General features: G+C 69.9%; 92 protein-coding genes and 9 pseudogenes (1 of these 101 running past the window's edge). 47 read left to right on the forward strand and 54 right to left on the reverse strand.

Annotation, left to right across the window (positions count from 1 at the left end; all coding sequences use genetic code 11):
- The first annotated feature begins 211 nt into the window (after positions 1–211).
- A complete protein-coding gene (locus QMF80_RS04405) occupies positions 212–1258 on the forward strand; it encodes a M4 family metallopeptidase (RefSeq protein ID WP_283449629.1) in 1047 nt (348 codons plus the stop codon).
- A gap of 158 nt (positions 1259–1416) precedes the next feature.
- Positions 1417–1494, forward strand: a pseudogene (locus tag QMF80_RS04410) (thymidine kinase); the annotation flags it as partial.
- Positions 1495–1513: 19 nt separating this feature from the next.
- On the opposite strand, the gene QMF80_RS04415 reads toward QMF80_RS04410, so the two are convergent.
- Positions 1514–2302 carry a VOC family protein gene (locus QMF80_RS04415; RefSeq protein ID WP_283449630.1) on the reverse strand — a complete coding sequence of 263 codons (789 nt, stop codon included), beginning with the start codon at positions 2300–2302 and terminating at the stop codon, positions 1514–1516.
- A gap of 183 nt (positions 2303–2485) precedes the next feature.
- Here QMF80_RS04415 and QMF80_RS04420 point away from each other — a divergent pair, with 183 nt between their 5' ends.
- Positions 2486–3346: a sulfurtransferase gene (locus QMF80_RS04420; RefSeq protein WP_283449632.1), complete on the forward strand. Its 861-nt coding sequence runs from the start codon at positions 2486–2488 to the stop codon at positions 3344–3346.
- Positions 3347–3392: 46 nt separating this feature from the next.
- On the opposite strand, the gene sepH is transcribed toward QMF80_RS04420, so the two are convergent.
- On the reverse strand, positions 3393–4427 hold the full coding sequence (sepH, locus tag QMF80_RS04425) for a septation protein SepH (protein ID WP_283449633.1): 1035 nt from the start codon (positions 4425–4427) through the stop codon (positions 3393–3395).
- 526 nt (positions 4428–4953) lie between these two features.
- Here sepH and QMF80_RS04430 point away from each other — a divergent pair.
- Positions 4954–5916 (forward strand): hypothetical protein, encoded by a 963-nt coding sequence (locus QMF80_RS04430; RefSeq protein WP_283449635.1) that lies wholly within the window; start codon positions 4954–4956, stop codon positions 5914–5916.
- 7 nt (positions 5917–5923) lie between these two features.
- Here QMF80_RS04430 and QMF80_RS04435 read toward each other — a convergent pair whose 3' ends face one another.
- Both QMF80_RS04435 and QMF80_RS04440 read right to left on the reverse strand, forming a co-directional pair.
- On the reverse strand, positions 5924–7273 hold the full coding sequence (locus QMF80_RS04435; protein WP_283449637.1) for a D-arabinono-1,4-lactone oxidase: 1350 nt from the start codon (positions 7271–7273) through the stop codon (positions 5924–5926).
- A complete protein-coding gene (locus tag QMF80_RS04440; RefSeq protein WP_283449639.1) occupies positions 7203–8477 on the reverse strand; it encodes an MFS transporter in 1275 nt (424 codons plus the stop codon). The genes QMF80_RS04435 and QMF80_RS04440 overlap by 71 nt, the downstream gene beginning before the upstream one ends.
- Positions 8478–8655: 178 nt before the next feature.
- Here QMF80_RS04440 and QMF80_RS04445 point away from each other — a divergent pair, with 178 nt between their 5' ends.
- Both QMF80_RS04445 and QMF80_RS04450 read left to right on the forward strand, forming a co-directional pair.
- Complete coding sequence (locus tag QMF80_RS04445; protein WP_283449641.1) at positions 8656–9867, forward strand: ferrochelatase; 1212 nt, start codon at positions 8656–8658, stop codon at positions 9865–9867.
- 73 nt (positions 9868–9940) lie between these two features.
- Complete coding sequence (locus QMF80_RS04450) at positions 9941–10729, forward strand: inositol monophosphatase family protein (protein ID WP_283450026.1); 789 nt, start codon at positions 9941–9943, stop codon at positions 10727–10729.
- 147 nt (positions 10730–10876) lie between these two features.
- Here the strand turns inward: QMF80_RS04450 and QMF80_RS04455 are convergent, their stop codons facing one another.
- The gene (locus QMF80_RS04455) at positions 10877–11050 is read right to left on the reverse strand and encodes a hypothetical protein (protein WP_283449643.1); all 174 of its coding nucleotides are present in this window, start codon (positions 11048–11050) and stop codon (positions 10877–10879) included.
- Positions 11051–11298: 248 nt separating this feature from the next.
- Between QMF80_RS04455 and QMF80_RS04460 the strand changes: the two genes are divergently transcribed.
- From QMF80_RS04460 to QMF80_RS04475, 4 genes are all read left to right on the forward strand, one after another.
- Positions 11299–11952, forward strand: a complete 654-nt coding sequence (locus QMF80_RS04460) for a response regulator transcription factor (RefSeq protein WP_283449645.1) — start codon at positions 11299–11301, stop codon at positions 11950–11952.
- 5 nt (positions 11953–11957) lie between these two features.
- Positions 11958–13202 carry a sensor histidine kinase gene (locus QMF80_RS04465; protein ID WP_283449646.1) on the forward strand — a complete coding sequence of 415 codons (1245 nt, stop codon included), beginning with the start codon at positions 11958–11960 and terminating at the stop codon, positions 13200–13202.
- A gap of 383 nt (positions 13203–13585) precedes the next feature.
- Positions 13586–13882: a DUF4193 domain-containing protein gene (locus QMF80_RS04470; RefSeq protein WP_283449648.1), complete on the forward strand. Its 297-nt coding sequence runs from the start codon at positions 13586–13588 to the stop codon at positions 13880–13882.
- A gap of 11 nt (positions 13883–13893) precedes the next feature.
- Complete coding sequence (locus QMF80_RS04475; protein ID WP_283449650.1) at positions 13894–14814, forward strand: hypothetical protein; 921 nt, start codon at positions 13894–13896, stop codon at positions 14812–14814.
- Between the two features lie 49 nt (positions 14815–14863).
- On the opposite strand, the gene QMF80_RS04480 is transcribed toward QMF80_RS04475, so the two are convergent.
- On the reverse strand, positions 14864–15319 hold the full coding sequence (locus tag QMF80_RS04480) for a DUF3093 domain-containing protein (protein ID WP_283449651.1): 456 nt from the start codon (positions 15317–15319) through the stop codon (positions 14864–14866).
- Positions 15320–15377: 58 nt separating this feature from the next.
- Here QMF80_RS04480 and QMF80_RS04485 point away from each other — a divergent pair, with 58 nt between their 5' ends.
- The 7 genes from QMF80_RS04485 to QMF80_RS04515 all read left to right on the forward strand — a co-directional run bounded on the left by QMF80_RS04485 (position 15378) and on the right by QMF80_RS04515 (position 21974).
- Positions 15378–15962: a PaaI family thioesterase gene (locus tag QMF80_RS04485; protein ID WP_283449653.1), complete on the forward strand. Its 585-nt coding sequence runs from the start codon at positions 15378–15380 to the stop codon at positions 15960–15962.
- A complete protein-coding gene (dut, locus tag QMF80_RS04490) occupies positions 15962–16498 on the forward strand; it encodes a dUTP diphosphatase (RefSeq protein ID WP_283449655.1) in 537 nt (178 codons plus the stop codon). Before QMF80_RS04485 ends, dut begins: the two co-directional genes overlap by 1 nt.
- A 1-nt stretch (position 16499) precedes the next feature.
- Entirely contained in the window at positions 16500–17285 is a 786-nt protein-coding gene (locus tag QMF80_RS04495) for a DUF3710 domain-containing protein (protein ID WP_283449656.1), read from the forward strand.
- Between the two features lie 154 nt (positions 17286–17439).
- Positions 17440–20067 carry an ATP-binding protein gene (locus QMF80_RS04500; protein WP_283449658.1) on the forward strand — a complete coding sequence of 876 codons (2628 nt, stop codon included), beginning with the start codon at positions 17440–17442 and terminating at the stop codon, positions 20065–20067.
- Positions 20064–20750: a response regulator gene (locus tag QMF80_RS04505; protein WP_283449660.1), complete on the forward strand. Its 687-nt coding sequence runs from the start codon at positions 20064–20066 to the stop codon at positions 20748–20750. Before QMF80_RS04500 ends, QMF80_RS04505 begins: the two co-directional genes overlap by 4 nt.
- 24 nt (positions 20751–20774) lie before the next feature.
- The gene (locus QMF80_RS04510) at positions 20775–21194 is read left to right on the forward strand and encodes an OB-fold nucleic acid binding domain-containing protein (protein WP_283449661.1); all 420 of its coding nucleotides are present in this window, start codon (positions 20775–20777) and stop codon (positions 21192–21194) included.
- A gap of 3 nt (positions 21195–21197) precedes the next feature.
- Positions 21198–21974, forward strand: coding sequence for a DUF3159 domain-containing protein (locus tag QMF80_RS04515; RefSeq protein ID WP_502962768.1), 777 nt, complete (start codon positions 21198–21200; stop codon positions 21972–21974).
- A 222-nt stretch (positions 21975–22196) separates the two neighbouring features.
- Here the strand turns inward: QMF80_RS04515 and QMF80_RS04520 are convergent, their stop codons facing one another.
- A complete protein-coding gene (locus tag QMF80_RS04520) occupies positions 22197–22859 on the reverse strand; it encodes a potassium channel family protein (protein WP_283449663.1) in 663 nt (220 codons plus the stop codon).
- The gene (locus QMF80_RS04525) at positions 22856–23524 is read right to left on the reverse strand and encodes a potassium channel family protein (RefSeq protein WP_283449665.1); all 669 of its coding nucleotides are present in this window, start codon (positions 23522–23524) and stop codon (positions 22856–22858) included. Before QMF80_RS04525 ends, QMF80_RS04520 begins: the two co-directional genes overlap by 4 nt.
- 266 nt (positions 23525–23790) lie before the next feature.
- Between QMF80_RS04525 and QMF80_RS04530 the strand changes: the two genes are divergently transcribed.
- Together QMF80_RS04530 and QMF80_RS04535 are read left to right on the forward strand one after the other, a co-directional pair.
- Positions 23791–25869: an APC family permease gene (locus QMF80_RS04530; RefSeq protein ID WP_283449668.1), complete on the forward strand. Its 2079-nt coding sequence runs from the start codon at positions 23791–23793 to the stop codon at positions 25867–25869.
- A gap of 114 nt (positions 25870–25983) precedes the next feature.
- A complete protein-coding gene (locus tag QMF80_RS04535; protein WP_283449670.1) occupies positions 25984–27318 on the forward strand; it encodes a class I SAM-dependent RNA methyltransferase in 1335 nt (444 codons plus the stop codon).
- Positions 27319–27626: 308 nt separating this feature from the next.
- Here QMF80_RS04535 and QMF80_RS04540 read toward each other — a convergent pair whose 3' ends face one another.
- The 6 genes and pseudogenes from QMF80_RS04540 to QMF80_RS04565 form a co-directional block, all read right to left on the reverse strand.
- Positions 27627–27926: a hypothetical protein gene (locus QMF80_RS04540; RefSeq protein ID WP_283449672.1), complete on the reverse strand. Its 300-nt coding sequence runs from the start codon at positions 27924–27926 to the stop codon at positions 27627–27629.
- A 955-nt stretch (positions 27927–28881) separates the two neighbouring features.
- A complete protein-coding gene (locus tag QMF80_RS04545; protein ID WP_283449674.1) occupies positions 28882–29277 on the reverse strand; it encodes a hypothetical protein in 396 nt (131 codons plus the stop codon).
- 219 nt (positions 29278–29496) lie between these two features.
- A complete protein-coding gene (locus QMF80_RS04550) occupies positions 29497–31263 on the reverse strand; it encodes an IS481 family transposase (RefSeq protein ID WP_283450030.1) in 1767 nt (588 codons plus the stop codon).
- A 153-nt stretch (positions 31264–31416) separates the two neighbouring features.
- Entirely contained in the window at positions 31417–31890 is a 474-nt protein-coding gene (locus QMF80_RS04555) for a hypothetical protein (RefSeq protein WP_283449676.1), read from the reverse strand.
- A 38-nt stretch (positions 31891–31928) separates the two neighbouring features.
- Positions 31929–32078: pseudogene (locus QMF80_RS04560) on the reverse strand (transposase); the annotation flags it as partial.
- A gap of 65 nt (positions 32079–32143) precedes the next feature.
- Complete coding sequence (locus tag QMF80_RS04565) at positions 32144–34411, reverse strand: ATP-binding protein (RefSeq protein WP_349372173.1); 2268 nt, start codon at positions 34409–34411, stop codon at positions 32144–32146.
- Positions 34412–34793: 382 nt separating this feature from the next.
- Between QMF80_RS04565 and QMF80_RS04570 the strand changes: the two genes are divergently transcribed.
- Positions 34794–36134, forward strand: coding sequence for a helix-turn-helix domain-containing protein (locus QMF80_RS04570; protein ID WP_283449680.1), 1341 nt, complete (start codon positions 34794–34796; stop codon positions 36132–36134).
- On the opposite strand, the gene QMF80_RS37990 is transcribed toward QMF80_RS04570, so the two are convergent.
- The 19 genes and pseudogenes from QMF80_RS37990 to QMF80_RS04660 all read right to left on the reverse strand — a co-directional run bounded on the left by QMF80_RS37990 (position 36088) and on the right by QMF80_RS04660 (position 55578).
- Complete coding sequence (locus QMF80_RS37990; protein WP_349372174.1) at positions 36088–36378, reverse strand: NUDIX hydrolase; 291 nt, start codon at positions 36376–36378, stop codon at positions 36088–36090. The genes QMF80_RS04570 and QMF80_RS37990 overlap by 47 nt on opposite strands.
- Positions 36379–36465: 87 nt before the next feature.
- Positions 36466–36979 (reverse strand): annotated as a pseudogene (locus QMF80_RS04575) (ISAzo13-like element transposase-related protein); the annotation flags it as partial.
- Positions 36980–36981: 2 nt separating this feature from the next.
- Positions 36982–37299: pseudogene (locus QMF80_RS04580) on the reverse strand (transposase); the annotation flags it as partial.
- 167 nt (positions 37300–37466) lie between these two features.
- Positions 37467–38480 carry an LLM class flavin-dependent oxidoreductase gene (locus QMF80_RS04585; RefSeq protein ID WP_283449682.1) on the reverse strand — a complete coding sequence of 338 codons (1014 nt, stop codon included), beginning with the start codon at positions 38478–38480 and terminating at the stop codon, positions 37467–37469.
- Positions 38477–39118 carry an NAD(P)H-dependent oxidoreductase gene (locus QMF80_RS04590; RefSeq protein WP_283449684.1) on the reverse strand — a complete coding sequence of 214 codons (642 nt, stop codon included), beginning with the start codon at positions 39116–39118 and terminating at the stop codon, positions 38477–38479. Before QMF80_RS04590 ends, QMF80_RS04585 begins: the two co-directional genes overlap by 4 nt.
- Before the next feature lie 30 nt (positions 39119–39148).
- Positions 39149–40267 (reverse strand): nucleotidyltransferase family protein, encoded by a 1119-nt coding sequence (locus QMF80_RS04595; RefSeq protein WP_283449686.1) that lies wholly within the window; start codon positions 40265–40267, stop codon positions 39149–39151.
- Between the two features lie 11 nt (positions 40268–40278).
- Positions 40279–40992, reverse strand: a complete 714-nt coding sequence (locus QMF80_RS04600; RefSeq protein ID WP_283449688.1) for a 2'-5' RNA ligase family protein — start codon at positions 40990–40992, stop codon at positions 40279–40281.
- 22 nt (positions 40993–41014) lie between these two features.
- Positions 41015–41797, reverse strand: coding sequence for an inositol monophosphatase family protein (locus tag QMF80_RS04605; protein WP_283449690.1), 783 nt, complete (start codon positions 41795–41797; stop codon positions 41015–41017).
- Entirely contained in the window at positions 41790–42710 is a 921-nt protein-coding gene (locus QMF80_RS04610; RefSeq protein WP_283449692.1) for an ROK family protein, read from the reverse strand. The genes QMF80_RS04605 and QMF80_RS04610 overlap by 8 nt, the downstream gene beginning before the upstream one ends.
- On the reverse strand, positions 42694–43482 hold the full coding sequence (locus tag QMF80_RS04615; protein WP_283449694.1) for an MBL fold metallo-hydrolase: 789 nt from the start codon (positions 43480–43482) through the stop codon (positions 42694–42696). Before QMF80_RS04615 ends, QMF80_RS04610 begins: the two co-directional genes overlap by 17 nt.
- Before the next feature lies 1 nt (position 43483).
- On the reverse strand, positions 43484–44767 hold the full coding sequence (locus tag QMF80_RS04620; RefSeq protein WP_283449695.1) for an aspartate aminotransferase family protein: 1284 nt from the start codon (positions 44765–44767) through the stop codon (positions 43484–43486).
- Complete coding sequence (locus QMF80_RS04625) at positions 44757–45926, reverse strand: acyl-CoA dehydrogenase family protein (RefSeq protein WP_283449697.1); 1170 nt, start codon at positions 45924–45926, stop codon at positions 44757–44759. The genes QMF80_RS04620 and QMF80_RS04625 overlap by 11 nt, the downstream gene beginning before the upstream one ends.
- A 20-nt stretch (positions 45927–45946) precedes the next feature.
- The gene (locus QMF80_RS04630) at positions 45947–46945 is read right to left on the reverse strand and encodes an NAD-dependent epimerase/dehydratase family protein (protein ID WP_283449699.1); all 999 of its coding nucleotides are present in this window, start codon (positions 46943–46945) and stop codon (positions 45947–45949) included.
- Positions 46946–46996: 51 nt separating this feature from the next.
- Positions 46997–47248 carry an acyl carrier protein gene (locus tag QMF80_RS04635; protein ID WP_283449701.1) on the reverse strand — a complete coding sequence of 84 codons (252 nt, stop codon included), beginning with the start codon at positions 47246–47248 and terminating at the stop codon, positions 46997–46999.
- 23 nt (positions 47249–47271) lie between these two features.
- A complete protein-coding gene (locus QMF80_RS04640; RefSeq protein ID WP_283449703.1) occupies positions 47272–48444 on the reverse strand; it encodes an NAD(P)-dependent malic enzyme in 1173 nt (390 codons plus the stop codon).
- Positions 48431–49750: a phenylacetate--CoA ligase family protein gene (locus QMF80_RS04645; RefSeq protein WP_283449705.1), complete on the reverse strand. Its 1320-nt coding sequence runs from the start codon at positions 49748–49750 to the stop codon at positions 48431–48433. Before QMF80_RS04645 ends, QMF80_RS04640 begins: the two co-directional genes overlap by 14 nt.
- Complete coding sequence (locus QMF80_RS04650) at positions 49740–51230, reverse strand: class I adenylate-forming enzyme family protein (protein WP_283449707.1); 1491 nt, start codon at positions 51228–51230, stop codon at positions 49740–49742. Before QMF80_RS04650 ends, QMF80_RS04645 begins: the two co-directional genes overlap by 11 nt.
- Positions 51223–53574: a peptidase domain-containing ABC transporter gene (locus QMF80_RS04655; RefSeq protein ID WP_349372175.1), complete on the reverse strand. Its 2352-nt coding sequence runs from the start codon at positions 53572–53574 to the stop codon at positions 51223–51225. Before QMF80_RS04655 ends, QMF80_RS04650 begins: the two co-directional genes overlap by 8 nt.
- 387 nt (positions 53575–53961) lie before the next feature.
- Positions 53962–55578, reverse strand: a complete 1617-nt coding sequence (locus tag QMF80_RS04660) for a condensation domain-containing protein (RefSeq protein WP_283449711.1) — start codon at positions 55576–55578, stop codon at positions 53962–53964.
- An 845-nt stretch (positions 55579–56423) separates the two neighbouring features.
- Here QMF80_RS04660 and QMF80_RS04665 point away from each other — a divergent pair.
- The 7 genes and pseudogenes from QMF80_RS04665 to QMF80_RS04695 all read left to right on the forward strand — a co-directional run.
- Positions 56424–57269 (forward strand): 2OG-Fe dioxygenase family protein, encoded by an 846-nt coding sequence (locus QMF80_RS04665; RefSeq protein WP_283449713.1) that lies wholly within the window; start codon positions 56424–56426, stop codon positions 57267–57269.
- 22 nt (positions 57270–57291) lie between these two features.
- A complete protein-coding gene (locus QMF80_RS04670; protein WP_283449715.1) occupies positions 57292–58365 on the forward strand; it encodes an iron-containing redox enzyme family protein in 1074 nt (357 codons plus the stop codon).
- A gap of 12 nt (positions 58366–58377) precedes the next feature.
- Complete coding sequence (gene dapF, locus QMF80_RS04675; protein ID WP_283449717.1) at positions 58378–59268, forward strand: diaminopimelate epimerase; 891 nt, start codon at positions 58378–58380, stop codon at positions 59266–59268.
- Positions 59265–60377: an aminotransferase class I/II-fold pyridoxal phosphate-dependent enzyme gene (locus QMF80_RS04680; protein WP_283449719.1), complete on the forward strand. Its 1113-nt coding sequence runs from the start codon at positions 59265–59267 to the stop codon at positions 60375–60377. The genes dapF and QMF80_RS04680 overlap by 4 nt, the downstream gene beginning before the upstream one ends.
- A gap of 108 nt (positions 60378–60485) precedes the next feature.
- Positions 60486–61247, forward strand: a complete 762-nt coding sequence (locus QMF80_RS04685) for a PIG-L deacetylase family protein (RefSeq protein ID WP_283449722.1) — start codon at positions 60486–60488, stop codon at positions 61245–61247.
- 188 nt (positions 61248–61435) lie between these two features.
- A pseudogene (locus QMF80_RS04690) lies at positions 61436–61668 on the forward strand (TSUP family transporter); the annotation flags it as partial.
- Positions 61650–62042 (forward strand): annotated as a pseudogene (locus QMF80_RS04695) (ECF transporter S component); the annotation flags it as partial. The pseudogenes QMF80_RS04690 and QMF80_RS04695, both read left to right, overlap by 19 nt.
- A 1035-nt stretch (positions 62043–63077) precedes the next feature.
- Here the strand turns inward: QMF80_RS04695 and QMF80_RS04700 are convergent.
- A complete protein-coding gene (locus QMF80_RS04700) occupies positions 63078–63863 on the reverse strand; it encodes a nucleotidyl transferase AbiEii/AbiGii toxin family protein (RefSeq protein ID WP_283449724.1) in 786 nt (261 codons plus the stop codon).
- On the reverse strand, positions 63863–64108 hold the full coding sequence (locus QMF80_RS04705) for a hypothetical protein (RefSeq protein WP_283449726.1): 246 nt from the start codon (positions 64106–64108) through the stop codon (positions 63863–63865). Before QMF80_RS04705 ends, QMF80_RS04700 begins: the two co-directional genes overlap by 1 nt.
- 934 nt (positions 64109–65042) lie before the next feature.
- On the opposite strand from QMF80_RS04705, the pseudogene QMF80_RS04710 reads away from it, so the two are divergent.
- A pseudogene (locus QMF80_RS04710) lies at positions 65043–65874 on the forward strand (hypothetical protein); the annotation flags it as partial.
- A gap of 289 nt (positions 65875–66163) precedes the next feature.
- Here QMF80_RS04710 and QMF80_RS04715 read toward each other — a convergent pair.
- Positions 66164–66745, reverse strand: coding sequence for a hypothetical protein (locus QMF80_RS04715; protein ID WP_283449727.1), 582 nt, complete (start codon positions 66743–66745; stop codon positions 66164–66166).
- A 111-nt stretch (positions 66746–66856) separates the two neighbouring features.
- Entirely contained in the window at positions 66857–71302 is a 4446-nt protein-coding gene (locus tag QMF80_RS04720) for a polymorphic toxin-type HINT domain-containing protein (RefSeq protein WP_283449729.1), read from the reverse strand.
- Positions 71303–71762: 460 nt separating this feature from the next.
- Here QMF80_RS04720 and QMF80_RS04725 point away from each other — a divergent pair.
- The 3 genes from QMF80_RS04725 (at position 71763) to QMF80_RS04735 (ending at position 75103) form a co-directional block, all read left to right on the forward strand.
- A protein-coding gene (locus QMF80_RS04725) for an IS5 family transposase (RefSeq protein WP_283449731.1) occupies positions 71763–72622 on the forward strand; the annotation gives its coding sequence in 2 pieces (ribosomal slippage) (positions 71763–72111 and positions 72111–72622; 861 coding nt in all).
- Positions 72623–73556: 934 nt separating this feature from the next.
- Positions 73557–74618: a PucR family transcriptional regulator gene (locus QMF80_RS04730; RefSeq protein ID WP_283449733.1), complete on the forward strand. Its 1062-nt coding sequence runs from the start codon at positions 73557–73559 to the stop codon at positions 74616–74618.
- Between the two features lie 167 nt (positions 74619–74785).
- A complete protein-coding gene (locus QMF80_RS04735) occupies positions 74786–75103 on the forward strand; it encodes a hypothetical protein (protein WP_283449735.1) in 318 nt (105 codons plus the stop codon).
- A 587-nt stretch (positions 75104–75690) separates the two neighbouring features.
- Here the strand turns inward: QMF80_RS04735 and QMF80_RS04740 are convergent.
- The 3 genes and pseudogenes from QMF80_RS04740 to QMF80_RS04750 form a co-directional block, all read right to left on the reverse strand.
- Complete coding sequence (locus tag QMF80_RS04740; protein ID WP_283449737.1) at positions 75691–77214, reverse strand: flotillin family protein; 1524 nt, start codon at positions 77212–77214, stop codon at positions 75691–75693.
- A gap of 67 nt (positions 77215–77281) precedes the next feature.
- Entirely contained in the window at positions 77282–77791 is a 510-nt protein-coding gene (locus QMF80_RS04745; protein WP_283449739.1) for an NfeD C-terminal domain-containing protein, read from the reverse strand.
- Positions 77792–78024: 233 nt separating this feature from the next.
- Positions 78025–79921 (reverse strand): annotated as a pseudogene (locus tag QMF80_RS04750) (NAD-binding protein).
- A gap of 217 nt (positions 79922–80138) precedes the next feature.
- On the opposite strand from QMF80_RS04750, the gene QMF80_RS04755 reads away from it, so the two are divergent.
- The 3 genes from QMF80_RS04755 to QMF80_RS04765 all read left to right on the forward strand — a co-directional run bounded on the left by QMF80_RS04755 (position 80139) and on the right by QMF80_RS04765 (position 83154).
- Positions 80139–80579 (forward strand): hypothetical protein, encoded by a 441-nt coding sequence (locus QMF80_RS04755; RefSeq protein ID WP_283449742.1) that lies wholly within the window; start codon positions 80139–80141, stop codon positions 80577–80579.
- A complete protein-coding gene (locus QMF80_RS04760) occupies positions 80579–82642 on the forward strand; it encodes a DUF6571 family protein (protein ID WP_283449744.1) in 2064 nt (687 codons plus the stop codon). Before QMF80_RS04755 ends, QMF80_RS04760 begins: the two co-directional genes overlap by 1 nt.
- Positions 82643–82746: 104 nt before the next feature.
- Positions 82747–83154 (forward strand): hypothetical protein, encoded by a 408-nt coding sequence (locus tag QMF80_RS04765; protein WP_283449746.1) that lies wholly within the window; start codon positions 82747–82749, stop codon positions 83152–83154.
- 401 nt (positions 83155–83555) lie between these two features.
- On the opposite strand, the gene QMF80_RS04770 is transcribed toward QMF80_RS04765, so the two are convergent.
- A complete protein-coding gene (locus tag QMF80_RS04770) occupies positions 83556–84131 on the reverse strand; it encodes a hypothetical protein (RefSeq protein ID WP_283449748.1) in 576 nt (191 codons plus the stop codon).
- Between the two features lie 445 nt (positions 84132–84576).
- Here QMF80_RS04770 and QMF80_RS04775 point away from each other — a divergent pair.
- The 4 genes and pseudogenes from QMF80_RS04775 (at position 84577) to QMF80_RS04790 (ending at position 87859) form a co-directional block, all read left to right on the forward strand.
- Positions 84577–85823, forward strand: a pseudogene (locus QMF80_RS04775) (cation:proton antiporter).
- Positions 85810–86280, forward strand: a complete 471-nt coding sequence (locus QMF80_RS04780; protein WP_283449750.1) for a CBS domain-containing protein — start codon at positions 85810–85812, stop codon at positions 86278–86280. Before QMF80_RS04775 ends, QMF80_RS04780 begins: the two are co-directional and overlap by 14 nt.
- Positions 86281–86290: 10 nt before the next feature.
- Positions 86291–87589 carry an ArsB/NhaD family transporter gene (locus tag QMF80_RS04785; RefSeq protein WP_283449752.1) on the forward strand — a complete coding sequence of 433 codons (1299 nt, stop codon included), beginning with the start codon at positions 86291–86293 and terminating at the stop codon, positions 87587–87589.
- 27 nt (positions 87590–87616) lie between these two features.
- Positions 87617–87859, forward strand: coding sequence for a hypothetical protein (locus QMF80_RS04790; protein ID WP_283449754.1), 243 nt, complete (start codon positions 87617–87619; stop codon positions 87857–87859).
- Positions 87860–87877: 18 nt separating this feature from the next.
- Here the strand turns inward: QMF80_RS04790 and QMF80_RS04795 are convergent, their stop codons facing one another.
- The 4 genes from QMF80_RS04795 to QMF80_RS04810 all read right to left on the reverse strand — a co-directional run bounded on the left by QMF80_RS04795 (position 87878) and on the right by QMF80_RS04810 (position 89085).
- A complete protein-coding gene (locus QMF80_RS04795) occupies positions 87878–88141 on the reverse strand; it encodes a hypothetical protein (protein ID WP_283449756.1) in 264 nt (87 codons plus the stop codon).
- Positions 88138–88446 carry a hypothetical protein gene (locus QMF80_RS04800; protein WP_283449757.1) on the reverse strand — a complete coding sequence of 103 codons (309 nt, stop codon included), beginning with the start codon at positions 88444–88446 and terminating at the stop codon, positions 88138–88140. Before QMF80_RS04800 ends, QMF80_RS04795 begins: the two co-directional genes overlap by 4 nt.
- Positions 88447–88567: 121 nt before the next feature.
- Complete coding sequence (locus QMF80_RS04805; RefSeq protein ID WP_283449759.1) at positions 88568–88744, reverse strand: hypothetical protein; 177 nt, start codon at positions 88742–88744, stop codon at positions 88568–88570.
- Between the two features lie 128 nt (positions 88745–88872).
- On the reverse strand, positions 88873–89085 hold the full coding sequence (locus tag QMF80_RS04810) for a hypothetical protein (protein ID WP_283450059.1): 213 nt from the start codon (positions 89083–89085) through the stop codon (positions 88873–88875).
- 159 nt (positions 89086–89244) lie between these two features.
- Between QMF80_RS04810 and QMF80_RS04815 the strand changes: the two genes are divergently transcribed.
- From QMF80_RS04815 to QMF80_RS04835, 5 genes are all read left to right on the forward strand, one after another.
- Complete coding sequence (locus QMF80_RS04815) at positions 89245–90444, forward strand: NAD(P)/FAD-dependent oxidoreductase (RefSeq protein ID WP_283449761.1); 1200 nt, start codon at positions 89245–89247, stop codon at positions 90442–90444.
- A 1251-nt stretch (positions 90445–91695) separates the two neighbouring features.
- The gene (locus QMF80_RS04820) at positions 91696–93252 is read left to right on the forward strand and encodes a TIGR02677 family protein (RefSeq protein WP_283450032.1); all 1557 of its coding nucleotides are present in this window, start codon (positions 91696–91698) and stop codon (positions 93250–93252) included.
- Entirely contained in the window at positions 93249–94496 is a 1248-nt protein-coding gene (locus tag QMF80_RS04825; RefSeq protein WP_283449763.1) for a TIGR02678 family protein, read from the forward strand. Before QMF80_RS04820 ends, QMF80_RS04825 begins: the two co-directional genes overlap by 4 nt.
- An 83-nt stretch (positions 94497–94579) precedes the next feature.
- Positions 94580–98617, forward strand: a complete 4038-nt coding sequence (locus QMF80_RS04830; RefSeq protein WP_283449765.1) for a TIGR02680 family protein — start codon at positions 94580–94582, stop codon at positions 98615–98617.
- Positions 98614–99849, forward strand: a complete 1236-nt coding sequence (locus QMF80_RS04835; protein ID WP_283449767.1) for a TIGR02679 family protein — start codon at positions 98614–98616, stop codon at positions 99847–99849. Before QMF80_RS04830 ends, QMF80_RS04835 begins: the two co-directional genes overlap by 4 nt.
- A gap of 179 nt (positions 99850–100028) precedes the next feature.
- Here QMF80_RS04835 and QMF80_RS04840 read toward each other — a convergent pair whose 3' ends face one another.
- On the reverse strand, positions 100029–103892 hold the full coding sequence (locus QMF80_RS04840; RefSeq protein ID WP_283449769.1) for a caspase, EACC1-associated type: 3864 nt from the start codon (positions 103890–103892) through the stop codon (positions 100029–100031).
- Positions 103889–104290, reverse strand: a complete 402-nt coding sequence (locus tag QMF80_RS04845; RefSeq protein ID WP_283449771.1) for an effector-associated constant component EACC1 — start codon at positions 104288–104290, stop codon at positions 103889–103891. Before QMF80_RS04845 ends, QMF80_RS04840 begins: the two co-directional genes overlap by 4 nt.
- Positions 104291–104550: 260 nt before the next feature.
- Between QMF80_RS04845 and QMF80_RS04850 the strand changes: the two genes are divergently transcribed.
- On the forward strand, positions 104551–107130 hold the full coding sequence (locus QMF80_RS04850; RefSeq protein WP_283449773.1) for a GmrSD restriction endonuclease domain-containing protein: 2580 nt from the start codon (positions 104551–104553) through the stop codon (positions 107128–107130).
- On the opposite strand, the gene QMF80_RS04855 is transcribed toward QMF80_RS04850, so the two are convergent.
- Both QMF80_RS04855 and QMF80_RS38230 read right to left on the reverse strand, forming a co-directional pair.
- Positions 107120–107578, reverse strand: coding sequence for a TIGR03618 family F420-dependent PPOX class oxidoreductase (locus tag QMF80_RS04855; RefSeq protein ID WP_283449775.1), 459 nt, complete (start codon positions 107576–107578; stop codon positions 107120–107122). The genes QMF80_RS04850 and QMF80_RS04855 overlap by 11 nt on opposite strands.
- Before the next feature lie 7 nt (positions 107579–107585).
- Entirely contained in the window at positions 107586–107870 is a 285-nt protein-coding gene (locus tag QMF80_RS38230; protein WP_502962769.1) for a hypothetical protein, read from the reverse strand.
- A gap of 131 nt (positions 107871–108001) precedes the next feature.
- Between QMF80_RS38230 and QMF80_RS04865 the strand changes: the two genes are divergently transcribed.
- Entirely contained in the window at positions 108002–108814 is an 813-nt protein-coding gene (locus QMF80_RS04865; RefSeq protein WP_283449777.1) for an FkbM family methyltransferase, read from the forward strand.
- 16 nt (positions 108815–108830) lie between these two features.
- Positions 108831–109991, forward strand: coding sequence for a glycosyltransferase family 4 protein (locus tag QMF80_RS04870; RefSeq protein ID WP_283449779.1), 1161 nt, complete (start codon positions 108831–108833; stop codon positions 109989–109991).
- Positions 109992–110049: 58 nt separating this feature from the next.
- Here the strand turns inward: QMF80_RS04870 and QMF80_RS04875 are convergent, their stop codons facing one another.
- The 3 genes from QMF80_RS04875 to QMF80_RS04885 all read right to left on the reverse strand — a co-directional run bounded on the left by QMF80_RS04875 (position 110050) and on the right by QMF80_RS04885 (position 112237).
- Positions 110050–110490: a cold-shock protein gene (locus QMF80_RS04875; protein WP_283449781.1), complete on the reverse strand. Its 441-nt coding sequence runs from the start codon at positions 110488–110490 to the stop codon at positions 110050–110052.
- Between the two features lie 103 nt (positions 110491–110593).
- On the reverse strand, positions 110594–111661 hold the full coding sequence (gene tsaD / locus QMF80_RS04880; RefSeq protein WP_283449783.1) for a tRNA (adenosine(37)-N6)-threonylcarbamoyltransferase complex transferase subunit TsaD: 1068 nt from the start codon (positions 111659–111661) through the stop codon (positions 110594–110596).
- Positions 111662–111787: 126 nt separating this feature from the next.
- On the reverse strand, positions 111788–112237 hold the full coding sequence (locus QMF80_RS04885) for an Lrp/AsnC family transcriptional regulator (RefSeq protein WP_283449785.1): 450 nt from the start codon (positions 112235–112237) through the stop codon (positions 111788–111790).
- A gap of 127 nt (positions 112238–112364) precedes the next feature.
- On the opposite strand from QMF80_RS04885, the gene QMF80_RS04890 reads away from it, so the two are divergent.
- Positions 112365–113366 (forward strand): asparaginase, encoded by a 1002-nt coding sequence (locus QMF80_RS04890; RefSeq protein WP_283449786.1) that lies wholly within the window; start codon positions 112365–112367, stop codon positions 113364–113366.
- Between the two features lie 44 nt (positions 113367–113410).
- Here QMF80_RS04890 and meaB read toward each other — a convergent pair whose 3' ends face one another.
- Entirely contained in the window at positions 113411–114403 is a 993-nt protein-coding gene (gene meaB, locus QMF80_RS04895; protein ID WP_283449789.1) for a methylmalonyl Co-A mutase-associated GTPase MeaB, read from the reverse strand.
- A 16-nt stretch (positions 114404–114419) separates the two neighbouring features.
- Positions 114420–115343: the 3' end of a methylmalonyl-CoA mutase gene (scpA, locus tag QMF80_RS04900; RefSeq protein ID WP_283449790.1), read on the reverse strand. Its footprint extends 1275 nt past the window's final position; the window shows 924 of its 2199 coding nt (coding positions 1276–2199); the start codon falls outside the window, past its right edge; it ends in the stop codon at positions 114420–114422.

The following is a 115343-nucleotide window of genomic DNA, read 5'->3' on the forward strand; positions in this document are numbered from 1 at the left end:
GTTCACCACCTCCGACCTGGACGATCTGCTGGCCAGACTCGACCGACACTCTCTCGACCGACAGGAAGAATCCTCCACCGCACCGACTGCTTGATCAACCCCCGAAGGACTTCGCGCGTCGACCACTAAGACAGGTGGTGGTGCGCGAGGATCACGCCGCATCACGCCGACACCCTGTCCTGAGCACCCCATCCCATTCCGGAGGATGTACATGGATCGCCGCACACCCCGCGGCCTCACCGCCGCGGCCACCGCCACCGTGGCTCTGTTCGCACTGGCAGGGCCGGCCACGGCCTCGGTTCCGGCCGCACCCGGAGCGTTGCCCCAGGCCCGGGTCTTCATGGTCAACCCCGTCCAGTCATCGGGCGATCAGACGCTCACCGACGCCAAGGACGCCGCGGACGCCGTGCCGTCCTCCGCCTACGCCACGGCCGCGCTGCGCAACCTCGACGGCAGCGGCGGACTGTCGGGGAAGTGGGCCTACGTCAGATCGGACACGGGCGCCTCGGCGAACGTCGCCGACGCGGGCACCTTCACCCGAGCCGACGACCGGTTCGAGCAGGTCATGGCCTACTTCTGGGTCAACGAGGCACAGGAGTACCTCCAGGGCCTGGGCTTCGGAAGCGAACTGCCCGGGGCCAACGACCGGGCCCAGCCCGTCCGCATCAACCAATGGGGCGCCGACAACTCCTTCTTCAGCGACAAGAAGGCGGAGATCCGGTTCGGCAAGGGCGGAGTCGACGACGCCGAGGACGCTGAGGTGATCGTCCACGAATACGGGCACGCGGTGCACAACGCCCAGGTCCCCGGCTTCGGCTCCTCCCCGGAGGCCGGCGCGATAGGCGAGGCCTTCGGCGACTACCTGGCCGTCGAGGTCGGCTCCTACGCGGACGGCGCCTACGGGTGGCCGCGGAAGACCGACCTGGCATGCGTAGGCGACTGGGATTCGGTCATGTACAGCTCCGCCCCGCACTGCCTTCGCCGCGTCGACGGGAACAAGGTCTACTCGGACCTGGCGGGCGAGGTCCACGCGGACGGCGAGATCTGGTCCCGTGCCCTCTTCGACATCCGGGGCGCACTGGGCGCGAGGACCGCCGACCGCGTCATCGTCAACGCGCAGTTCGGCTTCGCGCCCGACACCAGCTTCCAGGACGCGGCACTGACGACGATCGCCACCGCCCAGCGCATGTACGGCAAGAGCGCGGCGGACGCCGTGCGCCAGGCGTTCAAGGCCCGCCAGATCCCGGGAATCCAGTAACGCCCGCCGCCCGCCCGCCCGCCCGCTTGCGGGCTGGCGGGCGGGGGTGCCGGTAGGGGGACCGACCGCGGGCGGCCTCTGGGCGGGCAGTGCGGCGAGTCCTTCCGCTTGGCGAGTCCCTGGGCTCGGTGACTCCAGCGTGGGTTGGTGGATGGTAGGTCGACTATGTGATCGTGGACGAGGCGCAGTTCCTCGCCCCGGAGCAGATCGACCAGCTCGCGCGGGTCGTGGACGAGCGACGGGCGGTGCACGGTGTCAGGGCGCGGTCGGGGCCGTCCTGAGCAGGGTGAAGACCGCGCCTTCGGGGTCCGCGACCAGCGTGAGCCTGCCGAGCGCGCCGTCGTGGGGCTCTTCGAGCACCCGGCCGCCCAGCTTCACCACCCGCACCGCCGCCGCGTCCGGGTCGGCCACCTCGAAGAAGGTCATCCAGTGCGCGCCGCGCTCGTGCGGCAGCGCGCGGCCGACCCCGTGCACCGAGGCGACCGGACGGCCCTCCAGGCGCAGGGTCAGGTGGTCGAAGTCGGGTTCGGAGGCGGGCTCGCACTCGTGGCCGAAGACCGTCTCGTAGAACTTGCCCACGGTGGACGTGTCCTGGGTGATCAACTCGTTCCACACCGGGGTGCCGTCGGCTCCGGCCAATCGGGTGCCCATGTGCCCCTCGGCCTGCCAGATGCCGAAGACGGCGCCCATGGGGTCCGAGCAGATGGCGACCCGGCCCGCGACCCCCGCGTCGAGCGGCCCGACCGCGACCGTGCCGCCGCGGGCGCGGATGGCCTCCGCCGTCGCGTCGGCGTCGTCCGTGGCGAGGTACGTCGTCCAGGCCACCGGCAACTGGCGGTCCGGAGGCATCTCGCCGATGCCCGCCACCTCGTGCCCGTCCAGCAGGGCCCGGACGTACGGGCCGAGCTGCTCGGGGCCGGGGGCGTACTCCCAGCCGAACAGGTCGGCGTAGAAGTCCTCGGTGTTCCCGAGGCCGTGGACCATCAGGCTCACCCAGCACGGTGTGCCGGGAATGCGCCGTGTCGCTCCCAGTCCCTCGGTCATGTCAGCCGTCTCCTCCGTCGTGCCGCGCCCCGTCTCGGGGCTGATGCTTCCACCCCGGGGGCTCCCGCGCGCCCCGACCGGGCCGCTTTTCCGGGTAGCGCGACAGAGATGACCGAATCACTACGGCCCGGCGATGTCCGGCTTGTTACCTGGGCTGTCCGGGTGGGGAGGAAGATGATCCGCATGACTGTGAAGCCCGTGACATCCGTGATCCTCTCCGCGTCCGAACTGGCGGCCGAGCTGGCCGGGGCCCGGCCGCCGGTGCTGCTGGACGTGCGCTGGCAGCTCGGGGGCCCCGACCAGCGGCCCGCCTACGAGGCGGGCCACCTGCCCGGCGCCGTGTACATCGACCTGGATCAAGAACTCGCAGGTCCCGCGGGTTCGGGCGGGCGCCACCCGCTCCCCGACCCGGAGGCCTTCGGCGCGGTCATGCGCCGCGCCGGGGTCGGCGCGGGGACCCCGGTGATCGTGTACGACGGCGGCCAGGGCTGGGCGGCGGCCCGGGCGTGGTGGCTGTTGCGCTGGACGGGGCACGCGGAGGTACGGGTGCTGGACGGGGGACTGGCCGCGTGGACGGCGGCCGGGGGCGTGGTGACGGTCGAGGTACCCGCACCGGCGGAGGGCGATTTCAAGCCAAACCCGGGCGGGGCGGGCCTGCTGGACGCGGACGGAGCGGCGGCCCTGGCCCGGGCCGGGGTGCTGCTGGACGCGCGGGCGGGGGAGCGGTACCGGGGCGAGGTCGAGCCGATCGACCGGGTCGGCGGGCACATCCCGGGGGCGGTCTCCGCGCCGACCACGGAGAACGTGGGCCCGGACGGGCTGTTCCTGGCCCCGGACGCGCTGCGGACCCGCTTCGCCTCCCTGGGCGCGGAGCCGGGGTCCGGGGTACCGGTGGGCGTGTACTGCGGGTCCGGGGTCTCGGGCGCGCACGAGGTGCTCGCGCTGGAGGTGGCGGGGGTCGCGGCCGCGCTGTACGCGGGCAGCTGGTCGCAGTGGTCCGCGGACCCGGCCCGCCCGGTGGCGACGGGCCCCGACCCGCAGTAGTCCGCGCGGCCCCCGGCCCCCGTTCGCGGGGGCCGGGGGACCGGCGTTACTCCTGCTTCTTGCGCCGGGTGCCGAAGACGATCTCGTCCCAGCTGGGGACGGCGGCGCGGCGGCCCGGGCGGACGCCGTCGGCTTCCGCCTGGCGGTCCGTCGTACCCGTCAGCCGGTCCCGGTGGCCCGCGACCGTCCGCGGCATCAGGACATCGGCGTACGCGGCGCCCGCACCGGCCGACGCGGCGGGCGGCTGCTCCACCGCCACTGGCTCGTCCGGTTCCGGTTCGACGGCCGGGGGGCGTTCGGGGACGACCATGTCGCCCCGGAAGCTCGGCACCGCTTCCAGCAGGCTGGTCAGCGTGTCCCGTTCCTCCTCGGGGTCCGTCGCGGGAGCGGGGGCCTGGGCGACCGGACGCTCCAACTGCCGGTCGAGGGCCCGGTCCAGCGGGCGGTCCCGCGGCAGCCGCGCGATCCTGGGCACGAACGGGAAGCTCGGTTCCGGCGTCGCGGGCAGGTCGTCGGACTCGCCGATCAGCGAGCGGGCCTCGTCGTCCACGGCCACGACCAGGCGGCGCGGGGGATCGTAGGTCCAGCTCGCGGAGTGCGGCTCGGCCGCCACCCGGTAGACCAGCAGGACTTCCCAGGTGCCGTCGTCGCGGCGCCAGGAGTCCCACTGGACGGATTCCTTGTCGGCCCCGCGCAGGGTCAGCCGCTCCTGCACGGCCTCGCCGAGCTGGGGTCCGGTGTTCTCGCCGGGACGTCGCACGGGGGTCTTCCGGGCCCGCTCGGCCATGAACGCGCGCTCCGCGAGCACGGGGCCCTCGAAGCGGCGCACCCGGTCGACGGGAATGCCCGCGAGTTGAGCGACCTCCTCCGCGGAGGCACCGGCTCGTATCCGGGCCTGGATGTCGCGGGGGCGGAGGTGGCTCTCCACCTCGATCTCGATCTGGTTCAGGCGTGCGCGGTCGTTGCGCACGGCTGCCCGCAGCCGCTCATCGATCGGAAGGGTGTACTCCGTGCTGTCCGCAGCTTTGAGCACCAGTCGTGTGCCGTCATTGGAGACGGCCACGACACGCAGTTCGGGCATGGGGACCTCCCGGGTGGTGCCTGCCGACGTCACGTGCGTCGCTGCTTCCGCTAGTCGAGTGTGGCCTGCCCGGGTGCAGCCTGCCACAACCTTGCCGAGTTCATCCGGCGTGTCGGGCATGCGCCCTTGATCGCCGTTATGGCACGGTTACCTGTTGGCCACACACAGTGACCAGGCAGTCACTCTGCGCATCAGGAATCCGTGCGATCCCGCGGCATTGCCGGTTTCGAGCGCCGATTCTGCATCAGCCGGCCCCCTCTCCCGAGTCCGGACAACCGTAAGGAAGGACGGCCCCAGGGCTCGCCACAGTACTCCATTCGGGCCATGCGGGTGGACCGGCGCGCCGCCGAACTTGTCCAGGGCGGGGGGAGTTGAGAGGGCGTACACGCGCGCCCGCCTGGGGCCCGTCCGATTTCAGGTGTCTTGCTTCACAGAATCACCAGAAATGGAACTTTCTGTTTCGCTCAGGTGTCAGTAACTGCTGAGAGCACGGGAGCGGAAGGGCAGGGGCGCGCAGAGGATGGGGATGGGTCACAAGGCAACGCGAGAGTTCGAACCGACGGAGCCGATGCCGCCGATCGGGGGTCTGGAGGTGCCGGAGAAGAAGAAGCTGGACCTGAGCGCGGCCCAGGTCGCGGGCTCCTCGCTCGCCACCGTCGTCGCCGCGCTCCTCGCGTCGAAACTCGGGGTCTACGGGACGATCCTCGGCGCGGGCGTGGTCAGCGTGGTCGCCACGGCGGGCGGCCCGGTGATCGGCCACTTCTTCCGGCGGACCGGCGACCAGTTGCGCGAGACCACCCGGCCCCGGGCCCGGCAGGTCCCCGTCGTGGGCGGGGACGCGTACGGGGGCATGGGCGACGGCCGCGAGGCCGTACCCGGCGCCGTCACCACCGTCCTGCCCGCGACGCCGATGCCGCCCACAGTCCTGGGCGCCGACGCCCTCGCGACCACCGCCCTGCCCGCCCAGGACCCGGCCACCGCCGGTGTCCCCACCACGGCCCTGCCCGCGACCGCGCCCGACGAGGAGTTCAGCCGGGCCACCGTCCACGGGACCAGGGTCCGCGGCTGGAAGCGCACGGCCGTGGCCGCCGGGACCGCCTTCGCGATCTCGCTGGGCGGCATAGCGGCGTACGAGGCCCTCTCCGGCGGGCCGGTCGGCGACCGGCCCCTGTACACCGCGGTCACCGGAGGCTCCGGCGGCGGCAGCGGCGGCAAGCAGGAGCCGCCCGCCGCCCCCGACGGGCGGCGCAGCCCGGGCACCGGGGAGCGGCACGGCAAGGAGGACCCCGGAACCGGGAGTTCCCCGAGCCCGTCCCGCTCGCACGGCGGACAGGGCCCGGTCCCCGACCCGAGCCCCTCGCGCTCCACCGGGCCGACCCCGAGCCCCACGCCGCCGAGCCCCACGCCGACGCCGACGCCCTCGAGGTCCACCCCGTCCCCGGAGAAGTCCGCGCCGCCGAGCGGCGACGCGGTCAAGCCGAGCCCCTGACCCGCCCTCAGTCGCCCAGTACGCGCCGCAGGTAGTCGTTGGCGAACACCCGCTCGGGATCCAGCCGGTCCCGGAGCGCGGTGAACTCGCCGAAGCGCGGGTAGACCCGGGCGAAGTACTCCGCGTCCCGCGTGTGCACCTTGCCCCAGTGCGGGCGGCCGCCGAGCGCCGTGAAGATCTGCTCGGCGGCCGTGAAGTAGGCCTGGTAGGGCGTGCCCTTGTACATGTGCACCGCGATGTACGCCGACTCGCGGCCGGAGGCCGTCGACAGGGTGATGTCGTCCGCCGGGGCGGTGCGCACCTCCACCGGGAAGCTGATCCGCAGGGAGGAGCGGTCGACCACGGCCTTGAGTTCCCGCAGCGCCTCGACGACCCGCTCGCGCGGGACGGCGTACTCCATCTCCACGAAACGGACCCGGCGCGGGCTCGTGTACACCTTGTACGGGATGTCCGTGTAGGTGCGCGCCGACAGGGCGCGGCTGGCGATCCGGGCGATGCCGGGGATGGCGGCCGGGACGGCGCGGCCGAGGGAGTTGACGGCCTGGAAGAGGCCGTTGGACAGCAGTTCGTCCTCGATCCAGGCGCTGACCGCGCCGGGCGGGGAGGCGGGGCCCTGGCTGCGGTTGTTGCGCTTGGTGTTGCAGTTGCCGGTGTGCGGGAACCAGTAGAACTCGAAGTGCTCGTTCTCCGTGACGTGCTGGTCGAACTCGGCGGTCACCCGGTCGAAGGGCATCGGCTCCTCACGGGCGGTCAGGAAGAACAGCGGCTCGACCGCGAAGGTGAGCGCGGTGATGATGCCCAGTGCTCCGATGCCGAGCCGGGCGGCCGCGAAGACCTCCGGATTCTCCTTCTCCGAGCAGGCCAGCAGCCGCCCGTCGGCGGTGACCAGCTCCAGCGCGCGGATCTGGGCGGAGAGGGAGGCCGAGTCCCGGCCGGTGCCGTGGGTGCCGGTGCTGGTGGCCCCGGAGACGGTCTGCTCCATGATGTCGCCCATGTTGGTGAGCGAGAGGCCCTCCCGGGCCAGGGCGAGGTTGAGGTCCTTGAGGACCGTGCCCGCCGCCACCGTGACGGTGCCGGCGGCCCGGTCGATCTCCCGGATCCCGGCCAGCGCCTGAGGGCGGATCAGGACGCCGTCGGTGGCGGCGGCCGCGGTGAAGGAGTGGCCGGTGCCGACCGCCTTCACCCGCAGACCGTCCGAGGCGGCCCGGCGGACCGCCTCCTGGAGCTCCCCGACCGAGGCCGGGGTCACGACCCGGGCGGGGGTCGCGGAGATGTTGCCCGCCCAGTTACGCCACGGTGCGGTCGGTGCCGTGCCGCTGCCCGGTCCGCTCTTGCCTGCTGTCCCCGTCGTCGCCATCGCTAGAGGGCTCCTCCCCTTGCGCCGACCTCGTCAGTCGGCGGTAACCCGCGAACGCCACCGCCGCCGCGGCGGTCCCCGCCGCGATGGAGACGACGTAACCGCTGCGGGCGCCGGAGGCGTCGATGACCCAGCCGGCCACCGAGGAGCCGACCGCGACACCGACCGCGAGGCCGGTGCTGATCCAGGTCATGCCCTCGGTCAGCTTCGCGCGCGGTACGTGCGCCTCGATCAGGGCCATCGTGGTGATCATCGTGGGAGCGATGGCGAGGCCCGAGACGAAGAGCGCCACGGCCAGAAACGGAAGGTTCCCGGCCAGTAGGAGGGGGATCATACTCACGGCCATCGCACATATGCCCAGCACCCACCTGCGTTCGGCCTTGCCCTTGAGGTGCAGCAGGCCGAAGGTGATGCCCGCGAGGCAGGAGCCGAGCGCCCAGACGGCGAGGATCACGCTCGCGAGCGGCTTGTGGCCCCGCTCGTCCGCGAAGGCCAGGGTCGCCACGTCGATCGAGCCGAAGATGGCCCCGGTCGCCACGAAGGTGCCCATCAGCACCTGGAGTCCGGGGGAGCGCAGCGCCGAGGTGCGGTCGGAGGTCTCGTCGTGGGGGTGCGGCTCCGGCTCGGTGGCGCGCTGCGCCGTCAGCCACCAGACGCCGACCAGCAGGCAGACCGCGGCGATCAGCGGGCCCGCCTCCGGGAACCAGGTGGTGGACAGTCCGATGGCGATGATCGGGCCGAAGATGAAGCAGACCTCGTCGATCACGGACTCGAAGGAGTACGCGGTGTGCAGGTCCGGGGTGTCGCGGTAGATGGCCGTCCAGCGGGCGCGGATCATCGAGCCGACGCTCGGCACGCAGCCCGCGAGGGCGGAGAAGACGAAGAGGGTCCAGTCCGGCCAGCCGTTGGCCGCTGCCAGCAGCAGCCCGGTCACGGCGCCGACGGCGAAGAGGGTCGCGGGACGCAGGATCCGCCGCTGCCCGTAGCGGTCGACCAGTTTGGATATCTGGGGGCCGACCGCGGCGGCGGAGAGGGCGAGGGTGCCGGTCAGGGCGCTGGCGAGCCCGTACCGCCCGGTTATCTCGGAGATCATCGTGAGGATGCCCACGCCGACCATGGACAGCGGCATGCGGCCGATGAGACCGGCGGCGCTGAAGTTCTTGCTGCCGGGGGCGGCGAAGATCGCGCGGTAGGGACTGGGCAAGGTGCCCTCCGTGAGGGACGTCGGTGGCCCCCACAGGTTACGACCGCGGGGGCGGTACCCGCAGGGCGAAGGAGGGGGAAGTTAGGCTGACCTTACCTGTGGTGCGGCGCGAGGTCGGCACGGGCCGCCGGGCGAGGCCGTTTCCCGGCCGTCGCGGGCGGGTGGCAGGATTCGAGGCATGTCAGACCAGCACTCCGCCGCCGCCCGTCCCACCGGTCCCGGGACCGCCGCCGACTCCGGTTCCGGTACGGCCCCCACCGGCCCCGCCGCCCCCTACGACGCCCTGCTGCTGCTGTCCTTCGGCGGCCCGGAGGGCCCGGACGACGTGGTGCCCTTCCTGGAGAACGTCACGCGCGGGCGCGGGATCCCGCGCGAGCGGCTCAAGGAGGTCGGCAAGCACTACTTCGGCTTCGGCGGGGTCAGCCCGATCAACGGGCAGAACCGCGAGCTGCTCGACGCGCTGCGCGAGGACTTCGCCGAGCACGGCCTGGACCTCCCGGTCTACTGGGGGAACCGGAACTGGGCGCCGTACCTCGACGACGCGATGCGCGAGCTGGCCGCCGACGGGCGTCGCCGCGTCGCCGTCCTCGCCACCAGCGCGTACGCCTCGTACTCCGGCTGCCGTCAGTACCGGGAGAACCTCGCCGACGCGCTCGCCCTCGTGGAAGCGGAGGGCCTGGAGCGGCCCCGGGTGGACAAGCTGCGGCACTACTTCAACCACCCCGGCTTCGTGCAGCCCATGATCGACGGGGTGCTCACCGCGCTGGAGTCGCTGCCCGCGGAGGTCCGCGCGGGCGCCCACCTCGCCTTCACCACCCACTCCATCCCGGACGCGGCGGCCGACACCTCGGGCCCGGCCGGGGAGCACACGCGCGACGGGGAGGGCGGGGCGTACGTCAAGCAGCACCTGGACGTCGCCCGGCTGATCGCGGACGCGGTACGGGCCGGGACCGGCGTGGAGCGGCCCTGGAAGCTGGTCTTCCAGTCGCGCAGCGGGGCCCCGGGCACGCCGTGGCTGGAGCCGGACATCTGCGACCACCTGGAGGCCCTGCACGCCGCGGGGGCCCCGGCGGCGGTCATGGTGCCCATCGGCTTCGTCTCCGACCACATGGAGGTTCTCTACGACCTCGACACCGAGGCCGTGGCCAAGGCCGCGGAGCTGGGGCTCCCGGTGGCCCGCTCGTCGACCGTCGGGTCCGACCCGCGGTTCGCGGCGGCCGTGCGGCAGCTGGTGCTGGAACGGGCGGCGGCCGAGCGGGGCGAGCCGGTGGAGCGCTGCGCGCTCGGACCGCTCGGGCCCAGTCATGACCTGTGCGCGGTGGGCTGCTGCCCGGCGCGGGCGCCCCGGCCCGCGGCCGCGGGCGAGGACAGCCCTTTCGCGGACGCGTGAGGAGCCTGCTGTGAACGCTGCGCACCCCGAGCGCCCCGAGACCCCCCAGACCCCCGAGAACCCCGAGGACGCCGTGCACGAGGAACTGCTCGAACTGGCCCTGGAGGCCGCCCGGCGCGCCGGGGAGCTGCTGCGCGACGGCCGCCCGGACGATCTGGTGGTGGCGGCCGTCAAGACCAGCCCGATCGACGTGGTGACCGAGATGGACATCGCGGCGGAGAAGCTGATCGGCGGCTTCCTCGCGGAGCACCGGCCCGCGGACGGGATGCTCGGCGAGGAGGGCGCGGACACGCCCGGCACGAGCGGGGTGCGGTGGGTCGTGGACCCGCTCGACGGGACGGTCAACTACCTCTACGGGCTGCCCAGCTGGGGGGTCTCCATCGCGGCCGAGTACCGGGGCGAGACCGTGGTCGGGGTGGTGGCGGCGCCGATGCGCGGCGAGACCTACCACGCGGTGCGCGGCGGCGGGGCCTGGCTTGGCGGCGTACGGCTGTCCTGCCGGGCGCCCGCACCGCTGGACCAGGCGCTGGTGGCGACCGGTTTCGGGTACGTGCAGACGCGGCGCGACCACCAGGCGGAGGTGGCCCGCACGATCATCCCGCTGGTACGGGACGTCCGCCGGGGCGGGTCGGCGGCGATCGACCTGTGCGATGTCGCGGCCGGGCGGCTGGACGCGTACTACGAGCGCGGGCTGAACCCCTGGGACCTGGCGGCGGGGGATCTCATCGCCCGCGAGGCGGGCGCCCTGACGGGCGGCCGGCCGGGACGGCCCGCGTCCGGTGAGCTGACGGTCGCCGGGACCCCGGCGGTGTTCGCGTCCCTGCAGCCGCTGCTGGAGGCGGCGGGAGCCTGGCACGACTGACCCCGGCGGGGCGGGGGCGGGCAGCGCGGAACGGTCCGGTCGCCCGGCGCTGGCAGGCGCCGGGCACGGCGGACTCGTGGGTGGACTCGGGGTGGGGTGAGGGTCGGGGGGCCGGGGTGTGGGAGCCCCGGGCCGGTGGCCGGTCGGTCAGGCTGCGAAGGCCTGCACCTGGACGCCGTGCTCGGCGGCCAGGCGCTGAAGGTCCTCCAGCTCCGCCTGCTCGACGTCCGCGAGGTAGTCGTCGCCCGTCTCGCGGGCCTGGCGGAGGTCCGTCTGCGTGCTCCTGATGCGCTGCAGGAGACCCGCGGTGAATGCGTCCATGAGATGCGCCCCCTCTACGTGGGTCGGTGGCGGCGGGCACGAGGCGCGCCACTGTCAGGGAGGTGATCGGGGTGTGCTGACGTCCTCCCCGGCACCCTGGGCGCAGAAACCTCGTAGGGCGAGGGAATCCTCGCCTCCCCCCGCGCGGAGCCGCTCAGGGGCGCCTTACAGCCGGTTTACGGCTGAAAGGGGCAGGATGGACGACGCAACACACGTGTGCCCTGACGGGCTCGGAGGAAGGAAACGACGTGCGCGTACTCGTCGTCGAGGACGAGCAACTGCTCGCCGATGCGGTGGCCACCGGACTGCGCCGCGAGGCCATGGCGGTGGACGTCGTGTACGACGGCGCGGCCGCCCTGGAGCGCGTCGGAGTGAACGACTACGACGTGGTCGTGCTCGACCGGGACCTCCCGCTCGTGCACGGTGACGACGTCTGCCGCAAGATCGTCGAGCTGGGCATGCCCACCCGGGTGCTGATGCTGACCGCCTCCGGTGACGTCAGCGACCGGGTCGAGGGTCTGGAACTGGGCGCCGACGACTACCTGCCCAAGCCGTTCGCCTTCACCGAACTGACCGCCCGGGTGCGCGCGCTGGGGCGGCGTACGACCGTCGCGCTGCCGCCCGTACTGGAGCGCGCCGGGATCAAGCTGGACCCGAACCGCCGCGAGGTGTTCCGGGACGGCAAGGAGGTGCAGCTGGCGCCGAAGGAGTTCGCGGTGCTGGAGGTCCTCATGCGCAGCGAGGGCACCGTGGTGTCCGCGGAGCAGCTGCTGGAGAAGGCCTGGGACGAGAACACCGACCCCTTCACCAACGTCGTGCGGGTCACCGTCATGACGCTGCGCCGCAAGCTCGGCGAGCCCCCGGTCATCGTGACCGTGCCCGGCTCCGGATACCGGATCTGACGGGGATGGCCGCCGCTCCGGCGCCACCGTCGGCGCCACCGAGACCGACCTGGGACCCCGGCCCGCCCGAGGGTCCTTTCCCTTGGCTCAGGCCGACGATCCGGATACGCCTCACGCTGCTCTACGGCGGGATGTTCCTGATCGCGGGCATCCTGCTGCTGTCGATCATCTACCTGCTGGCCGCCCAGGCCCTGCGGGAGGGCAGCAACCTCCCGTTCAAGATCGTGGGCGGGACGAAGGTCGACGTCACCAGTACGACGTGCCCCGGCATCGGCATCGACCAGTCGCTCGACCACTTCAACCAGGCGATCACCGAGTGCGTCAACGTGCAGCGCAAGCACGCGCTGGACGACCTGCTCAGCCGCTCGCTGATGGCCCTGCTGGGCCTGAGCATCATCGCGTTCGCCTTCGGCTACGCGATGGCCGGGCGGGTGCTGTCGCCGCTCGGCAAGATCACCCGGACCGCGCGGCGCGTGGTCGGCTCCGACCTGACCCGGCGGATCGAGCTCGACGGGCCGGACGACGAGCTGAAGGAGCTGGCCGACACCTTCGACGAGATGCTCGACCGGCTGGAGCGGGCCTTCACCGCCCAGCAGCGGTTCGTGGCCAACGCGTCGCACGAGCTGCGGACGCCGCTGGCGATCAACCGGACCCTGCTGGAGGTGCACCTCTCCGACCCCGCGGCGCCGGTGGAACTCCAGCAGCTCGGCCGGACCCTGCTCGCCACCAACGAGCGCAGCGAGCAGCTCGTCGAGGGCCTGCTGCTGCTCGCCCGCAGCGACAACCAGATCGTCGAGCGCAAGCCGGTGGACCTCGCGGAGGTCGCTTCCCGGGCCCTGGACCAGGCGCGTGGCGAGGCGGAGTCCAAGGGGGTGGAGATCCGCGGGGAGCGCGCCCCGGCCGTCGTACAGGGCAATGGCGTGCTCCTGGAGCGGATCGCGCTCAACCTGGTGCAGAACGCGGTGCGCTACAACGTCGCGGCGGACGGCTGGGTCGAGGTCACCACCGAGGTGCAGCACGGCCAGGCGGTGCTCCTGGTATCGAACACGGGTCCCGTGGTTCCCGCGTACGAGATCGACAACCTCTTCGAGCCGTTCCGGCGGCTGCGCACCGAACGTACGGGCAGCGACAAGGGGGTCGGTCTCGGCCTTTCCATCGCGCGCTCCGTCGCCCGGGCGCACGGCGGGCGGATCCACTCGGAGCCCCGAGAGGGCGGTGGCCTCGTGATGCGTGTCACTCTGCCCATCTGAAGCCCTGGTGCGATGTTCGCTCGTGGCTGAATTGGCGAATGGGTATGAGGGTGGTTCCTGTGTGATCGATCACAGTGGCGCGTGCGGGGTCATGTACGTTCAGTGACCCCCGGGGCGGCCGGAAAGCCCGGGACGTCCGGGTTTCCGGCCCCCCCGATGGCGGGAAATACACGAGGTGGCGCTTGTGCAAGGCGCCCCCCGGACCGTGTACGGTCCCGGTCGTCATCCCAGCTGAAAGCTTCTTACGGCGAGCGGCTGGGTGTCGATTAAGTAACAGACCTTGATGTGAGGCAAAATCTCCGCCTCAGGTCGGGCACAAGTCCGGCCTCTCGCGCGTTACGTGCGCTGAGACACCGCTAAATCCCAGAGGGGGAGAGCGAAAAATGGCAACGGACTACGACACCCCGCGCAAGACAGACGACGATGTCGACAACGACAGCATCGAGGAGCTGAAGGCTCGTCGTAACGAGAAGTCGTCCTCGACCGTCGACGTCGACGATTTCGACGCGGCGGAGGGCATGGAGCTTCCCGGTGCGGACCTCTCCAATGAGGAGCTGGCCGTCCGGGTCCTGCCCAAGCAGGCCGACGAATTCACCTGCACCAACTGCTTCCTGGTGCACCACCGCAGCCAGCTGGCCCGGGAGAAGAACGGCCAGCCGATCTGTCGCGACTGCGACTGAGAGCGTCTGCCGTGACGGGCTCGACGCCTTTTCGCAAGCGCCGCTCGCGAAAACAGCATGATGATCCGGTGGAAACGCACGAGGGAGCCACGGGTCCGGCAACGGGCCCCGAAGAGCCCGGCGTGTCCGCCTTGCCCTCCGGGGCCGGAGGGCTGGAGCCCTCGGCCGCGGAGGCCGCTGAAGAGCCTCGGCGAGCCGCCGCGGCTCGTCGGCTGCACGCCGTCAAGAACGGTGTGCGCAAGGGCGGTGAGGGAGTCCGGGCCGCGGCCCTGTTCATCACCGACCGGATCATCGAGAACGCCCCGCGCGTTCCGGTACGGGACCTCGCGACCCTGCGCGCGCAGTTCCCGGACCTCGGTCCGGATCAGCTTGCCGACAAGCTGATCGCGGGCGCGGCCAACGCCAGCTCGGCCGTCGGCGCGGGAATCGGCGCGGCGGCGATGCTGCCCGTGCCGCCCGCCATGCCCGCGGAACTGGCCGCGGAGATCACCGGCGTCGCGGCGATCGAATTCAAACTGATCGCCGAGCTCCACGAGGTCTACGGCCTGCGACCGCCCGGCACGCTGAAGGAGCGCAGTCTCGGCTACCTCACCGCGTGGACGGAAGAGCGGGGCGTGGACCTCTCCAGGCCCACGACGCTGAACGCCGCCCTCGGCGGCCAGATGAAACGCGAGCTGCGCCAGCAGATCATGAAGCGGATGGTCCGGAACCTGCCGAACCTCATGCCGTTCATGGTCGGCGCGGCCGTCGGCGCGGTGATGAACCGCCGCGACACCCGCAAACTCGCCGAGAAGGTCCGCAGCGACCTGCGGGCCCGGGCCGTGCCCTGGAGCGCGCTCACACAGCTGCCGCCCCTGGAACAGCCCCTCCAGCCCCTTCCCGAGGCCACCAGGGCCGCACTCGAAGGGCCTGGCCCGACGGCTCAGGGTTGAGGGACCCAGCGGGGACGCGGGCCCCCGCCGAGCCCGCCGCTCGCGCCCCCTAGGAGCGGGCCGCGCGCAGGGCCGCCGCCAGAGCTTCCGGCTCCCGCGTGGACACGTACACGTACGGCGTCGGGTCCGCGGGGTCGACGACCTCCACACGGACCGCCGTCGGCACGTAGCTGCGCATCAGCATGAAGGCGCGGGTATCGGCCTTGTACGTCCGCCAGGCGCGCGCCTCCTCGGCGTCCAGCACCTCGGGCTCACCGAGGGCCGAGACCGGGATCCGCGCGTCCCCGACGCTCAGCGCGCCGTTGACCACCCGGACGCGGGCGGACCCGTACGAACTGACCACCAGCCCCGCGAGGGCCGTTCCGCCGACCAGCCCGGCCAGCAGCGGCAGCGTGCCCAGCGGCAGCAGCATCAGGGCGCACGACAGACCCAGGAGCACGGAGATCCCCCACCAGGCGCGGGGTGCGGTCAGTCGTTCGTCGTGGTGCGCGGGGGAGAGCTGCATGTCTCCCAGCTTGGCACGGGGCGACCCGCGGCCGGTGGCGCGGGTAAGGTCTGCGCCTGTGAGTGGACGAAACACAGCGTTGACGCCCCCGGCCGATGCCACGGCGCCGGTCCGGCACCCCGATGCCCCCGCACCCGGCGAGCTGCTCGGCGCGCACTACGAGCACTGTTTCGGCTGTGGCGAGGGCCAGCCGCACGGCCTCCACCTGGCGGCCCGGGCGGGCGAGGGCGTGCGCGTCACCGCCGAGTTCACCGTCAAGCCCGCCCACCAGGGCGCCCCGGGCCTGGCCCACGGCGGGGTGCTCGCCACGGCGCTCGACGAGACCCTCGGCTCGCTGAACTGGCTGCTGCGCGTGATCGCGGTGACCGGACGGCTGGAGACCGACTTCGTGCGGCCCGTGCCCGTCGACACCGTGCTGTACCTGGAGGCCGAGGTCACCGCCGTCGCCGGACGGAAGATCTACTCCACGGCGGTCGGCCGGATAGGCGGCCCGCAGGGCCCGGTGGCGGTCCGCGCCGAGGCCCTGTTCGTCGAGGTCAAGGTCGACCACTTCATCGACAACGGACGGCCCGAGGAGATCCGGGCGGCGATGGCCGACCCGGACCAGTCCAGGCGCGCCCGCGCCTTCGAGGTGAACCCCTGATGTCCCAGAACACCTACGCACCCGTCGACGTGCTGATCCGCCGCGTCGACCCCGAGGTGCCGCTGCCCGCTTACGGCCACCCCGGCGACGCGGGATGCGACCTGGTCACCACCCAGGCCGCCGAGCTGGCTCCCGGCGAGCGGACCGTGCTGCCCACCGGGGTGTCCATCGCCCTGCCCGACGGGTACGCGGCCTTCGTGCACCCCCGGTCCGGGCTGGCCGCCCGCTGCGGGCTAGCGCTCGTGAATGCCCCGGGCACGGTGGATGCCGGGTACCGTGGGGAGATCAAGGTGATCGTGGTCAATCTCGACCCGCGCGAGAGCGTGCGGTTCGAGCGTTTCGACCGCATTGCCCAGCTGGTTGTCCAGCGTGTCGAGAGGGTGCGCTTCCACGAGGTGGCGGAACTTCCCGGCTCGGCGCGGGCCGAGGGGGGTTTCGGCTCCACCGGCGGTCATGCGGCCGTGGCCGGATCCGGCGCTGGTCAGCAGGGTGGGAATGGCTACGCTTCGGTCGTAACCGACCGGGAAGGACAGTGACGTGTTCGGACGTCGCAAGAAGAACGACTCCGTCAAGGACGGCGGCGCGGCCGAGCAGGTCGTCGACGGCACTGAGGCCGACGACCGGGACAACGCCGACGCCGACGACTCCGGCGCGGCCGCGCCGCGCAGGGTGAACCTGCCTCCGGCCCCGCGTCCGGACGGCCCCTGGGACGACTCCGAGGTCATGGCTCCGGGCGAGGGCCGGGTCGACCTCGGCGGCATCTTCGTACCGGGTGTCGAGGGCATGGAGCTGCGCGTCGAGGTCGCCGGGGACGCGATCGTCGCCGCCACCGTCGTGCTGCACGACAGCGCGGTGCAGCTGCAGGCCTTCGCGGCGCCCAAGAAGGAAGGCATCTGGGGCGAGGTCCGCGAGGAGATCGGCGCGGGCATCACCCAGCAGGGCGGCATCATCGAAGAGGTCCAGGGTCCGCTGGGCTGGGAGCTGCGCGCGCAGGTCCCCGTCCCGCTGCCGGACGGCCAGACCGGCGCGCAGCTGGTCCGTTTCGTCGGTGTCGACGGTCCGCGCTGGTTCCTGCGCGGGGTCATCTCGGGGCAGGGCGCTGTGCGTCCCGAGGCCGCCGGGGTGCTGGAGCAGATCTTCCGCGACACCGTCGTGGTGCGCGGCGAGGGCCCGATGGCCCCGCGCGACCCGATCGTCCTGAAGCTGCCGAACGACGCCCAGATGGTGCCGGACGGCGTGCAGACGGAGGACCAGGAGGGCTCCCGCTTCTCCGGTGGCATGGGCCAGCTGGAGCGCGGCCCCGAGATCACCGAGGTCCGCTGAGCGTCGCAACGGATCCAACGGCCGTGGGGCGCGGCCAGCCCGGGGGGGGGGGCCCCCCCCACGGCCGTTCCCGTCGTGTCAGGGAACCGTCAGGGATGGGCGCACCGGGGGTCATCGGTGCGTACCGGGACGACTCGTCCCTGAGAATGGGCTCATGGGACGCGGCACACTACGGATCTACCTCGGCGCGGCGCCCGGTGTGGGCAAGACCTACGCGATGCTGTCCGAGGGCCACCGCCGGGTGGAGCGGGGCACGGACTGCGTGGTGGGCTTCGTCGAGCACCACGGGCGACCGCGCACGGAGGTGATGCTGCACGGGCTGGAGCAGACACCGCGCCGCGAGGCGTCCTACCGCGGGGCCGCCTTCACCGAGATGGACGTGGACGCGCTGCTCGCCCGCAGACCCGCGATAGCCCTGGTGGACGAGCTGGCGCACACCAACGTGCCGGGCTCGCGCAACGCGAAGCGCTGGCAGGACGTCGAGGAGCTGCTCAAGGCGGGCATCGACGTCGTCTCCACCGTGAACATCCAGCACCTGGAGTCCCTCGGGGACGTGGTCGAGTCGATCACCGGGGTCCGGCAGCGCGAGACCCTCCCGGACGAGGTGGTGCGCCGGGCGGACCAGATCGAACTGGTCGACATGTCGCCACAGGCGCTGCGCCGCCGGATGGCGCACGGCAACGTCTACCAGCCCGACAAGGTCGACGCGGCCCTGTCGAACTACTTCCGGCCGGGCAACCTGACCGCGCTGCGCGAGCTGGCGCTGCTGTGGGTGGCCGACCGGGCCGACGAGTACCTCCAGCAGTACCGCGGCGAGCACGACATCCGCTCGACCTGGCAGGCGCGCGAGCGGATCGTGGTCGGTCTGACCGGCGGCGCGGAGGGACGTACGCTCATCCGCCGCGCGGCCCGGATGGCGGCCAAGGGCTCCGGCAGCGAGATCCTGGCCGTGTACATCGCCCGCAGCGACGGGCTGACCGCGGCCTCGCCCAAGGAACTGGCGGTGCAGCGGACCCTGGTCGAAGATCTTGGCGGAACGTTTCACCATGTGATCGGCGACAACGTCCCCGAGGCCCTGCTCGCCTTCGCCAAGGGCGTCAACGCCACCCAGGTCGTCCTCGGCTCCAGCCGCCGCAAAACCTGGCAGTACGTCTTCGGTCCCGGCGTCGGCGTCACCGTCGCCCGTGACTCCGGCCCCGACCTGGACGTCCACATCGTCACCCACGAGGCCGTGGCCAGGGGGCGCGGGCTGCCCGTCGTCCGCTCGGCGGCCCGGCTCGGGCGCAACCGGATCGCGGCCGGCTGGGTCGTCGGCGTCCTGCTGCCGGGGCTGCTCGCCCTGGTCCTCACGCACATCGACTCCGACCCCGGCCTCGCCAACGAGATGCTGATCTTCCTCTCGCTGACCGTCGCCTCCGCGCTGCTCGGCGGCCTGTACCCCGCGCTCGCCTCCGCGGCCGTCGGCTCGCTGCTGCTCAACTTCTACTTCGCGCCGCCCGTGCACCAGTTCACGGTCTCCGACCCCAAGAACATCGTGGCCATCGCGGTCTTCTTCGGGGTGGCCGTCGCGGTGGCCTCCGTGGTCGACCTGGCCGCCCGCCGCACCCACCAGGCGGCCCGGCTGCGCGCCGAGTCCGAGATCCTCTCCTTCCTGGCGGGCAGCGTGCTGCGCGGCGAGACCACCCTCGACGCCCTCCTGGAGCGGGTCCGCGAGACCTTCGCCATGGAGTCGGTGGCCCTGCTGGAGCGGGAGAGCGACGTGGAGCCCTGGATCCCGGCGGGCAGCGTCGGGCCCTCGCCCGTCTCCCGCCCCGAGGACGCCGACGTGGACATGCCCATCGGGGACCACATGGCGATGGCCCTCAGCGGCCGGGTACTGCCCGCCGAGGACCGCCGGGTGCTCGGCGCCTTCGCCGCGCAGGCAGCCGTCGTACTGGACCGCCAGCGCCTGGTCGGCGAGGCCGAGGGCGCCCGCCGGATGGCCGAGGGCAACCGGATCCGCACCGCGCTGCTCGCCGCCGTCAGCCACGACCTGCGGACCCCGCTCGCCTCCATCAAGGCCTCCGTCAGCTCCCTGCGCTCCGACGACGTGGAATGGTCCGAGGAGGACCGCGCCGAGCTGCTGGAGGGCATCGAGCACGGCGCCGACCGGCTCGACCACCTCGTGGGCAACCTGCTCGACATGTCCCGGCTCCAGACCGGTACCGTCACCCCGCTGATCCGGGAGATCGACCTCGACGAGGTGGTCCCCATGGCCCTGGGCGGCGTACCGGAGGGCAGCGTCCTGCTGGACGTGCCCGAATCGCTGCCGATGGTGGCCGTGGACCCGGGCCTGCTGGAGCGGGCCGTCGCCAACGTCGTCGAGAACGCCGTCAAGTACAGCCCGGGCGGGGAACCGGTGACCGTCGCCGCGAGTTCCCACGGTGAGCGGGTCGAGGTCCGCGTGACCGACCGCGGCCCCGGCGTCCCCGACGAGGCCAAGGACAAGATCTTCGCCCCCTTCCAGCGCCACGGCGACGCCCCGCGCGGCGCCGGAGTCGGTCTCGGGCTCGCCGTCGCCCGGGGCTTCGCCGAGGCCATGGGCGGCACCCTGACCGCCGAGGACACCCCCGGCGGGGGCCTGACCATGGTGCTCACCCTGCGCGCCGCCGCGCCCGCGACCGGGGCCGCGGACGGCGCGGGGCGCGGGACCGCCGACGGCGCGGAGCCCGCGAACTCCGGAGCCGCGCACGCCGGGCCCGCCTCACCCTCCGACGCACGACAGAAAGCAGGATCCCCATGACCCGGGTGCTCGTGGTGGACGACGAACCCCAGATCGTCCGAGCCCTCGTGATCAACCTCAAGGCGCGCAAGTACGAGGTCGACGCCGCCGCCGACGGAGCGGGGGCCCTGGAACTGGCCGCGGGCCGCCACCCCGACGTGATCGTCCTCGACCTCGGCCTGCCCGACATGGACGGGGTCGAGGTGATCAGAGGGCTGCGCGGCTGGACCCGCGTCCCCATCCTGGTGCTCTCCGCCCGCCACAGCTCCGACGAGAAGGTCGAGGCCCTCGACGCGGGCGCCGACGACTACGTCACCAAGCCCTTCGGCATGGACGAGCTGCTCGCCCGGCTCCGCGCCGCCGTGCGCCGGGCGGAACCCGGAGCGGGCGCCGGCGAGGACGAGGTGATCGTGGAGACCGCGGGCTTCACCGTGGACCTGGCCGCGAAGAAGGCCGTGCGCGAGGGGTGCGACGTACGCCTGACCCCCACCGAGTGGCACCTGCTGGAGGTCCTGGTCCGCAACGGCGGCAAGTTGGTCAGCCAGAAGCAGCTGCTCCAGGAGGTCTGGGGGCCCTCGTACGGCACCGAGACCAACTACCTCCGGGTCTACATGGCGCAGCTGCGCCGCAAGCTGGAGGCCGATCCCTCCCATCCCCGGCACTTCATCACCGAACCGGGCATGGGATACCGCTTCGAGAGGTAGCGGGCGCGCCGGTACGCTTCCTGTATGAGTGCTGAACCGCGTCCCGAGAAGCCCGCTAGACCGGCCAGGCCGGGGGGCCGGTTCCGCCGGATGATAGAGCGGCTCTCCACCTCCCAGGAGGAGCTGCATTCGGCGGAGCTGCAGGAGGACGCAGAAGCCGCGGGATGCACGCGGATCTGCGACTGCCACGACCGCCAGATAGTCAAGGTGACCGGTACGCTGCGCACGGTCACCCTGCGGCCGCGGGCGGGCGTACCCGCCCTGGAGGCGGAGTTGTTCGACGGCTCCGCCGCGCTGGACGTGGTGTGGCTCGGCCGTCGCTCGATCGTGGGTATCGAACCGGGCAGGCGCATGATCGCCTCCGGGCGGATCTCCATGAGCCACGGCCGCCGGGTCCTCTTCAACCCGAAGTACGAACTCCGACCGCTCGGACAGGAGCACTAGCCGGTGACGTCACTCGACAAACCGACCCATCAGCCGACGGGCCCGGTGCCCGCGGGTCCCCCGGCCGACGCCCCGCCGACCGACGACCAGAGGGCCGTGACCCAGGCGGCCCTCTTCGACGCCTTCGGCGGCATCCGGGGCACGGTGGAGACCATGCTTCCGGGCCTGCTCTTCGTCATGATCTACACGATCAACAAGAACGTGACGATGTCCGCCATCGCGGCGGGCACGGTGGCGGTCCTGCTGGTGATCGTGCGGCTCGTCCGCAAGGACACCGTCAAGCACGCCTTCAGCGGGGTGTTCGGCGTCGGCGTGGGCGTGGCCTTCGCCCTGTTCACCGGGACCGCCAAGGGCTTCTACCTGCCCGGCATGATCTACGGCGCCGGGCTGGGCGTGGCCTTCACGCTCTCCGCGCTGGTGGGCTTCCCGCTGCTCGGCGTGATGCTGGGGCCGGTCTTCAAGGAGAACCTGTCCTGGCGCACCCGCAACCCGGGGCGCAAGAAGGCGTACACCAAGGCCAGCCTGGCCTGGGGCCTCGTCTTCCTCGCCAAGTACGCGATCCTCTTCCCGCTGTACTGGTGGGGGGACGAGACGCAGCTGGGCTGGGTGCTGATCGCGCTCAAGCTGCCGCCGATGGTGCTGGCGGTGTATTTCACCTGGCTGTTCCTGGCGAAGGCGCCGCCGCCGATCGACGTCATGGCGGAGTGGGAGGCCGAGGAGGCCGCCGAGAAGGAGCGCAAGGCCGCGGCGAAGGCCGCCAAGGCGGCGCGCGAGGGCTGAGGGCTGAGTCGTCGGCGCGGCGTCGCCCGCCCGCAGGGCGTGCGTGCGCGCCGGGCCCCACCGGCCCCGGGGCGCGCCCCCCCGCGGTAGCCGGGGGAAGGTACGTCGACGACACGGCCTGGGCCCGCGGACACGGAAGGGGCGGGGCGGCCTGATGGTCGCCCCGCCCCTTCCGCGCACGTACGGCCTCCCGCCGCCCCGCACCCTGCCGGGGCGGCGGGGTCAGCGCCGGGCCTGGAGGAGTTCCTCCAGCTGCTCCTCGCGGGCCTGCGCGGCCACGAAGAGGAGTTCGTCACCCGACTCCAGGGTCTCCTCCGGGTGCGGGGTGAGCACCCGGTTGCCGCGGATGATCGTGACGAGCGAGGTGTCCTCGGGCCAGCTGATCTCGCTGATCTGGGTGCCGGCCACCGGGGACTCCGGGGGCAGGGTCAGCTCGACGAGGTTGGCGTCGCCGTGGCTGAAGCGCAGCAGCCGGACCAGGTCGCCGACGCTCACCGCCTCCTCGACCAGGGCGGACATCAGGCGCGGGGTGGAGACGGCGACGTCCACGCCCCAGGCCTCGTTGAAGAGCCACTCGTTCTTCGGGTTGTTGACGCGGGCCACCACGCGCGGCACCCCGTACTCGGTCTTCGCGAGCAGCGAGACGACGAGGTTGACCTTGTCGTCACCGGTGGCCGCGATGACCACGTTGCAGCGCTGGAGCGCCGCCTCGTCCAGCGAGGTGATCTCGCAGGCGTCGGCCAGCAGCCACTCGGCCTGTGGCACTCGCTCCACCGAGATGGCGGTCGGCGCCTTGTCCACGAGGAGCACTTCGTGGCCGTTCTCCAGCAGTTCCCCCGCGATGGAGCGGCCCACGGCGCCCGCACCGGCGATCGCGACCCTCATGCGTGTGCCTCCTCGGGCCCCTGTGCGAAGGCCGCCTCGACCTTGTCGATCTCGTCCGTGCGCATCATCACGTGGACGAGGTCGCCTTCCTGGAGCACGGTCTGGGAGGTCGGCAGCGTCGCCTCGCCCAGCCGGGTGAGGAACGCGACGCGTACGCCGGTCTCCTCCTGCAGCACGCTCACCTTGTGGCCGACCCAGGCGGCGGAGGTGTGCACCTCGGCCAGCTGGACCCCGCCGCTGGGGTCGCGCCACAGCGGCTCGGCCCCCGACGGCAGCAGCCTGCGCAGCATCTGGTCGGCGGTCCACCGTACCGTCGCGACGGTGGGGATGCCCAGACGCTGGTAGACCTCGGCGCGCTTGGGGTCGTAGATGCGGGCGGCGACGTTCTCGACGCCGAACATCTCCCGGGCCACGCGGGCGGCGATGATGTTGGAATTGTCACCACTGCTGACGGCGGCGAAGGCCCCCGCCTCCTCGATTCCCGCCTCGCGCAGGGTGTCCTGATCGAAGCCGACGCCGGTGACGCGGCGGCCGCCGAAGGACGCCCCCAGCCTGCGGAACGCGGTGGGGTCCTGGTCGATGACGGCGACCGTATGCCCCTGCTGCTCCAGGGTCTGCGCGAGGGTGGAGCCCACTCTTCCGCAGCCCATAATGACGATGTGCACGGCCGTCCTTCCGGCTGTCGGCGGCTGGCGGCCCGGCCGCGGGTCTCCGTCGGAGGTTCCGTCCGGGTTTCCACGAGGACCAGCCTTGTTGCTGCCCTGATTACCTGCTCAGGCTAGACAGGGTCTCAGACCATGGCCCAAGCTACACACGGGCGGTCACCAGTGTGTCCTCAGTGTGGCCTCTTGGGGTGTCTGTGATCCGCAATTGCCCCTCAGTGGGGGTGGTGGTTGGTCAGCCCAATTTCCGAACGCTTACGATCCTCTGCGTGTCCAAACTGACCGACGTGCCCAAACGGATCCTGATCGGCCGGGCGCTCCGAAGCGACCGCCTCGGAGAAACGCTCCTCCCCAAGCGGATCGCCCTCCCCGTCTTCGCCTCCGACCCGCTCTCCTCAGTGGCTTATGCCCCTGGCGAGGTACTGCTGGTCCTGTCGATCGCGGGCGTGTCGGCGTACCACTTCAGCCCGTGGATCGCGGCAGCGGTCGTCGTGCTGATGTTCACGGTGGTCGCCTCCTACCGGCAGAACGTCCGCGCCTACCCGAGCGGCGGCGGTGACTACGAGGTCGCCAACACCAACCTCGGTCCCAAGGCCGGCCTCACCGTCGCCAGCGCCCTGCTGGTCGACTACGTCCTGACCGTCGCGGTCTCGATCGCCTCCGGCGTCGAGAACCTCGGTTCCGCCATTCCGTTCGTCGTCGAGCACAAAACGCTCTGCGCGATGGGAATGATCTTGCTGCTCACGCTGATGAATCTGCGCGGCATGAAGGAATCCGGGAGGCTCTTCGCCATTCCGACCTATGTCTTCGTGGCGGGCGTGTTCGTCATGATCGCGTGGGGGGCCTGGCGCGGCCTCGCCCTCGGCGAGACCATGAAGGCCCCCACCGCCGACTTCCAGATCAAGGCCGAGCACCAGGGCCTGGCCGGATTCGCGCTGGTCTTCCTGCTGCTGCGGGCCTTCTCCTCCGGGTGCGCCGCCCTGACCGGCGTCGAGGCGATCAGCAACGGCGTGCCCGCCTTCCGCAAGCCCAAAAGCAAGAACGCCGCGACCACCCTGGCCCTGATGGGCGGCCTGGCCGTGACGATGTTCTGCGGCATCATCGCCCTGGCCATGGCCACCAACGTCAAGATGGCCGAGAAGCCCGGCACGGACCTGCTCAGCAACGGCGCCGAGGTCGGCCCGGGCTACGTCCAGAACCCGGTGATCTCCCAGGTCGCCGAAGCGGTCTTCGGCAGCGGCAGCTTCCTGTTCATCGTGCTCGCCGCGTCCACCGCGCTCGTCCTGTTCCTGGCCGCCAACACGGCGTACAACGGCTTCCCGCTGCTCGGCTCGATCCTCGCGCAGGACCGCTACCTGCCCCGACAGCTGCACACGCGCGGCGACCGGCTCGCCTTCTCCAACGGCATCGTGCTGCTCGCGGGCGCCGCGATACTGCTGGTCTGGCTCTACGGCGCCGACTCGACCAAGCTGATCCAGCTCTACATCGTCGGCGTCTTCGTCTCCTTCACGCTGAGCCAGATCGGCATGGTCCGGCACTGGAACCGCCACCTGCGCGACGAGCAGGACCCCGCCGCACGCCGCAAGATGCACCGGTCCCGGGCGATCAACACCTTCGGTGCGATGTTCACCGGGCTCGTCCTGGTCGTCGTCCTCGCCACCAAGTTCACGCACGGCGCGTGGGTGGCCCTGCTCGGCATGGTGATCTTCTACGGCACGATGACCGCGATCCGGAAGCACTACGACCGGGTCGCCACCGAGATCGCCGCCGCCGAGGGACCCTCCGAGGACAGCGTGCGGCCCTCCCGGGTCCACTCGATCGTCCTCGTCTCCAAGGTCCACAAGCCCACGCTGCGGGCGCTGGCCTTCGCCAAGCTGACCCGTTCGGACACCTTGGAGGCGCTCAGCATCAGCGTCGACCCGGTGGAGACCAAGGCACTGCGGGCCGAGTGGGAGCGGCGCGGGATCAACGTCCCGCTCAAGATCCTCGACTCGCCGTACCGGGAGATCACCCGGCCGGTGGTGGAGTACGTGAAGGGGCTGCGCAGCGAGAACCCGCGCGACGCCGTCAGCGTCTACATCCCCGAGTACGTCGTCGGACGCTGGTACGAGCACCTGCTGCACAACCAGAGCGCGCTGCGGCTCAAGGGGCGGCTGCTGTTCACCCCCGGAGTGATGGTCACCTCGGTGCCCTACCAGCTGGAATCCTCCGAACTGGCCAAGAAGCGGGCCAAGCGGCGCCAGGACTGGAACGCCCCGGGTGCGGTGCGGCGCGGGCCGGTGGACACACCGCGCCAGGGCCGCCCGCCGCGGTCGAAGGACTCGCCGAAGGACGCGGCGCCGAAGTAGGGCCCCCCTGGGGGGCTGGTTGGTGAACGGCCGGACAGGATCCACGTAAACTGGTGGGTCGGCTGTCCGGCCGTTCTTTTACGTCCCACCCTTGATCCTTGGAGTTCCCCCACGATGACCGAGCAGAACGAGACGAAGAAGTCACTGGTCGGGGAAGAGTACGAGGTCGAGGTCGGCGCCGTGGCCCACGGCGGACACTGCATCGCCCGTACCGCCGAGGGCCGGGTCCTGTTCGTCCGGCACACCCTGCCCGGCGAGAAGATCATCGCCAAGGTGACCGAAGGCGACGAGGACTCCCGTTTCCTGCGCGCCGACGCGGTGACGGTCATCGAGGCCTCCAAGGACCGCGTCGAGGCCCCCTGTCCGTTCTCGGGCCCCGGCAAGTGCGGCGGCTGCGACTGGCAGCACGCCAAGCCCGGCGCCCAGCGCAGGCTCAAGGGCGAGGTCGTCACCGAGCAGCTCCAGCGCCTCGCCGGACTCACCCCCGAGGAGGCGGGCTGGGACGGTACGGTCCTGCCCGCCGAGGGTGACAAGCTGCCCGCCGGACAGGTCCCCGCGTGGCGCACCCGGGTGCAGTTCGCGATCGACGAGGACGGCCGTACGGGCCTGCGCAAGCACCGCTCGCACGACATCCAGCCGGTCGACCACTGCATGATCGCCTCGCCCGGCATCACCGAACTGGGCATCGAGAAGCGTGAATGGCCCTCGCTGGCCGCCGTCGAGGCCATCGCGGCCTCCGGCTCCGGTGACCGCCAGGTCATCCTCACCCCGCAGCCCGGCGGCCGCCTGCCGCTGGTCGAGCTGGACAAGCCGGTCTCGGTGCTCCGCGTCGAGGAGAAGGACGGCGGCATCCACCGCGTCCACGGCCGCGCCTTCGTGCGCGAGCGCTCCGACGGCCGCACCTACCGCGTCGGCATGGGCGGCTTCTGGCAGATCCACCCGCAGGCCGCCGACACCCTGGTCAAGGCCGTCATGCAGGGCCTGATGCCGCGCAAGGGCGAGATGGCCCTGGACCTCTACTGCGGCGTCGGCATCTTCGCGGGCGCCCTGGCCGAACGGCTCGGGGACACCGGCGCGGTGCTCGGCATCGAGTCGACGAAGCGCGCGGTCGAGGACGCCCGGCACAACCTCCAGGACATGGAGCGCGTCCGCATCGAGCACGGCAAGGTCGAGCAGGTCCTGCCCCGCACGAAGATCAGCGAGTGCGACCTGATCGTCCTGGACCCGCCCCGCGCGGGCGCGGGCAAGCAGACGGTTCGCCACCTGACGGGCCTCTCCCCGCGCCGCATCGCATACGTCGCCTGCGACCCGGCGGCCCTGGCCCGCGACATCGGGTACTTCCGCGACAACGGCTACCGGGTGCGCACGATGCGGGTGTTCGACCTGTTCCCGATGACCCACCACGTGGAGTGCGTCGCGATCCTGGAGCCGATCAAGGAAGACGCCTGACCTGCAGGTTAGAGCAGTGGGCGTGATGTGCGCCGTGGGCGTTGTGGGCGATATCTTGACGCAGATCTGACGCTCGTGACGCACGTTTGACGCACGCGGTCGTCGACTCCTGATAGGTCATCAGTCATGGAGGGGCGCCTCGCACGGCAGATCGTGATCTTGCCCGCGCGAGGCGCCCCTCTTTGTAACGTTCGGCTGTGCCTGTCGCTGGCAGAGCCATGCTTCGCCTTCCCCCTCTGAGTACGCTCTGTGAGCACTTGGAGGGGGCGCGGCCGGGACCCGTCTACGAACGCGGGGCGAGCACGTTGCTACTCCGTACCGGGCCACTCGTACACGGCCGACTCCACGGACAAGTCCCGTACGCCCTTGAGTCGAACATCCGTTGGCGGTTCGACTTCGAAGCGGTGCACGGGGTCGTTCACCAGGCGGAGGGTCGGCTTGCCGACGCCCTCCTCCAGGCGTGAGACGATCACGAGCGTGTAGTTCTCGCCCCCAGACCAGGCCCGTACAAACTCCGACCGTGTCAGAGTCAGCTCGCCCGGGACGGCACGCCCGTGGGCCTTGATCTCGTAATAGCGCCCGGTCGAGTCGTATGCGTCGGCGCCCACGCCCGACGCACCCCGCTGGTCGTCCAGCTCGACGCCCTCCTCTTGCAGGATCCGGCGGAGCGCCTGGATGACGAGCTCCTCCTTGTGATGGTCTGCGTAGCCGAGCGGTGAGGCCTGGCTGCGGGGTGGGGCCCTCCGCGCCTGGGCTGGGGGAGCGGGGTTCCGAGTCGGCGGGGCGTTGGTCCGCCCGTTCCCGGTGGGCGGGCAGGGGCGCTGCCCGGTGTGGATGGCGTTCCAGTGCGGGTGACCTTGCCGGGCAGTACGTTGAAGTGGGCTGCGTCCACCAGGGGACGCGCGGCCGGCACGGGCTGCGGGCCGGGCTGGGTGCCGGTTCCGGGGCTTCCGGTCGCGGGAGCCGATCCGGTGCGGGGTGGCGGGATGATGCCGGTCGGGACAGCGGGGCCGGTGCCCGTGCCCCGCTGAGGGGCCGACTTCCCGTTCGGCATCGGCGCGGTGGGAGCCCGCTGGGCTCGCCGACGCAGTTCTTCGGCGAGCCGCTGCCGTTCCTCGCGGTCCCGTTGCCCTGCCGATGTGAGCGTGGCCCCGGGCCCTGCCTCCACCAGGCGTTCCTCCCAAACGTCCCGCCAGCTGTGGCCCACGCGCGACCGTTCTTCCGCGAAGTGGGCGGCGATGGCCGCGCCCGCACCGGCCTTGGTGGTCAACGCCGCGTGCGAGCGTAGGAACAGCGTGTTGCGGCCGCGGTCGATCTGGGCGTCGACGGGTAGTTCGATGGGCTCGTACGTGTCTCCCGGATCGAGGCGGATCCGCAGTCCGGGTAGCAGCCGGACCTCCAGGCCCACCAGCCAGGTCCAGCCGGTGAAAGCCTCGGCCGTCTCGGGCTCGTCGCGCACCAGAAGGTCTTGGAGCGCAGCGACTCCCCGCCGGAAGTCCCTCATCGACGTGCTGAAGGAGATCTCCGGGACCGGTGCGGCCCCCGACGCCGAGCACGAGAGGGTCACCCCGAGTCGGCCACCGCGAACACCGATCGGTCATCGAGCCCGGCTGGGTCAAGGGCAAGGGCCGGTTCGGGGATGCCCAGTACCAGCCACAGAGGGTCGATGTCCGCCCCGGTCAGGGTGAAGGGACGGGCAGGTCCCTGGAAGCACTTGCCGGACTTCATCCAGCCACGGTCGGTCAGGACGAGCTCCTCGAACCGGAACTCGTTGCGGATCTGCTTCTCCACCGCCGTCTGGGTCGCATCTGCCGCACGGTGAGTCAGACGCCGCGCCAGGGATTGATAGACCAGCAGCGCCTCCGCCCTCAGGCTGTCCGGTACGTCGGTATCGCTATTGGTTTGGATCTCGGCGGCGTTGTCGGTCTGACGGTCCCGGAGTTCACGCAGCCGTTCCATCAGGCGCGGGACGTCGGGGTTGCCGGAGACACCCAGAGCGGTGAGGACCTCTGTGCGGGTGGCCAGGGCTTGGTGGATCGCCGGGTGCAGGTAGCCAGGATCCTCCGGCCCGTACAGGGCCTCCGTGTCCGGGGTACGTGACCGTGTGAGGTCCCATGAGATCTTGGACAGGTTGGCTCCACGACATCCTTGATGTCACCGGGACATACTGGACGGCTGTTACGACTCGGTGCGGTTGGGCGCTCTGAAACCGGTGATGGGCTTGTCGCTGGTGCGGGGGTGAGTGGACAGCTCGACGTCCCCGTCGAGGACCCGGAAGCAGGTGTCCTCAAGGACGATCATCACGGTCTTCCCGGCGTGTGCGCGGCCGATTCGTAGTCGCTGGCCGCCGAGCATCACGCGGCCGTCCGGGGGCACCTTGCGCCGGGTCCGCAGAGTCTGTGCGGAGGGTGGGATGACCATCGTGCGCGGGCTTCGGGCGCCGCTGATCTGCCGTCGCTTCTCCGGGGGAATCGGCGCGGGCATGGTCTTGATGACGCGGCCGTCGACGATGACGTGCATCAGCTGGCTCTCGAAGCGCAGAGTGGCAGGCTGTCCGGCCAGATGGTGCGCGATCTTCACTTTCTGGCCGCCGAGCCCGATGTCGCCGTCCCTGTCGATGACGCGGTCGACCTCGACCACGAGTGCGGGCTTGGCCTCATCGACCAGGGCGGGAGCCGCCGGCTCAGGCCCTGCGATGCTGCCGCCCCGCAGCACCAATGCCTTCAGATCGGCTGCGGTGAGCTTGGAGGGGCGGGTGCGGGCGAGGACGCCGTCGATGAAGACGTGGATGCTGCGTTCGTCGGCCCAGATGGTGGCCGTGCGCCCGCCCAGGGCGGCGGGGAACTTCATCTGCTGGTTGTTGGGCAGACAGAGCCTGCCGATGGGGGAGATGACAGCCTCGAACTGGACGGCCCGGATGTGGGACTCGTCGACCGGCAGCCGCGGTGAGGGCAGCAGGGAGGGAAGCTGTGGCGCCAGCAGCTCGGCGGCGGACGTCCGCGTGTCCTCCGGCTCGGGCAGGTGGACCTCGCGTTGCTGATTCTTGGTGTCGGCGGGGCGGAACGCGGAGGCTGGGGTGGCCATCTGCAGGGCCTGGTGCGGGCGCTTGTGGTTGTAGCCGTGGACCCAGGCATCGATTGCCGCCTGTGCCGTCCCCTGGTCGGCGAACGGACCGACATGGTCCAGGAGTTCACGGCGTAGTGACTTGTGGAACCTCTCGATCTTCCCGGTCGTGGTGGGTGACCGGGGCTTGGTCAACCGTGCGGTGATGCCGTTCTCCCGGCAGATCCGCTCGAAGAGGACCTCGGCCGGGAAGGGCTTGGTGAAGCGGCCGGTGAACTGCTTGCCGTTGTCCGTCAGCACCTCCGGCGGCACTCCGTAGGTGGTCATGGCCTCGGCGAACGCGGTGCATACCGCACGGCCGGACGGCTGGGCGACCACCTTGGCGATGACGATGAACCGGGAATGGTCGTCGATGCCGGTGACGAGCTTGCACTCGCGCCCGCCGGCCAGGAAGACACCACTCATCAGGTCGAGCTGCCACAGCTGCATCGGAGCATCTCGCTGCCAGCGCTTGTAGACGCGGCGGTGATTCTGTTCCTGGTGGTTGATCAGCCCGTTGCGGACCAGGATGCGGTGCACTGTGGACCGTCCGGGCACCGGCTTCAGGCCGCGCTGACCGAGATCGTAGGCGATGCGTCGGGCTCCCCAGCGTGGATGGGTCCGGCGTAGCTCGCAGACCAGGGCCTCGACCTCGGGAGCCACCTGGTGGGGCGAGGAGTGCGGGCGGCGGGACCTGTCCACCAGCCCGCCCAGTCCTCCGGCGTGGTACCGCTCGACCCAGGTGTACACCGTCTGCCGTGACACTCCGAACCGGCGGGCCACTTCAGCGACGGGGGATCCGTCCAGCATCTGCAGCACCGCCCGGTACCGGTGCTCGGCCATCCAGTGCTGGTCGTCCACTGGTTCCGAATCGCGTGATTCCGCCACATCACAGTCAACGACTCACGGCAGTCCAGGATGTGCCGAGACCTTCAGAAATCTCGTGGGACCGTCAAGCATCAGTCCGGTACAGACTGTCCACTTTCTCGTGGGACTTCACACTACGGGGAGCACTTCAAGGCCATTGACAGTACGCAGGGTGAGGTCTGTCGGCGGTCGGAGCCGGCCTTGGCTGTCCTCCAGCCAGGAGGTCTCCCGGAGCTGCCACACCCAGATGGCCGCCGTCTCACCCACGACATTCCACTTGTAGTGACCTTTGGCCAGGGGGACCACGGCCTGGTCTGAACTGGTCAGCGGGGCTGTGAGTGTGCGCAGCAGGGCGGCTGTGCGGCGTCGTCGCTCGTCCGCGTCCTTCTCGGCCGCGATGTTCGTGACCACAGAGACGAGGTCGCTGCTGGTCAGGTCGTCCAGAGAGTGGCCAGCTCCCTTGAGCATCATCTGCGCCCATCGGTCTGTGACGGACCACCTGCAGTCCCGTGCGAGGCCGACGCGGGGATCCCCCGGGTACGTCTTGGTGTCCACCGGGTAATAGACCTCGCGCACCCGGGTGAGCCGGGGGGTGTCTGCCACGCCCAGCAGCCGCAGGAAGGCCGTTCTGCTCAGACCGCCTGCACCGACTTGCGCTGTCCGTCCGTGAGCAGCCCCCGCAGATAGACCTGCCCCCACCGACGCTGGTCCTTCCGCGCGAACGGCTCGAACATATCCGCCGCGAAGGCTTCCAACTCATCACGCACAGCAGCAACTTCATCAGGTGTCACACACCCTCAACGCCAAACCCGACCCGAGGGACACGCACCACATCAACCAACCTGACCAAGCACTACTAGCCGCTGATGAGCCGGTCCAGGGCACGGAGCTCGGCGGCGGCCTCCTCCTGTCGGGGGCTCTTCAGCCGGGTGAGTGCGGCATGAGCGACGAGCAGGGTCTCGCGGGCCTCCTCGTACCGTGCCAGTCGGCGGAGCACGATTCCGAGGTCCAGTCGGGCCGGTTCGCTCCAAGCTGGCATTTGTGCGGCGTCGAAGTGCGCAACCGCCTCGCGCAGCGGAGGTTCGGCCTCGGCCCACCGGTTGAGCGCGCCGAGATCCTTGCCGATCTCCTGCAAAGCGGCAGCGTGGTATTGGGCGATCAGCTCGGCCGGTTGTCCCGGCATACCGGCGCGGCAGAGCGCCGCGCTGCGCCGGTGAGTGACTAGGGCTTCCTCGACGTGGCCGGCTATCCGCAGGTTGTGGCCCAGGGCGTTCAGTACGGAGAGCTCGGCGAGACGCCCCTGGGGAGAGGGCAGCGCGGTGAAGCAGGCGGCCGCTTCGCGAAACCGTTGGGTGGACTCTTCACTCCGGCCGAGCCGGTAGAGCGCCCCGGCGGAGTATCCGAGTGCCCAGCCCTGTTGGAGTGCGTCTGCGGCCTCGTGTGCCACCGCGTAGGCACGGTCGGCGGTCGTCAGCGCGATGGCGTAGTCGTGGAGGCAGTGGTTGTAGGCCCAGGAGAGGTAGTTGAGGTGGACGGCTTCGTCCTGCTTGCTCCCCAGGGCCCGGGCTGCGTCGGCGGAACGCGTGAACACCTCCGCCCACAATTCCCAGTGCTGGTTCAGGTCGGAGAACCAGTGCATGGCCTCCGCCGCATCGAGAACCTGCTGGTAGCGTCCGGCCGCCTGCGCTTGGCGCAGAGCAGCAAGCCACTCGGCACGCTCGGCCTCCAGCCACACGCGGGCCTGCTCACGGCCGGCGGGCGCGCTGGCGGGGTCGGGGTCCGAGTCGGGTGTGTCCCGGTGGTGGTCAGCGTCGAAGCGCAGGGCGGCGGCGGTGGCCCGGCGGAGCACCCATCCGGCGGCCCGGTCCCGCACATGGGCGCGGACCTCGGGGTCGTCCTCGAGGATGAGCTGCTCGGTGGCGAACAATTTGAGCAGGTCGTGGAAGCGGTAGCGCTCGACAGCGGCGTCAGGCTGAAGCAGCCCGGCGTCTGCCAGCTCCTCGGCGCATCGGGCGGTCTGAACGAGTGGCAGGTCTGCCAGCAGGGCGGCGATTTCGGGGCTGAAGTCCGGGCCGGAGGCGAGGGAGGCTCGCCGGAACACGGTCTTGGCATCTTGGCTCAGTTGTTGGTAGGACAGGGCGAAGGCGGCCCGTACCTGCAAGCCGCCCGCTTGCAGCGAGTCGAGGCGGCGTCCTTGTACGGCGAGCTGCGTGGTCAGTTTGCCGATGCGCTCGTCGGGCCTGGCCGCGAGCCGTTGTCCGGCGATGCGTACGGCCAGCGGTAGGTGTCCGCACAGGTCCGCGAGGTCGCGGACAGCCTGTGGCTCGTGCTGGACGCGCTGAGGGCCGATGATGCGCATGAGCAGCTCGACGGCCTCCTCCCGCTTCAGCACGTTGAGGCGGGTACGGTGGACCGCTTCGAGACCGGCCAGGGTGTGGCGGCTGGTGATGATCGTCAGTGAGAGCCCGGCGCCCGGGAGAAAAGGGCGGACCTGGGACTCGTCGGCAGCGTTGTCCAGGAGTAGGAGGATGCGCCGGTCGCGGACCATGTCCCGGTAGAGGCCGGCCCGGTCGTCCGTCCTGGTGGGCATTGCGCTCTCGGTGACGCCCAGGGCCCGCAGGAGACGGGCGAGCGCGTCACGGGCTGTGGCCGGTTCGGGGTCCATGCCGCGCAGGTCGAGGGCGAACTGTCCGTCCGGGAAGTGATCCGCGAGACGGTGGGCAGCGTGCACGGCGAATGTACTCTTGCCAAGGCCGGGTTGCCCCGAGATCACGCTGACCGGTGGGTGGCCCGGCTCCGCGTTCTCTACGAGAGCGTGGAGCCGGGACAGGGCAGCACTGCGTGCGGTGAAGTCCTTGACGTCACGCGGTAGTGCCAGTGTGGTGTGAGCGGGCGGCCCGGTGTCCTGCCGGGGGCGGGGCCGCCCGCGCCGGGCGGCCTCTTCCAGCGCCTCGCAATCGGTGGGGCCGAGCCTCAGTGCTGCGGCGAGCGCTTGCACGGTGCGGCGCTGCGGGCCCCGGGAACGCCCTCGTTCCAGGTCCGCCAGTGCGCGAATGCTGACCCCGGCGATGTGGGACAGCTCTTCCTGGCTGAGCTCGGCCCGCATCCGAAGGCCGAGGAGCAATCGCCCGAAATCATCTGCCGTTGAATTGCAGGTACCCATGGTCAGTGTCTCCTGTGGACAGGGCGGGTGGGCTGGGCCGCCGGTCTCGCTCCGGCAGAAGTATGCCAGACGTTAATTCTGCCGGTAGAACATCCTGGCTGGTCAGCGGCCTGCCGTGATCAACTTAAGGAGTTCGGGCCGAGGTGCGGAAGGCATTTCCCGGTACCCCGTAGGCCGGACCGGGACATGGGTGTCCGGATGCTGAGGGGGTGTTGCGCCCGTCGCAATCCAGTAGCCGGTGAATCCCTCGTCCTGCCTCCCGACCTGGTGTCTGCGCGGCCGACCACGTCAGGTCGGGACGGCCCGGTAGCAACTCCTTCCGACCTGAGAATGAGCATCGACCATGTCCTTCGGCACAGAATTGCGGTCCCGGCGGCAGGCACAAGGCCTGTCGATCGGCGAACTTTCCAAGATCCTGCACTACAGCAAGGGACACCTCAGCCGGGTGGAGACCGGCGCCAAAAGGGCGTCCAGCGATCTGGCCGTCCGGTGCGACGACGTGCTGCAGGCTCAAGGTGTCCTTCTCAGCAGACTTGAGACTCCGGACAATGCCGCCCGGCAGGTCCCGGGCAGTTCCTGTCGGCCGGTACAAATCCCGTGTGGTACTGCTCACTTCGTCGCCCGTGCGGAGGAAGCAGCCGCGTTGGGCTCAGCCTTGCAGGCGGCCGGTGACTCGCTTTCGGCAACCGCCTCCACCGTGGTGATCAGTGGCATGCCCGGCGTGGGGAAGACCGCACTCGCTCTCGAATGGGCTCACCGCAACGCCTCGGCATTCCCCGACGGCATCCTCTTCCGCGAACTCCAGACGGACGAGTCGGGCGGGGTCACCGACGACACCAATGTCGTGCTGTCAGATTTCCTGCAAGCGCTGGGAGTCGATCCGGCCGGGATGCCCGCCGGCGTCCAGGGCAGGGCGGCGCTGTACCGCAGCCTGTTGGCGGGCCGCAAAGTGCTGGTCGTCCTGGACAACGCAGCCGACACGGAGCAGGTACGCCTATTGCTCCCCGGGTCCGCCCAGTGCGCGACCATCGTCACCAGCCGCAGCCGGCTGTCCGGGTTGGTGGTACGGGACGGGGCCCGCAGAATCGCCCTGGGCGTGTTGTCTCTGGCCGAATCCTGCGAGTTGCTCCGCCACACGATCGGCCTGAGCCCGAAGGACGCGCCCGGTGGGGCCCTCCTGTCGCTCGCCGCCCGCTGCGGGCACCTGCCATTGGTTCTGCGCACGGCTGCGGAACGCTACTCGACCAACCGCTACCCCGGTCTGGAACAGATGGCCGCAGAGTTGTCAGGGGGGCGGGCCGTGCTCGACCTCCTGGAGTACAGGCACGACCGGTCGGTCTCGTTGCGCTCGGCATTCTCCCGGTGCTACCGGGCGCTGCCCGAGACAGAGGCTCGTGCGTTTCTCCTGGTGGCGCCGCAGTCGCTGACGGGCATCTCGGTGCAGGCCGCGGCGTATCTGCTCGGCGTCCCGGAGCGCACGGCACGGCGGCAGCTGGACTTTCTGTACGAGGCCGGCCTGCTGGAACTGGCTGGCTCGGAGCACTACCGCGCACATGCCCTGCTCGGCGCCTACGCGGCCGAGCAGGCGGGGCCACCGGCGTGGCGGAACTACTCACTGCCAGTGGAGTCTGGCCACTTCAGGCTTGCTGCCGGTGCCGACCGAAGAGTGCGAGCGCGGCGATAGACGGCGCGTGCTTGAACGAGCCGTCGGCGATCAACTCCCAGACTTGCGATTCCGGGAACCACCTGGTCACCAGCCCCTTGTCCTCTTCTCCGAGGCAGGGCTCGCCGACCGTCAGGTCTGTGGCAAGAAAGACATGAAACCCTTGGTCGCAGTAGCCGTATGCCTCGAACGGATGGCATAGTCGGGTCGTTCTTCCCGCCCGCAAGCCAGTCTCTTCACCCAGTTCGCCGCAGGCCAGCTCCACCGGATCGGCGGCGGGGTCGTCCTCCCAGAAGCCTTGCGGAAACTCCCATCAGCGTCCCTTCACCGGATACCGGTACTGCTCCACGAGGGTGAACCGGGCATCGCGGTCCGGATGGCTGGTGACTTCTGTCGTCTTCGCGCTTCCCTGCAGGCTGTAGCCCAAGGTATGCAGCAGATGCCCGACGGTGGAAGCGCTGATCGGGTGGCCCTGTGCGGTGAGGGCCGAGGCGAGGGCCCGCAACGACAAGGTGGTCCACCGCAGCGGGGAGACGGGGTCGCCTCGGGTATGCGGCTCGATCAGCGACTCCAGCGCGGGCAGCAGACCGGAGTCGGTGTCCGTCAGCCGCTTGCGGCCGGCACCTGGGGCCCGGACCCGTCGGGTCGGCGAGGAGCAACCGGCCCAACTCGGCGATACCGCGCGCGATAGTGGCAGTGCTGGTGCCGGAAGCGGCGGCGACCCGGACGATACTGCCGTGCCCGAGGGCCATCGCCTCACTGGCCAGGTACAACCGACGGCGACGCTCATCGAAGTGCGGCAGGATCTGATCAAACTTGGCCCGCAGAGCACAGGTGGCAGCGCGGCCTGGCAGACACGAGGTCATAAATATTGACGCTGGACGCCGGCCGAGACGGTGCCCTTCTTCGAGTACCCGGTGTCGTCGACGATCAGCACGCCATCCGGCTGCCCGAGCCGCTCGGCCACGTAGTCCTGCAGGTCATCGCGGATCTCGTCTGGATCCCACTGGCACCACGACAACAGTCGCTGGAGCCCATGCGGGGAGTTGTGGCCCGCGTACTCGGCTATCTGCCAGCTGTTCTTCCTGCCCACCGGCCCGAGCAGGCCGCGCACGCAATCCCGCATCCGCCGCCGCGGCTCGACACGGCCGAACCGCTCGCCCACCCGCAGCAGCAGTGACTCCAACTAGGCTTCCCAAAGGCCTACTTCGACATCGCTTTCCGTCTCCATAACTGGTTCAACGCGCCCCGATCGGGTGAGTCACGATCCATCGCCACTCTGACGAGACGTCAGCTCAGTAGACTCAAAAAAGGCCCTGTGAGCAGGACAAATGGAGAAGTGCAACTGGAGTACTAGGACAGGCCCTGGCCCGACACGGTCCACTGCGCCAGGAACTCCGCGTTGGACTCGTACTCCTCCCAGGGGCTGGCCAGGATGATCTCCGAAACCCCGCACTCCAGATACCGGGAGAAGTAGCGCCCCACCTCCTCGGCCGAACCCACCAGGAACGGCGAATGCGAAGCCCCGGACATGATCGCCCCCAGCCAGAAGACGCCCTCGTGCGTCTCCTCGGCGGACAGATTCGCCAGGTCCTTGCGCCACACCGAATCCGAGGCGCGCCCGTGGAGCTTCACATTGATCTGCGCCGCCCGATTCGGCGGGAAGTACCGCCGGGCGGCGGCCCACGCCTCCTCGCTCGTCTCACGCACGATCAGGCCGAAGCGAACCCCCGAGTCCGTCCGGCGACCCACCGAGGCGGCGAAGCCGTCGGCGAACAGGTCGGCCGGAGCCGGATTGGTCACGGCCACCGCACCGTGCCGCACGCTGAGGTCCACGGCCTCGTCGGAGGATCCGCCGATGAAGATCCGGGGAAGCAGCTCCGGATCCATCCCGGCCGCGAAGTGCTCCGGCTTCTCGTAGTCGTAGACCGGATCGGGCCGCGCGGCCGGTGACCCGCCGACCAGGAGCGCCGTCAGGACGCTGAGATATTCGTCCATACGGTCGAACCGCGCCCCGTGGTCGAGGCGGTCGCCGACCTGGCGCAGCTCCCCCGGAGTCGAGCCGGCCACCATGTTCAGGTCCACCCGGCGGCCGTGCAGGTAGGCCGTGGTGGCGAGCATCTTGGCCAGGGCGAAGGGCGACGTGTAGTACGGCTGCACCGCGACCATGGGGACGAACGTGGTCGACTGCTGGATCAGCAGCGACGACAGCAGCCAGGGGTCGGGGACGCGATGGTTGAAGTGGATGAGTGCACCGGTGAACCCCAGGCGCTCACACGTCGCGGCCAGGTCGACCGCGTTGGTGATGTAGGCGTCGTCGGGGAACCGCCCCTGCATCGAGGCGTAGACCCGCAGTCCCTCGCTCATGTGTTCCGGGCTCCGCTCGTCATTGTCGCCGCGAAGTCGTTCGCGGCTTTCCGGGTTCTGTCCACGGCGTCCGGCCGCAGGCGGCAGCCGGGGCCGTCAGGGACGGGGCGTTCGAAGGCGTTCTCCAGCAGGAACAGGCCCTTGGTGCATGTGGCCCCCAGAGCACGCAGGACGGGAGTCAGCCCGTACTCGATACCGAGAAGGTGGGCGAGCGTTCCCGCCGTCGCTGTCGGCAGCACCGTTTTCCCAGCGAGCGCGTCGCGACCGAGCAGGTCGAGGAAGGTCTTCAGCAGGCCGGAGAAGGACGTCTGATAGATCGGCGTGGCAACCACCACCCCGTGCGCCCGGTCGATCAGATCGAGGGCAGCACGGGTCTGGGGCTGGTCCCGACGGCAGCGTACGAGGTCGTCGGCGGGGAGCTCGCGCACCGGCAGATGCCGGACCTGGAAGCCGGCGGCCGCGAGGCCGTCGAGGACGCCGAGCGCCGCCGCCGTGCTCATCGCGTGTTCCGACGGGCTGCCGGTGATCGCCACGACCAGCGGCCCGGAAGCCGGTGCCAAGGAGGTGTCCGCGTCGGGCCGGGTGTCCAGCGTTCTGGTGGTTCTACGGCTCGGGGCCGCTACGGTGATCGTGTTCATCAGGCGCTTTTCTTCTCTGCGGACGTTCTGTCAGGGTGCCGCGGCGGTGGTGACGGAACTCGTGCCGTCGACGGGTGTCGCGGCAGCGTCGGAGATCAGCATCCGGAAGGCCCGCTGCCCGGGTGCCAGACGCGCCCCGGGAAGCAGGACGCACTCCCGGACCTCCGCGTCCGGCCCGACACTGCTGCCTTCCTCGATGACCGTGGGCCCGACGATCCGGCTGCCCCGGCCGATCCGGACACCGCGCCCGACCCGGACCGGGCCGGTGATGACGGCTTCCGGATGGATCGAGGCGCTTGGATCGACGACCGCGAGCGGACCGTCCGCGGCGGTGAAGGGTGGACGCCCCAGTCGGCCGGTCAACGCCATGAACGAGCCGTCGAGGAACTGCCGCGGCGTGCCGAAATCGACGAAACGGTGTGTCACGACGTGGGCCAGAACCCGGGTGTCCGGGCGAGCGACGATGGCCGCGAGCACGTCTCGGCCCAGGTCCACCGGGTCCGGTCGGCCCGCTCTGGCGTCAGGCGTCTCCCACGGGACGGAGTCCTTGACGGGTCCGGCCGCCGACGGACCGAATACGGCGATCCCTGTCGCGGCGATCCGGCCTTCCGCGGCGGCGCCGGGCTTGTGCTGGTAGCGCAGGACCCGGCGGCGGTCCTGCGCCAGAGCGGCGATGTCGCCGGTGAACTCCGCGGCCGGCCACGGGTGGCGCAGGCAGCCGAGGGTGACGTCGCCGCCACCGGACCGGTGGTCCGCCAGCAGGGCCGTCAGGTCCAGGGTGGAGACGGTGTCGGCGGGCAGCACGAGCAGGCTCTCGCCGCCCCAGGACCTGGCGAGCGCGGCGAGCGTCCCACCGGTGCCGAGCGGGATCTCCTCCCGCTGGTAGGAGATCTCGACGCCCAGATCGGCGAAACCGGCGAGCGCCTGCCGGAAGGCGGGTTCGTGGACCGCCTGGACGTTCACCGTGACCGCCGTGACGCCCGCTGCCCGGAGCCGGTCGACCGCCCAGCAGATCAGCGGGACGCCGAGGACGGGCAGGAGCGGTTTCGGGCAGGTGTCCGTGACGGGCGCCAGCCGGGAGCCGTATCCGGCCGCGAACACCAGCCCGCGCACGGTTTCCGGGTCCGTCCCGGCTGCGACCGCTGCCATGTCCTCGGACTTCACCGCACGCAGCCGATACCGGCGAGACGGCTCATCGTGATCTCTCCGCCCGCCAGGTCGTACCGGACGAGGTTCAGCGTCGCGGGCCGCATCGTCCCGTAGCGCTTCTCACGGCGCGCGGAGACAACTCCGGCGATCACGTGCTCGGGGACGACCGGTGCCTGGAACACGGCGACCGAGACGTGGGCGATGTCCCGCATGGTCGTGTAGTCGTTGCTGACGAAAGCCCGCGGGCCTTCGGCCGCACTGGCCTCGTGCAGTCTGGTCCGCAGCTGGACCAGACCGTCACTGGGGACCCCGCACACGAACAGCCCGCCTTTGGATCCGCCGAGGCCGGACAGCTCGATCTCGATCGGCGGGCAGTCCTTCAGTGCAGTTTCGACGAGGTCCGTGTAGTAGTCCACCTGGTCCTGCGGCACCTGGTCCTGATAGCCCTCCAGGCTGCGCACGGTGCTGTGCAGGTTCCCGGGAAGGTAGGTGAAGTGGTGCGGTGACAGGGCCGCGGCGATCGGGCGCAGATCCTGGGCGATCGCCTCCCGGATCGCGCCGTCGATCGGCACGACCAGACTCAGCCCCCAACGGGGGTCGCCGTGGCGGGGGATGGAGTCGGCGTTGTACGTGCCCTGCGCGAGAGCGGGCTCGGCGTCGCCCCACATGGTGTGGAACTTGGCGGCCAGGTCGGGCGTCCGGGAGGTGTCGGCTGTCTGGGACATCGGCTCGGGCATCAGTCACTCATCAGGGTGTCGGCGGGATGGGGCAGCGTCGAAGGTCGGCGATCAGCTCGTCGTGCAGCTCGCCGTTGGTGGTCAGCAGGCTTCCGCTCCGGAGGTCCCGGGCACCCGACATGTCGCTCCAGGCACCGCCTGCCTCGGCGACGATCAGGGCCGGGGCCGCGACGTCCCAGGGCGAGGTGCCGTAGGACAACGCCGCGTCGACGCTTCCTTCGGCGACCAGCATGTGTCCCCAGAAGTTGCCCCATCCCCAAGCGGTTCGGAACCCGCGCATGACGTCGGTGAGGGCTTCCCAGGCGGGTTCCGGGTATTCGTGCGCTCCGCCGAAGGCGAAGCCGGCCGATCGCCGCTCCCGGACGGCGGAGGTCTGCAGTCGGCCCGAGACGCCGTGGGCACCCTGGCCGGCCGCGGCCCACCAGCGTCGGTCGAGCCCCGGCGCGTCGATCGCGGCGGCGGTGACCGCGTCCCGGTCGTGCCAGGCGACGAGCGTCCCCCACACCGGATGCCGCCGGCTGAAGTTCTCGGTGCCGTCGATGGGGTCCACGATCCAGACCTCGGACAGCTCGGTCGCGCCGCCGGACTCCTCGGCCAGCACGGCCTCCCCGGGGGCGAGACGGTGCAGGACGGCCAGGACCGCCTGCTCGGCGGCCAGATCCGCCTCGGTGACGATGGATCCGTCCGCCTTGTCCCACCGGGCGAGGGCGGGTCGGCGCAGGTATGCGGCCGCGGCCGCCGCGCCGGCCGCCGCCGCGGCCCGGGCGATCTCGACCCTGGCCGGACTAGTCATCCCACACTCCCGTCGATGCGAGGGTGGCGGCGCCCGCCGCTCCGGCGAACCGGCCGAGTCCGCCGACCACGATCCGGGCGTCGCGCCCGGTCACGGTGGTCATGTGCTTCCGCGCCGCGGCGCGGAGATCTTCGAGGAAGAGGTCCGACACGTCGGCCACGCCTCCGCCGACGACCACGACCTGCGGGTTGAACAGGTTCGCCATGGTCGCCACCGCCGTTCCGAGCCGACGGCCCAACTCGGCGAACAGCCGGACGGCGGCGGGATTCCCGGCGCGCGCCGCCCGGGCCGCCGCACGGGCGTCGGCCGGTCCACCGGTGGCCTCGGCGAACTGCTGTGCCAGCGCGGTCCCTGAGGCGACCTGTTCCAGGCAGCCTGCGCCGCCGCAGGCGCACGACGGCCCGTCCGGGTCGACGACGATGTGGCCGGCCTCGAGCGCGACTCCGGAAGCTCCGAGCAGCTGGCGGCCGGCGATGATCGCCGCCCCGCCGACCCCGGTGCCGACGAAGATCCCCACCGCGTCGCTGACGCCCCGGGCCGCCCCGAACCGCCATTCCCCGACGAGTGCGGCATTGGCGTCGTTCGCCAGGGCGTCAAGGCCGAGGCCGGAGCCCGGCGCGCCCGGTCGGAGCCCGACCAGGGCGGGCGCCGTCGGCGCCGATGCGATCCGTCCGGTACCGGCCTCGACCGATCCGGCGACGCACAGTCCGGTGCGCACGACGGTCCGGCCGCCGGCCGCCGCTTCGGCGACCAGCTGTTCGCGCAGGTCCCGGACTTGCCCCAGTGCGTCGGGCCGGCGCGGCTCGTCGATCGTCGATCCGACCAGTCGGCCGCCTTCGGCCACGAGCGCCGCGCGGACGCTGGTACCGCCGACGTCGAACCCCGCGATCAGTGGCTCACGCCCCGATGACATGGATGTCTCCTTCTGTCGCGAGACCGAGGTCGGCCGCCGGGGCGGCCGCTGTGGCAGCGGCCAGGCTCGCGGCCGCGTGTCGTGCGTCGTAGTGGGTCAGCAGCGTGCGGCGGGGCTCGGCCCGCCGTGCGATGTCCGCCGCCTGCGCCGGGGTCATGTGCCAGTGCTCGCCTGAGGCCGGGGCCGTGACCGATGTCGCCTCGATGAGCAGCAGGTCGCAGTGGTCCGCGAGACGGACCAGCCCTTCGAAATGGGCGGTGTCGCTGGAGAAGACCAGGGTCCGGCCGGCGTCGTCGGTGATGCGCAGGGCGTTCGCCACGGTGTTGTGCACCGCCGTGACGGGCTCGAACGCCAGCGCGCCGATGGTGAAGGGCAGCTTCTCGCCGTACGCGTGGGTGGTGAACGCCGCGTCGAAGTAGTCCTCGGCCAGGTGCATGCCCCCGGCGACGCCCCGCAGGATCTCCGAGCCGTTGGCCGGGAGGAAGAGGGGGAGCTTCGGCAGGCCGTGGCAGAACACGTAGTTCCGCAGGGCGACCAGGTCGAAGAAGTGGTCCGGATGCATGTGCGAGACCACGATCGCGGTGAGCTCCTCGGGGCTCCCGTACTTCAGCAGTTTGCCGACGGCTCCATGCCCGCATTCCAGGAGCACCGCGGTGCCGCGGGCCCGCAGCAGGTAGGCGGAGGTGGCCTGGTCCGGGTTGGGGACGGCGCAGCTCGCGCCGAGGATCTGCAGGCTGAAATCTGTCGTGTCGCCGGTCGTGTCATCGGTCATGTCATCGGTCCTCGAGCTCTGAGCCGTCCACGGCCAACGCGGCGGCCAGCCGGTCGGCGGCCTCCTTGGCCTCGGACTCGTCGATGGTCAGCGCGGGGTTGACGCGCAGAATCCGGCCGCTGCGGCCCACGAGCAGACCGTGGTCGGTGATGCGCTGGTCCAGTGCTGCCCACTGCAGCCCCGAAAGGTCGGCCCCGACCTCGATTCCGAGCATCAGCCCAACGCCGTGGACCGTCACGTCCAACGGTCCGTCGGCCAGCCCGGAGCGCAGCCGCTCGGCCCAGGCCGCGCCAAATCGTCCGGCCCGCTCCACAAGGCCCTGTCGCAGGAGCGTGTCGAGGACGTAGGAGCCGGCGGCCACGGCCAGCGGGTTGCCCCCGTAGGTGCTCGACAGGAAACCGGGATACCGGCGGGACGCCTGCTCGACCAGCTCCGAGCGGGCGAGGACGCCGGCCACCGGGAACCCGTTGGCCATCCCCTTGCCGATCACCATCAGGTCCACGCCGTGGTCGGCGTCCTCGGAGACGAACAGCCGGCCGGTGCGGCCGAAGCCGGTCAGCACCTCGTCCGCGATCACCAGGACCCCGTGCGCCTTCGCGACGGCGGCCAGCCCGGAGAGGAACGCGGGTGCCGGAGGCTGGTTGCCGTTCGTGCCCTGGACAGGTTCCACCAGGACGGCGGCCACGTCCGCCCCCGGTTGCCGAAGGACCTCGGCCACAGCGTCCAGCGCTTCGGCGAGCCGGTCGGCGGGGGCGTCGTCCAGCAGGCTGGGGAACGGGCACCGGTGGACCTCCGGGTCTGCGGACCCGCCGCCGAGCCAGCGGCCGTCGGTCAGCCCGGCGACGCCCGAGGTGCGGCCGTGGAAGGATCCGTCGAAGACGACGACGCCCCGACGCCCGGTCGCCTCCCGCGCGATGCGCACGGCCGCGTCGACCGCTTCCGCACCTGTCGAGAACATCGACAGGTGGGTCAGGCCCTCGGGTGCGACTGCGGTGAGCGCCTCTCCGAACGCGGCCCGGCTGACGCTCGGGTGTCGGGTGACGGCCAGCCGGCCGGCCTGGTCGGCCAGGGCCGCCGCGAACCCGGGGTCGCCGTGCCCCAGAACGCAGCGGCCCGCCCCGGCGAACAGGTCCAGGTACTCACGCCCCGCGGCATCGACCAACCGCGAGCCGGTCCCGTGCTCGATCGCCGGCGGGCGAGCCGTCACCACACCCAGCCCGTGCACCAGGTGGCGGCGTTCCCGCGCGACGACCCTCTGGTTTGCGTCGGCTGTCTTAGAGGTCATGGTAGGAGGTGCCTTCGAGTTCCAGACGGCCGATCAGCTCTTTGCAGAAGTCGTCGTTGGGTCCCATGAGCGACGCCGCCAGAGAGTCGCGCAAGTGCCGCTCGATGGGTAGGAATCCCTTGGCGTAGGCGCTCCCGCCGCTGGCGAGCAGCGCTTCCCGGGCGACGTCGGAGCAGGTTTCGGCGAGCGCCACCTTGGTGGCAGTCATCAGCACCGAGAGCTGTTCGAATCCGCGGTCGGCGTCGATCTCCGCGGCCAGCCGGGCAACCAGGCTCTCGCCAGCGGCGATCTTGATCGCCATGGTGCCGACGTGCCGACGCGCGACCGGGTACTGGCTCAGGTTCCGGCCAAACGTCGTGGCGTCGCCGGCGTAGCGGCGGCTCTGAATACGCTCGACGCAGGCACCGTAGGCGGCCTGTGCGATGCCGAGGTACACCGACGCCACGCCGAGGTGGTAGATGGGCTGATTCGCCTCGTTGTACTTCGTCAGCCCCGACGTGTCGTCGCCCGCGAACAGGAGCGCTTCCTCGGGGAGATCGCAGTGGAAGGTGATCCATGTGCTGCTGTTACCGGCCAGGCCGAGCCCGTTCCACTGCCCGAAGGTGATGCCGGGAGTGTCCGCGGGCACCGCGAAGAGGGCGTGGTTGCGGTCGTCGTCCGAACCCGGGCTGCGCGTGGAGACGATGTACAGGTCGGCGTGTCCTGCCGAGGTGGCGAAGCTCTTCTCCGCGTCGATCCGGAACCCGCCGGAATCGTTGCGCTCGGACCGGCTGGCCACCGACCACCACTGCGAGCCCGAACCCGCCTCGCTGATCGCCTCGGTGACCAGGGCGGTGCCTTCGAGCACCGGCTCCAGGTACAGCTCCTTCTGCTCAGGTGAACCGAACAGGACGATGGAGTTGAGCGCGGTCAGGTGCATGACGTAGACCATGGCCGTGGACGCGCACACGGTGCCGAGCCGCCTGACGATCTCGCTGATCTCGGCGGCGCTGAGGCCCCAGCCGCCCATCTCGGTCGGCACCGTGGCGCCGAAGAAGCCCGCCTGCCCCAGCGCCGCCAGACCAGCTGTCGGGAACCGGCCCTCGCGATCGACCTCCGCCGCCTGGGGACGGACCGTCTCCTCGATGATGCGGTCCAGAATGTTCGAGTGGTCGTCCATGGGCGCAGTCCTTGAGGGGGTCATCGGGTGATCGGGTGGGCGTGGTCGAGGATGAACTGCGGGCCGGTGCGGTCGGCGCGGATCTGGGGCTCGAACCGGGACCACCACGCCTCGTTCCCCCGATACCAGTCCAGCGTGGCCGCGACGCCGTCGGCCAGCGCTGTCTCCGGCTTCCAGCCCAGGGCCCGGCGCAGCCGCTCCGACGTGGCCACCAGCGAGCTGCCGCGGCCGTCCGAGACCGGGCAGTCGATCCGGCGGGTATGCCCGCCGACGCCGGCGTCGATGGCCTCCGCCGCCTCCACGAGGTCGATCCCTTCGCCTGCGGAGATGTTGTAGGTCCCGCCCCACTCGCCCGATTCGACGAGGCCGAGGATCGCGGCGGCGGCGTCCGCCACGTACAGGAAGTCACGCCGCCGGCCCGTCGCGACCTCCCGGTCGCAGTCACCGATGAGGCCCTGCGTCAGCAGCCGGGGGACGATCCGGTCGGGGGCCTGCCAGGGCCCGTACAGGTTCGTCAGCCGCACCGTGGTGATCCGGCAGTCGTAGTTGATCCGGTAGGAAGAGGCGATGTGCTCGCAGCCGACCTTCGAGGCTGCGTAGGGCGAGCGCGGGTCGGCCTTGTCGTCCTCGACGAACAGCTCGCCGTCGTTCCCGCCGTACACCTCGATGGAGGAGGTGAACAGGATGGGGATGCCATGTCGGCGGGCCGCTGCCATGACGGGGGTGTGGGCCGCCATGTTGTTGGCCACCACTTCCTCCGGATGGTGCAGGGAGTAGTCGACCTGCGGCAGCGCCGCCAGGTGCACGATGAAGTCCAGATCCTCCGGCAACACCGCGTCCGGCCGGGCCAGGTCCAGATCCAAGCGGGTGATCCGCGGATCATCGGCCCGGTGCGCGAGCCGACCCAGGCGGTCCCCGACATCCACGGTCACGACGTCGTAGCCGCGCTCGACCGCGAGGTTGGTCAGATTGACACCGAGGAATCCGGCCCCGCCGGTGATGCCTATTTTCTTTCGCATGATGGTGAACCTTTCAGTGGGGCCGTGCTGCCGCTTGCCGACGCGGGCCAGTCAGATTCGAGCGTTGATGTAGGCGCGGACCGCGCCGACGGTCTCGAAGGTCTCCAGCGTGAAGTCCTCGTCCGGGATGGTGAATCCCCAGGTCCCCTCGATCTGTGCCAGGAACTCGACCAGGTCCAGGGAGTCGAACCCGAGGTCGGCGACCAGCGCCTCACAGTCGGCGAAGTCCGTCGGCGCGGTGCCCCGCGCCGGATTCTGGGCGAACCGGCCGATCAACTCGTCGATCGCGGTGTGTGTGGCCATGGGATGTGTTCTCTCCATTCGTTTCATGAGACGGGGGCCGCCGCCCCGACGGCCGCGCTGATGTGCGAGAAGACAGCCGGATCGAGCGCGTCGGGCACCAAGTGGTCGGCGTCGAGAATCGGGAGCGAGGCCCGGACCAGTCCGTCAACCGCGGCGAGCAGCATCCCGGGGGTGATCTGCGCCGCTCCGGCGGACAGGGCCCCGTGGAAGATGCCGGGGACTGTCAGCAGGTTGGTGACGCAGTTCGGGGCGGTGGCCCGGCCGGTGGCGTAGACGGCCCCCACCGAGCGCGCCGCCTCCTGCAGGACTTCGGGAACCGGGTTGGCCAGCGACAGGATGATCGGCTCGGGACGCATGCCGGCCAGCAGGGTCCCGGGCACCGTGGCCCGTGACAGGCCGACGAGGGCGTCCGCGCCCCGCAGCGCCTCTTCGATCCCGCCCGTCAGGCCGCGTGCGTTGGTGTACGTGCTGACCTCGCGCTTGGCGGCATGGAGGTCCCGGCGTCGGGCGTCGACGATCCCGCGCGTGTCCACCAACGTCAGATCGGGCAGGCCCGCCGTCGCCAGCAGCCGCGCCGTCGCGATACCGGCCGCGCCGGCGCCGAGGATCACCACGCGCATGGCGGCGAAATCGCGGCCGGTGAGCAACGCCGCATTGCGCAGGGAGGCCACCACGGCGACCGCGGTGCCGTGCTGGTCGTTGTGCATGACTGGGCAGTCGAGTGCATCGCGCAGCCGCCGCTCGAGCTCGAAACAGCCCGGCGCGGCCACGTCCTCGATGCTCACCGCCCCGAACGACGGTCGCAAGGCCGCCAGGGCCGCCACGATCGCGTCGATACGCCGGTCGGAGAACACCAGGGGAATCGCGTCCAGGTCGGCGATCTTCTTGAAGAAAACGCACTTCGTCTCCAGGACCGGCAGACAGGCGCGCGGCCCGATGTCCCCCAGCCCCAGCACGGCCGAGCCGTCGCTGACGACGGCGACCAGGCGCGGGGCCCAGCTGTAGCGCTCGAAGAGCTCCGGGTCCCGGTGTATCGCAGAACTCACCAGAGCCGTTCCCGGCGTGGACAAGGCGGCGAGGTCGGAGGCGACCAGCGGCGAACGTCGTATCGCCGTCCCGATGAGGCCGTGCTCGAAGGTCTCCAGCACCCGCGGTGCTGAGAGCTCGGGAGGCGCGGACAGGCTAGCGTTCAGCATGCTGAGCACCGGTTCCCATGGCGGACGGGGCCGGGCCGGCCCCGATCCGGAAGCTGTCGGCGACGTCCGGCGCCGCGGACCGGCGTGCGTCCCCGGGCCTGTCCGGTCCCTGGCTGAGGACGCTGCGGAACTTGCGGCCCGGCACGTGGAGGACATCCCCGAGCAGGACCGAGACCTCGCTGGCGAAGAAGGTCGGCTTCAGGTACTCGGCCAGCACCCGGCCTGCCTCGGGGGTCCAGGCCCGGCCCGGCTCGATCACCGCGGTCAACTCCGTCCCGGTCTGCCGGAACTGATAGCGCGCGATGGATCCCGGCCACGCCTTGAGGGTCCGGCGCACGCCGATGTCGAAGAAGGTCTGGTAGACGGGCTCGCCACCGTCCCCGACCGCGTACTCGGCGATCCGCCCCTCGACGACGTCGATCGCCGGGCCGGAGCGGCCGCAACCGCACTCCGCGGCGCGCACCGTGACCCGGTCGCCCAGGTCGTACCGGAGCAGCGGCATGGTCTGGAACCGATGGTTGGTGACTATCAGGGCACCGGTGCCGTGGGCCGCCGGGCCGTCATCGGTCAGCACTTCGACCGTCAGGTTCTCCGTCAGGATGTGGCGGACCCCCTGCGGACACTCGTAGGCGACGCACCAGGTCTCCTTCGAGCCGTAGTGGTCGGCGAGCTGGGCGCTCGGGAACGCCGTCCGGATGGCAGAGCGGTCGCCGAGAAGCGTCGGCTCGCTGTTCAGCTCGATGAGGCGCAGGCTGTCCGGGCCGGTGAGCCCGCGCTCGGTCAGCCAACGGCTGAACAGCCCGGCCACGCTCGGAACGACCTGGAACCACACGGGCCGATGCTGGTGCAGCGCGTCGTGGTACTCCTGGAACGCCGCATCGGACAGATCGCGGACGCTCAGACTGAGGACGCTTCCCCGGACCTTGGCACGGCCTTCGTCGTTCTCGTCGCTGCTGAACCGGCAGGCCGGCATCCGCGGTGAGGTGACGCCGTACCAGCGGCGGGCCTTCCACAGCGGCATGGCCGCCCGCGTCCCTTCCACGGACTGGTAGTAGCGGCGCAGCGGGGTCCCGGTCGTCCCGCTCGTCTCGACGAACAGCAGGTCCGACGGGACACACCCGTCCGTCAGGAACGCCGACTCCCGTCCTCGGACGCTTGCCTTGCGGAGCACCGTGAGATCACTCAGCGCCGAGGCTGCGCCGGCGTACGCGTCCCGGTAGTAGGGAACCTCCTTCAGCGCGTGCCTGACCAGCTTCTCGATATCCTGATCGGCGTGGCCGGCAGCGCCCGACGGTTCAGACCCCATGATGCTCAGCCCTTCCGATCTTGCCGTTCACGGTCCGCTCCAAGGAGTCGACGAACACCACGTCCTGCAGCCACTTGTACGGGGCCAGCTGGGTGCGCACGGCTTCGTGGATCTGCTCCGCGGTCACCGTCACGTCGTCGCGCTCGGCCACCACCAGGGCCACCGGCCGTTGCCCCCGCCGAGGGTCGTCGCGGCCGAGGACCCGGACCGCCGTGACGCCGTCGACCGCGCCGACGACCTGCTCCAGCTCCTCGGCCGAGACCTTCTTGCCGGCGACGTCGATGAGGTTCTTGAGGCGGCCCTGGATGTAGACGAGGCCGTCTTCGTCCACCCGGCCGAGGTCACCGGTACGGATCAGCCCGGGTGCGACGAGGGCGTCGGCCTCCGACGCGGAACCGGAGAGGTAGCCGAGCATGGCGTACGGGGTGTGCGCGTACAGCTCGACCGGGTCCTCGGGCGAGCCGGTCGGCCCGGCGGCGGACCGGCTCCCGACGCCCACTGCGTTGATCGGGCGGCCCACGCAGCCCTGGGTCAGCGGGTCGCGAGAGCTCCGCCACGTCGTGAGCCGCGGTCCGCACTCGGTCATGCCCCAGGTCTGGAGTATCTCCACGTCCGGCAGGCCGGCGGTCACCCGCTGCAGGAACTCCGGGGTGACGGCCGAACCGCCCAGCGCCACCTGGCGCATCGTGGGCACGTCGGCGAGGGTTCGAATCAGCACGTCGCCCATCAGCTGCGGGACCATCGTCGTGTTCGTGCAATCCCCGGTCCGCATCGCGGAGACCAGGTCGAACGGCATCGCGGGCCGGGGCGGGAAGACCAGGCGCCCGCCCACCAGCAGATGGGCGAGGATCTGGCTGGTGTGACAGTAGCCGAACGCCGGCGAGAGGATGAGAAGAGTGGTGTCGTCCTGGTTGAGACCGACCGACGACGCGTGCGCGGCCGCGTTCAGCACCAGACGGTCGGGACTGTGCACCGCGCGCTTCGGCAGTCCACCGGTTCCGCTCGTGGAGAGCAGGACCAGGCCGCCGGACGCGAGTTCCGCGCACAACGACGGCGATTGCGCAGCCCCGGAGTCGGACTGCTGACGCACCACCTCGGTGCCCGCGACGTGCGGGACAAGCCGGACGCCGACTCCGTGGCGGGCCATCTCCCGGTCGATCTCCGCCGGGCCCATGGCCGGGTCGTAGGGCATCACGTTGACACCGATCGACAGCGCGGAGAAGTAGGCGGTGAGATAGGCCGTGTCGTGCGTCGACTCGACCATCGCCAGGTCGCCGCGCCGCACTCCGGCGGCCCGCAACCCGGCGGCGTCGGCGTGCACCGACTCCAGCAGTTCGGGGTACGTCAGGGCGTGGGACGGATCGCGCACCGCCCAGCCCTGGGGACGCAGCCCGGCCGCGTTCTCCAAGGCGCGGAGGATGGCGTGCCCCGTCGGCTCGGAGCCGCCGGCTGCGGCGCTCATGTTCTTCGGATCAGACATCGAACAGCCTCCGATGTGCAGCGGGGCCCGCCGACAGATCCTCGGCCGACCGATAGCTGGTGGCTTCGCCGTTCTCGACGACCACGATGAGGTCCGCGTCCCGCGCAGCCGACAGACGGTGCGCCACGGCGATCAGAGTGCGCCCGCCCCCCGAAAGATTCGCGAAGATCTTTTCCTCGGTTTCTCGATCTACGGCGCTCGTGGCCTCGTCCAGAATCAGCAGCTCCGGCCCCCGGACCAAGGCGCGCGCGAGCGCGACGCGTTGCCGCTGGCCGCCCGAGATACCCGCGCCGTTCGGCCCGACCATGGTCTCGTAGCCCATCGGCATCGCCATGACCTCTTCGTGGATGCAGGCGCTGACGGCCGATTCCTTGATCTGCTCGTCGGTCATGTCCGCCTTGCCTATGGCGATGTTGTCGCGGATGGAACCGGCGAACAGCCGCGTGTCCTGGTTGACGAAGGAGATGGAACGCCGGAGCACCGGCCGGTCGAGCTGTTCCATGGAGACGCCGTTCAGCCGGACGCTGCCCTCGGTCGCGAGGTAGAGTCCGGCGGCCATCGCGGCCAGCGTCGACTTGCCCGAGCCGGTCCGGCCGAGCACCACGGTGAAGGATCCGGGGGCGATGGCGAGGTCCACGTTCTTCAGCACCGGCCGCGCACCGCCGGGGTAGCCGAATCCGACGGCCTCGAACTCGACCGCGCCGCTGCCGTCCCCGGTCACCAGGACGTCCTGCGGGGAGTGTTCCGGCGCGGCGTCCAGGATGTCGCTCAGCCGTGCCAGCGGCGCGTACAGGCCGGCCACCTGAAGACCGTTCTGGACGATGTTCGTCAGCGGCACCAGCATGCCCATGGACAGCGAGGCGAACCCGACCACGGTGCCCAGCGAGGCCGAACCCTGCGATACGCGCACTGCGCCGACCAGGAGCACGAGGACCGGGGCGACGAACTGGATGCTCATGCTCAGCGCCCCGCTCAGCACTGCCCACCGGCGGGAGCGGCTGCGGGCGTTGATCTCGTCGGCCAGCACGTTCGACCAGCGCTCGCCGGCCAGCTGGTCCAGGCCGGCGGCCTTGAGGGTGGCGACCCCGTCCAGCAGTTCGATCAGCTCGCCCTCGGCGTGTGCCTGGCTCTCCAGAGCGTCCACCGAGAGGTACCGCTGTCGCCGCCAGGACGTCACCAGGACGGTGATCTGAAGGACTGCCAGTACGAAGACCAGCAACGCCAGTTCGGGATCGACCAGCGGCAGCAGAACGGTGTAGCCGAGGACCAGCACGCCGTCGAAGGCGGCTGACAACGTCGTGTTCGTCAGGACCTGGCGGGTGACGTTGGTGGTCCGCACGCGCATCGCCAGGTCCCCGCTGTTGCGGGTGACGAAGTAGTCGTAGGGCAGCGACAGCAGGTGCTGGAGGATGCCGAGTGTCACCTGCTTGTCGGCCAGCACCTGCAACGACTGGATCGCCAGCCCTCGTGCGGCCTGGAGCCCGAAGAAGACGACCACCAGCACGGCCGCGCCCGCGGCCGCAAACGGCAGCCCGCCCAGTGATCCGCCGACCTTCGCGTGACTCACCAGGTATGCGGAAGCGAGCGGGACGATGAAGTTGAACGCCAGCAAGGCCAGCGACGTCGCGGTCAGCGCGCCCCAGTTCGCCGTCCGGGGGAGGAAGTGGCGCAGGTAGCTCCACGGGCTCTTCGGCTTCTGGAGGTCCGAGGTCGTGTCCGTCGGACGGTCCTGGACCAGCGGCGCCTGGAACTCCAGCACGACACCGGTGAAGGCCTTCGCCGCGGTCTCGAGGTCCACCCGGCGGCGTCCGAACGAGGGATCGATGATGTAGACCCAGCCGTGCGAGACCCGCTCCAGCACGACGAAGTGATTGAAGTTCCAGAACAGGATGCTGGCGGGCGGCAGGTCGGCGAGGCCGTCGATCGTGGCACGCACACCGCGCCCGGACAGGCCGTGGCGCCGGGCCGTCTCCAGCAGGGTCCGCGCCGAGACTCCGTCCCGGCCGGTGGAGGTCTCCTGCCGCAGCTGCTCGACCCCGATCTCGACGCCGTGGAAGGCGAGCACCATGGACAGGCACGCCACGCCGCAGTCCGTCATCTGCGACTGGATCCGGACCGGGACCCGCCGGTTCGCGTGACGCGACGTCCGGGATGCGGAACGCCGTTCGGAACCGTCGCTCTGTACCTGCTGTTCGGGACGGATCCGAGCGCGGGTGGCGATCAGCGGACCGAACTCCTGCGAGGTCGACCGCTTCTCCAAAGCTTCGCGACGGAACCGTCGGTCCCGTTCCGCGAAACCGTCTCGCGGGAGCTGTCGCTCGTCCGATCCGCTCATCCGTACCATTCCCCATGCGTTGCCGGTGGGGCCACCGGCGCGCCGCCGAATCGATCACGTGCGTGTTTGTGCAAAATGCAAATCGGGAGCCAGCCGACGGGCTATGAGCCGTCGGCTGGCTCCCACTCGATCTATGGATGGTGCGCCCCTGAGGGCGCCGTCCCCGTCGATCCATCAGGGCTGAATTCAGCTCACCTTCGCGCCGGCGGGCACAGCGCCCACGCCACCGAGGATGTCGTCGAGGTCAGCATCCGACAGCTCGCAGATGTCGACGTTGTTGAAGTTGATCTTCTCCATGAAAAACACCTCCTTTCCTCAAGTGATTCTTGTGATGTCGCCGTCGGCTTTCGACACATCCCGACTCAAGGAGCGGGACGGCATCCGGCCGACGGACGTCTATGTGGGACCGCAGACCACAACGACATCCCCAGGGATGACGAGGTCCGGCGTATCCGGTTCGGCTGCACGCAGCCTGGCACGGAGATCATCGATATCGGTACCGACGGCCGCGCGCACTGTCGCGCGCAATGCCGTACCGCCGTCGCGATGATTTCCGACTTCGACATCCGCCGCCGCCACTCCGGGCATTCCAGCCAGCCCGGCGGCGATTTCAGCGATATCGAAGGAGATTACTGAACGACCCGAATAATCCTTCAGTGATTCCACTCTACGGTCATCTTCACATGATGTCGAGTGGCTTTCTTCCTGCCTTTTCGACCGGAAGACATCCACATCATGTGTCCTGGCCCGAAGAATATCCAGGAATTCTTTCGAGCCGGCGTCCGAGAATACCGATTCAAGGAAGACGAGGCGCAGAGCCGTCTCATCCTGATCGCAGCGCACCTGAAGGCTCACGCCATCGGTTTCATGGGCGAAATCGGGCCAGTACGGCCCGGTCTGCACCACCACCGAAGGCGTCAGCAGCTCCTCTTCGATCTGCCGGCCGCCGAGATGGTTGATCGAGATTCCGCAGGCTCGGTGGGCGCCCCAGCGCTCACGGGAGATCCGGCGGATCGCGGTGAACGCCTCGACCGACAGGTCCCGGTGCGCGACCACGGCCAACAGCTCCCGTTTGACCTGGCGCACCAGGTCACCTGGCTCGGTCGGGCGTTCCAGGACCACTGGCAGCGGCACCATGAACATCCCGACAACGCCGCGCTCAGCCCACCGGCGGGTGTCCACCGGGATGCTGATTTTCACCAGGTCCTGGTCGGTGAACTCGAACAGGGCGGCCGCGAACGCGGCAAGAATCCATTGGAACTCCGTCACTCCGGCTGCCCGTGAGCGATCTCGGAGGGCCGCCAAATCGGCTTCCCGCCAGTTCGACCTCTTGACCACGCAGGATTGACCGCCATCGCGCGACCCCATCCGCTCGATCGCCTGGAAGGTGGGCGGCGCAGTGGCCGCCCGCGACTCCCAGAAGCTGTCACGGGATGAGTCCGAACGCTCCCGGGCAGCCCTCAGGCGTTCCTGGACGACGGATTCAAATCTGACGGGCACGCCCACGACCGGCTCGTTCCCGGCTTCCAGCTCCCGATAGCGCCGCCACAGGTCACGGACGAACAACGCCCGGCCCGTACCGTCGACCGCCAAGTGGGAGAAGGTGGCAAGGAGCGCGTGAACCGACTCGGAGTACCTGAGCAGGCGGAATCGGAATGGAAGCTCCTCCGCCAGCTGCCAGTCTTTCCGCAGATCCGCCATGAGCACATTACGTGCATAGCGGCCGAACTGCTCCTCGTTCTTGCTCTCCACCTGCCGGCAATCAATCAGATCCGTCCCCTCGGGGACTTCTCCGACCCATTGCACAGGTTCACCGTCGGCCGTTGTGGCGATGCCCAGGCGAAGCGCCTCATGATCCGTCACGCAGCCCTTGAGGGCAGTGATGAACCGCGTGACGTCCAGCTCACCGGAAATGCGGTGCTGAATGTACACCGGATTCCGGCTGCCCGGATTCTTCCGAAGGCCGGACCAATGGTTGTACTGCCCCTCGGTGAGAGGAAACGTACGACTCATGGCACCCCCCGGAACTATAGAAGCAACAGTGAAAGCAATCGGCAACCTCATGGCGGCACTCCGCAAGAGTGCTGGTGCCATGAAAGCTTTTTGTTCTCCGCCCTCCCGGGCGTTGACCACCGATGTGGATCATGTTCACACGTTCGTAATCCGCCCGTCAACCTCCCCTGGATCAAACATTGCCCGGGGATGTGCGGAAGGCATTCTGCAGTGGATCGACCTCGATTTGTCGGCCATGCCGGCCAACTGGTCGTTCCCAAACAATTGGACCATCTTGCCAAGGGCGCAAACAGGGCCTCCCAGGTAAATGCCTTGCCCTTTCGGGCGACCATTTACCGTCGAGCCTCTCCGCCCGGCGCGCCGACAGGTGCTCCGAGCAGGAGGCCGATCCGTCGGTCCCAGCGGTCCAGCTGCCTGCCTGGTCCCTGTGATCAGCCTCCGCCAGGCCATCACCCGTATGCAAGGTGTTGCCCGTTGTCCGATGGTTTGACAACGGTGGGCAACGGCTGCGCCCAAGGAACCCGCACCTGGTACCCATTGACGACATTTCAAGCAACGGCCTTGACATCGATTGATCATCGGCAGTTGACTGCCACTCGGCGTTCGTTCCGAACGGGGTCTATACAGAATCTATCCAGCATGAAGCACTGCAGCCATCGCGGTCCTCGGCGTCGCTTCTGCCACCATGTGTGAACGGCACTGTGCTGCGCTCGCGATATCGCGGGAATCGCAGGTAATGAGCGGACCGATCGTCCGGAAATATGTGACGGGGATTCACTCATTCGAATTCCCGACCGGGCTCGACCGTTCCGCCACCGGAAAGTCGGCGCCTCGGAAGCGCTGCAGTGCTGAAGCCCGGCCAGTGCTCGATTCCCGTCGCTGGCGCAGCCGGACAGTGTGAAGAAACCGGCAGCAGAAATGTCCGCCGCCCGAGACGGTCCAGCGCCCCTCCACCAGTTGATCTGGAGAGACCGATCAAGAATGAGGACACCGCCATGCCATTGGGACCTTCCGGATTCTCCCTGATCGACCTACCCGAAGCGCCGGCCGAGCTGCTGGCGAGCTACGACGATCTGCCAGTCGACGAACATATGGGACACGGCACGCGTTACAAGAAGTTCTCCCAGTACCGGCTGTCGCCGACCGAGGGCGAAAGCTGGAACTTCGCGCTGCTGCCGCACCGGGACTACACCGCGTACAAGAAGTTCAACGCAGTCGGCGGCGGGATGCGCCGCTCCTATCTGCCGGTAGCAGTCGACTTCACCCCGCTCATCGCCATCGGAGTCGAGGCGTTCGGGCTCGATCGCGGCGAGGACTGGCAGATCAACCTGCACCAGAACCGCACCTGCGCCGGGCCCGGTCGGCCCGGCCCGCTCACCCCTGAAGGGGTCCATCACGACGGGCACGAGTTCGTCATGATCGGTGTGCTGCGCCGCGAGCGGGTGGGCGGCGGCGAGACCCGTCTGTGGCGGCCGGACGCCGAGCAGCCGTTCTGGACCGGCACCCTGCAAGGCGGCCAGGCCGTACTCCTCGATGACAAGCAGCTCGCGCATGACGTCACGGACGTCGTGGCCGCAGCCGACGAGCCCGGCCATCGCGACATCTTCATCGTCGCCTTCTCGCGCTGGAGCGAGAAGTGGTACGGCGCCGAACACGACGCGGCCGCGCTCGCCGACGCCGAAGTCCGATAGAAGAGAAACGGTATACCGTTGCATGTGTACGAACTGGAACAACCTGCTCTCCACCGGTCTGCTCGCCACGCTGAGGGCACTGGACAAGGGCACAGCCGACGAGCTGACCCTGCTGTCCGAGAACTACTCGTTCCGAGGCGAACTCGCCGGGATCTGCCGGTCCTTGGCCGTCCGCGCGTACAAGGACGGTGAGCGGTCCGCGCTGGCCGAGCTCCACGCGGCGCTGGCCCTGGTCTACGAACGAGACTTCTCCGGCGCCCGCGTGACCGACGCGGACCACGAGCGGCAGCCGATCCTCCGGGACGTGGCGGCGCTGTTGGAGCGGGCCGTCCTGGGCCGTGAACTGTCGCGGATATCCGAGTCGAGCGTGACCGGCCATCCCACCTCGGGCACCGAATATGTCCGCTGGCTCAAGAAAATGGTGGGCGAGCACCCGGCCGGCTGGCACCCCTTCTACCACCAGCACCTGGCCAAGCACGGCAGCCGTGAGGACCTGCGCCTGCTGCTCGCCCAGGAGACCAACCTCGACCCGCGTTTCGACGACATCCTCGCCCTCATGCAGATCGGTCGGCACGGCGGCGAGAAGCTGGAGATCGCCGCCAATTACTGGGACGAGATGGGCAACGGCGACCCGGCACAGGTGCATACGAAGCTGTTCGGCGAGGCACTGGCCGCGATCGGGGCCGATCCGGATTTCGTCCGTGCCACCTTCCTGCTGGAGGCCGGGGTCTCCGGCAATATCTCGGCCTGCCTCGCGCTCTCCCGCAGGCACTACTACAAGGCCGTCGGCTACTTCGGCGTCACCGAATACCTGGCTCCGCGCCGCTTCCGCTGCGTGGTCGACGCCTGGCGGCGCCACGACCTGGACGAGGTCGGCATCGTCTACCACGAACTGCACATCGGGGTAGACGCGGGCCATGCTGCAGGATGGTTCAAGAACGTCGTCGGCCCGCTGGTGGACGCCGATCCGCGGATCGGCAGGGAGATCGCTCTGGGCGCCATGATGCGGCTCAACACCTCGCAGGACTACCTCGACGCACTCCTGAAGCGCAGCTCTGCGTCTGCGAAGCCGACAACGACTTCTGTCACGGTCTGAGGGATCGCCATCATGTCCCAGGACACCGCTCCGGCCGTCGACTTCGCGAAGTACGAGGCCCTGGGCAACGACTACATCGTCATCGACCCGCGGCACACAGCCTTCGATCCCACCCCGGAAAACGTCCGGCTCGCCTGCGACCGGCACTTCGGCCTCGGCGCCGACGGCCTGCTGTACGGACCACTGTCCGCCGACAACGGCTTCCGGCTGCGGATCTTCAATCCGGACGGCACCGAGTGTGAGAAGAGCGGCAACGGTCTGCGCATCTTCGCCCGGTACCTCCGCGAGGCCGGTCACGCCATCACGGACGCGTTCACCCTGCACTCACTCGCAGGCCCCTCGGCCGTGCGCATCCTCGACGGTCGCGCGGGGATGGTGCGTATCGATCTCGGTCCCGCCACGACGGACAGCCGAGCCGTCGGAGCGGCAGGTCCCGCCCGCCCGATGCTGCGCGAGCCGCTCCACGCCGCCGGTAGCGGCCTGAGCGTGACCTGCGTACAGCTCGGAAACCCGCACTGCGTCGTATTCCTGGACGACGAACCTGCCAGTGAGGAACTCGCCCGCCGGATCGGTCCCGCCGTACGCGACCACGAGCTGTTCACCCAACGGGTCAACGTCGAACTGCTGAACGTCATCGACCGGGAGAACATCCGGATCGAGATCTACGAACGCGGGGCCGGCTACACGCTCTCCTCCGGCAGCAGCGCCTGCACGGCGGCCTTCGCCGCCCATGCCCGCGGACTCACCGGAACCCGGACGACGGTCCACATGCCCGGCGGCCGGGTCACCGTGGAGATCGACGACGACGGGCGCATCGCGCTCAGCGGCGAGGTCCGCCCCGTACTGCGGGGCCATTGGGCGCAGCGGATCGGGCAGCGGTTCGCCAGCCGGTCGTCCACGTGACGGCCCCGGGCCCGGGCGCCGGGTATCCGATGCGCCGCTGGGTCTTCCAGGACGCGCGAGGCCGGTACGACATCGACCTCGGCGACAGCAACGTGGACTGCGGCACGGTCGCCGACCTGCCCTTCCCCGCCGACCTGGTGCTGGACTACGGGACCGACCGGGGCAGCGACCGGCTCCGCGAACTCGTGGCGGGCCTCTACAGCCGTACCCCGGATGAGGTCGGCATCACCCACGGCGCACAGGAGGCGCTCTACCTCCTGTACAGCGTACTGCTGCGCCCCGGCGACCATGTCGTGGTCTTCGCCCCCGGCTGGCAGCAAGCCTGGGAGGCACCGGCTCGCATGGGGAGCCGGGCCGACCTCATCGGCACCACCCCCGAGGGTCGGCCCGACGTGGCACTGGCAGCCAGGCTGATCGGCCCGAGCACCAAGGCCGTCGTACTCAACTCCCCCTGCAATCCAACAGGAATACGCTTCACCGACTATGAGGTCGACTTCCTGGTGCGGGCCGCACGGAGGCACGGCTGCTACCTGCTGCTTGATGAGGAGTACGTCGCCGACTTGCCCGCCGACTCTCTGCTCAGGCGCTACGAGCGGGCGGTCTCCGTCTCCAGCATCTCCAAGGTGTACGGATTCCCCGGGCTGCGGACGGGGTGGATGTGCGGCCCGGCCGACGTGGTGCGTGCTGCCATGGACCACAAGCACTACACCACCATCTCCAACTCCGTACTAACCGAGTGGCTGGCTGCACAGGTTCTGGAACGGCGCGACCACTACCTAGACCGCTACCGGCGGCTGACCTCGGTCGGCGGCCAGATGCTGAGCGACTGGGCGGCCCGGCACGCCGACGCGGTGGCCCTGCGGACTCCGCACGGCACTCCCTTCGCCTGGCTGGCGCTGTCCGGCGCGGAATCCTCGCTGTCCTTGTGCCGACGGGTACTGGATCAGACCCGGGTGCTGCTGATGCCTGCTGAGGTGTTCGGCGCCGAACGCGGTCTGCGGATCACCTTCGCCCGCGAGGAGGACGTACTGAAAGAGGGGCTGGCGCGGATCGGCACACTGCTGGACAGCGGGCACCCCCGGGCAGAACCGGAACCGCCGCACGCCTGACAGAGCCCGCCGACGCCCATGGCGCCGAGGCGACGGCCTTCGCCTATTTCTCCGCCAGCCGTCTCCCCGGAGACCGGATCCCCTCTCCACCCTGGACAAGGAATGACAATGACGGAACAGCTCAAGGAAATGCCGACGGACTGGACGCGTGCTCTGGCCATCGTCGCTCACCCCGACGACGTGGAATACGCCGCAGCATCGGCCGTCGCCACATGGATCGACCAGGGCAAGGAAGTCGTGTACCTGATGGCCAGCCGGGGAGAGGCCGGCATCGACAGCATGGATCCCGAGCAGGCCAAGGTGATCAGGGAACGGGAGCAACGGGCCAGCGCGGCCGTGGTCGGCGTGACAAAGGTGGAGTTCCTCGACCACACGGACGGGCTGATCGAATACGGATTTGAGTTGCGCAGGGACCTGGCCCACGCCGTCCGGCGGCATCGCCCGGAGCTCATTTTGACGCTCAACCACCATGACCACTGGCGCGGTGTCTCTTGGAACACCCCGGACCACCGCAACGTCGGCCGTGCGGCACTCGACTCCGCCGCTGACGCCGCGAACCGTTTCCTCTTTCCCGAGGAGGGCCTGTCGCCATGGGAGGGCGTGCGCTGGCAGGCGGTGGCCAACTCGCCGTACCCGACCCACGCGGTCGACGTCACCTGGGCTACAGAGCGCGGCGTGCAGGCCGTACTCGCACATGCCACCTACTTGGAGGCGCTCACCGACGAGGACCCCAGGGCGTACGTCCAAGGATTCCTGGAACGGAACTTCGCGGCGGCCGGTGAGAAGTTCGGCGGGCGTCCCGCAGTGGCCTTCGAGGTATTCCACCGAGACCAGTACCGCAAGCGGAACACCGAAGTCCACTACCGCTGATCCGGGCCGCTCCCCTCCTTCGTCCACGTCCACGTCCCCGTCAAAGTCACTGTCGAGGGCGGCGGGCCCGCCACTACGATCATCAGCCAGTCTCGCCAGGCGAGGACATATCAGCCCAGGGGCCCGCTTTGCTCGAGTTCTTCCACGCAGACCTGTCCACCCTGCTGACCCTCTGTCTCGCCGCGGCCATGGCCGGCTGGGTGGACGCGGTGGTCGGCGGCGGCGGGGTGGTGCTGCTTCCGGCGCCGCTCATTGGCTTCCCCGGGCAGCCCCCGCCTATGCGCTAGGCACCGCCAAGGCCGTCTCCATCGTCGGCACCACGGCTGCCTCCGTCACCTACGCGCGCAATGGTGGCCTCGACGTGCGGATCGCCGCCCGCATTGGAGGCCTCGCCGCCCTCGCGGCGGCCCCTTCGTCGGCATGCTCGCCGGACTTCTGCCCAAGGCCACCGGCCGCCGCGAGATCCTGATGCTCGCCCTCTACGGATCCCTGTCCGGCTACCTCTTCGGCTTCCTCCTCAACCTCTCCTTCTGGCCCTTCTCCCTCGACCCGAACAGCTCCATCGCCTACCTGCCCGACCTGCCCTTCACCGAGCAGTTCCAGCGCTACCTCGCCTCCGACCTCGCAACCTCCCTCGGCTGGGACATCGGCCGGGCCGTCACCAACCTGGTCTGCGTCCTGCTGGCCGCCCCGGCCGTCCTCACCGGCTTCCGCCGCGCCGCCCGCAAGGCCCGCTTCCAGGCCCCGGTCCGTTTCCGTCGTGCGTCCAACCAGACAGACGGGGCCCTGCACTGACACGGGTCGTTCCGGTGTCACCGTCGTGACTGTTGCGCATTGTGCGATATCGATATTCGGCAGGTTGACTATTCTGCCCAACACCGGACACGTGCTGATCGGTCGGCTCGTGGAGCAACGGAGCGGCAGGAACTGCCGTGGGCCGGGAACCGCTTGATGTGCCGGTCGGCCTGGGGATGTGGCGGCGGGCTGGACGGTGACGGCGGGGTGGCTATCGGTTCCTCCGCAAACAGGACCTACGCGCTCCGCTCTACGGCTACGGCCTGACGGCAGATACGGTCGGCGAGGACCGCATCTACCCCACCCTTCCCACGGCCATCGAGGGCTTCCGAGTCTGGGACCTCGGCCGTTCCTCCTGATGCTGGACCCGTGACCACTCACACGCAGTGAAGTTCGGGGTCCGGCGGCGTAGAGCCGCGCTTGCGCCCCGCACACTGGTGTTGCTGGGTGTGCTGGCGGGCCTGGGTCGCCAGCGTGTACGCGATCTTCCTCGACGGTGCGGGGCGAGCCCGGGATGCGGATCGAGGTCCCTCTCTGCTCCCCCGCTCGGGCGGGCATGGCAAGTCGGTCGAGGCGTATCTGGAGGCGGCCGCGGCGCTGACCGCGTTCATCCTGGTCGGCCGCTGCTTCGAGGCACGGGCCGGGCGTTGGCGTACCTGGGCGCCGAAGACGTCACCTTGCCGCTCGACGGGCGTGGGGTACTGGTGCTGATCGAGGAATTGGCGGTGCTGCACCACGCGGCCGGCCAGCCCGACAACGCCCAGTTCCTTACGCGCAGCGGCGCGCCCGCTGGACCGACCGGATCAGCGCCCCCGCCATCGTCGTCGGCGGCCCCGCCGCACCCGGCCCGAAGTCCGACCAGGCACACGTCGGCACCGTCCTCTGCTTCAGCGCCCGCGTTGGCGGCTACGACTCCTGGATCAGGGACCTACCCCAGGACCGGATCATCGTGAGCCCCGCGTCCGTCTCCGGCCTGGAGAAACCCTCCGGCGCACCCTGGTGCCGCAACGGGTGTGAGGGCCGTGGCCTCGACTGCTACCTCCGGGTAGGTCCGTGATTCGGTTTCGGGCCGGGACGTGGCGGTCGGGCGGGGAGAGGGCTTGCGGCCCGTTTGGCGGGTTGGTCAGTGGACGACTCGGCCTGCGGCTCGGGGTTTCCCGCGGCTTCGGCCCTCGCTCGGTCGGCGAGTTCGCGGTGCCAGGCCGCGAACTCCTCGCGGGTGGCGGCCGCGGCCGGGGCATCGAGGCCGTATGCGGCGAACTGTCTGTCGGTGTGGTGCTGGACGCGGGCGAGGGCAGAAACGTACTCGTCGAGACTGGGTTCGGCCTCGTTCCGTGCGGTCAGTTCGAGCAGCCGAGCACGGGTGTAGCCGGCCTTCAGCAGCGCGTTGACGTCGATGGCGTCGCGGACTTCGGCGCGGCCGAAAAGAGCCCCGGTCTTGGCCGCGGCGAGGTCGTCGAGGTGGAGGACCGGGCCGAGGTCTGATTCGACGGGCGGGTGGTGCAGCAGGTCGCCGACCAGCTCCACCTTGGACTGCGAGCCGGAGTCGGGATCCGTGACGTGCAGGCGCGCGTACACCTGTGCCTGCTGGGTGACCTGGACCAGGTACCCGGCCGTCCGGTATGCCTCGACAAGGCGTGCGATCGCCTGCGGTAGCTCCCCCTCGGCGCGTCCGATCGGGGTGAACAGGCCGACGTCGTCACTGACGCGGCTGACGAGACGATGGGCCTGGACGGCGTATCCGCCCGCGAGCCGGTAGCCGAAGTCTTCGGCAAGCGCTTCCAGGCCGATGCGGATGAGGCGATGGTGCAGATCTTCCACTACGCGGCCGCCGCCTGCGAGCTCGCGAGCTCGGGGAAGCGGGACTCCCAGGCGGCTCTCGCCGGGCCGGGCAGGAACAGGGCCCGCCGGTGGCTCCGCAGCACGTCGGCATCGAGGTGGGAGTGCAGGTCCTCGGGCGTCTGCGCCTCGCGGATCACCCGCTCGTACATCAGCAGTACGTCGGCGTCGTCGGCCAGGTCGTATTCGTAATGCGGGCCCCAGTCCAGGTGCCGGGGCAGGATCACGAGGCCGCCCGCCGGCCCGCTCAGCTCCGCGAGCGAGCCAGGGTGTACGGCCGAAGCTGTGCGTACCTGCTGCTCATGATCACCAGCATGCCCGAAAACCAGGCCCCGTGTTACGCATCCCTGCGATGACGGCGCTCCTGGGAGCCCAGAGGCCCCACGCAGAGAGTCGGCGTGCGCTGTCTCGGCGGAGTACCGGGATCGGGCGTAGGACTCTCAGCCAGGCCGGCAAGGTTCTCCTTACGCCTTGCGGAGCCCGGGTGCCCCCTCTGCGCCTGACCGCTTCCAGGGCGGCATGGGTGCTGGGGGACGCAACGCGCGGGAGTCGGTGCGCAGCCCTCGCCGGGCTCCCGTTCACCCGGAACACAGGCAGGCGAGAAGCGTCAGCGCGCTGCGCATAACGCCCACTCTGCGCGTAACGCACATCGACAGCCTGTCCAATTTGCGCCGCGCAGGCCGCTGACCTGCGGTTTTCTTCCACATGTTTTTGCTGGATCTTATCCCGATGACCCATCATGTCGAGTGCGTCGCGATCCTTGAACCCGTTGGAAAGGGCCTCTGACCTGCGGGTTAGGGAAGTGTGCGTTATGTGCGGGGTGGGCGTTATGGGCGATATCTTGACGCAGATTTGACGCTCGTGACGCACGTTTGACGCACGCCCGACGCTTTTCCTGACAGGCCGTCAGTACAGAAAGCCGCCTGATACACCAGTGTGAAGTCCTGGTGTATCAGGCGGCTTTTCCATGCCCGTCATGCTCGACGAGGCTCAGACTCGGTCTGGCGTAACGACCCTCGGCCCGACTACGTACGGTGATGACCGGGGGTGGACTCTGGGCCATCCTGCGCACCGGAAATAGATCTGTCTGACTGCGTGTTGGGACTAGGTCTCTACTGAGGGGAGGGGTCGGGGCTGAAGTTGTTCAACACGAAGAGCGGCGTGACCGAGGTGGCGCCGCGGCTGGCTGAGGTTGAGGCCGATGTGCAGGACCTCGTCGAGGGGCACATGGAGACCATGTTCGGGGTCCGGTTCCTGGCGAGCGAGTACAGCACCGTCTCACGGAGGCAGGATCGATTCGCTGGGCATCGACGAGAACGGCGCACCGATGATCGTCGAGTACAAGCGCGGCACCGACGCGGGCGTGATCAACCAGGGCCTGTTCTACATGGCCTGGCTACTCGACCACCGGGATGTGTTCCGGCACCTGGTTCGCGACCGGCTGGGGGCCCACGCCGTGGCCCAGGTGCTGCGGAGCGTACCGCGGCTGATCTGCGTGGCCGGCGACTTCACCCGCTACGACATCTACGCCGTACGCGAGCACCGGCACGCCATCGACCTGGTCCACTACCGGTACTTCGGCAGCGAGCACGTCGGCCTTGAGACAGTGGCCTCCTTCGTCGGCCGTGCGGCGGCGCCGAAGTCTGGGAGCCGGAGCCGGGGTACAGCAAAGGTACAGCGGATCGCGGCGGATGCCGGGGCCATGGCGGAGCTGGCCGCAGAGGTCGACGAGGCCCTGCTTGGGTTCGGTGAGGACTTTACGAAGGTCTCGAACCCGACCTACACCGCCTATCGGCGCATGCAGAACTACGCATACCTACTCCCGCCGAAGAAAGCCAAGCTGCTGGTCTACCTGAAGGCCGACCCGGCGACGGTCGATCTCGTGCCCGGCTTCGCTCGCGATGTGACGGGGCTCGGGTATCACGGCACCGGCGTCCTGGAGTTGATGCTCCAGTCCGAACGCGACCTGGAGCGCGCCGCTGACTACTTCCGGAGAGCTACGCACGGGCGTGATCGCCCGGTGCTCGGGGGCAGGTCTACTTCTGCGACGGCGGCCACCGTGCCCGCGGCTTGAAGGTGGAGTTCACCGATATCCGGGCCATTCCAGACGGCCTCTGATCTGCTATTCGCCCGCGCTCGATGCGACCGACGATCCTGGGGACCCACAGGCAACGACCGTTGCCGGGTGACGTTGCCACCCCTCTTTCCATCAGACGACACGGAGCCTTCATCGACATCAATCGGTGAAGGCTCGACGGTTAGTATCGGCGTCAAGAAGCCATCTATTGCCAGAGTCGATTGCGGCTAGGCGGGAATAGTCCAAACAGGCTGCCATATTCGCCAGTGTCATCAGTGAAAGAAAAATCTGGCCCCGCGCCCTTAATGGCTGAATGGAGACGGCGCACCAACGTCGATGGACTTTCTAGGGGCACACAGAGGAGTTCGGCAATCCGGCGCTGTTTGATATTTAGCGCGGGAAGGCTCGTTAGCGTGTCGCGACAGAGAAAAGTCGTAGCCGATTCCATTGCGCTCAACTCCCCACTCGCAGAGTATTTTAGAGAGTCTCTCCAGTATGGAAACCCAACTATCAATGCGAGCGCGTCGCGCAAGTCGGTCGCAATAACCCCAGCATCACCCTCTGAGCTCGCATAGAGAACCGGGCGGGTGGATTCTGCAGCGCCACACAGGTAGAACATGCCACCCGTTAGATCTCCAGCAATTCCTTCAAGCGGAAGGTCGGACGTGAGTCGAGGGAATTCTCCGCCCGACTTGCGCCGGACATCAAATTCGAATACGTTTGCCATGAGAGTCGAAATCTCATGGTCTTCATTTATCTGATGCAACAAAATGGTGGGATCGTACATGTCGCGATTATAGCAGAGCGCATACAGGGCGCTCGCTGGGGGAATCGGATTTGACGACTTTGCCGGGGACTGCAGCCCAGGAAGTTATCCCGGCTGCAGCCCCCTGTAATGTTACACCATCCCTATCCCTCGATAATATGCGAGCAATTTGCGAATTCCTGGATTGAAGTAACGTGGGTCACCGTACTGGCGCTGGCCTATTCCACGCATATCCCAAATGTCTCGAGCAAGGACAGTGCGGAACGGCAAATTGCTCTCGGCTGCCTTCGTGGCACGCCCACGAGCTTTGTAAGTCCTCGTCAACGCATGATCTGCCTTCGTCATGACTATGGCCCCGCCCTCGTTCCTGGCCAGGTGTCCAAGACCATCTTGCGGCATGTGATGGGCTTCCAGTCCATCGCCCACTTGACCCGGATTAAGGTCTCCGAAACGACCTGCATCATTCACGGCTACGCACTTGTTGGCGTTGTGAACCAGAATTGGCGTGGTGCCCGCCAGCACGTAATACGTATGGGCGTCGGTGACGGTCAGGTTATGGACCGTTGCCTGCTGCTGCCACCGTTGGATATCCGTAACCTGGGCACGGGCTCCGGTCGAGGTCTGTACCTGCATTCCTGGCTGCAGTTCTATTGCGGTTATCCAGGCATCCAGGGCGGGAACCCAGAAGGGGTGGCCATCGGTGGCGGTGAGCTGTTCTTGGGTCTGCTCCCCCTGTTTCCGGGCGAGTGTCACCTTGACCAGCTTCTTCGCGCCTGTGCCGGTGATCGTGGCGGAGGCCGTTTGAACTGAGGTTTGTCCGGTTTTCGGGTCGGTGGCGAGTACCTTGTCGCCGACCTTGATATGGGAAATGGGTTTGTCGGTCCCGTCGGCCATCAGGACGGTGGTGCCGGGGAGGAAACTGTTAGGTGCCCCGCATGTGGTTGGTGTGGCTTTCGCCTGTTGGGCGGGGCGTTGTACCTGGGAGGGCCGCGGGCGGGGTTTTGCCGCTGCGCGAGGTTTTGCGCTGGGGCGTGTGCGGGCGGCGGCCTTGCGGGCTGCAGCCCGTTGGGCCTGCTCACGCTTGGCCGCAGCACGCTGGGCTTCAATACGCTTTCGGGCTGCTGCTGCCCGCATCGCTGCTTGTTTGGCGGCTCGCGCTTCAGCGGCTGCTTGCTTGGCGGCCGCGCGTTGGGCAGCGGCCAGTTCCTCGGCGGCTTTGCGTTCGGCGGCTATCCGCTCTTGCTCGCGGCGTAGTGCTTCTTCGCGTTCGCGCCTTTCGCGTTCGAGGCGTGCTGCTTCTTCGGCCTTTCTTCTGGCTTCTGCGATGCGGCGCTGGCGTTCGCGTTCTTGGGCTTCTTCCCATTTCCGCTGGAGCCACTGCTGGAGTGCGGAACCCAGCTCGTACCAATTCTCACCTCGGTCGTGGCCCCTCGGGCCGCCGCCACCGCCGCCCTTGCCGCCGTAGTAGAGGCCGTCGGGGTCGGAGAAGGTGGCTGGTGCGTTGTTGCTGTAGGCGTAGGGGTTCATCGTGCCGGACTGGCTGTAGTCGACGATGGGGTCGACGGAGATGAACCGTCCAGTGATCGGGTCGTACTCGCGGGCGCCGAGCCGGGTCAGGCCGGTGTCGCGGTCCTTGGTGCCGCCGACGAAGCCACGTTGTCCGGGCCAGGTGGAGGGCTGAGTGCCCCGCTCCTCCCCGAACGGCATGGACTTGCGACGCGTGACCCGCATGTCCGCGCCGGCCATGTCGATGCTGGTGTTGGAGGTGCCGTGGTGGTCGGCGACCATCATCTGGCGGCCGCCGCCGGTAGCGCGCACAGTGGTGGCGCCGTCCGGGTGCGCGTAGAAGCGTTCCGCGGTCTTGGTGACGCCGTCAGGCTTGACCGTCAGTTCCGCCTCGCCCAGGTAGAGCGTCTTGGAGCCGTCGGCACCCTTGCTGATGAGGCGGCTGCCGGATGCGTCGTAGAGGTATCCGGTGGTCTTGGTAGCGCCTCCTTCGACCGGTTCGGTGACCTTGCGGAGCTGGCCTTCGACGTCCCACTCCAGTGTCTGGGTGGTGCCGTTGACCTGGCGGGTGGTGGTGTTGCCGGACTTGTCGTAGGCGAATGTGCTGAGTTCTTCACCCTGAGGGCCGGTGGACTTCACCTGGGCCAGTGCGTTGGGACCGCCGACGCCGGTCTTTCCATAGGTGTACGCGCGGGTGACGTCCTTGGTGGTGTCACCGGCCGTGTCGTGTTCGGTGAGCTTGGTGCGGTTGCCCGCGGCGTCGAACTCGTAGGACTGCCAGTAGGCGTCGGTGCCGCCGACGGTGTCCTTGGAGGGGCCCGTCGTGCAGTCGTTGGTCTTGGCGGTCCAGGCTGAGCTCATCTGACGCAGCTGGTCGTAGACGAAGCACTGGGTGTCGGTCTTGCCGGTGTCCGGAGCGGCGCCGCCCGGGACGTCGTTGACCTTGGTGACGTTGCCGGCCTCGTCGTAGGAGTACTGGGTGTCGCTGATGCGTGCCGGTGCTACCGAGCGATCGAAGATCGACTGGGTTCTGCGGCGGGTGAACTCGTCGTAGACGTAGGTGCCGTAGACCTTTTTCCCTGCGACGCCGGCATCGGTGCGCAGGATCTCGCCGAAGGCGGAGTACTGGACGTCGTTGAGGTAAGAGGCTGCGCCGCGGATGGAGATGGGAAGGCCGTCGGAGTTGTACCAGAAGGTGACTCGTTCAGCTGCCAGGCCGCCCAGGCCGCCCAGGGCGGGGATGTCGGTTGACTGCAGTTTGCCGGTGGGGGTGTAGGCGGTGGTGTAGGTGTAGGTGCCGCCGAGTCCGGTTTCCTCGTTGGGGATGGTTGTTTTGGTGGTCAGGGGCCGGTAGGCGTTGTCGTACGCGGTGACTTCGTCGCGGTAGGCGAGCCCGTTGTCGTAGCGGATGGCCGCGGTGGGGAGTCCCTTGTAGAGGGTGTCGTAGGTCCATTCGACGCGCTTGGGACCGGTGGCGCTTCCCTCGCGTACCGATGTCTGCCGGCCTGCGGCGTCATAGGTGGGAACGAGGATGTTGCCCCGGGGGTCCTTGACCGCGATGACGTTGTCGGTCGCGTCGTAGGTGAGCTCGGTGCGGCCGCCGTCCGGATCGGTGGACGCGCTCTGGCGGCCGCGGCTGTCGTACTCGAAAGCGGTGACGGCGCCCCCAGGACCGGTGATCTTGGAGATCTGGTCGTGGGCGTTGTAGTCGAAGGTGGTGTCGCGCCATGCGCTGCGGTCCAGCTTGCTGTACTCGCGTGACGTGGCGACGCGGCCTTCTGCGTCCTCGAACCGGGTGGTGACCGTGGCGCCCGTGGGGGGCACGATCGTGGTGGTGTCACCGTCGCGTTCGACGGCGGTCCGGGTCCGTTCCGTTCCCCGTGCGTAGGTGATTGTGTGGGTGGACTGGGCCATCCCGTCGTAGAACGTTCTGACCTGGGAGGGGACCTCGTTGTCGCCTACCTGGAGGAGGACGGCTGCGGGCTCCTGGTCGTTGTAGTAGCCGTCGTTTTTCTTCCACGCGCGACCTGCGGAGTCGTAGAAGGTGTCGCTGACGATGCGGCCGGCGCCGACGGCCTCGTCCTGCGTCTGCCGCTTACGCAGCAGGCCGTCCATGATCTCGTAGGACACGGCGTACTCGCCGTTGTCCTTCAGCGTGCGGTGGGTGACGACGGCAGGCCCGTCGCGGCGCACGGTGTAGTCAAAGCTCGCGTTCGGCGTCTGCGTGGCTGGATCGCGGTCGATCTTCCAAGCCTTCAGCAGTCGGCCCAGCGGGTCGTACTGCAGTGTCGAGGACTTGCCGTTGGCGTCGGTGCTCTTGGCCGTCAGGCCTCGTACGCCGTCGAATTCGGTGGTCTCGGTGTGTCCCAGAGGGTCGGTGGTGACCGTCTTGACGGGGCGAGCCACGGTCGCGGGGGTGTTGGTGACGGTGGTCTTGCGGCCTTCACCGTCCCATGAGGCGGTTTCCCGGCCGTGGATGTCGTATTCGGTCTTGTCGATGGTCAGGTAGCCGGTGCCGTCGGCATTCTGCTCCTGGACTTCGGTGGCCAGGCCCTTGGTGGGCGCCGCGCCGAAGGCGAGTCCGTCGTAGAGGGTGCGGGTGTCCTTGACCACCTCGGCCCCGCTGGTGCCGCACGCGCCGAGTGTCGTCAGCTCGCGGGATTCCGATTCCAGCAGGAACACAGCGGTGTTGCGCGCGTAGCTGGTGGTGGAGCAGGTCTGCTTGCCGCTGGGTGTGGTCTCCTCGACCTGGGTCGGCAGACCGTAGGTGTCGTAGGAGGTCACCTGCTTGGAGGTCCGCCACGTCTCGCCCTTGATCCGCTTGCGGGTCACCACGGTTTCGGGGTTGCCCATCCAGGCCTGCAGTGGGGTAGTGCCCGTTCGCATGCGTTCGGCGGTCTTTACGGCCCAGGCAGTGGTGAGCGTGCTGGAGTCGACGGGTCCGCCGTCGGACTCGTAGGTAATCTTCTCGCGGAGCTGTCCCTGAAGGTGCGGCAGGTCGGGTACGGAACCGCCCTGTGTGTCCTGGATGGACGCCGTGCGGGTGCCGGTGGTCAGTTTGTCCCCGTGCATGCCGCGGAAGTACCGCTGTTCGGTCAGCTGGCCGGTATCGGAACCCGCACCACGACGGGTGCGGACCCTCTCGTAGCCGCGGTACTGGGACCAGGTGCGCTGCTTGGCCTCCGTGAACTCACGAGTGTCGTACGCCCAAGCCGGTGAGCCGAGAAACTCGTACGAGGTGGCTTTCCCTCTCTGAATACGTTCTGTGACGCGTGGGGCTCGCCTGGCCGGGGCGGTACGCGCTCCAGCCATGCAAGAACGGCTGCAAGTCGGCGGCGCGAGCTTCGGGAATGTCCGACAGGCGGATCGTTCCGTTGAGTGGGCTCAGGCGTTGCGCGTGGCCGTCAGCCCAAACGATCCATGCCTCGACTCCATCCCTCTCCGGTCCACCTGGCAGGGACTGTGCGTAGAGAGGGGCGTTGACGTACTAGGCCATGTCTTCAAATGGTTCTGATGGGGGATCATGTGGGGCATGGTGCGTCGTCATGAGTTGTCGGATCTGGAGTGGGAAGCGTTGTCCGGGCTGTTGCCGCGGTCGTCGTCGGGGCGGCCTCGGCTGGATGACCGGCGGGTGCTGAACGGGATCGTGTGGAAGCTTCGGACGGGTACGGCGTGGCGTGATGTGCCGGCACGGTACGGGTCTTGGCGGACTCTGTACACACGTTTCCGCAGGTGGGCGCTGGACGGGACGTTCACGCGGATGCTGGCCGCGGTCCAGGCGGAGAAGGACGCGGCCGGTGACATCGACTGGCTGGTGTCGGTCGACTCCACGGTCGCGCGTGCCCATCAGCATGCCGCCGGCGCCCGTAAAAAGGGGCAGGGCAGGGGGACGAAGTATGTGATCACGCCCTCGGTCGATCCCGAGGGGGACTGACCACAAAAATCCACCTCGCCTGCGACGGTCGCGGCCGGCCGCTCGGCTTCGTCCTCACCGGCGGCAACGCCGCCGACTGCACGCACTTCGAGGAGGTCATGGACACCATCAAGGTCCGCCGGGCCGGGCCCGGCCGGCCTCGGACCCGCCCTGACCATGTCCTGGCCGACAAGGGCTACAGCTCCCGCAAAATACGTGCCTACCTGCGTAAACGCGGGATCGGCCACACCATCCCCGAACGCCGCGACCAGCGCGCCAACCGATCCCGTCGAGGCCGCGGCGGAGGCAGGCCGTGCGCCTTCGACAGGCAGCTCTACAAGAAGCGCAACGTCGTCGAGCGCTGCTTCAACCGTCTCAAGCAGTTCCGCGCGATCGCCACTCGCTATGACAAAACCCGCGAATCCTATCAGGCAGCCGTCACCATCGCGTCCCTGTTCCTCTGGCTAAAACCCCTTTGAAGACACTGCCTAGGCCAGGCCCGCCGGAGGAGCGGTCGTACCGAGGGATCCTGACCCAGGAGTGCTTCTCTGCGTTCTACGGACCGTCCGGCCACGCGTTGTTCGCGGTATCGGGCAGTCAGGGGCCGCCGCGGTCGCGTTTGCGGCATGTCCTCGATGTCCGCTCGCGGGATCCGGTGTTGGCGAAAACCGCGTACAGCGCCTTCTTCCCCTACCGCTCTCCGCTCCCGGGACTGCTCCGGAGGAGGTGGCGCTCGACGGTGTCGACGAGCTCCTGTCCACCTGCGTCGCAACGACGAGTGCCTGGCCGCATCAGCCCGGCGCCTCGACTTCCACGCCTGCGAGGACGGTTCCTGGCGCCTTTCGCTCTCCGCCGACGGAGCGCGGACCGCCCCTCTCCCCGGACCCGGCATCATGTCGGCCACCGTTGTCGGCCAAGGCCCGGACGCGGCCGAGGCCTCCGCCCGGGGCACGGCCGGCGAGCTGGCCTCGGCCTCCGACCGTATTCCGATCAAATCCTCAAGCTCGAAGTCGACCGGCGGCTCTTAACCCAGCTCAGCGCCCGGGACTCGGATGAGTAGGCCGTGATGAACGGAAACAGCCGGGCCACGTCCTCGGCCGTTGTAACCAGCAGGCCCCAGAGAAGACGGCGCGCGCGGAAGCGCAGAAGGACAAGATGGCCTGCGCGCCCTTGGACGGGAGCGAGAGCTGACAGTGGCGGCGGCACCTGTAACACCCGCGAGCCCGGTGATGCGGACCGCCGTTCACGGAAGGGCGCCCGTACGGTCGGCTGGTTACGGGGCAGCCGGGGTGGGCGGGGTTGCCAGCGGTGCCGATGATGATCCTCCGACTGGGTGCAGGCCTGGTGTTGCCGTCTGCCACCCTTGACACCCGTGCGCCGGATAGGGCGCCGCGTCAGCGTCCAGGAGATCGTGTGGCAGGCAGGAACGTTCCGGAGGACTATCTCGAGGGTTACGCACGCATCCTGACAGAGGTGGGAGTCAACGGGCGCCGACTTACCCGGGGTGAGCTGGAGTCGCGTCGGGCCGTCGGGGAGCGGGCTGCTGAAGCGGGGTGTGGCCTGCGGGACTTGGTCCATGCGTATCTGTCGTTCACGCGCGCTGCCTGTTCGCATTTGCCCCGCGCGGCTCTCGATCATGTGCTGTCCGCCGTCGAGCAGGCGGTGGACGCGCTCGCCGAAGGGCATGAGCGGGCGCGGCTCGTCGCCGTACGGAATGAAGAGGCGGCCCGCAGGGAGTTCATTGACGATCTCCTGTACGGCCGCAGCGACCCGGGACACCTCGCCGAACGGGCGGAACGGTTCGGGCTGTTGCTTTCTCATACGCACGCGGTCGCGGTCGCTGAAGGACCGCAGGTGTATGACGACATCCACCCGGCGGTCCAGCGTGTGGAGCGGGCGCTGCTGGGACGGTTCGGGCACCGGCGGATCTTGCTGACCACCAAGGACGGACGCTTGATCTGTGTGGCGCCGGCCGACCAGGACGATGTGCTCATGTACTTCGCCAAGCAGGCGCACGCCGGCACAGACGGGGGCCGGGTGGCGATCGGCCGGCCCCACGCAGGCGCGGGTGGGGTCGTCCACTCCTACGAGGAGGCTCTCAACGCATTGGAGCTTGCCGTCCGCATGAACCTTGAGGACCCGGTGCTCCGCTCCGCCGATCTGCTCGTGTACCCGGTTTTGACGAGGGACCGGCAGGCTATGGCTGATCTGGTGTTGAGCACGCTCGGGCCCTTGACGCAGGCGCGGGGTGGAGCGGGCCCGATGCTGGAGACTCTGAGCGCGTACTTCGACTCGGGGTGCAACGCGACCGAGGCCGCGCGGCGGCTGAGTCTGAGTGTGCGGGCCCTCACCTACCGCTTGGAGCGTATCCAGCAGTTCACGGGCGCCAACCCTGCCGACCCGGCCCACCGCTACACGCTTCAGACCGCCGTCATCGGCGCCCGTCTATTCGACTGGCCCGCCAAGGAACTATGACGGTAGACCGAGGAATGGGACGTGGGATAACCGCTGTCGAAGGGCCCTCGGCAGTGGTCCCGGTGGCGGCCCCCGAGCTCTGGGGGAGTCAGTGTGGCTGCCGGGGTCCGGCATGATATGGCCGGTTTCGGAGCTCTATCCTGGATGCTTTCAGCAGAGAGGCCGCGATGTACGGCAACCCGCTCTACCGCGCTCTCGCCCTGGCTGCGGCGACGGTGCTCCTTGTGCCGCTGGCGGTCGGGATGCTCGCCGGCTGGACGGCGCTACGGCTGACCGCCCGGGCAGCCGTGCGTCTGTACGCGTGGGCGCTGCTGTGCGTCTATGCGCTGGCTCCACTCAACGCGGTCTCCCGCATGGCCAACGCGTCGCCGGCCGTGGTGAGCGCCTGCAGCCTTGCTGGCTTGGCCTTCGTCGCGGCGACGACGGTCCTGATCGTGCGTGCCGCCGGTGTGGCGCGCCGCGCGTCCGAAGCGAAGGGCTGGTGACGGACCGTGCGCGTCGCCGACGATCGCTGGGGCCACGGGTCTTCCCTTCCTGATCAACGGGCTGGCGATGGCCGCCGCCGAGGCCGGTCAGTGCGAACGCGGATAGAGATTCGTCAGGTGGGAGCACGCGCGAGTCGGCTACAAACCTCTTCGTCACCTTGGACGTGTAAGCCCCGTCTCCGTGCTTCTTCGCCCTTACCAGGGGCGGCCGTCCGCATCTGAAAGGGGAAGTCTGTTGGAGTGCCGCTCCTGCTTCCGTGAGGGTGGATCCATCGCTGTGTGGTGGGTCTTGCTGAGCCTGGTGCTGTGGTGTGGCGGGCATGTACGCCACCAGCCCGCCTCTCTGCTTGCCTGCACCGCTAGCGCCGCACTGTTGGTTGCCCTGGGTGAGATCAGCGCGTGGCTGAGATGTACGTGGCCCCCTCGCACCCGGGCTCGCGTCCCTCCGGGGTCTTGAGGCGCGCTGGTCGTCGCACGTCTGCTTACGTGGCCATGCGGTCCGCGGGCGGCCCCGGCACATTCAAACGGCATCGAGGTCTCGCCTCAGGGCGAGACCTCGATGCCGTGACCTGCACTGCTTCCCGTGGTCAGTCGGTGATGCTGATCTTCCCGTCGGACGAGACCGGGACGGGGTTCGACTGCGTCGTCGATGCGGTGAGGCTCTTGAGGAGCTGGGTGAAGTCGACACCGGTGGTGGAGCCCAGAAGTTCCATGCCCTGGGCCACGTTGTCGGAGACGGTGCGAGTGAGCTTGCTGGCGCCGTCGGTGGAGATGACGGTCAGCTTGTCGATGGCGGCGAGCGGTTCGGCGGCCTTGGCGACAACCTGGGGGAGGACGTCGACCAGCATCTGGACCATGGCGGCGTCGCCGTAGTTGGCGAAGGCATCGGCCTTCTTCTGCATCGCTTGCGCCTCGGCCGCGCCCTTGGCCGCGATGGCGGCGGCTTCCGCGTCGCCTTCCAGGCGCACGGCGTTCGCGATGGCGCCGCGGCGGGCGAGTTCGGCCTCGCCGCGCTTGACGCCCTCGATGGCCTCGGCCTCGGCGAGCGCGGAGCGGCGCTGCTTCTCTCCCTCACCGATGAGCCGGGCGCGCTCGGCTTCGGCCTGTGCGGCGGCGATGGCGGCCAGCCGCTCGGCTTCGGCCTGCTTGACCCGGGCCACCCGCAGGGCCTCCGCCTCCTGTTCCGCCTGGTAGCGGCGGGCGTCGGCGGGCTTGCGGACCTGGGTGTCGAGCTGGCGGTCGGTCAGAGCTGCCTGTCGCTCGGCGACCTTCTCCTGCTCGGCGAGGATCTGCTGCTGGCGGTCGGCGTCGGCCAGCGGACCTGCGGCGTTCGCCTGGGCGGTGGCCGCGTCGGTCTCGGCCTTGATCTCGGCCTGGCGCAGGTACAGGGTGCGCTGGGCGACCGCGATCTCTTCCTCGGCCTTGAGGCGGGCCTGTTCGGCGGCCTGGCGGGAGTTGGCCTCGGCGACGTCGGCTTCCTGCTTGGCCCGGGCGGCTTCGGGACGCCCGAGGTCCTCCAGGTAGGAACCCTCAGTGGTGATGTCCTGGATCTGGAAGGCGTCCAGGACCAGGCCCTGCCCGGACAGACTCGCCTCGGCCTCCTCCGCCACCTGCCCGGCGAAGGCGGCACGGTCGCGGATGATGTCCTCGACCGACATCCGGCCGACGATGGCGCGCAGGGCCCCCGAGAGCACTTCCTGGGTGAAGCCGACGATCCCGCCCTGCTGCTGGAGGAAACGCTGCGCGGCGGCGCGGATGGCGTCCTCATTGCCTCCCACCTTGACGATCGCGACGCCTTCGAGGTTCGCCTTGATGCCGCGCAGGGTGACCGCGCCGCGGACGGCGATCGGAATGTGGCGGCTGGAAAGATCGAGGGTGTAGCGCTGCTGCACGAAGGGGACGACGAAGACGCCGCCGCCGACCACGACCTTCTGGCCGCTGTTGTCGGTCGATATCTGTCCGGTCTCCGGGTCGGTGGACTTCTTGCCGCGTCGGCCCGTGATGATGAACGCCTCGCTGGGGCCGGCGACTTTGTAGCGGGTGACGACGACCAGGGCGAGCAGGACGACGAGTACGACCACTCCCGCGACCGCGATGACGACTGAACTCATGGTGGATCCCCCCTGCCTCCCGATGAGGAGGCAGATCGGTGATGAATGTACGGAGACGGAAGACCAGTCAGCGTTCGACGGGCCGCACGCTGACGGAGGTCGAGGACGGCGTCGCCGTCACCCACACTTCGGTGCCACGGGCCACCGGGCCCTCGGCGATCGCCGCGTACTTGACCGGCTGGCCGCCCAGGCGCAGCAGGACCTCGCCGTAGCCAGCCGTCGGAATGGCGGTGACCACGGTCCCCGGCGAACCGAGCAGCTCGCTCCGTCGCGGGGCGGCTCCGCTGCTGTCCCGGGCGAGGGCGCGGCTGAACCGGTACGTCAGCCAGCCAGCAGCCGCCCCGGCGACGGCCCCCGCGGCGGCTGCCGCTCCCGGCCCGAGACCTGTGGTCCCGAGGATGATCGCCCCCGTGAAACCGAGCATCGAGACGAAGCCCGCGATCACCGGAAGCGACAGCCATCCGTCGAACAGTCCGTCCAAGGCGCCCTCGAAGACACCTTCGAGTACCCCGTCGAACACCAGCGAGCCGACCAGCAGAACAATTCCCCCGATGCCGAGACTCAGAAACAAGTCCATGAGCACCTCCCCTGCTTGGCGGCGTTTTCGCCGGACAACGACATCCTGTCAGCGCGGCCCACGAGCGCACATTGCCTGCCTTCGGCAATCTTTACGCTGCTTTAACGCACCAGGGACGGCAGACTACCCCGCCGGTCGGCTCCGTCCTGCCGCCGCACTCAGGCTCCTGGGGTCAACGGGAAGCCGGAAGAAGAACTCGGGCCATTGCCGCGGATCCCGTACGGCCCGACCGGTCAGTGCCGACTACCGCTCCTCCGGCTCGGGTGGCGGCCCAGGAGTTCGGCAAGGCCCTGACGGGTAGCGGCCAGAACAACCCGGTCCCGTGCGCTCAGCACGTATCCAGGGTGCAGCTCCCAGACCAGACCCGCGGTCCTCGCACCCTGTTCGCCGGGGGAGGAGGACAGGTCTGGCAGCCGGTCACCGGGAGCGGCGCTGTCCAGAGCGATTACCCGCCAGGCCCCGGGGCGGAATGACTCGGCGATGGTGCGGCCTTCCAGCTGGGGGTGGCCGGCCACTTCCACCGCGGCGAACAGCAGGACGCGGCGTTCCACGGGAATGGCGCCCAACACCTGGCGGCCCATCATCGCTCCGGCGAAGGCCGGTGCGGCAAGGTGGGTCACGCTGCGGCTACGGGTGAGCGCGCCCGGGTGGGCGGCGCGCAGCGTGCGGTAGACGGCGGTTGCGAAGTCGTCGTCGAACAGCCGCATCGTGACCCGCACATCTGGCTTCACCGACCGGGCGCACAGTACGGCCTCCAGATTCGTGGTATCAGAGCTGGTCAGCGCCAGTAGGGAGTGAGCCCGGCTGATCCGGGCCGCCTCCAGGACCCCCTCGTCGGTCACATCGCCGATGACGACAGGGACGTGCAGACGCCGGGCTAGCGCGAGACCGCGCGCGAGGGGGTCGGACTCGACACACACAACCGGAATCCTCAGCTCGTGCAGCCGCACCAGCACTCGGGCGCCGATCTTCCCCAGGCCGAGAAGCACGACATGCCCGGACAGGCCGCGCGGCGGCCGGCGCAACACCGTGGCCGTACGGAAGGCACCCAGCGCCTCCAGCGCAGCCGCGACCAGCACCGGCAAAAGGAGCAAGCCGACGAACCCCCCCGAGAATCTGCAGGACCTGCTGCTCACGTGGTTCGTCCAGCGCCGGATCATTGATCGCGAAAATATCCAGGAGTGTCAGATACGCCGCATGCAGCGGCGGCTCGCCGGTCACCAGCGACGACGCCACCGCGAGCGCGGTGACCGCGGCCACGATCCCAGCCAGCGACCACCACAGGCGGCGCGAGAACAGCGATCCCACCGGCAGCGAGACCTGACCCAATCGCCTGCCCGCAGGCGAGGGTGCCGCATACGTGACCGCTTCCAAGGCGACGATCGCCCGCCCCGTCGCAGCCCGCACGTCCCGCTCATCGGGCAGCAGCTGCGGCCCCCTGTCGCCACTGTGCTCAGAGCCCTCACTGCCCGCCGGATCACTGCTCGTGGCCGACAGCAGTGCCAGCGTGCACAGCCCTGGATCAGCGACCTCACCCCGCCCGGGGGCCGCGCGTTCCACCGCCCGCAGCAGCAGCCCGTCGGCCTGAACGACTTTGCGCGTGCTGGTAACAGCCGACGCCACGAGGGCCGGAGCCGCCGTATCCGCGTCCGAGAGCACCGTGGTGGAAGAGTCCAGCTCCCGCAAGTCGATACCGGGCTCCGCCACGATCGCAGCCTGGTCCAGAAGCTCCTCCAGATACTGGCCGAGCTTGCGGTTGTAGAGCCGGATCACCAGCCGCAGCCTGGGATTAAGCCGCCGCGCCACCAGAGCCGCCCGCACATTGGTCTCGTCATCCTCATAGACCAGCGCCAGCGCCTCCGCGCCCCCTACCCCCGCGCCGGTCAGCGTTTGTTCATCCGGCTCGTCGGCCTCCAGCAGACGCACCCCCGCCGAGGCGGCTCGCACCCCCGCACGCTCCCACGCCACCGGCACCCGGCCCCACAAACCCCTCCCCGCCCCGGGACGCCCCCAGGCACCGGGCCGCACCCCACCGGCCGGCGGAACCACAAGAGTGACCTGCTCCTGATACACATCGCACAACTCGGCGGCCAGCCGACGGGCCAGCCCGTCATCACCACATACGACCATCCGGCGCGCACTGTCCGGCTGCTGAGGAAATGCGGGGATCGAAGACACGCGCCCCAGGATGCCGTGCCCAACCAGAAATGGAGTCGCTGCGCACCTCGATCATGCCCAGCCAGGTGAAACGGCGTACCGGCAACCGGGGCCCGCGAGCGTTGGCGGCAACCGGCGTCATAGTCTGGGCCCTTGATCATTATCGTTGGCACGCTTGCATGGGGGTCCGGTGTCTTTTGGCAAGGAATGGGCGGAGATGAAGTCTGCCGCGTCCGATCGGCAGACGGCGATGCGCCTCAATCAGGTTGAGCCCGGCGGCGGGGGGCCCGGGCCGCAGGGAGACCTGAAGGTGGATGACCAGGACCTCGCGGCCGTGGGTGACGCGGCGTTCAAGCTCCACCAACGCCTGGGCAAGGACGGTGATCACGCCACGGCAAGTACGCGTGAGGCGGCCGGGACCCTGAAGCAGGACTTCACTCTGGGCGCCGCGTTGACGGCCGTGGCGGACAAGTGGCACGACCAGGTGGGCACGCTGCGCGATGCCTGCGGCCACATATCGAACCACCTCGACTACACGCAGAAGGCACACGCCGGCGACGAACACTTTCTCGCGACGCAGATCAAGTATGCCCAGTTGGACAAGGGCTTCGAGGAGAGGGCCCAGAACTGATGAATCTGAACGCACTGCGCTCCGCCGATTTCTCCAAGCTGGCCACCGCGGTCGGCGATTGGACCGCGATGGCGACGAAACTGTGGGATCTGGAGCACGACGCCCGCGGTGATCTCGGCGGGAAGGCGGCGAAGGCCAACTGGGACGGAGTGAACGCCACTGTCACACGGGAGTTCATCACCAAGACCACCAAGGAGTTCGCCGACGCCGCGACCGAGGCCACCAGCATCGGGAACATCCTGCGCGACACCCACGGCGAACTCGTCGACTACAAGGCCAGACTCAATGAGGCCATCCGGCGCGCTCTGGAGAAGAACCTGACCGTCACAGAGACGGGCAATGGCGGCTTCACCGTCACCATGAACGTCCACCCCGACCGCGCCGCCAAGGGGCACGCCGTGCCCGAGCACACCGAGGCCGACGCGATCGCGCTGCGCGATGAAGTACAGCGGATCCTGGAAGGAGCGACCGAAAGCGACAGCACGGCGGCCAAGGCCCTGACCATGCTGGTCAGCCAGACGCCTTACGGCTTCTCGGATGCCGCCTATGACGACCGCGACCGTGCCGCGGACGCGATGAAGGACGCAGAGCGGATCGCGAAGCTCCTCAAGAACAAGGGAGACGACATGTCTCCCGAGGAGTTCGACCAGCTCAACAAGGACCTGGCCAAATACAAGGACGACCGCCTCTTCCAGGAGACCCTCGCCACCAGCATCGGCCCGCGCGGCCTCCTCGACTTCTGGGCCGACCTGGCCGACCCCTCCGACGGCGGCACCCTGCAACGCTCGCGTCACGACCAGTTCGGTGACTTCCAGCGCAACCTCTCCCTGACCCTGGCCGGCGCCACCCAGTCCGACAGCCCCGCCATGCGCGCCTGGGAGAACGACATGGTCAACCTCGGCGGGGAGCGCATCCAGACCCGCGGCAGCCAGGTCTACGGCTACCAGGTAATGAGCAACCTCATGCGCAACGGCGACTGGGACAACCGGTTCCTCAACGACTACGGCAACGCGCTCGTCGCCACCGAGAAGAAAATGAAGCTCCCGGCCAACTACTGGAACGGCGGCATCCCGCCGGTGCCCAAGATGAACTTCATCGGCGAGGACTTCGGCCGCGACCCCATGACCGGCTTCATGACCGCCCTGGCGGCCAGCCCCAACGCGGCCACGGAATTCTTCAACGCCACCCAGCCCACCGACAACGCCCAGTACGTCCTGGGCGACCGGCAGACCTTCGACGACACCCCGTTGAACAGCAAGGACGGCAACTCCTCCCGCGATGCCACCGGCGCGGCCCTGGTCGCGGCCGCCACAGGCGTCGACCCCAACAACGTCACCGCCCGCCCGGACGACCTCACCCCCGAACACCGCCAAGTCCTGGACAGGTCCATGAAGTACCTCGCCGAGCGCGGTGACGACTTCCCGCCCGAGATGCGCGACGACATGGCGAAGATCCTCTCCACCCACAGCGACGTCGTGCATCACTCGGCCAGCGCCATGTCGGACAACCCCAATGACCCCAGGCTGCTGAACCGCGGGGACCTGCTGGAAGTCAGCAAGCAGCTTTCACGCGACCAGAACGCGTACGGCATGCTCAACGAGGCCATGAACCGGGAAATGATCCAGGACATCCACAGCGATCACCCTGGGGACCCGAAGGAAACCTTGCAGCGGGCGGGCAATACGGTCGGCTTCCTCGAAGAGGCCCGATACCAGGCCCTCAAGACCGACAAGGACGACCCCTCCTGGGATGCCAAGTGGGGCTATCACGGCTTCGGAGCTGCCGCCAACTTCATCCCCGTCGTGGGCGACGTCGCGCAGCGGGGCGTGGACGCACTCGCATACCAGTGGCAGCTCGACGAGCAGGCGCGCGTCGAAAAGGGCTTCCAGGAGAACAACAGGGACGTCTTTGTCCTCCGCGAGCACCAGTTGAAGGCCCTGTCCGAGGAGTGGGACAAGACCAATCCCGGCCACTCCAATGACGCGTACACCCTGGAGAACGAGATCAACCTTGCAGCAATGAACGGAAACAAGCGTGCCCAGGGCCTGGCGGGTGCCCAGTGAGGCGCCACACGGCAGCGGTCGCCGTCACGGCTGTCCTGCTCGCAGTGGCAGGGTGCTCCAAGCCCGCCCAGTACGCGATGCCGAGCGATGTGTGCGGGGTCCCGGTGGATCCCGCCGTCCTTGAGCCGTTGCTTCTGCCAGGCAAGAAGCTGGAGCAGTCAACGGCTCTGTCCAGGCCGGGCGCCCCGCACTGCTCGGTGGACGTCGACAAGGAAGGCGTTCTGAGCGTCCAGGGAGAGGTCATTCCGGCGGATCAGGACCCCGCCGTGCGACGGGAATGGCAGGTGTCCGGTGCGACGAAGATCGAAGCCGGTGATGACGCCCGCGTGAGCGACATCAACGTGGTCGCGGTAGCGGCCTGCACGTACCAGGGGGAGGCCCGCAAGTTCGTCGTCCAAGCCGAACGCTTCTACCCGAAGCGGGACGACGCCGCCAAGCGACGGGAGGCATTGACCCACTTCATGAAGCTCTACTTCCCCGCCGCCAAAAAGGCAGCCGGCTGCACATCGTGATCGGCGCACTGACAGACCGTCGACCACCGCTCGGCCCAGCTGAGGACGCGTTCTGACGGTGGGCCACGGCTGACCCCAGCCCCGCACGGGCCGGAGCCGTTGGCGGCACAGGCGGCCCCCGGGTCGGTGTCCAGGCAGGCGGCGCAACGAGGGGCCCCAAAGGTCCCTCGTCGCAGGTCCCGTGCGGACTCGGCTTCGGCTGCCCCGTTGCCCGGTCCTGCCGTATGGGCGGACACACCGAATCGCTCCCTGAGCTGCCTGGCGGCCCCGCAGCCACAGGGGCGGCTTCGTGCGGTGGCTCGGTCGCACACGTAACGGGTACAGGGCGGAACTGCCAGCAAGAATGCGCCGGCCACCGCCGAGATGCTGTCCGCCCGATCGGGCCGGCGGCCCAACCGCCCCTATGCCGTGCAGTCGTATTGCTTGGCGAGGTTGTCGACGGCCTCGAGCATGAGTGTGCGGGAGGCCGCGATGAGCGCGGCATCGTTCCAGTTCTCCGCCACGATGACGCCTGGGGAGATTTTCAGGGTGAGGGTGACGTACTGGGTGTCCGTCTTCATTTTTTTCGGGCAGGAGGCGGGGAGCTGGACCTCGCTCTGTCGCGGTCCCACCCACCCGTATGCGCCGGCGATCTGGGTGGCGCCCTTCGGAGGCTCGTTCAGGGTGTTGGTGGGCCGGACGTCCAAGGTGTACTGGAGCCGGTAGGTCGTCGCGGCCTTTCCCGTCGCGCGTCCGACGAAGCAGATGGTGGAGAACACCGGGTCCGCTGCCCGCGACCCCGTGCCTTCGTCCTCGTCCACGAACAGCTCGCCGCCCTTCCCGTCGTACAGGAGTCCGGCTGTCTCTTTGGTGAGCATGCCGAGGCAGACGTTCTGTGCGCGCATGTCCTTGAGCGTGCTGGGCCACATCCGGATGGTGACGAGGGTGGCGGCCGCGATCAGGAGCACGGCGGGAGGCAGTAGGTACTTCTTGTTCATCAGTACCGCTCTCCCCTTCTCAGGGCGGCACCGGGGCTCGCGTCCAGCTCGGCCGCAGGAGGTCCCTTATGCATCGCCACCCCGCGCTGTTGTCTGTCCGCACGAGCGGCGGCCCACGATAGGCGATCGATCAGACGAACAGGATCCGCTTGTGGATCTTGACGCCTTTCTACATGTGTGACGAGGTCCCACTCGGGTGATCCCACAGCCGAATGGCGGACGCCGGGCACAGACAACTCCGCCCGGAACGGCGTCGCCCGGGGGGCTTCGCTGTGCCCGTGAGGGAACAGTTGCCGGATCCCGGCAACAGTCGTTGCCTCATCCCGGAGCATCAACACTCTGTCAATGACGCGTCAAGAACGTATAAGGTCGGTTGCGGTGTGCCGGGAAGCCTGGTCGGCGAACAAGGGACGAGTCTCTTTTCCGATCAGGGGAGCGGTACATCATGGTGCTTGTCGCGGTATTCGGAGTGGCGCTGCTGGTGGCAGTGCTGCTGTCCGGGCTGGCCGCCCGCACGGTCCTTTCGACCTCCTTCCTCTTCCTCGTCGGCGGAGCCCTGGTCAGTGACGGGTTCCTCGGGCTGGTCCACATCACCCCCGACAGCGAGATCGTCGCCGTGACCGCAGACCTGGCCCTGTTCGCGGTGCTGTTCACCGACGGTATGCACGTCTCCTTTCCCGCCCTGCGCAGTGCCTGGAAGAACCGGCCCGCGCCCTGGGCCTGGGCATGCCGCTGGCCTTCGTGTTCATGGCGCTGGTCACCCACTACCTGGTGGGCCTGGACTGGACGACCTCCTTCCTCGTGGGTGCGGTTCTCGCGCCGACCGACCCGGTGTTCGCCTCGGCGATCGTGGGCCGCAAAGAGGTCCCGGCCCGCTTGCGGCAGTTGCTGAACGTGGAGAGCGGCATCAACGACGGCCTCGCCCTGCCTGTGGTCCTGCTGTTGATCGCGGCGGCCGGTCCTGCGGCGGGTGCGGCCCACACCGCAGGGTCGAAGATCGCTCTGGAGCTGGCCCTCGGGCTCGTGTTCGGTGTGGTGCTGCCGCTGCTGGTGAGCGGCCTCGTACGCTTCCGGCTGCTGGGCGCAGAAGCGAAGCTGCAGCCGCTGCTGCCGCTGGCGACCGGGGTGCTTCTCTACGCGGCCTGCCACCTCACCCACGCCAATCCCTACCTCGCCGCGTTCTCCGCCGGCGCGGTCCTGGCCTCCGTATCTCCGGAGTCCAAGCAGGCGTTCGAGCCTCTGGGCGAGTCCCTGGCGGAGCTGGCGAAGTTCGCCGCGCTCCTCGTCTTCGGCGCGCTGCTGACGCCACAACTGTTCGGGGACTTGTCCTTCGGCGGGTACGTTGCCGTGGTGCTGGCGATCATCCTGATCCGGCCGGCGTCGCTGCTGCTGTCACTCATCGGGACCCACTTCGACCGCCGGGAGAAGCTGGCCGCGGCCTGGTTCGGGCCGAAGGGCTTCGCCTCGGTGGTATACGGGCTCCTGGTGCTCCAGTCCGGCATCCCGCAGGCCGAACAGGCGTACACGCTGATCGCCGTGTGCATCGCGTTCTCGATCATCGCGCACAGCAGCACCGATGTACCGGTGGCCCGCATGTTCCACGTCAATGAGCTGGTCGGCATCCCGGACGCGGACCAGGCTGGGCCCACCACCACCCCCGAGGCGAACGGAACCGTCCATGCGCGCACGTGACCTGGCCGTCCAGTACGAGACCGTCACCACTGACACCGATGCTCTGGAAGCCGCCCGGCTGATGGCCGAACACCGGCTGCCCGGCTTGCTGGTCCTGGACGGCAGCGGTGTCCCGAAGGCGATCCTGCCCGCCTCCCAGATGATCAGGATGCTGGTACCGGAGTACGTCATCGAGGATCCCACCCTCGCGGCGGTCATCGACGAGAAGCACGCCGACCGGCTGTGCGCAGCCCTGCGCGGACGCACGGTCGGCGACTGCCTGCCGCCCAAGGCTCCGAAGCCGCCGGTGGCCGCACCCGATGACACCGCGCTGGAGGTGGCCGCCCTCATGGCCCAGCAGCGCAGCCCACTCGTCGCCGTTGTCGAGCGCCACATGGACGGCAGCACAGTGCTGCTTGGCGTGATCACCGCGGCCCACCTGCTGGACCGGCTACTCGACGTCAACCAAACCCCCTGACTGGAGACCCGTGAACGACTGGCACAGCTGGGCGGCGATCGCCGTCTTCATCGGCACGTACGCCCTGATCATCAGCGAGAAGATCCACCGGGTCGCCGCCGCCCTGGGCGGCGCAGGCCTGATGCTCGCGATCGGGGCGACCGACGACGTCTCGGCGTTCTACTCCGAGGACTCCGGCATCGACTGGAACGTCATCTTCCTGCTCCTGGGCATGATGATGATCGTCGGAGTGCTGAAGAAGACCGGCATGTTCGAATACCTGGCCATCTGGTCGGTGAAGAAGGCCAAGGCCCGGCCCTTCCGGGTCATGGTCATGCTCATCGTCATCACCGCGTGCGCCTCGGCACTTCTCGACAACGTCACCACAGTCCTGCTCGTCGCACCGGTGACCCTGCTGGTCTGCGAACGCCTGAACCTGCCCGCGGCTCCGTTCCTGATCGCCGAGGTTCTGGCATCCAACATCGGCGGCGCCGCCACCCTCGTCGGCGATCCGCCGAACATCATCATCGCCAGCCGCGCCGGGCTGACCTTCAACGACTTCCTCGTCCACCTCGCACCGCTGTGCGTGGTGCTGGTGGCCGTCCTGGTCGGTCTGTGCCGCTTCATGTTCCGCAAGACCTTCGTCTACGACGAGGACCGTGCCGCCGAGATCATGGCCCTGGAGGAGAAGGAGGCCATCAAGAACCCGCGGCTGCTCGTCCAGGGCCTGGCCGTCCTCGCCCTGGTTGTCGCCGGGTTCGTCCTGCACCCCGTGTTGCACTACGAACCCAGCATCGTCGCGCTCCTGGGGGCGGGCCTCCTCGTCGCGATCTCCACGGTGGAGACCAGTGAGGTCCTGGGCGAAGTCGAGTGGCCCACCCTCGCTTTCTTCGCCGGCCTGTTCATCATGATCGGCGGCCTCATCGACACCGGCGTCATCGAGACCGTCTCCGACGCCCTCGCAAGCGCCATCGGCGGCCAGGAACTCGGCGGCTCCATGTTGATGCTCGGCGCTTCCACCGTGCTCTCCGGAGTCGTCGACAACATCCCCTACGTCGCCACGATGGCCCCCATCACCAGTGACCTCGTCCAGTCCATGGGCGGTGGCGGTGATCACGTCATGTGGTGGGCCCTCGCCCTCGGCGCGGACCTCGGCGGCAACGCCACCGCGATTGGCGCCTCCGCCAACGTCGTCGTCCTCGGCATCGCCGAGCGCAACCGCCAGCCCATCACCTTCTGGCAGTTCACCAAGTACGGCCTGATCGTCACCGCCGTCACCACCGTGATCGCAGCCCTCTACATCTGGCTCCGCTACTTCGCCCTCGCCTAAAAGCCCGTCAAACGAAAGGTGCCGGACATGCGCTACGACGACGAGCCGGTCTTCAAACGGAGTAAGTGGGGAACCAACCAGTACTACTACAACCCCGGCAACCCGGTCGGGCGCGCTCTGATTGTCATCACCCTGATCTTCGCCGCAACCATGCTGATCCTCATGGCCAACCGGGCCGGCCCCTTCAAACCCGAGCCGGCCCCCACGCCGTGGAAACCGCCCGCTTACGACTACCAGTGGCCGCCACCGTCCAGCACCCCCATGCCCTGAAGGGCGCTGCGCGTGTGTCTACCGGTCAACGGTCCCAGAGGAGGGCAGCTCCGCTGCCCGCCTGGCCCGGTGGTCGGCCTCAGAGCTTGTCATCGCCAGCCCGGTGATCAGGAAGGCCAGACCGATGACCAACTCCGAGAAGCCCGGCGCGGATACGGCGTAGAGGACGCTACCCACCGCAGTGACAGGCGCGCCCAGGACGATCAGGAAGACGCCGATCCGGAACTCGGAGACGTTGTGCCGGAACCAGGAAACGGCCCTTGCGTATGTGGCGGTCTTCATCGATGAGCCGGTCCGGAAAGGCGGCGGGCAGTGCGAAACAGCAGCACTGCGGCTGCCACGACGAAGACCAGGCCAGCGGCGCTGCAGCTGGTCACGACGACCGCCGGGGTATCGGCCATGCGCGGGATCGCGTTGAGCGGTGCAAGTGCGTACAGGCATAGAAGGGCCCACGCGAAGGCGCGCCGTGCCGCGCGGTCGGGCAGTCGGAGCGGTGTCCGGCCCGCGAGCATCGCCAGGGCCAGTGGGACAAGGAGCACGGTCGCCACCGCGAGGGCGAGCGCGTGATAGATCGGGTTGCCGTTCATCGGGACCTCTCTGCTGAGGACGCCCACGATAGAGGGGCCTGGCATGACTCGGTCATGCCGGAATCCGGCAACAGGGGAGAGGTGGGGCTGCCGCCCGGAACCGTTGGGATGCAGAACGTGGTCAGTGCTGGCGAGCGGAGACCAGTACCGCGGCGACGGAAGCCAGTGCCAGGGCGCCTGCAGCGAGCAGCGGCATGTCGGGGCCGGGCAGCAGGTACAGCGCCGCACCGGCCGCCGTGAGGACGGCGCCGAAGGCGAAGATCGGGGAGAGCGGCCCGGTCCGTGAACGGCGGGACATAAGGGCTCCTGGCAGGGAGGAAGGCATGGCCGCCCCAGGCTCCCACGGACCTGGGCAGAGCAACAGCACCACCCGGGTTCCGGTCACACCCTGAGCGGCTTCGAACCGCCTATCCCTGTGGTCGATTCCTACCGGTGGGAGGTGTTCCGGCGTCCGAGGAGTTCGGCCGGGCCGCGGCGCGTGGCGGCCAGGACGACATGGTCCTGCGGGTGTCCGTCCACCGCCGAAACGACCTCGCCGCCGTCGCAGCCGAACTCAACGGCCGCCCAGACAGAACGTTCGGCTGGGGAACCCCAGCCGAGCGCCTGCATGGATTCCTCGCGGCCTGAACAGCCAACCACGTGTGGCAACGCCCCCTGGAGAGCGTCCGCCCGACCCTCGAGTCGGCCTCGCAATGAAGCTATCGCTTTGTGGCTCACATCACATCTGGTTCCTGTCAGGGATCGGGGTGCCATTCGGTCAAGTCATCGAGAGCAAGCGGACCGACAGAGGAGCAGCACATGAAGCACCGCATCGTCGTCCTCGGCGCCGGCTATGCCGGGGCCTATGTGGCCGGGACCCTGGCTCGCCGGCTGTCCCCGGCGGACGTCGAGATCACCGTGGTCAACGCCGTGCCGGACTTTGTCCAGCGGCTGAGGCTGCACCAGCTCGCGGCCGGCCAGGAGATCGACGCTCCACAGCTCGCCGATGTCTTCGCGGGCACGGCGATACGGCTGCGCCTGGCCCGTGTCACGGCCGTCGACCCCGAGCGCAGGGTCGTCGCCGTGGCCGGCGCCGACGAGGGCGAGCTCTCCTACGACACGCTGCTCTACGCGCTCGGCAGCCACGGCGCTGACCGCGGCGTCACCGGCGTGGCCGAGCACGCCTTCGACGTGGCCGCCCGGCCCTCGGCGCTGCGCCTGCGCGAGCGCCTGGACAGCCTGGGCAAGCGCGACGAAGGCGGGAGCGTGCTGGTCGTCGGCGACGGGTTGACCGGCATCGAGACCGCCACCGAGATCGCCGAATCCCGGCCCCGGCTGTCGGTGACGCTGGTCGCCCGCGGAGAGCTGGGCGCCCCGCTCTCCGCCGGAGCCCGGAGCTACCTGCGCCGGGTCTGCGACCGGCTGGGCATCACTGTCCTGGAACACACCAGTGTCGAAGCGGTGGAAGCCACGCGGGTGATGTGCGCCGACGGCACCGCCGTGGCGTCCGACGCGACCGTGTGGACGGCAGGGTTCGCGGCCAACCCCATCGCCGCCGCCAGCGGGCTGGAAGTCGCCGAGAACGGTCGCATAGTCGTCGACGACACCATGCGGTCAATCTCGCACCCCAACGTCTATGCCGCCGGCGACAGCGCCTACGCCATCGGTGACAACGGCCGGCCGCTGCCGATGTCCTGCGCCTCGGCCGGCTACACCGGAATGCAGGCCACGGCCGCGATCGTGGGACACCTGACCGGCCACGAGATCCCCCACACCAAGCTGGAGTACGTGGGCAACCACATCAGCCTCGGGCGGCGGGACGGGATCCTGCAGATGATCGACGGCGAAGGGCAGGCAAAGCCGAAGTACCTGAGCGGCCGGAAGGCCGCGCGGATCAAGGCGGGCATCCTCAGGATGTCGCTGTGGGCCACCTCGCACCCGACCTTCTGCCTCCCCAAGCGCAAGCACCACCTGGCCGCCGCCCCGGACGCGTCCCTCGCCGAGAGGGCGATCGCGTAGCGCGTCCTGAGGGTCAGGTCAAGCTGACCTGCTACATCTCGGCGATCAAGCAAAGCTGAGTAGGCACCAGCTGATTGCTTGCATCCGGCAAGGAACCGCCGTGCTGAACGGCCATTACCCCTCATGACGGAGCCGCTCCGCCGCGGTGGTCCGCCCCGTCCCGGGACCACACCCACCGCCATCGCGGGCGTCCTCCCCGAGGAGAGGTGGTCCTTCGAACAGACTGCAAGGCTCTGACCTGTGGTTATGTTGCAGCCATTGTCGTTCGATCCTTTCTTGACGACCCATCATGTCGAGTGCGTCGCGATCCTGGAGCCGATCAAGGAAGACGCCTGAGCTGCGGTTCTTGGAGCTCTCGGCCGTTCGGCCTGTTTCCGAGCAGGCAACGGGTGACAGCGTGCGGTGCCTGCTGAGAATCGCCTGACCTGGGGGTTCAGCCCGGAGCGTCGTGGCCTTCAGTGGGAGCACCAGGACACTCCTCCGGTTGCCGACGCTCAATTGACGCGCGTTCAATCGACGCGCGTTCTGAAGTCCCATCGCGTCGGTCCGGTCGCGTCCACGGACGCGACCGGACCGACGGTCGGCCGCGACGCGCTCCGTGGGCCTCGGTAGTTGCCGCGCGGTCTGTGGTCAGTAGGCGCAAGACTGAGCGCCCGCGCCCCTTCCTCGTCGCGGCGATCGACGAAGCCGGGATGGTCAATCTGCCTTTGGGCTGTTCGCCGTCGGCCTCGCTCGCAAGCGGGTGATCGTGGCGGGGGACTTCCGCCAGTTGCCCGCTGTGACCAAGGGCGACGCGGACCGGAAGGCGAGCGAGGCGGAGCGGGCCCACTCCCGGGAGGGGACAGCGGCTCGCGAACGTTGGGCCCGCGGACCTGATGATGCGCTACACCGACCCGGCCTCGTGCGACCGAGTACGGCGGCTGATGGAGCGCACCCGTATGGAATGCCCGGTGCGTGCACCGTGGCGCCGGGCCGAGCCGGGCGGACCGGCCGCTCCGGTCCCCGAGGTACCGGCCCAGCGCACTGAGCCGACAGACGAGGTGCACCCGGGTGTGGTCCGCGACGGCCGCCTCCACCTCAATGTCCCGTACCAGCAGAGGGACGAGGCGAAGCGCCTACTGAGGGCCCAGCCTGAGGCGTCTCTGATGAGTCCGGCGTAGAGGTGCGCGATCAGAATCGGTGCGAATCGGTCAAGTACTTAAGTCCCTGCCGATCATGGAGAACGGTCCGGGAGGATAGCGGGCGATGGACATGACTTCTTCCCGGCCGGGGGGCCCGCCGGACAGGTACGCGCCCTTCGCGCATCTCACTGCTCCGAACGTGCTGCTCTATCGTTCTGTGATGCAGGCCTTTCTTGTCGCCAAGGAGCGGTTCGCCGTGCATCTGCGGCCCGAGGACGTGTACGCCGGGCTGCCCGCCGGCGTACGGCCCGACGGGCTGGAGGGGGTCGTCGGCGCGCTGGACAAGCTCGTCGAGTGGGGGAATCTGCGGGCCGATCCGGACACCGGGCGGGTCACGGCCGTCGAGGACTTCTACCGCAAGCGGTTCATCTACCAGCTCACCCGGGAGGGCGAGGCGGCCGAGGAAGCCCTGTCCGGCTACGACGCGGCGCTCGGGCGCCGGGGTGCGCTCCAGGCCGTCGCGCTGCACGACATCGTCACTCAGCTCCGCGCACTCCTCGTGCTGGCGGCGGAGGCGGAGCCGGATCCGGCCAAGACGCATCTCGCGCTGGACGGGCTGGCCAGTCGGTTCGGGGCGCTCGCCGACAACGCGCGGGCGTTTATGGGTTCGCTCCAGCGCACCATCGACCTCCACGACGTGGGGGAGGAGGTCTTCCTCGCCTACAAGGACCAGCTCATCCAGTACCTGGAGCGGTTCATCCAGGACCTGATCACCCTCGGCGGCCGCATCGCCCGGCTGATCCTGGAGCTGGAGGAGAGCGGGAGGATCGGGCCCCTGCTGCACGCCGCCGCCGCTCGCGAGGCCGCTGACGCCACTCCACAGGAGGCGGCGTACGCCGAGCAGGCCGCGTACGAGCGGTGGGCCGGCCGGTGGGCCGGGCTGGCGGCCTGGTTCCTCAGCCGGGACGGCCGGGAATCGCAGGCCCGGCTGCTGCGCGGGCGGGCCCTCGGGGCGGTGCCCCAGCTGCTGGCCGTCGTACGGTCGCTCAACGAGCGGCGGTCCGGGCGCTCCGACCGCTCCGCTGATTTCCGTACTCTCGCCCGTTGGTTCGCCGAGGCGAACGATGACGACGCCCGGCACCGGCTGTGGCGCACCGCCTTCGGGCTGTACCCGGCCCGGCACCTCACGGTGGACGCCGAGACGCTGGCCGCACGGCTCGCGCGGCCCGATCCCGCGTCCACCCCCTGGGCCGACGCCGCGCCGCTGCGCATCAGCGCGCAGCTGCGCCGCACCGGCAGCTACGAGCGGCGCGGCAAACCCCGCAAGGTGGAGGATCGCGCGGAAGCCCGCCGTAGGCTCGCCGAGGTGGCCGTCAAGCAGGCCGCGGAGATCGCGGCCGCGCGGGCCCGGCTCGTCACCGACGGCGTCACCCGGCTGTCCGGACTCGGAGAGCTCGACCCCGTCAGCTTCCGGCTCTTCCTCCAGCTCCTCGGCGACGCCCTGGCGACCTGGCGGCCCGGTATGACGCACACGGTGGCCACCAGCAACGACGGGTCCATGGAGATCCGGCTCACCGCCCTGGCTGATGGATCCTCGGCTGAGGTCCGCACGCCGGGCGGTGTCTTGCGCGGGCCCGACCACACCATCGAGATCCTCGACCTCGCGGAAGGAAGCGACGGACGATGAGCACACCGCTCGCCGAAGTGCTGGACGGCCAGCGTGCGGCGGAACTGCGCAAGGCCGCCCGCGCTCTGCTGAAACATCCGCTGCTGCTTGCGGGCGGCGCGCACGCCGACGAGTTCCGTCTCGTCCGGCGGCACGCCTCCGACCTGCGCGAGTGGTTCGACCGCAACACCGGCTGGCCCCTCCAGGTCGACGCCGAGACCGCCCGGCTGGGCAAGATCGCGGCCCATCTCGCGGATGCCACCCACCCCGCCCGTGAGGCGACCCGTACGGCTGCCCCGTTCACACGCCGCCGGTACGTCCTGCTCTGCCTCGCCCTCGCCGCCCTCGAACGCGGCGAGGCGCAGATCGCCCTCGGCCGCCTCGCCGGTCAGGTCGTCCTCGACGCCGCCGATCCCCAGCTGGCCGCCACAGGCATCCAGTTCACGCTGGACCGCCGCGACGAGCGGCTCGACCTGGCCGCGGTCGTACGGCTCCTGCTCAGCCTCGGAGTCCTGCGGCGGGTCGCAGGCGACGAGGACGCGTACGTCAGCGGCGCCGGAGACGTCCTGTACGACGTCGAACGGCGGGTGCTCGCCGGTCTGCTCGCGACCCGGCGCGGCCCGTCCACGGTCCGGGCCGCGACTCTGGAAGAGCGGCTCGTCGAGCTCACCGCCGAAACGGCCCTCGACAGCGACGAACTGCGCTTCCGCGCGATGCGCCGCTCGCTGACCCGCCGACTGCTGGACGACCCCGTGCTCTACTACGACGAGCTGACCGACGCCGAGCTGGGCTACCTCACCCGCCAGCGAGGTTTCCTCACCGCACGCATCACCGAACTGACGGGCTTGGTGGCCGAGGTCAGGGCCGAGGGCATCGCGATGGTCGACCCCGACGACGACCTCACCGACGTCCGCATGCCGGAATCGGGGACCCACGGTCATGTCACCCTGCTGCTTGCCGAGTACCTCACCGCCGCCGACCGCCCGGTCGTCTCCACGGCCGACCTTGAGCGCCGGGTTGCCGGACTGGCCGCTGAGCACGGCGGCTTCTGGTCCAAGTCGGCGCGGGAGCCGGGGGCGGAGGGCGAGCTCGTGGAGCAGGCCGTCAGCCGGCTCGCTTCCCTGGGTCTGGTCGTCCGTACCCCCGAAGGGATCGCGCCGCGCCCGGCGCTCGTCCGGTACGCGATCGGCGAGACCGTCGTCCTCGAACCCCGCACGGCTGGCCCCGCTCAGGTGCCCGCACAGCGAAAGGCCTCCCAGCGTTGACTCCCCGTGCCGTACTCCCGACCCCCGCGCGTGCCCGCTGGCAGCCCCTGCGAATCGGCCTCGTTGATCTTTTTCACTACGACGTGGAGGAGTTCCACTTCCGCGACGGCCGACTGCTGCTGCGTGGGAACAACGGCACCGGCAAGTCCAAGGTGCTCGCCCTGACCCTGCCCTTCCTCCTCGACGGGGACCTCAGCGCGCGCCGCGTGGAACCCGACGGAGACGCCGGGAAGCGGATGGAATGGAATCTGCTGCTCGGCGGCGAGCACCCGCACTCGGAACGGCTCGGCTACACCTGGGTGGAGTTCGGCCGCCGCGACGAGGTGAGCGGCGAAGAGCAGTTCCGCACGCTCCTCTGCGGGCTCAAGGCCGTCAGCGGGCGAGGTATCGCGCGGCACTGGTGGGCAGTGACCGCCCAGCGGATCGACCACGCGCCGGCCGAGGTCAGGTCGGAGGGGTCGCTCAGTCTCCTCGACGCCACCGGCACCGTGTTGTCCCGGGACCGGCTCATGGAAGCGGTCGCTGGACACGGCATGGTCTACGACCAGGCCAAGATCTACCGCCGGGCCGTCGACGAGGCGTTGTTCGGACTCGGTGAGCAGCGCTACGCCGCCCTGGTGGACCTGCTCATTCAGCTGCGCCAGCCCCAACTGTCCAAACGTCCCAACGAGGCCGCCCTCTCCCGGGCCCTCACCGAAGCACTCCCGCCCATGGACCAGGCCGTCATCGCGGATGTGGCCGAAGCCTTCCGCTCCCTGGACGAGGAGAAGGAAGAGCTGCGCGCTGCCGGCGCGGCCGAGCGGGCGGCTTCGGCGTTCCTCGACCACTACCGCCGTTACGCACGCATCGCTTCCCGCCGCCGCGCACGCCTGCCGCGTACGGAGCACTCGAAGTACGAGCACCTGCTGCGTGAGCTCGCCGAGGCGCAGGCGGGGATGGCCGCGGCCGAAGAGGAGCGGGCGACGGCCGATGAGCGGATCGCGGCGCTCACCGAGACGTACGCGAGACTGGAGGCCGTCGACGCAGCCCTGCGTGAGGGCCCGGAGATGCGAAGCGCCCATGAACTGGAGCGGGCAGCGAAGGCGTTGGAGCGGTCAGGGCGGGACTGCGTACGAGCCCGCGACGACCAGGAAGCGGCCACCCTGCTGCACACGCGGGCGCTAGGCCGGCTCGGGGCGGCGGAGAACCGACTCCAGGCCGCCCGGAACCGGGCCGAGGATGCGCTTCGCCTCGCGCGGGAGACTGCCGAGGCGGCCCGGCTGGACCTGCCCGGGGACGAGGAGATGACGGCGGCCGAACTGCGCGCCGCGGTGGCCGGGGCGACCGACCGCCGACACCGCACCCTCGCGCATGTGGAGGAGCTCGCGGACCGTGCCGGGACGGCGTCGGCAGAGCGCCGGGCCGCCGCACTGCGGCTCGACGAGACGGAAACCGACCTGGTGCACGCCGCCGAGGCACAGGGCGCGGCCGACGAGACCTTGACGGCCGCGGGCCGGGCCCTGGTGGATGCCGTACGCGAGCACGCGGGCCGGTGCGAGGAGCTGGCGTACGCCGACCCGGTCGGATTGCTGGACGAGCTGCAGGAGTGGATCCGGCACCAGGACGGGCCCTACCCGGCGCGTCGGTATGGATCGCAGGCGCACAGCGTCACGGCAGCGGCACTCGCCGACCAGGCCGCGCAATCAGCGCAGCGCAGGGCGGCCCTGTCGGCCCGCGCCCGAGACGCGGAACAGGAACTCGACGAGCTCGAGGCCGGCGGCCGGCGCGGGCCGCAGGCCCCGTACACCCGAACCCCCGGCCTGCGCGCTCACGTGGCCGGCGCCCCGCTGTGGCGGCTGGTCGACTTCCGGGACGAGGTCGCGGCCCATGAGCGAGCCGGGCTGGAGGCGGCCCTGGAAGCGGCCGGGCTGCTGGACGCCTGGGTGCGCCCCGACGGCGCGGCCCGGGCGGCCGACGGGCACGACGTACTCCTCGACTCGCGTAGGGGCCCGGTCGACGGCCCGTCGCTCGCCGACGTTCTTCGCCCGGCGGTCGACCACGGCGATGCCCAGGCAGCCCATGTGGGTGAAGAAGTGGTGGGCCGCCTCCTCGGGGCGGTCGGCCTGGGCGCGGTGACCGGGCCGTCGGGCATCGAGCCGGCGGGGGACACGTGGGCCGCGCCGGACGGGCGGTACCGCATCGGTGTCCTCACCGGCCGGTGGTCCAAAACCGCTGCGGAGTACATCGGCGAGGGCGCCCGGGAGGCGGCACGGCGCACCCGCATCACCACCCTGCGCGTCGAACTCTCCCTCCTCCAGGGGGAGGCGGCGTCCGAGGCCGCGCACGCGCAGGCCCTGGCGACCCGCCGCCGGACCCTCGACGCCGAGCTGGCGGAGGTGCCCGACGACGGGCCGCTGACCCGGGCGCACGCCCGCGCGGCCGCTGCCGCCGACGGGGTGCGCCAGGCCAGGTCCCGTCGAGAGACACGGTCCGCGGACGTGCTGGCCGCAGTCGAGCGGTCGGCGCGGGCGAGCGCCGAGCTCGAGGAGGCCGCCGCCGATCTGGGGCTGCCCGCGGACCGGTCGGCGCTGGCCGTAGTACGGCAGGCCCTCATCGAACTCGCGGCGGTTCTGGCCGCACTCTGGCCCGCACTGCGCGAGCGTGCCGAAGCAGCCGAGCAGGCGCACGAGGAGCACGAGGAAACCGGCCGGGCGGGGGAGCGCGCTGCCGAACTCGCTCTGCGGGTGCAGGCGGCGGCCCTTGAGACGGCAGCCGCGGACGAGCGGCTCGCGACGCTGCGCTCGACTGTGGGTGAGGCCGTGGCCGAGTTGGAACGACGGCTCGCGGAGACCGCCCGGGCCCTGCGCGGCTGCGCGGCCGATCAGGGGTTGTTCCAGGGCCGCCGCACGGAGGCGGACCGGCAGGCCAGCCGGGCCGAGGGTCTGATCGAGCGGCTTGAAAAGGAGATCACCAGGGCTGTCGCCGCGCGCTCCGAGGCCATCGCTGGACTCCAGCGCTTCACCGCCACCGGGCTGCTCACGGTAGCGCTTCCCGGCCTTGCCGTACCGGCCGCCGACGACGGTCCGTGGGCAGCCACTCCGGCCATCGCCCTTGCCCGCTCCCTCGAATCGGAGCTGTCGACGACGGACGACTCGGAAGCCGCCTGGGAGCGCGTACAGCGGCGTCTGAGCGAGGAGCACAAGACCCTCCAGGACGCGCTGTCCCGGCACGGTCACAGCGCCTCGGCCCGGATGGTCGAGGACGGCATGATCGTGGACATCGTCTACCAGGGCCGGGAGCGGGCGGTTCCCGAACTCGCCGAGGCACTCGCGGTCGAGGTCGGCGAACTCACCCGGATCCTTTCCGCCCATGAACGCGAGATCCTCGAAGCCCATCTCATCACCGAGGTCGCCGGCACCCTCCAGGAACTGATCGCCACCGCCGAACGGCAAGTGATCGCCATGAACGCCGAGCTGGAGGACCGTCCGACCTCCACCGGCATGACCCTGCGCCTGGTGTGGCGGGCCTCCCGCAAAGCCCCTGCCGGTCTCGCTCAGGCTCGTGGCCGCCTGCTCCAGACAGCCGACGCCTGGACCCCCGGTGACCGGGCCGCGGTCGGGGAGTTCCTGCAGACGCAGATCGCCCGCCAGCAGACCGAGGACGCGGCGGGCAGCTGGCTGGAACACCTCACGGCGGCCCTCGACTACCGCTCCTGGCACGAGTTCGCCGTCGAGCGCCAGCAACACGGACGCTGGGTGCCCGCCACCGGTCCCGCTTCCGGAGGTGAACGCGTCCTGGCGGTCTCCGTACCGCTGTTCGCCGCCGCCTCCTCGCACTACGCGAGCGCGGGCAGCCCGTACGCACCACGGCTCGTCACCCTGGACGAGGCGTTCGCGGGTGTCGACGACGACTCCCGCGCCAAGTGCCTGGGACTGCTGCACGCCTTCGACCTGGATGTGGTCATGACCAGCGAACGGGAGTGGGCCTGCTACCCGCAGGTGCCGGGCATCGCCATCGCCCAGCTGTCCCGCGTCGACGAAGTCGCCGCTGTCCTGGTCACCCGTTGGGAATGGGACGGCACGGCCCGTACCCGCCACGAGGACCCGGTGCGCGGTGCGGACCCGGCGGCCCTGTGGGCGTGAACGCGTACCCGGTCGACGAGGACCGCCTGCGTCGACTCCTCGGCGGGCCCGACCTGGCCTGGCTGCTGGAGCGCGTACGCCGTCGGCTGGAGCGGGGGCAGCGGCTCACCGGACCCGTCTCCCTCGCCGCGGCCACTCCGGCCCAACGGGCCGCGGCCGAGCGACTGCTGGGCCGGGCCCCGGGTGGCGGCAGGGTGCTGACGGTCCGGCTCGACGCAGTGGACGCCGTACTGGTCAGATCGGGTATCAGCCCCGAGGGCCTGACGGCGGCCGTGACCGCGCTCACCGGGCCGGTCGTCCCTCTCGAAGAGGTCCGCCGGAGCGAGGATCAGGTCTGGGCGGAGGCGTACGATCCGCTCACCGCACTCGCCGGAGAGATTCCGCGCCTCGCGCAATGGTCCGGCCGGATGCGCGACGACGGCCTCGTACGACGCCTCGCCCGTACGCCGGAGGCCGCTCGACTGCTGCTCGACCAAGCGGCCCGCGTGCTGCGCGCACTGCCGGCCGAGCCGCCGCGCTCCCTGTCCGTGTTCGCCGCCGACTTCCTGGGCAGCGCCCACGCACTGGACGACGGGACACCCTCGGCCACCTTGTGTCTCTCCGGGATCCGCGCCCTCACCGGGCATCCGGACGGGGCGGGCGCGGCCTGGCGACGGGCCGCCTGGGCCTCTGCCGGTCTGCTGCGTGACGACGTCTCCTCCACGGTCCTCACCCTCAACCTCCGCGGGACCCCGGCTCTGGACTGGATGGCCGACGTGGGCGACCCGTGCGTCCTCACCCTTCGCCAGCTCGCCCACCGTCCGCCGCTGACCACGCCGCCGGTGGTCCACATCTGTGAGAACCCCGCCGTTCTTTCGGCCGCGGCCGATACCCACGGCCCGGACGCCCTCCCGCTGGTCTGTCTCCAGGGCCAGCCGTCGGCTGCTGCCCTTGCGCTCCTGGCACGCCTCCACGACCTCGGTGCCACCTTCCGCTACCACGGCGACTTCGACTGGGGCGGCCTGCGCATCGCCGTGACGCTGCGCAGACACATCCCGTGGCAGCCGTGGCGCTACTCGGCTGTCGACTACCAGGCGGCCGTAGCTGCTGCCCGTCGGGCTCCCCAGCCCCTGACCGGGGCGGTGGCCCCATCGCCGTGGGACCCGGATCTGGCGCTTGCCCTCACCGAACATGGGGTGCGCGTGGAGGAGGAGGCGGTACTGGACGCGCTGCTGGCGGACCTCGCGGGATGACGGCGCGACCCGTGCGGCTCGACCGTTCCCACCGGGCCTTGTCGTCGGTGCATCTGGCCAGAAACGCCGGACCTGCGGTTCCAGTGGGGAGCGTTGCGGCCTTCGCTCGCCGCGTCAGGGTGCTCCGCGCCACAGTCCTGGGCGGCGGCTTCCCCCCATCCGCTTCCCCTCTTCGACGCTCAGGAGAGCAGCGGTTCCAGCGCCGACCCGCCGACCAGAATCCGCCATGCGGGCATCCGGACCGTACGAGCCACCGGCCCGGCCTTCGCCCCGGCACCGCCGGAGGGGAGTCCCACCAGCAGGTCGCCGCGCGCGTGGGTCAGCCGCAGATGCCGTGCGGGATCCTGGTCGTGCCGGGGGCCGGGATCGATCAGCACGGCCGTGTTCGCCCCGCCCGCTGTGAACAGCAGGTCCACGGTGTGTCCGCCGACGACCGCCGCACGCTCCAGATCGGTGATGCCGCAGGCGCCCAGGTAGTCCTGGAGCCGGTCGGCCAGATCTTCGCGGAACCCGGAGGCAGCCGTAGCCCTGACGGTTGTGTCCGGCTCTGACAACGCCCCCCTGCGCAGCACGGCCGACCGCTCCGCGAGCAGCGCGGGGAGTCCCGCCTGCCCCTGCCAGAAGGTGTGGCTGCCCACCGTGATCAGCTGCGACTTCGCTCGGGTGACGGCGACGTTCCACAGGTTGACCTGGCTAGCCACCCAGTGCGTCGTACGCGGCGGGGTGTTACTGGTCGCCACCGGGCTCAGCACCATGACGTCGCGCTGTCCTCCCTGGAAGGCATGCACAGTGCCCACCCGGACCCGGTCGTCGTCCGCCCAGACGCGAGCCAGTACCTCCTTCTGGGCCCGGAACGGAGTCACCACCCCGACCGTCGCGTGCTCGGGCAGCCGCAGCAGCAGCTCGTCCACCGTCTCCCGCACCCGCTGCGCCTCTGCCGCGTTGCGCCAGGACTGACCGCCGCCGCCCCGCGCGGACTCGCCCTGCGGTACGTCCACCCAGCCCAGCACCGGCGCCGGGTCGGCGTGGCCGACCGGATCGGCCGCCGGGATCTGGCTCCGGACATCGGTGAGCACCTGCAACTGGCCCGCGTAGCAGTAGCCGTTGACGATGTCCGCGATCGCCGGATGGCAGCGGTAGTGCTCGTCGAGCAGCAGCGCCTCCTCGCCGTGCTGTGCGGCCGCGTGGTACGAGGCGTACGCGTGGTAGGCGAGCCGATGGTCCTCCAGCTGCGCCGCGCTCAGTCCGGTCCGTACCCGCGCTTGCCGCTCCTGCTGCGCGGTGATGCCGGGAATGTGCCCGAGCTGCATGGGATCGCCGATGATCAGCGCCCGCTTGGCCCGGAACAGCAGGGGCAGGACCGACGGGATCGAGCACTGGCTCGCCTCGTCGATCACCACCAGGTCGAAGAGCTTCGGGACGAGCTCCAGTTGGCGTACCGAGTGCGTACTGATGGCCCACCCCCTGAGGTGCGTCATCAGGTTGCGCTGGCTCTTCTGGAAGCCTGACTTCTGGCGCAGCGCCTGGAGCCGCTGCCCCATGAGGGAGCGCCCCCGGACCATGGCCTCAGCCGCCAGGGTCCGAGCGAGCTCACCCGAAGCGTCCGACAATCCGGCGGCGCTCTCCAGCCGCGCTCGCTTCAGCTCTTCCTCGTCCCGGCCGAGGATCTGCGGGGCGAGCTCCCGCAGCGCACCCTCCACGGTCACGGCCTCGGCGAGGGCGATGAGGAGTTCGGGCGGCGCGGGTCGTGCGGAAGCCCAGGACGGCCAGGGGCAGGTCGGATCCGTACCGGACGCGGCGATGAACGCGGACAGCGCCCGCCCTCTGCGCCACGGGCCCAGGGCGAACCATCCCGCTCGGGCTGTCTTCCGGGCCCGTTCCTCCCAACGGGAGAGTGCGGCCATCCCGCCGTCGGCCCACGCGCCTTCGAGCAGTCCGACGGGCAGTTCCAACTCGGCCGCCTGACGGGCCCGCTCCCGCAACAGCTCCAGCAGGCGCATCTCGTCACCCACCAGCCGAGCTGCCTCCGCCCGGTGAGCGGTGGATCGGGCTTGGCGGTTGCGCAGGTCTCCGGCCACGGTCGCCGAACTCCGACCCGCGGCTTCGACCGGCACCGGCTGGGTGAGCAGACGTTCCAGTTTCGCGGCCTCGCGCTCCAACGCCGCGGCATTTCCGGTCCGCATCAAAAGCCCGGGCGAGATCGCGTCACAACGCTCGGCCACCACATCCACGGCCTCGTTGTTCGTGGATGCCACGAGTACGGTCTGGCCGGCGGCGACAGCGGTCGTGACCACGGCGGTCACGACCTCGCTCTTCCCCGTACCGGGCGGCCCGGTGGCGACGGTCAGCGGACGGGTCATCGCCGCCCGGATCACCAGCTCCTGGCTCTCGTTGCAGGGCCCGGGGGCGACGACGAACGCCGCTTCAGGGCCCGGGTCCTCGGCGCCACCACCCGTCAAGAGCGCGTCCAGCGCGGTGCCGGGGATCTGTGCGGTGCGCGTGGACATCTGGAGCAGGTTGTCCACCAGGGCCTCGGTGGCAATCCGCTCCACGCCCGAGGGCGCGAGGAGGACCGCGGCGTTGTGCGCACCAGGACGCAGCGAGTCCATCACGGACCGCTCGCTGAGCACCGACAGGTCGAGGGGCTCCAGCTCCGGAATGCCGAGCTCCGTGAGGAGTTCCCGCACGGCCCGCACCATCTGCGTGCCGTTGCCCTCCTGCCAGGTCGGCTGCCAGCGCGCGAGGAGGTCGGCGGCGTCGTCGTCCGCCAGCAGTTCCGTGATCAGCCCCGTGTGCAGGGCGGGGACCCCGTTCGGGCGAAGCCTGTCGCGGCCGTCCTCGTCGGGGGCGAGTTCCATGGGCTGGACCAGCAACGGTGCGATCCGCACGGCGGTGCGGCGTCGGCCGTCCCCGCCTCGCTCGGGGAGGGTGACGGCCGGATAGCCGTACCAGTACTCCTGGAGCCCGGAGCCATCGGCCCGGGGGCCCCTGCTCTTCGGTTTCGGCAGCTGGGAGGGAGCGGTGAGGGTTGGCCCGAGCCCGGACTGGATCGTCTCCGGTCCCTGGCCCAGAAGGAAGTACGCGGAGCCCCGCTTGCTGTCCCGGTCGGGCAGCATGCCCGACGCCGCCTGTGCGCCCAGGCAGTGCACGTAGTAGCGCAGGAGCTGCTGCCAGTCGATGCCGTTGCGGGCGTCGAGACCGGCGATCGCCCGGGCCTTCAGCAGCGCGGGAGACGCCTGGGCGGCGTCGCGGGGCGGGTCGGGGAGGTTCACGGACCGGGCCACGGAGCGTGCCAGCGGAAGCGAGTTCGTAGCCCGGATCGTGGACTTGGTCGGCCGCTGTTCCTGGGGAACTCCGTTGCGCACCATCTGCGCGGTCAGGTACTCGAACAGGTCGTCCGGCGTGATCCAGCCGCTGTCCTTGATCCGCCCTGAGCGCAGGCCCTCCACGATCTCGCCGGTGAACCGGGAGGTGCCGAGGGAAGAGCCGGCCGGAGCCATCGCCGAGGCGGCCTGGAGGGCGTCGGAGGCGGTGATGAAGTACACGCCGGTCGGCCGGAGGAGGGTGCTGGGTGCGGGCCGGGCGTTCGTGTCGCTCGCCCCCTTGGCGGTCCATCCCTGTACGACAGAACCACTGGAGCAGCAGTCCAGCAGCACGACCTTCGAGGAGGCCCGGCAGGACTGGAGCATCCGCTCCAGGAACTCGGCGGGCACCGCGGTGCCCGGGAGGTCGTCCGGGTCGGCGTCCCGGGTGAGGAAGTAGAGCTGGTTGTCGTCCTCGCAGAACTCGCCGTGGCCGCTGAAGTAGAGAAGTGCGGTCTCGTTGGACTGCCGCTCCTCCAGGAATGCCTCGATGGCGTGCAGCATCTCCGCGCGGGTCGGCTCGGCGACCATCGCGCAGTCGTTGTACATGCCGATCTCGGTGCTTTCCAGTACCGCCCGCATGTAGTGCAGGTCGGCCCGGACGGCGGGCAGATCGTGGTAGCGGTCGCTGTCGTACGTGGATACGCCGATGAGCATGGCGTACCGGTCGTTGTCACTCACTCCGCGGCCGGTCCGTCCGCGGGGTTGCCCTCCGAGCCACCGTTGAGGAACCGCTGGATCTGCTCGTCGTCGGCGCGGGCCTCCTTGCCGGAGATGCGCAGCGTCGCCCCGTCGGGCCGGGTGACGACGATGGTCCGCTGGGGCACGCGGGCCAGCCAGATCTGGATACCGGCGGCGACCATGGAACCGCCGCCGAACACCAGGCCGATCAGGTCGGCGACGGGCCCGCCCTTGTCGGTGTCCTGGGCCGCCTCAGGGCGGGGGATGTCGAGAGCGGCCTGTGGATCGGTGTCGGTGATCGCGGCGAGCAACTCGCGCGCCTCCCGCCGGGCGCGCAGCGGGTCATCGTCGACGATGGAGATGCGGTAGCCGGCCGGGCCCGCATGGCTGGTGCTCACGTTCACTGTCCCCCTGAATTCCCCGTGCGGCGGACACACGGACAGGCGAGGCTATCGGGGACGATGCGTGCGGATCTCGCATTTAGCCGAAAACCGCTCGTCAATGGCGTGAAACGCGCGGCTCCGCCCACACAGTTCCACCATCCCGGCCCCCAGGGAGGTGACTTCGGGGCGTACGCGGGCCCACGTTTCGGCTGATGGCCCTACGGTGTGGGGCGACAAAGCCGCCTCGGTGTCGAGGGGTTGGGGAGAGGACGGGCGTGCACGCTCAGGAAACCACGTTCAGCAAGCTGGTCCAGGGGGAGCAGCAGTTTCAGGTCCCGCTCTACCAGCGCACGTACAGCTGGCAGCGTGACGAGCTGCGGCAGTTGTGGGACGACGTACAGGAGCTGGTCGAGGACCGGCGGGAGGGGCGGCTCGGCTCGGGTCACTTCCTCGGTTCGGTCGTGCTGGCGCCCGAGCGCGTCGCCGCGGGTGGGATGCGGCGCTGGCTCGTCGTCGACGGTCAGCAGCGGATCACCACCCTGATGCTCGCGTTCACCGCCCTGCGGGACCACCACCGGGACCGGGGCTCGGTGAAGAAGGCCGCGCGGATCAATGACCTGATCCTGGTCAACACCCACCAGGACGGGCGAGACAGCTACCGTCTGCTGCCGACGCAGGCGGACCGCGAGGCGTACACCGCGTGCGTGGACAGCCTTCCGAAGGCCGGTGGCGCCGGAAACGTCGGCGCGGCCTACCGCTTCTTCGTGGCCGCTCTGGCCGAGGGAGCAGAGAGCGGGGGTGAGGCGTGGGCAGGGGCGGTCGAGTCCGTACTCGGCGACTGTCTCTCGATCGTTGCGATCACCGCCGCCGAGGGCGACAACGTCTACCGCATCTTCGAGTCCATCAACAACACCGGCGTCGGGCTCAGTCAGAGCGACCTGCTGCGCAACTATCTCTTCATGTGCCTGCCCACCAGGGGTGAGGACGTCTACCGCAAGCGCTGGCTTCCCATGCAGGAACTGCTCGGTCCGGCCCATCTGGAGTTGCTGGTCTGGCTCGACCTCGTGGTCGAAGGAAACAGCCGGGCCCGGCAGAGTGAGATCTACCGGGACCAGAAGAGGCGCCTCGAGCCATTGAGCGGGAACGAGGCGGCGCTGGAGGCCGAGATCGCCCGGTTCTCCCTGCGCGCCGACCGCCTCATGCGGATCCTGGAGCCCGATCGGGAGAACGACCCCCAGTTGCGGGCGGTGCTGGAACGGCTGTCCCGTTGGGGCGGACAGACCCACTACCCGCTGGCCCTGCACCTCCTCGACCTGGTGGACGACGACAGGGCCACGGCTTCGGAAGCGGCGGACGCCCTCGCTCACGCGGAGAGCTACATGGCGCGCCGCCTCTTCGCCGGGCTCTCCACAACGGGCAGCAACCGGGTGTTCATGGAACTCCCGAAGGAGCTGGACAAGGAGGGTTCCCCGGCAGAGGCCGTACGCCGGTTCCTCTCGCGTCCCCGTACCGGTGCCCGTGTATGGCCTGGCGACGACGCCGTCCGTGAAGCGATCCGCACCCGCCCGTTCTACACGACGGGCCGCGGCAATCAGCGCTTCCAGATCCTGCGCCGACTGGAGGAGAGCCACGGATCGAGCGAGCCCGTCGACTACGACAAGGCGCCGCTCACCGTGGAACACGTACTGCCCCAACGCCCGGCCCAGCAGTGGTTCGACCTGCTGGCGGAAGAAGCCGGGGACGGTGAGAGCCCCGAGGAGATCCACACCCTGTTGGTGCACACCCTGGGGAACCTCACTCTCTCCGGCGAGAACGCACGGCTCTCCAACCACCCGTTCCACCGGAAGCAGGAGCTGCTCGACTCCAGCGCCCTGCGGATGAACCAGAACATCGCCGCCCAGAAGCGCTGGGGCCGCACGGAGATCCTCGCGCGGGCAGATGAACTGGGCGACCACGCGGTGCGGTTGTGGCCCGGTCCGCTGGAAGGGATGGTGCACGCCGACGACGAGTGGGCGGGCTGGGGGGAGTTGCGGGAGATCCTGCTCGCCGTGCCGGCCGGGACATGGACGTCGTACGGTGAACTCGCCGCCCTGATCGGCACCAGTGCCATCGCCGTCGGCAACCACATGGCGGCCAGGACGGGCCTGCACTGCGCGTACCGTGTGCTGACCGCCGACGGCCGGATCGCGGGCGGGTTCCGGTGGACCGACGACCGGCACTCCGGGGATCCCAAGGCCGTCCTGCTGGTAGAGGGCGTGCCCTTCGACCAGAACGGTCGGGCCTCGAAGGCCCACCGGCTGAGCAGCACCGACCTGGCCGTTCTGGTGGGCAGGGAGATCCCGGAAGAGGTCGCCGCGTTCACGGCGTCGTCGCGGACGGGCGGCGACGAGGCCGCCGCCCGCTTCGGAATGCTGCTGCGAGAGAATCAGACGCCGGAGGTCGTCGAAGGCGTCGTGGCCGCGCTCCGATTCTGGGAGGAGCGGGGCGGTCACCAGGTCTACGGCAAGGCGAACGAGACCAGCTGCTTCCCGACTCTGGTCGTCGGCGGCCCGAACGCGCCCCGCACCCTGTGGCCGATCGGCGTCTACCCCGTGACGGGGACCGCGGAGGTGGTCTTCCAGTACCTCAAGCGGCGGCCGCCGTTCGACGACGAGTCACTGCGCCGCACCCTGATGGAGCGGTTCAACGCCATCGACGGCATCCACCTGGCCGAGGCCAAGCTGGATCTGCGCCCCTCCTTCCCGCTGGAGGTCTTCGCCGGCCACGTCGAGGAGATCTGTTCCGCACTGGAGTGGTTCATCCACGAGGTCGCGGTGGCAGAGGGGAGCGGCTTCTCCCTACCGCCTAGCCGTTGATGTCCAGGGCCGTTCCGTACAGCCGGTCCACCCGCAGCCGGATGACGATTCTGCGCTCGGCGACCAGCTGCTCGAGGAACGCGTCTTCGTCTGCCGGTTTCGCGGCCGCCGGGATCATCGCGAGCAACTCCCTCCCGACCGCGTCGCCGGGGACCGTCGTGATGTCGGAGACCTCCGCCGTGCCCTCCGCCACGGCGAACGACCAGACATCGCCGCCGGGGACGTGCAGCGCCGCAAGCGGGTTGTGCTGTACGTGCTTGACCTTGACGCGGTCGGCCGTGGTGGACAGGCGCACGACACGGGCCTCGGGGTCCCAGGTGTAGAGCATGGTGGTCAGGTGGGGGTGGCCGCTGCGCTTGACGGTGGCGAGTGTCCCGAACTGCTGCCCCGCCAACAGGGCGGAGAGGGCTTCGTCGGACAGGGAGCGGGGCGCTGCTACGGGAGTCATGCTGTGCTCAACTCCCGTGCTGGTCAACGAATTCCGCCGTAGGTGACCGGGTCGGGCGCCGGGGGAGCCCGGTTCCTTCTCCGGCCGGAGTGTCGTCAGTGGCGGATGCGGCGTCGTCTTCCGGGAAGAGCCGGACGCTCACCGTCGGGGTGCCCGTCAGTTCGACGCACGCCTCGTGCGGCGGCGAGCCGTCGGGGTCGACGGTGGCGAACAGCCCGGCCGACGTAGGGCGTGACGTCTGGTCCGCGCCGATGTCGTCCGTGACGGTCATCGCCAGGCGGAACTCTTCCACCCCCTTCGGTGCACATCGTACGTCTGCGGGGTGACGGGGCCTCGGGGATCTCCTTCCGCAGGAGGGTGCGCGGGGCGCGATGCGGATGATGGGATGAGAGGCCGATCGCTTCCGGAGGGGGAGGGCCCGCGATGAAAGCCGTGTCACACGCGGCCGTGTCACAGCAAGCCGCGCCGTCGAGGAGCACCGCGCCGTACATGGGCGTGCGGGTGACCTCGGTGGCGCTCGCGCTGCGCTGGGCCTCCGCGAGATGGCCGTTCGTCGAGGAAGAGGTGGGAGGGCTGCGGCCGCTGGTGCGGCCCGGGGCCGTCTGCCTCGACATCGGGGCCGAGTACGGGCTCTGCACCTGGGCCCTGTCCGTGCTGGCCGGGCCCTCGGGGGCGGTGCACAGCGTGGAGCCGCTCCCCGGGCCGGCGCGCTGGCTGCGTACCACCGCCTCGGCGCTCGGCTGCGGCAACGTCACCGTGCACCGCACCGCTCTCGGCGAGCGGGCGCAGGACGGCACCATGAGCCTGCCCCGGCGCAGGCTGCTCCCGGTGCACGGGCGGGCGTACCTCACCCAGGGCGCCTCGGGGCCCGGGCCCAACTCCGAGTTCGCCCGGTCCCGCCCGGTGGCCACCCCGGTGCGGACCGTGGACGGGCTGTGCGGGCACCTCGGGCTGGAGCGGGTCGATTTCATCAAGGCCGACGTCGAGGGGGCCGAGGCCGCCGTGCTCTCCGGGGCGCGCCGCACCCTGGAGCGCCACCGGCCGACCCTGCTGCTGGAGATCGAGGACCGGCACCTGGAGAAGTACGACGTCCGGGCGGCCGGGATCGTGAGCGCGCTGGCGGCCCTCGGCTACACCATGCACCGCCGGCGCGACGGAGCGTGGGTGCGGGTGACCGAGGTCACGGACGAGTTCCGCAATTACCTGTTCACAGCGCGTCCGATCGTCTCCGGTTGAAGGATCCTGGACTGTCATGGGCTCCACTCTTGTCATCACCAACGACTTCCCGCCGCGCCAGGGGGGCATCGAAACCTTCGTGCACGCCATGGCCACCCGGGTCCCCGGCGACGACGTCGTCGTCTACACCTCGCACGAGCCGGGCGACACGGCGTACGACGCCACGCTCCCCTTCCCCGTCGTCCGCGACAGCAGCGGCATGCTGCTGCCGACCGGCCGGGTCACGAAGAAGGCCGTCGAGATAGCCCGGGCCCACGGCTGCGACCGGGTCTGGTTCGGCGCGGCCGCGCCGCTGGCCATGATGGCCCCGGCCCTGCGCGAGAACGGCGTACGGCGCATCGTCGCCACCACCCACGGCCACGAGATCTGGTGGGCCCGGCTGCCCGGCGCCCGCCGGATGATGCGCCGGATCGGGGACGGCGTGGACGTCGTCACCTACCTCGGCGAGTACACCCGGTCCCGGATCGCACCGGCCCTCGGGCCGTCGGCCGAACTGAGCCGCCTGGTGCCCGCCGTCGACGCGGACGTCTACCGGCCCGACCCCGACGCGGGCGCGGCGCTGCGCGCCGAACTGGGGCTGGAGGGCAAGCGGGTCATCCTGTGCGTGGCCCGGCTGGTGCCGCGCAAGGGTCAGGACAAGCTGATCGAGGCGATGCCGCTGATCCGCGAGCGGGTGCCCGACGCGGTGCTGCTGGTGGTCGGCCAGGGGCCGCACGAGGCCCGGCTGCGCAAGCTGGCCCGCCGCCACGGCGAGGACGCGGTGCGTTTCGTGGGCGGCAAGACCCACCGGGAGACCCCGCGTTACTACGCGGCGGCCGATGTCTTCGCGATGCCGTGCCGGACCCGTAAGGGCGGGCTGGAGGCCGAGGGGCTCGGCATCGTCTTCCTGGAGGCCGCGGCGAGCGGGCTGCCGGTCGTCGTGGGCAACTCCGGCGGAGCCCCCGACACCGTGGTCGACGGTACGACCGGACGCGTCGTGGACGGCAACGACACCGGGGTCATAGCGGCCGAGCTGACCCGGCTGCTGCTGGACGCCGACCGGGCCGCCGAGATGGGCGCGGCGGGCCGCGAGTGGGCGCGGGAGTCCTGGTCCTGGGACGCGCAGGCCCGCCACCTGACCGACCTGCTCGACCCGTCCCGCACGCCGGCCCCGGCCCCGGACGCCCGTACCGCCTGAGCCGAGCCGCCTCCCGCCGTTTCCTCGTGCCGCGTCAGGCAGTGTTCGCCCCGTCGCACTAGCCCTCGATCCAGCCGTGGCCCTGGGCCACCTGGAGGAAGCGGTTGCGGATCTGGACGATCTGGGTGCCGGTCAGGGTGGGCGCCGACTCCAGGAGCACCTCGGTCACTTCGCGGAGGTACTGGGCGCGGCTCAGCGCGTCGCACAGGGTGTCGTCGCTCTGGGCGGGCCGCGCGGCGGAGTTCCCGCCGGTGTTCCCGGCGGCCGCGGGCGGGGTCACCGGGCTCCCGTCGGGGTTCGTGGCCAGCCGGACCGAGGACGCCTTCAGGCCGCGGTCCCCGTCCTCCACCTCGAATTCGAGCGCGGTGCCGGAGCGCACGTAGGACTCCGGGATCAACATGTCGTTCACATGGAGGAAGACGTCCTCCCCGCCGTCCTCCGGAGCGATGAACCCGTAACCCCGGGTACCGTCGAACCGGATCACACGACCAGAAACCACGCCAACCCCCAATGAACATCGGGCACCTGGGCCCGGACAACACCACGAGCCTCACCTTAGTACGGGGCGGAGCCCCGGCGGGTGGTCCCGGTGAGCCCGCCCGTCAGCTCCCCGCCCGCGCCCGTGCCACCGGGTGCAGTGCGGCGTACTCCAGCGGCGCCGACGGGTCCACCGAGACGTCCAGCGGGGCCGGTTCGGCGCCCGCCCGCACCAACAGGTCCCCGACTGCGGCGATCATCGCGCCGTTGTCGGTGCACAGGCCCCTCGGCGGGACCCGCAGGGTGATCCCGGCCGACCGGCAGCGGGCCTCGGCGAGCGCCCGGACCCGGGAGTTGGCCGCGACCCCGCCGACCACCACGAGGGTGCCCACCCCGTGCGCGCGGCAGGCCGCGACCGCCTTGCGGGTCAGTACGTCGGCCACCGCCTCCTGGAGCGAGGCCGCCCCGTCGGCGACCGGGATCGGCTCGCCGAGGGCGCGGTGGCGTTCCGCCCAGCGGGCGGCGGCCGTCTTGAGCCCGGAGAAGGAGAAGGCGTACGGGTCGTCGCGCGGCCCGGTCAGCGGCCGGGGGAAGGCCACCGCGCCGGGATCGCCCTCCCGCGCGGCCCGGTCGATGGCGGGCCCGCCGGGGTAGGGCAGGCCGAAGACCCGGGCCGCCTTGTCGAAGCACTCGCCCGCCGCGTCGTCCACCGTGTCGCCCAGGTGCAGGATCGGATCGCGCGCCAGGTCCCGGACGAGCAGCAGCGAGGTGTGCCCGCCGGAGACGATCAGCACCATGCAGGGGTCCGGCAGCGGCCCGTGCTCCAGGGTGTCGGCCGCGACGTGGCCGGCCAGGTGGTGGACGCCGTACAGCGGCACGCCCAGCGCGTACGCGAGCGTCTTCGCCCCCGCGAGCCCGACCTGGAGGGCTCCGGCGAGTCCCGGTCCGGTGGTGACCGCGACCGCGCCGATGTCGCTCCGGGTCAGCCCGGCCCCGGCGAGGGCCCGGCGCACCACCGGGGTGAAGGACTGGAGGTGCGCGCGGGCCGCGATCTCCGGCACCACCCCGCCGAACAGGGCGTGTTCGTCCATGCTGGAGGCGACGGCGTGGCCGAGCAGCCTGCCGTCGCGGACCAGCCCGGCGCCCGTCTCGTCGCAGGACGACTCGATCCCGAGGACCACCGGAGAGCCCACGCGGCACCCTTTCGTAGCAGCGGCCCAGGGGACGGCAGCTTATTGCGAGTAATGTGCAACGAGGTTACGGCACGGCCGCCCGCCGCCCGCCGCCCGCCTCACACCGGCCACCACCCGCCGCCCGCCTCACACCGGCAGGCCCCTCGGCTCCTTGACCCGCTTCATGATGATCTGCGAGTTGACCTCGGTGATCCCGGTCAGCGCGGTGAGCTGCTCGATCCACAGCCGCTCGTACGCCCGCAGGTCGGCGACCGCGATCCGCAGCAGGCAGCCGGGGCTGCCGAAGAGGCGGTACGCCTCGATCACGTCCGGAATGTCCTGGAGGGCGGACTCGAAGGCCTCCACCGACTCCCGGTCGCGGCGCACCTCCACCGAGACCAGTACCTCGAAAGCGCGCCCCACGGCCTCCGGGTCGATCACCGCGCGGTACCCCTGGATCACCCCGTCCTGCTCCAGCTGGCGCACCCGGCGCATGCAGGGGGAGGGGGTGAGGCCCACGCGCTGGGCGAGTTCCTGGTTGCTGAGCCTGCCGTCGTTCTGAAGCTCACGCAGGATTTCCCGATCAATGGCGTCCATGGCGCAATTATCCACCCCGTCGTGTAACGGCTGGGGCTGAAATGGCAATCGCATTGCGCGTAGATGTTTCTATGATTGCGGCATACGAATACACGTACGGGGGCTATGTGGGGAAAGGCAGGAAGCCGTGGGACGGATCGTCGTCATCAGCACCGGCGGAACGATAGCGAGCCGCTGGCAGGGTTCGGGATTCGCGGCCGACGCGGACGGGCGAGAGGTCATGGCCACCGCGCCGCTGCCCGAAGGCATCACCGTCGAGATCGTGGACCTGTTCAGCGTGAACAGCCCCCGGCTCACCACCGCCCACCAGCTCACCCTCCTGCGCACGGTGCACGAGGTGCTCGCCGACCCCGGCGTGCGGGGCGTGGTCGTCACCCACGGCACGGATACCCTCGAAGAGTCCGCGTTCCTCGTCGACCTGCACCACCACGACCCGCGCACGGTCGTCTTCACCGGCTCGCAGCTCCCCATGGGCGCCGAGGACGGCGACGGCCCCGGCAACCTCTACGACGCCCTGCTCACCGCCGCCACCACGCGCGGGCTCGGCGTGCTGATCGCCTTCGCCGGCCGCGTCCACGCCGCCCGCGGGACGATCAAGACCCAGACGCTGACCGCAGACGCCTTCGCGGACCCCTCGGGCGAGCCCCTCGGCAAGGTCGGCTTCGGGAAGATCACCGTGCTGCGCCACCCGGTGCGCGCCGAACCGCTCGCGCTGCCCGCGATGCCGGAGCTGCCGCCCCGCGTGGACATGGTCATGCACCACTGCGACGCCGACCCGGTGCTGCTCGACGCGGCCGTCGCCGCCGGGGCCCAGGGAGTGGTCCTGGTCGCCACGGGCGCGGGCAACGCCACCCCCGAGATCGTCGAAGCGGTCCGCGCCGCCACCGCGCGCGGGGTGCTGGTCGCCCTGACCACCCGGGTCGCGGCCGGACCGGTCGCCGAGATCTACACGCACGGCGGGGCCGTGGACCTGGTCGCCGCCGGGGCCGTCCCGACCGGCACCCTGCGCGCCGGGCAGGCCCGGATCGCGGTCCTCGCCGCGCTGCTGGCCGACGGTGACCCGGCCGAGCGGGTCCGGATCCTGCGCCGGGCGCTCTCCCCGGCGGGCCCCGTCCTGGTCGGCGCCTGAGGCTCCCGACCCGCCGGGCGCCCCGCATCGGGGCGCCCGGCCGCTCAGACCTCGGGCCGCCCGAAAGCGGCCAGCAGCTGGTCCGCCGCCGAGGTGGCCGTCACCGCGCCCGCCCGTACGTCCGCCTCCAGGCCCGGCGCCAGCGCCCGTACCGCCGGGTCCGCGCGCAGTCGGCCCAGCAGCTCGTCCCGGACCATCGACCAGGTCCACTCCACCTGCTGCGCCGCCCGCTTCGCGGTCAGCCGCCCGTCCGCCTCCAGCACCCTGCGGTGCTGCTCCAGCCGTTCCCACACCTCGTCCAGGCCCACCGACTCGCGGGCGCTGCAGGTCAGGACTGGCGGGGTCCAGGCCGCGTCCACCGGGTGCATCAGCCGCAGCGCACCGGCCAGTTCCCGGGCGGCCGCGCGCGCGTCCCGCTCGTGCGGCCCGTCCGCCTTGTTCACGGCGAGTACGTCCGCCAGTTCCAGGACGCCCTTCTTGATGCCCTGGAGCTGGTCGCCCGTACGTGCCAGGGACAGCAGCAGGAACGAGTCGACCATCCCGGCCACGGCGGTCTCGGACTGGCCGACGCCGACGGTCTCCACGAGCACCACGTCGTAGCCCGCGGCCTCCATGACGATCATCGACTCGCGGGTCGCCTTCGCGACCCCGCCCAGGGTGCCCGCCGAGGGTGAGGGCCGTACGAAGGCCGCCGGATCCACCGCCAGCCGCTCCATCCGGGTCTTGTCGCCCAGGATCGACCCGCCCGTCCGGGTGGACGACGGGTCGACGGCCAGCACCGCCACCCGGTGCCCGAGCCCGGTCAGCATGGTGCCGAAGGCGTCGATGAACGTCGACTTCCCCACGCCCGGGACCCCGCTGATCCCGATCCGGCGCGCGCCGCCCGCGTGCGGCAGCAACTCCGCCAACAGCCGCTGCGCCAGGGCGCGGTGATCGGCGCGGGTGGACTCGACGAGGGTGATGGCGCGCGCGATGAACGCGCGCCTCCCGTCGAGCACGCCCTTGGCGTAGGCGTCGATGTCGATCTTCGGGGGCATCGGGTGACCGCCCCGCCTACAGCTCGTGGCCGAGTTCGGCGGCCAGCCGCGTCACCAGGTCGTGCGCCGCGTCCGGGATGACCGTGCCGGGCGGGAACACCGCGGCGGCGCCCATCTCCAGCAGCGTCGGCACGTCCGCGGGCGGGATTACCCCGCCCACCACGATCATGATGTCCTCGCGGCCTTCCAGGGCGAGCTGCTCGCGCAGCGCCGGTACGAGCGTCAGGTGCCCGGCGGCCAGCGAGGACACGCCCACCACGTGGACGTCCGCCTCGACGGCCTGGCGGGCCACTTCCTCCGGGGTCTGGAACAGCGGGCCGACGTCCACGTCGAAGCCCAGGTCGGCGAAGGCGGTCGCGATCACCTTCTGGCCGCGGTCGTGCCCGTCCTGGCCCATCTTGGCCACCAGGATGCGCGGACGACGGCCCTCCGCCTCCTCGAACCGGTCCACCAGCGCGCGGGTGCGCTCGACCGACGGGGACTCGCCTGCTTCGTTGCGGTACACACCCGAGATCGTACGGATCTGGCTCGCGTGCCGCCCGTAGACCTTCTCCAGCGCGTCCGAGATCTCGCCCACGGTCGCCTTCGCACGCGCCGCGTCCACGGCCAGCTTGAGGAGGTTCCCCTCCAGCCCGGAACCGGCGCCGCGCTCGGCGGCGTTCGTCAGCGCCCGCAGACAGTCCTGCGTCACCGCCTCGTCGCGCTCCTCGCGCAGCCGTCGCAGCTTGGCGATCTGCTGGGTGCGCACCGAGGAGTTGTCGACCTTGTGCACGTCGATCAGCTCGTCGGTCTCCACCCGGTACTTGTTCACCCCGATCACCGGCTGGCGCCCGGAGTCGATCCGGGCCTGCGTGCGGGCCGCGGCCTCCTCCACCCGGAGCTTCGGGATGCCCGCGTCGATGGCCTGCGCCATGCCGCCCGCCGCCTCGACCTCCTCGAT

Source organism: Streptomyces sp. G-G2 (genome assembly GCF_030063135.1).
In the GTDB taxonomy this organism is placed as follows: Bacteria; Actinomycetota; Actinomycetes; order Streptomycetales; family Streptomycetaceae; genus Streptomyces.

Bases quoted from the DNA above. Each gene is read 5' to 3' on its own strand.
- QMF80_RS04405 (WP_283449629.1), top strand. From the start codon at position 212: ATGGATCGCCGCACACCCCGCGGCCTCACCGCCGCGGCCACCGCCACC.
- QMF80_RS04415 (WP_283449630.1), bottom strand. From the start codon at position 2,302: ATGACCGAGGGACTGGGAGCGACACGGCGCATTCCCGGCACACCGTGC.
- QMF80_RS04420 (WP_283449632.1), top strand. From the start codon at position 2,486: ATGACTGTGAAGCCCGTGACATCCGTGATCCTCTCCGCGTCCGAACTG.
- sepH (WP_283449633.1), bottom strand. From the start codon at position 4,427: ATGCCCGAACTGCGTGTCGTGGCCGTCTCCAATGACGGCACACGACTG.
- QMF80_RS04430 (WP_283449635.1), top strand. From the start codon at position 4,954: ATGGGTCACAAGGCAACGCGAGAGTTCGAACCGACGGAGCCGATGCCG.
- QMF80_RS04435 (WP_283449637.1), bottom strand. From the start codon at position 7,273: ATGGCGACGACGGGGACAGCAGGCAAGAGCGGACCGGGCAGCGGCACG.
- QMF80_RS04445 (WP_283449641.1), top strand. From the start codon at position 8,656: ATGTCAGACCAGCACTCCGCCGCCGCCCGTCCCACCGGTCCCGGGACC.
- QMF80_RS04455 (WP_283449643.1), bottom strand. From the start codon at position 11,050: ATGGACGCATTCACCGCGGGTCTCCTGCAGCGCATCAGGAGCACGCAG.
- QMF80_RS04465 (WP_283449646.1), top strand. From the start codon at position 11,958: ATGGCCGCCGCTCCGGCGCCACCGTCGGCGCCACCGAGACCGACCTGG.
- QMF80_RS04470 (WP_283449648.1), top strand. From the start codon at position 13,586: ATGGCAACGGACTACGACACCCCGCGCAAGACAGACGACGATGTCGAC.
- QMF80_RS04480 (WP_283449651.1), bottom strand. From the start codon at position 15,319: ATGCAGCTCTCCCCCGCGCACCACGACGAACGACTGACCGCACCCCGC.
- dut (WP_283449655.1), top strand. From the start codon at position 15,962: ATGTCCCAGAACACCTACGCACCCGTCGACGTGCTGATCCGCCGCGTC.
- QMF80_RS04500 (WP_283449658.1), top strand. From the start codon at position 17,440: ATGGGACGCGGCACACTACGGATCTACCTCGGCGCGGCGCCCGGTGTG.
- QMF80_RS04505 (WP_283449660.1), top strand. From the start codon at position 20,064: ATGACCCGGGTGCTCGTGGTGGACGACGAACCCCAGATCGTCCGAGCC.
- QMF80_RS04510 (WP_283449661.1), top strand. From the start codon at position 20,775: ATGAGTGCTGAACCGCGTCCCGAGAAGCCCGCTAGACCGGCCAGGCCG.
- QMF80_RS04520 (WP_283449663.1), bottom strand. From the start codon at position 22,859: ATGAGGGTCGCGATCGCCGGTGCGGGCGCCGTGGGCCGCTCCATCGCG.
- QMF80_RS04535 (WP_283449670.1), top strand. From the start codon at position 25,984: ATGACCGAGCAGAACGAGACGAAGAAGTCACTGGTCGGGGAAGAGTAC.
- QMF80_RS04545 (WP_283449674.1), bottom strand. From the start codon at position 29,277: ATGGAACGGCTGCGTGAACTCCGGGACCGTCAGACCGACAACGCCGCC.
- QMF80_RS04550 (WP_283450030.1), bottom strand. From the start codon at position 31,263: ATGGCCGAGCACCGGTACCGGGCGGTGCTGCAGATGCTGGACGGATCC.
- QMF80_RS04570 (WP_283449680.1), top strand. From the start codon at position 34,794: ATGTCCTTCGGCACAGAATTGCGGTCCCGGCGGCAGGCACAAGGCCTG.
- QMF80_RS04585 (WP_283449682.1), bottom strand. From the start codon at position 38,480: ATGAGCGAGGGACTGCGGGTCTACGCCTCGATGCAGGGGCGGTTCCCC.
- QMF80_RS04590 (WP_283449684.1), bottom strand. From the start codon at position 39,118: ATGAACACGATCACCGTAGCGGCCCCGAGCCGTAGAACCACCAGAACG.
- QMF80_RS04595 (WP_283449686.1), bottom strand. From the start codon at position 40,267: ATGGCAGCGGTCGCAGCCGGGACGGACCCGGAAACCGTGCGCGGGCTG.
- QMF80_RS04600 (WP_283449688.1), bottom strand. From the start codon at position 40,992: ATGTCCCAGACAGCCGACACCTCCCGGACGCCCGACCTGGCCGCCAAG.
- QMF80_RS04605 (WP_283449690.1), bottom strand. From the start codon at position 41,797: ATGACTAGTCCGGCCAGGGTCGAGATCGCCCGGGCCGCGGCGGCGGCC.
- QMF80_RS04610 (WP_283449692.1), bottom strand. From the start codon at position 42,710: ATGTCATCGGGGCGTGAGCCACTGATCGCGGGGTTCGACGTCGGCGGT.
- QMF80_RS04615 (WP_283449694.1), bottom strand. From the start codon at position 43,482: ATGACCGATGACACGACCGGCGACACGACAGATTTCAGCCTGCAGATC.
- QMF80_RS04620 (WP_283449695.1), bottom strand. From the start codon at position 44,767: ATGACCTCTAAGACAGCCGACGCAAACCAGAGGGTCGTCGCGCGGGAA.
- QMF80_RS04625 (WP_283449697.1), bottom strand. From the start codon at position 45,926: ATGGACGACCACTCGAACATTCTGGACCGCATCATCGAGGAGACGGTC.
- QMF80_RS04630 (WP_283449699.1), bottom strand. From the start codon at position 46,945: ATGCGAAAGAAAATAGGCATCACCGGCGGGGCCGGATTCCTCGGTGTC.
- QMF80_RS04635 (WP_283449701.1), bottom strand. From the start codon at position 47,248: ATGGCCACACACACCGCGATCGACGAGTTGATCGGCCGGTTCGCCCAG.
- QMF80_RS04640 (WP_283449703.1), bottom strand. From the start codon at position 48,444: ATGCTGAACGCTAGCCTGTCCGCGCCTCCCGAGCTCTCAGCACCGCGG.
- QMF80_RS04645 (WP_283449705.1), bottom strand. From the start codon at position 49,750: ATGGGGTCTGAACCGTCGGGCGCTGCCGGCCACGCCGATCAGGATATC.
- QMF80_RS04650 (WP_283449707.1), bottom strand. From the start codon at position 51,230: ATGTCTGATCCGAAGAACATGAGCGCCGCAGCCGGCGGCTCCGAGCCG.
- QMF80_RS04655 (WP_349372175.1), bottom strand. From the start codon at position 53,574: ATGGTACGGATGAGCGGATCGGACGAGCGACAGCTCCCGCGAGACGGT.
- QMF80_RS04660 (WP_283449711.1), bottom strand. From the start codon at position 55,578: ATGAGTCGTACGTTTCCTCTCACCGAGGGGCAGTACAACCATTGGTCC.
- QMF80_RS04670 (WP_283449715.1), top strand. From the start codon at position 57,292: ATGTGTACGAACTGGAACAACCTGCTCTCCACCGGTCTGCTCGCCACG.
- dapF (WP_283449717.1), top strand. From the start codon at position 58,378: ATGTCCCAGGACACCGCTCCGGCCGTCGACTTCGCGAAGTACGAGGCC.
- QMF80_RS04685 (WP_283449722.1), top strand. From the start codon at position 60,486: ATGACGGAACAGCTCAAGGAAATGCCGACGGACTGGACGCGTGCTCTG.
- QMF80_RS04715 (WP_283449727.1), bottom strand. From the start codon at position 66,745: ATGTACGATCCCACCATTTTGTTGCATCAGATAAATGAAGACCATGAG.
- QMF80_RS04720 (WP_283449729.1), bottom strand. From the start codon at position 71,302: ATGCACGGGGACAAACTGACCACCGGCACCCGCACGGCGTCCATCCAG.
- QMF80_RS04735 (WP_283449735.1), top strand. From the start codon at position 74,786: ATGTACGGCAACCCGCTCTACCGCGCTCTCGCCCTGGCTGCGGCGACG.
- QMF80_RS04740 (WP_283449737.1), bottom strand. From the start codon at position 77,214: ATGAGTTCAGTCGTCATCGCGGTCGCGGGAGTGGTCGTACTCGTCGTC.
- QMF80_RS04745 (WP_283449739.1), bottom strand. From the start codon at position 77,791: ATGGACTTGTTTCTGAGTCTCGGCATCGGGGGAATTGTTCTGCTGGTC.
- QMF80_RS04760 (WP_283449744.1), top strand. From the start codon at position 80,579: ATGAATCTGAACGCACTGCGCTCCGCCGATTTCTCCAAGCTGGCCACC.
- QMF80_RS04770 (WP_283449748.1), bottom strand. From the start codon at position 84,131: ATGAACAAGAAGTACCTACTGCCTCCCGCCGTGCTCCTGATCGCGGCC.
- QMF80_RS04780 (WP_283449750.1), top strand. From the start codon at position 85,810: ATGCGCGCACGTGACCTGGCCGTCCAGTACGAGACCGTCACCACTGAC.
- QMF80_RS04790 (WP_283449754.1), top strand. From the start codon at position 87,617: ATGCGCTACGACGACGAGCCGGTCTTCAAACGGAGTAAGTGGGGAACC.
- QMF80_RS04795 (WP_283449756.1), bottom strand. From the start codon at position 88,141: ATGAAGACCGCCACATACGCAAGGGCCGTTTCCTGGTTCCGGCACAAC.
- QMF80_RS04800 (WP_283449757.1), bottom strand. From the start codon at position 88,446: ATGAACGGCAACCCGATCTATCACGCGCTCGCCCTCGCGGTGGCGACC.
- QMF80_RS04805 (WP_283449759.1), bottom strand. From the start codon at position 88,744: ATGTCCCGCCGTTCACGGACCGGGCCGCTCTCCCCGATCTTCGCCTTC.
- QMF80_RS04815 (WP_283449761.1), top strand. From the start codon at position 89,245: ATGAAGCACCGCATCGTCGTCCTCGGCGCCGGCTATGCCGGGGCCTAT.
- QMF80_RS04820 (WP_283450032.1), top strand. From the start codon at position 91,696: ATGACTTCTTCCCGGCCGGGGGGCCCGCCGGACAGGTACGCGCCCTTC.
- QMF80_RS04825 (WP_283449763.1), top strand. From the start codon at position 93,249: ATGAGCACACCGCTCGCCGAAGTGCTGGACGGCCAGCGTGCGGCGGAA.
- QMF80_RS04855 (WP_283449775.1), bottom strand. From the start codon at position 107,578: ATGACTCCCGTAGCAGCGCCCCGCTCCCTGTCCGACGAAGCCCTCTCC.
- QMF80_RS04865 (WP_283449777.1), top strand. From the start codon at position 108,002: ATGAAAGCCGTGTCACACGCGGCCGTGTCACAGCAAGCCGCGCCGTCG.
- QMF80_RS04870 (WP_283449779.1), top strand. From the start codon at position 108,831: ATGGGCTCCACTCTTGTCATCACCAACGACTTCCCGCCGCGCCAGGGG.
- QMF80_RS04885 (WP_283449785.1), bottom strand. From the start codon at position 112,237: ATGGACGCCATTGATCGGGAAATCCTGCGTGAGCTTCAGAACGACGGC.
- meaB (WP_283449789.1), bottom strand. From the start codon at position 114,403: ATGCCCCCGAAGATCGACATCGACGCCTACGCCAAGGGCGTGCTCGAC.